Origin of the sequence: Flavobacterium limicola, assembly GCF_003634755.1 — a bacterium.
GTDB lineage: Bacteria > Bacteroidota > Bacteroidia > Flavobacteriales > Flavobacteriaceae > Flavobacterium > Flavobacterium limicola.
In genome coordinates, this window is sequence record NZ_RBXA01000003.1 from 115,343 (window position 1) to 230,685 (window position 115,343).

Here is a 115,343-nt window from a genome sequence, read left to right on the forward strand (position 1 = left end):
GTCAGCAATGGCTGTCATTTTTTTTTTTTGCGTTAAATTCGAATCACAAAATGCTCTTTAGGTTGTTCTCTTCTAAAAAACACCAATCCCCATTGAAACGTATCAATAGTTACCGTCACTTTGGGATGTTTCTTTATAATTTTCCACACTTCCTCCATTTCTGATGACCAATGAATGTCATCGAATATCCAAACCGTTTCGTTCGTAATTGTAGGAAGTAATAATTCGAAATAGTCTAAAGTCGCTTTCTTGGAGTGATTGCCGTCGAAGTAAATGAGTTTAAAGTCTAAAGTCGAAAGTCGAAGGTCATCTAAATAACTATTGAATTCTGATACGATTGGATTTACATTATCAAAATGGAATACTTGAAATTGACTTTTTGCAAGTGCCATTGTATTAGGACAACCTTCTAAAGTGATTATTTTTGCTTTTCTTCCAACGCTTTTGGACCCTACAGAAAGTGCAGCAGTTGCTAATCCTAATGAAGTTCCAATTTCTAAAATACTGTCGGGCTGAAAATAATGAGTGATTCTGAATAATAATTCGGCTCGTTTTGGAGAAATTCCCGCCGTTTTTGCAATCTTGGCAATAATTCTGGTATTCGATTTGAAAATTTTCGAACCTACACCAAAATCAGTGACTTCAATCGTATTGATGTTTGCTAAAAGCGAATTTCGGTACTTTTTTAAAGCAGCATATTCCGGTTTTGATTTTTTATCATAAAAGCATTTGGTCAGCAAACTAAACACAAACGGAGAATGTACAGCATGCTCATTTTTAGAGTGCCAAAGGAATTGTAAATACGATTTTATTTGGAATAACATAAAGATAGTTGCAAAGTAGGCGCGAAGATACAAAAAAGTCATAAGGAGTGAGAAGTGAATAGTGAGAAGTCTAGTGCCTGAATAATTCCTATTCACCACTCATTATTCACTTTAAAGCCTATCTTTGCGCCCTTGGAATTTGCACAAGAATAATATCCATTTTTACGATAATGACTGAACAAATAGAACATAAAATTGCCATAAGCCCGGAAGAAATTGACCGATGCATCGCTATTTTGGCACAACTAAATACCGATACCGACCAAATTTTTGATATCCCTAAAGAACAAAGAACGGCTTTAATCAAAGCGGCAGGAAAGTTTTCCAGACCCGATCGTGACGAACTTTCCCGCAGAAAGAAAGACGGAAAAGTTGCGGCTAAACGCAAAATGGAAAAACGTGACCGAACTGCCCGAAAGGAAACTGGGATTCGTCACGCACGTGAAGCGAGTGTTTTTATGGCGCCCAAATTATTGGCTTCGCATGATCTCGCCCATAAAGAGCAATTAGAACTAGAAACTCCACGAAACTGTTATGTGTGTAAAACAGAGTTTACTAAAATGCACCATTTTTATGATACCATGTGTACGGATTGTGGAGATTTTAATTATGCCAAACGTTTTCAAACGGCAGATGTAAAGGGACAAGTAGCAGTTATTACAGGTTCTCGCTTAAAAATTGGCTATCACATTACGTTGATGTTGTTGCGTGGTGGAGCAACCGTTATTGCTACGACTCGTTTCCCGGTGGATTCCGCTTTGCGTTTTTCTCAGGAAGACGATTTCATGGATTGGGGACATCGTTTGAAAATTCACGGATTGGATTTGCGACACATTCCGAGTGTGGAGATTTTCTGCAATTTCATAGAGCAAAAATACGAGCGTTTGGATATTCTGATTAATAACGCGGCGCAAACCGTGAGACGTCCCGCGGGATTTTATACGCATTTAATGGAAAACGAAGAGCGTTCCATCGCTTTTTTGCCGCAACAAGTGCAAGAGTTATTACTGGATCATACCAATTGTCTGGATGAATTAAAAGTATTGACAGCAGGTGCTTCCTCTAATCAGAATATGCCAGTGACTTGGCATGGACCAGAACCCGGAATTGGGTTGCGGGCTTCCGCCAAATTATCGCAGATTCCGTATTCGTTTGATAATGCATTGGTGGCAAACGAAGTTTTCCCTGAAGGAGAACTCGATGCCGATTTGCAGCAAGTAGATTTGAGAAAAACAAATAGCTGGCGCTTGCGATTGGGACAAATAGAAACCACGGAGATGATTGAAGTGCAGTTGGTAAATTCCGTAGCGCCTTTTGTGTTATGCAACCGCCTTTCCGAAGTGATGAAGAAAGAGAACACCGGAAAAAAGCACATCATCAATGTTTCGGCAATGGAAGGGAAGTTTCACCGCTTTTTCAAAGAAGACCGTCATCCGCATACCAATATGGCAAAAGCTGCCTTGAATATGCTGACGCACACTTCTTCTGGAACCTTGGCAAAAGATGGCATTTTTATGAATGCGGTTGATACCGGTTGGGTAACCGACGAAGATCCGGCAGAATTAGCTAAAAGAAAACAGGAAGAAGAAGATTTTCAGCCGCCATTAGATATTGTGGATGGTGCGGCACGAGTGATGGATCCGTTGTTTGACGGTATCAATACAGGAAAACACTGGTGCGGGAAGTTTTTGAAAGATTACAATCCGATTCCTTGGTAAAAATTCCCTAACCGGCGAAGGAGGAATTAAAATGATCAGAAACAAAAAAACCACAACAGAATTAGATTCTGCTGTGGTTTTTTTGAGAACTTAACTATGCAAGCATTAAAAACTGCCTATCTAGTTTTATTTAAAGATGTAGCATGACGTTTGTCATAATTTGCGCAATCTTTTCCTAAATAAAATATACCAAAAACTATAAAGGCTACAAGTATCAATAGAGGCATTATTTTAAAAGGTTTTCTTGATGATGAATCAAAAGGATGGTGATATTTTTTCATTTCTATTTTTTTCTTATTTGTTAGCTAATGTATAAAAACCTTCTTAAAAATTATGATTATAAATAAAACTTTCGAAAATTTCCATAAACACTAAAAGTGTTAGACTTGTGGTAATTCTGTAATATCGTTGTTTTTAGCTCATTGTTATGGTCGAAAAGTTAAAGACATTTGCGCAGCATAATCAAGAACTATTGTAAGCTTCGAAGAGCGGGTGCTCATTATTGTTGGCACAGAATGCAATTCTGCCTATCCGTATATGAGATAATTTTTATATATCCGCAACATCTGGTATATATTTTAGTAAAATAATCAGCGCTACTTCATCCTATGAAGTTGTAAAAATAATTGTTAAGTGATTTAAGTTAGTTAGTAGAATGGCTGGGTTTGTACAAAGCCATTTTGTTTTGAAATTACGTCTTGTAACGAAAGTTTAATTGTGAGTCATGAGTAAATTATTCTTTAACTTTAAAACGCTTTAATTCTGCTAGAGGCTCAATGGAATGGTATCCTTTCCAGATTTTAGGATCATATGATTTTAGGGATACAAGCTTGAATTCATTTTCTACAACTTTAGTAATATCAGTATCAGTTACAAGGGAATGTGATAGATTTAAAAATTCAGTTTTAGTGATTGAGTTTCCTTCAAATTTTAAGTCAAGGGATAAAATATCTTTATCTTCTTTTGTTATTTCAATAAATTTCAAAGGTCGGTTTACATAAAAATAATTGCCATTTTCTTCAGAGGCATAATGCAAGTAGTAATTCTTGTTTTCAGATTTTTTGCGAAACATTAAAATTCCTTTTTTATTATTTTGTGCTACTTTAATGCCTAAAAGCCATTTTAAATTAACATTGTTAAGTTTTTCTCCCTCATCAAGTTGGTATTCGGCTCTAAGAACGGCATAGTCAGACTCATTAATGTAGAGTTTACCTGTAAATTTTGCACTGCCTTTTTTTGGTGAAAATGAAAGTACAAATGCATAATCGTTATCCTCAGTAAAAGTAGTTCCTTCAAACTTGTAACGGTACAGTTCGGGATTATTTATAAAATCATGCTCAGAAGATTTACCTAAATTATTGTTCTGGATGAATTGTGTTAAATTGAATTTTGTGGATGTAAGCAGCGTACTTTGATCTGTTTTTTTATTTTTTGCTTTCTTTTTATTGAAATCTTTTCTTAAAGAAATGGTATCTCGAGAACCTAATGAGTCCACTTTTAATGCGGTAATACTTTGTAGAATCTAAGTGTTTTAGCATTGTTTTTATACCTATTTCTTTCAACTCATCAGACGAGGTTGTACTGCCTTCATTTTTAAGTACTGTTGCTTTTACCACATTTAATTTGTGATTTTCAAAAGTTTTGTTGTCTTTCTTAATAGTATTGGTATACAAATTACAAAGCATATCTGTATATTCTCTTGGAGGTGAAGAAAGTAATTTATTGGTAAAAGATTGAATATCACTGTTTACTTTTTTGAGTGCTTGTTTTGTAAATCCTGTTGACTGATTTATATCAATTTCTATTTCATTTGGATATGTGGCAGATGATTTTCTTACGAATAACATGTCTTTACTAGGGTTTTCATTATTGGTATAATTCGAAGCAAGGTTGGCTTTTACGGTAGCCATAATTATATAAGGATTGTGTTTTTCACGACTTACGTTTACGTCATTCAATTCAAAAATGGTAGGAGTAAGAGCAACAATATAGTCTAGTTTTGATAATTGACTCACTTTAACTTCAAGATTTTGGTAGCCCAAGTACGTAATAGTTAGTGTATTTTCTTCTTGAATTGCAACCTCAGATAGGTTAAAAAAACCTTCTGCATTTGAAATCAAATGTTCTTTTTTATCAATATTGATTGTGGCATAGGGTATGGGTTCTTTAGTAGTAGTATCAATTATTTTTACTGAAATATTTTGTGACCAAGAATATTGAAAAAACAAAATACTACTAAAAAGGATTAGGTATTCTATACCTTTAAAATTATTTCTGATTGGTGTATTTGTAGTTTTTACTTTCATTTGGGTTGATTTTCCTGTTTAATGATTAAAAATTTATAATCAAATGTATAAGTTATTTCAATACTCAATGATTGTAATTGTGCTAATTTTCTGTTAATGTATCAATGCAAAAAAACCACCAAAAGTTACTATTATGTAATTAAGGTGGTTTTTTTGCAATAAATAAATCTCTAATATAAGATGTTTTATCCTTCTATTTTGGCACTAAGCTCAAACCATCTTTCCTCTTTCTCTTCAATTTTATTGATGATGTTTCTCAATTCATTCGCTTTCTTTTCAATGTCAGCTTCCCCAATTTTCCCGTCTGAGAATAATTGTTCGATAGCTACTTTCTGAATCTCTAAATCCTTGATTTCTTTCTCGGTTTTCTGAAATTCTTTTTGCTCGTTGAACGTCAGGTTTCCAGTTGGATTGTTTTGTTTCCAGTCTTTCTTTTCGGCTTTGTTTTCCTCTTTTTGAGCCACATCAGTACTGTCTTCGTAAGCTCTAAAATCAGAATAGTTTCCAGGGAAATCTTCGACCACACCATCACCTCTAAAAATGAACAAGTGATCCACAATTTTATCCATGAAATATCGGTCATGCGAAACTACTAAAAGACAACCCGGATAATCCAAAAGGAAGCTTTCTAAAACATTCAGCGTTACAATATCCAAATCATTCGTTGGCTCATCCAGAATCAAGAAGTTCGGATTCTGAATCAAAACAGTACACAAGTACAAACGTTTCAATTCTCCACCACTTAATCTGTCCACGAAATCATATTGTTTTTTAGCATCAAACAAGAAACGTTCTAACAATTGTGAAGCCGAAATCAATTTCCCTTTCATCAACGGAATAAATTCTCCGTATTCTTTAATCACATCAATCACACGCTGACCCGGTTTTGGGTTGATTCCGCTTTGTGTGTAGTAACCCACTTTTATTGTTTCGCCAATCACTACTTTTCCACCATCAAGAGGAATAGTTCCGGTCAATAAATTCAAAAAAGTAGATTTCCCGGTTCCGTTTTTCCCAATGATTCCAATACGTTCGCCACGTTGAAAATCAAAACTGAAATTATCCATGATGACGTGATCCTTGAATTTTTTGGAAATCTTGTGAAGCTCGATAATCTTGCTTCCCATGCGTTCCATGTTAATTTCAAGCTCTACTTTATTTTCACGACGGCGACTTTGTGCTTTTTCCTTAATTTCATAAAAATCATCCTGACGCGATTTCGACTTAGTCGTTCTCGCTTTGGGCTGACGGCGCATCCATTCCAATTCTTTCACAAAAAGATTCTGCGCTTTATCCACACTCGAATTCTCGGAGGCGATGCGTTCTTCTTTTTTCTCTAAATAATAGGAGTAATTTCCTTTGTATTGGTATAATTTTCCATTGTCTAATTCGATGATTTCATTACAAACGCGCTCCAAGAAGAAACGGTCGTGCGTCACCATGAATAACGTAATATTTTCTTTGGCAAAATAGCTTTCCAGCCATTCGATCATCTCTAAATCCAAGTGATTCGTAGGTTCATCCAGAATTAATAAATCAGGACGATTGATCAAAATGATAGCAAGTGATAATCTTTTTTTCTGTCCACCTGAAAGATTTTTTACTTTCAGTTTGAAATTTTCCAACTTTAGTTTGAACAAAATTTGCTTGTACTGTGTTTCAAAATCCCACGCATTGTGCTGATCCATTCCGTCAAAAGCTTTTTGGTAGGCTTCTTCATCTTCCGGATTTTCTAATGCTTTTTCATACGCTTCAATCACTTTCAAAGTCTCATTATCCGACGCGAAAATGCTTTCTTCAATCGTCAATTCTTCCTGCAAATTATTGTTTTGCGAAAGAAACGCCATTTTGATGCCTTTTCTCAATACAACTTGACCAGTATCGGATTCTTCAAGACCATTAATGATACTCATAATAGTCGTTTTTCCAGAACCGTTTTTGGCTATGAAGGCAATTTTTTGATCTTTATTAATTCCAAACGAGATGTCTTTAAACAACGTACGTTCACCAAAAGATTTCGAGATATTTTCTACAGAAAGGTAATTCACTTTGTAAGATATGAGTTATAAATTGAAAGCTATGCCTGCGTTGCGAAACATAACTTTTTTGCAAAAGTAATTCATTTACATGAAGTTTCAAGTTTTTGTGGTTTAAGTAATGTTAAAACTAAAAAAGGAAGCCTGTTTTTTAGGAGCGAAAAATTTAATTTATTTGTGGCTATCGTTCCCGCTTTACTCATTTTTTTATATTTTAAATTTGGTATTATTGAATAGGAATATTTCGCCTTTATCTTTGTTCGTTCCTCTCAAATGATATCGGCTCTATCGGGGCTAAGGAGAAACATGTTTTTTGATTTTTTAGACTTTGAACCTTTGTGTCTTTGCATCTTAAAATATATCTTTGAAAAATGCAACTATCCGTCATTATTCTCAATTACAACGTTCGGTATTTTCTGGAACAGTGTGTTTTAAGTGTTCAAAACGCATTAGAAACCATTGACGGCGAAATCATTGTAATTGATAATAATTCTCCCGATGACAGTTGCGCAATGATAAAAAAGCGTTTTCCAAACGTAAAACTCATTCAAAACAATGAAAATGTAGGTTTTCCAAAAGGCAACAACATTGGCGTAGCCCAAGCGCAAGGAGAATATATTTGCATTCTGAATCCAGATACGGTTGTCGCCGAAGATACGTTTGTGAAAATTTTGAATTTTGTCACTTCGAGCGCAATAGAGAAAAATAATCTAGGGATTTTAGGGTGCAAACTTGTCGATGGAACCGGGAATTTTCTGCCCGAAAGTAAACGAGGTGTTCCAACACCTTGGGTTGCTTTTACCAAAATTACGGGTTTATACAAATTATTTTCTGGAACATTCGGGAAGTATTACGCGCAACATTTAAACGAAAACCAAACTGGAAAAGTAGATATTCTCGTGGGTGCTTTTATGTTCCTGAAAAGGGATTTATATCTAGAAGTGGGCGGATTTGATGAAGATTGTTTCATGTATTCTGACGATATTGATTTGTCGTATCGGATTTTGCAAAAAGGAAAGTCGAATTATTATTTCCATGAAACGACTTTAATCCATTATAAAGGAGAAAGCACGATTAAGGACGAAACGTATATGAAGCGGTTTCAGGAAGCGATGAATTTCTTTTACAAAAAGCATTTTAATCCAGACGGTTCGGGATCTTTATTATTTTCGTTTTTTATGAAAATAGGAATTGTCTTTTTTTCTTTGGTAAAAATATTTCAAGGGAAATCAGGAATAAAAATCGCTCCAAAATCATATCTATTGTATTCGGATAACGAGAAATTAGCGGATAAACTCCGTTTAGTTTTGCAAAAAAAAGTCCTGTTTCACGATTTAAAAACAGAAAAAATGGTAATTTCGTATTCGCTAATAAGTGGAAGGGGAACTGAAATTATTCTGGATAATGAATTTATTTCTTTCAAAGAATGTATCGCAATTCTCGAATCTTCAAGGAATAAAGGGTTTACCTTTAAAATTATTCCTAAAACAGCTAATTTTTTAATAGGAAGTAATAATAGTAACGAGAGAGGTGAGATTATAGAAATAGAGTAAAAAATTACATTTAATGTAATTTATATTTGAAATATTTAGTAATTTCGCAAACTGAAAATCAATATCACCTTTTAGGTTAACAATATGGCAAGATTTGAATTAAAACTTCCTAAAATGGGAGAAAGCGTTGCAGAAGCAACCATTACAAACTGGTTAAAAGAAGTTGGAGACAGAATTGAAGCGGATGAAGCAGTTCTCGAAATTGCTACTGATAAAGTAGACAGTGAAGTGCCAAGCGAAGTTTCTGGAATTTTGGTCGAACAATTGTTTGGAAAAGATGATTTAGTTCAAGTGGGTCAAACTATCGCAATTATTGAAACCGAAGATGGAGAACAGGTGTCAATTGTAAAAGAAGCGGTTGCTCCTGAGGTTATTGCTGAAGTGACAAAAACAGTGGATGCTGCCAAAGAAAGTGTTGCGGCTCCGGTAGATTTCTCTGATTCTGAAAAATTCTTATCGCCTTTAGTTAAGAATATTGCTAAAGAAGAAGGAGTTTCTGTGGCTGAATTAGAAGCAATTTCAGGAACAGGAAAAGAAGGAAGAGTAACTAAAAATGATATTTTAGACTACGTAAAAAATAGAACAAGCCAACCTGTAGTTGCGGCTCCGGTTGCAGCAGTTCAAAAACCAGTTGCAGCTCCAGTGGCTCAAAAAGCATCTCCGGTATCAGTAAGTGGTGGTGATGAAATTATAGAAATGGACAGAATGCGCAAGTTAATTGCGGGTTACATGGTGGCTTCTGTACAAACTTCGGCTCACGTACAATCATTCATTGAAGTGGATGTGACGAATATTGTGAAATGGAGAGAGAAAAATAAAAATGCTTTCGAAAAGAGAGAAGGAGAGAAGTTGACGTATACGCCAATTTTTATGGAAGCAGTTGCGAAAGCGATAAAAGATTATCCGGGAATGAATATTTCTGTTGATGGCGATTATATCATCAAAAAGAAAAATATCAATCTTGGAATGGCGGCTTCGTTACCAAACGGAAACTTAATTGTTCCTGTTATTAAAAACGCGGATCAATTGAATTTAGTAGGAATGGCCAAAGCGGTAAACGATTTAGGAGGTCGCGCAAAAGCTGGAAAACTAAAACCGGACGACACACAAGGCGGAACTTATACGGTTACAAATGTGGGAACTTTTGGAAGTGTTTTTGGTACGCCAATATTGAATCAGCCGCAAGTGGGAATTTTAGCCCTTGGAGCAATCCGTAAAATGCCGGCTGTAATTGAAACTCCTGAAGGAGATTTTATCGGGATTCGCCAGAAAATGTTCTTATCGCACAGCTATGATCATAGAGTGGTAGATGGAGCTTTAGGAGGTAGTTTCGTAAAAAGAGTCGCTGAATACTTAGAAGCTTTTGATGTAAACAGAGATGTTTAAAAGTTAATAATTAGAATAAAAACCCGATTGATTTTTAAAAATCAATCGGGTTTTCTTTTTTTGAGGTTTTATGGAACTTTAAACCTAGAACTTTAAACGGAATTAAACCCAAATTTCTATATTTGTATCCACACAAAATTTAAAAATGGAACTCAAACTCAATAAACCAATTTGCTTTTTCGATCTTGAAACCACAGGAATTGATATCGGAAAAGATAGAATTGTAGAAATCTCAATATTCAAAGTTTTTCCAAACGGAAACAAAGAAAGCAAAACATGGTTGGTAAATCCAACGATTCCAATTCCGCCGCAAACAACGGCTGTTCATGGTATCACAGATGAAAAAGTAGCAAATGAACCTACTTTTAACGAACTGGCTGCACAAGTTTACAATATGATTAAAGACAGTGATTTGGCTGGATTTAATTCGGATCGTTTTGATATTCCGTTATTGGCAGAAGAAATGCTGCGTGCCGGAGTAGATTTTGACATGAAAGGCAGGGTTTCAGTAGATGTGCAGACCGTTTTTCATAAAATGGAAGAACGAACATTGGGTGCGGCACACAAATTTTATTGTGGAAAAACGCTTGAAAATGCGCATTCTGCAGAAGCAGATACTATGGCAACTTACGAAATTTTGAAAGCGCAACTGGACCGTTATCCGGAACTGGAAAACGACATGAAATTATTATCAGAGTTTACGACACGAAAGAAAATCGCTGATTTTGCCGGAATGATTGCTTTTGATAAAGACAATGAAGAAATTTTTACTTTTGGAAAACACAAAGGAGTAAAAGTGGATAAAATTCTGGAAACAGAACCCGGTTATTTCAGTTGGATTCAAAATGCTGATTTTCCGTTGTACACCAAAAAAGTTTTAACGGCAATAAAATTAAGAAAACTGAATACGAAATAGGTATTAAGGAATTGGGTAATTAGGTGTTGGAAGTAAAATTTTTTCAAACCAAAAACCAAAAGCCCAAGACCAAAAACCCAGAACCCAAGTTATGAAAATAATCTGCATCGGTAGAAATTACACCAATCACATTGAGGAATTACAAAACGAAAGACCCACGGAGCCAGTAGTTTTCATGAAGCCGGATTCGGCAGTTTTATTGAAACAACACCCATTTGTAATCCCGGAATTTTCGGAAGATGTGCATCATGAAATTGAAATTATTGTCAAGATAAGTAAAGTGGGGAAGTACATCGAGCCTAAGTTTGCGAATAAATATTATGACGAAATCAGTGTGGGGATCGATTTTACCGCTCGAGATTTACAAGATAAGTTAAAAGCAAAAGGGTTGCCTTGGGAAAAAGCAAAAGCATTTGACGGCTCGGCGGTTATAGGTGAATTTTTGCCGAAAAATCAATTTAGTTCATTAGAAAATATTACTTTTGAATTAACCAATAATAGTAAAACCGTGCAAATGAGTAATTCGGGTCTTATGTTGTGGAAAATTGATGAGCTGATTTCGTATGTTTCTCAGTTTTTTACGTTAAAAATTGGTGACATTATTTTTACGGGGACTCCAGAAGGAGTTGCGGCAGTAAAGCCAGATGATGTTTTAGAAGGTTTTTTAGAAGGACAACAACTATTTAGAATACAAGTAAAATAATGGCTATAAATTACAACCTTTCAAAAGTGTACGCGCTTTCAGATAACGATCCGGAATTTGTAAATGAAATTTTAACTTTGTTCGTTACTGAAGTTCCAGATGATTTATTGCAAATCAAAGAGGGAATAAAAAAGAAAGATCACAAACATGCTTATGCATACGCACATAAAATCAAGCCTACACTTGATTTGTTAGGACTTAATGTGGCTTTTGAAGAGATTCTTCAGGTAGAAGCGTGGACCAAAGCGGAAGGCAAGAAGAAAGACATCAAAGAAACTTTTAAGAGCGTAAAAAACCAAGTTAGCGACGCTATCAAGGAAATCAAAAAAGATTTCGATTTGTAATATCGTGGCGTGACCCGCTGAAAAAGCGGGTCGGGCTATCCGTTGCAATCTCTCTCGTTTTTTAACGAGAGAGGATTTTCACTACTATCCCTCACGCAAAAAAACTGAATGTGCTATTTTACACACTTCACTTTTAAAATTGCAATCCCATAAAAAATATCGCAAAAAAATGAAAGCAACCATAGTTACCATTGGTGACGAAATTTTAATAGGTCAAATTGTCGATACGAATTCTGGTTTTATTGCCAAATCATTAGATAAAATTGGTGTTGAAATCAACGAAATGATTTCGATAAGTGATGATAAAAAACACATTTTAGATACGTTTGCATCGCTTCAAAACAAAGTCGATTTGGTTATTATAACAGGTGGTTTAGGACCAACTAAAGATGATGTTACCAAGAAGACTTTCTGCGATTATTTTGAAGATGAGTTAGTGATTAATGAAGCAGTCGAAAAGCATGTAATTGAGCTTATAGAGCGCGTGATGAATAGAACGGCATCCCAGATTAATAAAGATCAGGCACTGGTTCCTTCAAAATGTACGGTGCTTCACAATCAGGTGGGTACTGCGCCAGGAATGTGGATGAAAAAAGAAGATACGGTTTTTATTTCGCTTCCAGGAGTTCCTTACGAAATGAAATATTTGGTAGAAAATGAAATCATTCCAAAAGTGGTTCGGGAATACAAACGCCCTTACATTATCCATAAAACAATTCTGACGTATGGACAGGGCGAAAGTCTTGTGGCGGAACGTATAGAAGACTGGGAAAACAACCTTCCTGAATTCATCAAATTGGCTTATTTACCAAGTCCTGGGAGAGTTCGTTTGCGGCTTTCAGCACGAGGAACTGATAAGGAAAAATTAGAAGCTGCCATTGATGAAAATGTTGCTTCTCTTGATGCGCTTATTCACGACATAATTGTTGGTTTTGAAGAAGACGAAACGATTGAAGTAGTAGTTGGAAAAATGCTTACAAAGCAAAATAAAACCATTTCGACTGCCGAGAGTTGTACTGGAGGTAAAATTGCCGCACTATTGGCATCGGTTCCGGGAGCGTCAAATTATTTTAAAGGCAGTGTGGTTTCGTATGCAACAGCTGTTAAAATTAATGTTTTAGGAGTGCCGAAAAGCCTTATAGACGAATATTCTGTGGTGAGTAGAGAGGTGGTTTCGGCAATGGCTTTGAGCGTTCAAAAGATGATGAAAACGGATTATGCAATTGCGACAACTGGAAATGCCGGGCCTACAAAAGGAGACTCAAAAGCGGAAATTGGGACTGTTTTTATCGCATTGGCTACGCCAAATGAAATAATTGTTGAAGAATTTAATTTTGGTCAACCCCGTGAAAAAGTGATAGATAGAGCGGTTATTAAAAGTTTAGAACTATTACAGAAAGAAATTTTAAAAAATGTACGATAATATTGTTGGTTAATAGGTTTATTTTTCTTTTCTTTGCACCCTGATTTTGAATAACGATAAAAGATAAGTATAATGTCAAGAGTTTGTGACCTTACAGGTAAAAGAGCGATGGTAGGAAATAACGTTTCTCACGCTATGAACAAAACTAAGAGAAAATTTTCTGTAAACTTAGTTAAAAAGCGTTTTTATCTTCCAGAAGAAGATAGATGGATTACTCTAAGAGTAGCTGCATCTACGATAAAAACAATTAATAAAAATGGAATCGCTGCAGTTTTGAAAAAAGCGCAGTCAGAAGGATTTATTAAATAATCCCTTCCAAAATAAAAAAATAGCAAGATGGCAAAGAAAGGTAATAGAATCCAGGTAATTTTAGAATGTACTGAGCACAAGACTACTGGTGTTGCAGGAACTTCAAGATACATTACAACAAAGAACAAAAAAAATACACCAGACAGATTAGAGATTAAAAAATTTAATCCAATCTTGAAACGTGTAACTGTTCACAAAGAAATTAAGTAATAATTAGAGATTTTGATAAAAATCTCAAATGTTCTACATTTGAAAATTTTATTTAAATTTAAATAACATTTGAATCATGGCAAAGAAAACCGTAGCATCGTTACAAACAGCTTCTAAGAGATTGTCAAAAGCCATCAAAATGGTGAAATCTCCAAAAACAGGTGCATATACATTCGTAGAATCTATTATGACACCGGAATCAGTTGACGAATTCTTGAAAAAGAAATAATCAACATTCATATTATATAGAAAAGCTACTTTCATTCGGAAGTAGCTTTTTTATTTTCTATATTTACCGTTAGAAAGCGTATTGGTTCTTTGGACTTAAATACTTCATTCTTAATACTATTTATACAATGAGTTTTTTCAAAAGAATATTTTCATCAGAGAAAAAAGAAACATTAGACAAAGGTCTTGAAAAATCAAAAACAAATTTCTTTTCGAAGTTAACCAAAGCAGTTGCCGGAAAGTCAAAAGTGGATGATGAAGTCCTGGATAACTTAGAGGAAATCTTAGTGGCCTCCGATGTTGGTGTTAATACAACCTTAAAGATTATTAAACGAATAGAAAGCCGTGTGGCTTCGGATAAATATCTTGGAATAGAAGAACTCAATCAAATCCTCAGAGAAGAAATTGCAGCTTTATTATCAGAGACAAATACTGGCGAAGCTAGTGAATTTGTAATACCAATTCAGACGAAACCTTATGTTTTAATGGTCGTTGGTGTAAACGGTGTTGGTAAAACGACTACCATTGGTAAATTAGCATATCAATTTAAAAAGCAAGGCTATAATGTGGTTCTTGGTGCAGCCGATACTTTTCGGGCCGCAGCCATCGATCAATTGCAAATTTGGGCGGATAGAGTAGGTGTTCCTATTGTTCGTCAGGATATGGGAAGTGATCCGGCTTCGGTGGCTTTTGATACCTTGCAATCAGCCGTAGCACAAAATGCGGATATCGTTATTATTGATACCGCAGGTCGTTTGCATAATAAAATTAATTTAATGAACGAGTTGACCAAAGTAAAACGAGTGATGCAAAAAGTCGTTGGTGATGCGCCACATGATGTATTATTGGTTTTGGATGGATCAACCGGTCAGAATGCTTTTGAACAAGCAAAACAATTTACAGCGGCTACTGAAGTTACTTGTTTGGCTGTTACTAAGCTAGACGGAACCGCAAAAGGTGGTGTTGTGATTGGAATATCCGATCAATTTAAAATTCCAGTAAAATATATTGGTGTTGGAGAAGGAATTGAGGATCTTCAGGTTTTTAATAAGTATGAGTTTGTGGATAGTTTTTTTAAATAATAATTAGAATGGATTTTTCTTCTTTAAAAAATACACCTCCGATGTATCTTTATTTAGTAAGCATCATTTCATTTATATTGGCAAATCTTGTCCGAGATAAAAGTCTAGGTTTTTATTATTTTTTATTGATAATGGGTTTGGTTTCCTTTGTTTTGGGTTTTATGAAAAGTTTGAAAACTAAGTAATTTTACTGGTACAAAGCACTTATTTTTTGCCATAAAACTTCATCAAAATCGGATAAGGCAAACGTTGGATTGTCTGGATTTGCAACATCGCCCATTCGGATAACGACCATTTTTTTGCTTGGAATAATATAAATTTTTTGATCGTTTTTCCCTAATGCCATATACATATCGGCTGGAGCTGTGGGTATTAAACTACCATTAAACTGCAATTGGCTTTGTGGCAAATGATAACTTGATTTTCCGTTTACCCACCATAAATAGCCGTATCCCAGATTTATATTTTGTGAAGTGTTTGTTGCTTCATTTAAATAGTTTTCATTCACTATCGTGTTACTTTCCCATTTTCCTTTGTTGTAGATTAGCAAGCCGAAACGCGCCATGGAGCGAGTATTGCTTCCGTAAACGGAATTGTTTCCTAGTTGAAACCAAGCACCATCCATTCCTATTTTATCTTTTAATTTGGTGTTGAAATAAGCATTCCAGGTTTGACCGCTGGCTTGCGCAATCACATCCTGTAATTTTACATATACATTATGGTACGCCCAACGTGTTCCTGCGTCGGCTTTGTATTTTAGACTTGCTGGATCAACATCATCTGTACTTTCATCTAATCCGGAAGTCATATTGAGTAAGTGTTTGTTTGTAATCAAGTTTTCTTTGGCTAAAGGCAAACTCGTCCAACCGCTTCCTATGTATTGCGAAACTTTATTATTGATGTTGATGAGGTTTTCTTGTTGTGCAATTCCTGTTACAGTTGAGGTCAGTGTTTTACCAGCGCTTGCCCAATACCAAAAAGCATTGGCGTCATGGCCGTTGAAATAATTTTCCATTACGATTCTGCCATTGACAAGAATGATAAAGGATTTTGAATTTTTAAGTGCCAAATAATCTAATAAAGGTTGCACGGCGGTTTGCTTCCAACCTAAACTTGCAATAGATTTTGTTTCCCAAGCTGTTCCTGTTAATGGTGGAAAGTAGAGTGTTTCAGTTGAGGGAGTAGGAGTTGGTTCAGGAGTGTCAGAACTGCAGCTGCTACAAAGTAATACGATGAGGAAACTATATATTATTTTTGACATCTTGCTAATGATTTAGTTCTAATTCCTTTAAGACCAAAAATATAGAAAATAGTTTAATGTGTTTCCACTATTTTTGTTTTCTTTGAATTTAATAAGAGTAACTTTGTAATTAGAATAGGCGTGATTTATCCCGAATTTTCTAGCCCTGATTGCAGTGAAAATCCTTTCTAGACGCTTTTTCAGCGGATAAAAAGATTGAAGCGGAAAGCAGGAAACAGCTCCTAAAAATAATTAGTATTATGAAAAAAACATTTAGCATTCTTTTTATAGCATTTCTTTTTGTGGCTTGTCAGCAAAAGATAACCCAAGATGACATTTCGAAAATAAACGGGTATTGGGAAGTAGAAAAGGTTGTTTTTGATTCCATAAAGGATAAAGAATACGGGATGAATGAAGTGTATGATTATTTTGAAATAAAGAATAATAAAGGGATTCGGAAGAAAGTGATGCCGCAATTAGACGGGACTTTTTTAGTGAATGATACGTATGAAAACGTAACGGTTCGATTTGCGGATGACAAAGTTTTTTTAGATTATTCTACGCCTTACATGAAGTGGAGTGAGGAGTTGATTGCTGTGTCAGCGGAAGAATTAGTGCTATTGAACAAGGAAAAAACAGAATATCATTATAAGAAAGCAACACCAATAAATTTACTGGGCGATGGCAAAACGACTAAATAATCAGAGTACGATAGGGGATGTTTTGAAACAAATAATCCAAGCGAATAAACTGCAGCCCGGAATGGATCAAATTGACGTGAAAGATGCGTGGAAAAATTTAATGGGTAATGGAGTGAACAGTTATACGAATAATGTTGTTTTGAAAGGAAGCACGCTGTATGTTGAGTTGACTTCGTCTGTTTTGCGTGAAGAATTAAGTCACGGAAAGTCTAAAATTGTGGCGCTGATTAATGAGGAATTAAGACGTGATGTGGTGAAAGATGTTGTCTTACGTTAGACTTCTTAGATAGTTAGATTTTTAGATTACATTAGGTATTTTCGATTGTTAGATATTAAGTTTTTTTATAAAAATAATATTTTAAAAGAGCTAAAAATTATATTAAAAATAAAACCCGCTTCATTGAAGCGGGTTTTACTTTTAAAGAATATAAGTAGTCTAAAAATCTGACTATCTAAGAAACTATAATTAGAACTGCTCTCTTCCAGCAAAATGGAAAGCACCTTCGATAGCTGCATTTTCATCGCTATCAGAACCGTGAACTGCATTTTCTCCAATAGAAGTTGCGTATGCTTTACGGATAGTTCCTTCAGCAGCTTCAGCTGGGTTTGTAGCACCAATTAAAGTTCTGAAATCTTCAACTGCATTGTCTTTTTCTAAAATAGCAGCAACAATTGGTCCTCTTGACATGAACTCAACTAATTCACCGTAGAAAGGTCTTGCAGCGTGTACTTCGTAAAAAGCTTGAGCATCAGCAACAGTTAATTGTGTTAATTTCAAAGAAACGATTTTGAAACCTGCATTTGTAATCATTGCAAGTATGTTTCCGATGTGTCCGTTAGCAACAGCATCAGGCTTAATCATTGTAAATGTTCTATTAGTAGCCATCTTTTATTTTTTAAATTTTGTGCAAAAATAGTATTTTTTTATTGATTATTTTTACAAATTCGGCATTCAAATAACCGTTATCTGATTAAAGTACAATAATATCGAATTTATTGTCCAATGGTTTGAGCTGTTTGACCAATGTTGGAATCAGATTTTCACCGAATTCCAAATAAAATTCCGAAAAATTAGTTTGGCGTTCCTGTAAACTTTGGTTGGGGAATAACTCGTTTTGCAACTCAGTGATGCGTTGCAAAATATCACTCAGTTTTCTTTTTTGTGCTTTCAGCAAACGTTTCTCCAGATTTTCTAATCCTTTGGTTTGTTTGGTTTCTTGCGCTTTTACAGCTCCAAGGAAAGACTCGTCGGTTTTATTCGCTACATCATAAAGCTCCTGAAATTGTTTTTGCAACTGTTTTTTTAGATGCGTTAAATCGACTGGGAAATCTGACAATTCTTTGGTTTTAGTACTTACTAAATTCGCCTGTTTTGAAAATAAATCTTCCCAGTTCAAATCTAGTTTATCTGCTTTTTTAGCTTGCTTTTCGGTTGCCAATAGTACAGAATTTCTAAGCAAAAGTATTGGAAAAGTTACTTTTGCAGCAGCAAAAAAGGATTTTAATTCTAACCAATAAGCAATTTCTCCGCCTCCGCCAATATAGCATAGATTCGGTAAAATCACTTCCTGATATAAGGGACGCATAATGACATTTGGACTGAATTTTTCCGGATGATTTTCTAAAAGATTTAGAATTTCCGTTTCTGAAAACTCAATTTTAGTGTGATTGGCTTTGTAGGTATCATTTTCAAAGATGATGCGTTCTCGTAAATCATCTTCGATATAAAACAAATTGATTTCACGAGGATTCACTTGAACTGTATACTCTTTTAATTTTTCAGCAGTTTCCAAAACTAATTTATGGGAGGATTTTTGCAGCAATTCTTCTTTTACAAAAGGGATAAAGTTGCGTTTTAAGTCAGCATTATCCGCATCCAAAATAACTAAACCATAAGCGCCAAAAAGCGCATTAGCCAGAAATCTAGTAGCATCGGCTAAATTATCGTGATTGAGATAGGAATCTTCAAACAGTTTTTTTAGCGTATCTGCATTTGCACTAGATCCTAATTCCAAAGTATATACTTCAAGAAATTCAGCTAAACCTTCGGTAGACAAGCGACCAACAGGACCTGTGCTTTCTTTGTTCCAACGGAATTTTTTACCTTTAAAGTTGAAATAATTAATTTCTTCAAAATCATGATCCTCGGTTGCCATCCAGTAAATGGGTACAAAATTATAGGTTGGATATTTCGCTTTTAATTCGGTTGTCAAATTAATAGTTGAAATGATTTTATACAAAAAATATAAAGGTCCGCTGAACAAATTTAACTGATGTCCTGTTGTTACAGTGAATGTATTTGGATTATTTAAAGCTTCAATATTTTGTTTCGTCAATATCGAAGTTTCAACTTTTGAATATTGTTTTTCTAATGTGGAAACTAATATTTGTCTTTTAAGAGTACCGTTCTCATTGAAGTTTACTTGCTTTTCTTGGATTTGTGCTTCAAAATTCTCAAGTGTTGGAAATCGGTTGTATAAGGATTGTAAGTTTGTTTTTTTTTCTAAATAATCATTCATCAAAGAAGAGAAATATCCTGAATTCTGATAGCTGATACAGTCGGTTGGCATAATAAAGTTTTATATGTTGCTAATTTACCAATAATAATTGGAACTATAATATTTGTTACTTTCGAAAAATAGTATCATTTTTATCAAAAAAAATTAACAATTTTATGAAAGATAATTTAAAGCATTCGAATGAAAACTCGTTAAAACATGTTCTTTTTGGCAGTTTAATTGGAACTACTATAGAATTTTTTGATTTTTATATTTATGCAAATGCTGCAGTTTTAGTTTTTCCTCAATTGTTTTTTCCTTCAACAGATAGTACTAATTCCGTTTTGTTATCCTTAGCAACATTTTCTATTGCTTTTCTTTCCAGACCTTTAGGTTCTGCGGTCTTTGGTCATTATGGTGATAAAATTGGACGTAAAACCACTTTAGTAATTGCGTTACTAACGATGGGGATTTCAACAGTTTGTATTGGTTTTTTACCAAGTTATGCCAGTATTGGAATTACAGCTCCTTTATTATTGATGTTGTGTCGCTTTGGTCAAGGAGTTGGTTTAGGTGGCGAATGGGGTGGAGCGGTATTATTGGCTATCGAAAATGCTCCACCTAATAAGCGAGCGTGGTACGGAATGTTTCCGCAACTTGGAGCACCAATAGGTTTGTTGCTTTCGGGTGGTACTTTCTTGATTTTGACCGATACAATGACTTCCGAAGATTTTCTTGATTATGGATGGAGGATTCCGTTTTTAGCGAGTTCATTATTGGTTGTCGTAGGTTTTTATATCCGATTAAAGATTACCGAAACTCCTGCTTTCGAAAACGCTAAAAAAGAGAAAGAAGAAGTTAATATTCCATTTTTTACTTTACTAAAATTTTATAAAAACCAACTGATTTTTGGCACATTTGCGGCCATTACTACTTTCTTAGTTTTTTATCTCATGACGGTTTTTACACTTAGCTGGGCAACTTCTGATTTGGGTTATTCCAAAAGAGATTTTCTATTGATGCAATTGTTTTCGGTAGTGTTTTTTGCACTTTTTATTCCTGTTTCAGCTTTAATTGCGGATCGTATCGGCAGAAGAAAAATGCTTATTTACGCCACAATCGCGATTGCTGTTTTTGGTTTTGCATTTTCTTTTTTCTTGAATTCCGGCAGTTCAGTTCTTGTAACTTTATTTTTATGTGTTGGAATGGCTCTGATGGGATTCACATACGGTCCTTTAGGAACTTTTTTATCTGAACTTTTTCCTACAACGGTTCGTTATTCAGGAACTTCTTTAGCATTTAATATGGCAGGAATTATTGGAGCCGCTTTTGCACCCATGATTGCGATTTGGTTAGCAACTCAGTATAGTTTGACCTATGTTGGGTTTTATTTAAGTACGGCAGCCTGTGTTTCTTTATTTTCATTGTTAATGGTTAGCAAAAAAGAACATAAATTTTGATAATTTGTTATCGTTTTAAACTAAAATGTCCTTTGTATTCATTTCCATCTGTTCTTGTTGCGATAAACCAATAATCATCGGAAGGAAGTTCAAATCCATTCATGGTGCCGTTCCAATCGTTATTTTGGATTAATTCTTTGATTAATTTTCCATAACGGTCAAATATTTTTATAGTTAAGTTGGTTTCCAAATCTGAAAATTTAATGTTCCAAGTGTCGTTAAAACCATCACCGTTTGGAGTAAAATATTTTGGATATGACAATGATGAATCATCAATTGTTAAATCACAATCTTCAGCTGCTGAAATTTGGGTATTTATCAAAATGCGACTACTTCCACAATTGTCTATAGTTTGTGATGCATAATAATTTATTCCATCTTGTAGTAAAGTTGTTTTAGGTAATACCGAACCTCCCGTTATTAAATCATACCATTTTATATTTTGGCCGGTGATAATTAGATCACTTAAAGTCGCATTTTGTTGCGTACAAAATTCCTGCGGAGAATTTGCTGAAGGTAAGGGTTGAACATTAATCACAATAGTTACGGACTTTGTAGCATCACATCCACCAGTTCCAGTGATGTTACAGCTATATTGACCACTTTGTGATGCATTTGCATTTAATATTGATGGATTCTGTTCTATCGAAGTAAAACCATTTGGTCCTGTCCAAGCATAATTTGCTCCTCCGGTTGCGGTGAGTTGTATAGTATCCCCAAGACAAATTGGGGAATTACTGGCTACAGATAGATTTTGGGAACATAATTTGAGTTTAACGACCCAAAAATCTTGCAGCCCACTTTTATTTTCCGTTTTATCTCCGGATATATTAGATTGTGACCACCCTAGCGTTACATAGCCTCCATCTTTGGCTTGTACTATGGCTTGTGTCTGGTCAAAACTATCGCCTCCTACAGTTTTATCCCATTCAAATTTACCAGTGGAATCGAGTTTTACCATCCAATAATCGCGTTGTCCTCTTGACACTTCTGTTTTATTACCTGAAATTCCTGAATATGACATAATACCAAGAATAAAACCGTTGTCTGAGGTCATTCGGATGTCAGCTAATATTTCCGTATCATCTCCTCCAATGACTTTTTGCCAAAGAATTTGCCCAGCGTTGTTTAATTTTAGAAGCCAAGCATCATCAGAGTTGTTAATTTTGTTCTCCGTTTTTTCTCCAGAAATAGTAGAGAAAGAATCACCGGCTATAATGTAGTTTCCATCTGAGGTCGCTATTATAGATTTCGCATAATCACCATTATTACCTCCGATTGTTTTTTGCCATACTATAGCTCCTAAACTATCGATTTTTAAAACCCAATAATCGCCTCCTCCTCTGGAATTTTGAGTTTTGTCACCTGAAATATTTGAATGAGAAGATCCCGCTAATAGATAACCACCATCGAGTGTTTTTATCATAGATTGGACCCAATCACTACTACTACCTCCAAATGTTTTTTGCCACATTATATTTCCGGAAGAGTCAATTTTAATGATCCACATATCAAGACTACCGCGAGAATTCTCCGTTTTTTCACCTGAGATATTAGAATCTGATGAACCTCCTAGAAGATATCCACCATCGTCTGTTTGAATTATTGATGTTAATCGATCCACTCCAGTTCCACCAAAAGTTTTATCCCAAATAATATTTCTGTTAGCATCAAGTTTAACTATCCAATAGTCATCATTCCCTCTTGAACTTTGTGTTTTTTCTCCGGATATTTCGGAAGAACTGTAGCCACCAAGAATATAACCTCCATCCTTTGTTTCTTTTCCGGATGTTAAATGGTCAAAACGGTTTCCTCCAATAGTTTTTTGCCATAATAAATTACCGGAAGTATCATCAATTTTAATAAACCAGTAATCGCCTTCACCTCTTGAATTTTCACTTTTATCGTCTGATATATTAGAATACGAATATCCTCCCAAAAGATAATTCCCATCATTTGATACTTCTATAAAATCACCCCAATCATAATCATTACCTCCAATTGTATTTTGCCATTGTATCGTTTGAGAACTAATTTTGCTAGGAAAAAAGACTATAATTATTAAAGAGAATATAATGAATTTTATTTTTTTTATCATTTAATTTGGTGCTTATAATTTGTAACGGTTTAATTTCTATTTTCGAGTATATGAAAGTGGGTTGTTAATAAAAAAGGAAGAGTAATTTTTGTCTCATATAAATAATTTAAACAACCGTAAATGTAATTAAATATCTACAGATTACGTAAAAACTAAAAATGACTTTATTTCATATTTGAATCCAAAGAATAAATAAAAATGTAGCCTTTTACTTTTGTGGAAAGAACAAAATTATCCCTTATTTTTGCACCAAACTTATTTCTTTTGAAAACCAAATTATTCGTAATCACGCCGCCTTTCACCCAACTGAATACACCGTATCCGGCAACTGCATATATCAAAGGGTTTCTGAATACCAAAAACATTGAGTCTGTTCAAGCAGATTTGGGAATCGAAGTGATTTTGAAATTGTTTTCGAAAGAAGGACTTGAAAATTTGTTTAAAGTCGCAAGTTTAAAGTTTACCGTTGGACAAATTTCGGATAACTCGAAACGTATTTTTGCTTTACAAGATGAATATCTTAAAACGATCGACCCTGTAATTGCTTTTCTACAAGGGAAAAATCCAACATTGGCACTTCAAATTTGTCAGGAAGATTTCTTGCCAGAAGCCTCGCGTTTTGCACAATTGGAAGAATTAGATTGGGCATTTGGAACTATGGGAACTCAGGACAAAGCGAAGCATTTAGCGACTTTGTATCTCGAAGATATCTCTGATTTTATCGTTGAATGTGTCGATGCGAATTTTGGTTTCAGTCGCTATGCGGAACGTTTGGGACGAAGCGCCAATTCTTTTGACGAATTGTATGAAGCCTTGCAACAGGAACCAACGTATATTGATACCGTTCTTCTTTCTATTTTAAAGGAAAGAATGGAAACGATTCAGCCTACATTATTCTTGATTTCGGTTCCGTTTCCAGGGAATTTATATTCGGCTTTTCGTTCGGCTCAATGGGTCAAAAAGCATTATCCGAATATTAAAATTTCAATGGGTGGAGGTTTCCCGAATACTGAATTGCGTTCACTTTCGGATGCTCGTGTTTTTGAGTTTTTTGATTTTATTACCTTAGATGATGGTGAAGCGCCAATCGAAGAATTGATTTCTAATATTGAATCCCGAAATTTCGGGACAGATTATAATTCCTATAAAAGAACCTTTCTTTTAGAAAACGGAAAAGTAGTTTACAAAAATAATTCCGTAAAACACGATTACAAACAATCGCAAGTGGGAACTCCGGATTATTCGGATTTGCTTTTGGATAAATACATTTCGGTTATCGAAATTGTAAATCCAATGCATCGCATGTGGAGCGACGGACGCTGGAATAAACTCACCATGGCGCACGGTTGCTACTGGGGAAAATGTACGTTTTGTGATATTTCTTTGGATTATATAAAAATTTACGAACCCGTTGCTGCCAATTTATTGTGCGACCGAATGGAGGAAATGATTGCCCAAACGGGTGAGAACGGATTTCATTTTGTAGATGAAGCCGCTCCTCCAGCTTTGATGCGCGCTTTGGCGCTTGAAATACTTCGCAGGAAATTAGCAGTGACGTGGTGGACGAACATTCGATTCGAAAAAAGTTTTACTAAAGATTTATGTTTGCTGCTAAAGGCTTCCGGTTGTATTGCAGTATCTGGTGGTCTCGAAGTCGCTTCTGACAGATTATTAAAATTGATTGATAAAGGCGTAACGGTCGAACAAGTAGCGAAAGTCACCCGAAATTTCACCGAAGCAGGCGTAATGGTTCATGCGTATTTGATGTACGGTTATCCTACACAAACTATTCAGGAAACGGTGGATAGTCTTGAAATGGTGCGTCAATTATTTGAAGTTGGTGTATTGCAATCTGGATTTTGGCATCAATTTGCGATGACGGCGCACAGTCCAGTCGGTTTGTATCCCGAGAAATTTGGTGTTGTAAAAGAAACCGACGCGATTGGAACTTTCGCAAATAACGATATTAATTATACGGATTCAACAGGAATCGATCATGATAAATTCAGTTTTGGACTCAAAAAATCCTTGTTCAACTTTATGCACGGAATCTGTTTTGATTATGAACTGCAGGATTGGTTCGAATTTAAAATTCCTAAAACGAAAATTTCTCCTGATTTTATTTTTGACGCTTTACAGGAAGACGAGGATTTCAACACTAAACCCACTGTCAAAATCGTTTGGTTAGGCGGGAAGCCATTTGTGGAACATTTTACCAAATCCAAAAAAGGGAATTCTTGGGAAATGATGACTTTGACTTTTCATGATAAAAAAGAAAGTTTCTCCATTCAAACCAATAAAATTGAGGGAGAATGGCTAGTAGAAATACTGCAGAAAATTTCTGTTTCTAATTCAAAAATATATACATTTCAAGAAGTAAAAACTGACTTCGAAGAACAATTGGAAGACTTTGAATTATTTTGGTATTCAAAACCATTTAAAACCTTAAGAGAATTTGGATTATTAGTGTTGTAAATTTATTTCACGATAACTATATTAAATTAGCATAAAACTTTTATTTTTCGATTACGAAAACGTTTTCTTTACTTATTTTTACAACCAATTAAATAAATACACTTATGAGTATTGGTTATAAAGTAAATGTAAATGACGCTTTCCATTTTGATTTGGAAAAGGAGAGTATATCTCAACTGGATACAGTTAGTGTGGAAGCTAATAAATTTCATATTTTACACGAAAACACTCCTTATCAAGCGGAAATCATAACTTCAGATTTTCTTCAAAAAAACTACACCGTCAAGGTCAACAACAACACGTATACCGTTGCCATTTCAAATCCTTTGGATATTTTAATCAAAGAAATGGGATTCGAAACAGGACTAACCAAACAAGTCAATTTTATCAAAGCGCCTATGCCTGGACTGATTCTAGAAATAAGTGTTGTGGTAGGACAAACTGTAAAAGAGAACGACAATTTAATTATTCTTGGTGCCATGAAAATGGAAAACAGTTTTCTTTCCCCGCGAGATGGCGTTATCAAAACAATTTCGGTGCTCATGGGAGATGCCGTTGATAAAGGACAGTTGTTAATTGAATTCGAGTAAAAATATGAAAAAAATATTAGTTGCCAATAGAGGGGAAATCGCCATCAGGGTGATGAAAACCGCACAGAAAATGGGCATAAAAACTGTAGCAGTTTATTCAGCTGCAGACAGAAATGCACCACATGTAAAATTTGCTGATGAAGCCGTATGGATTGGAGAAGCACCTTCGAGTCAATCGTATTTGTTAGGAAGTAAAATAATAGAAGTTGCGAAATCTTTAAACGTAGATGCCATTCATCCTGGTTATGGTTTTCTGAGTGAAAATGCGGAATTTGCTGAAGAAGCGGAAAAAAATAACATCATTTTTATTGGTCCAAAGTCGAAAGCGATAAAAATAATGGGAAGTAAACTGGCGGCCAAAGAAGCCGTTAAACAATACAATATTCCAATGGTTCCTGGTTTTGACGAAGCCATTACGGATGTCGAAAAAGCAAAAGTAGTAGCCAAGGAAGTAGGTTTTCCAATACTGATTAAAGCTTCAGCAGGTGGTGGAGGAAAAGGAATGCGTGTGGTAGAAAGCGAAGCTGATTTCGAATCTCAAATGGATCGCGCCATCAGTGAAGCAATCGCTGCTTTTGGAGACGGTTCTGTTTTTATAGAAAAGTATGTGGGTTCGCCAAGGCATATTGAAATTCAAGTTATGGCGGACAGTCATGGGAATGTGTTGTATTTATTCGAAAGAGAATGCAGTATTCAGCGTCGTCATCAAAAAGTAATTGAAGAAGCGCCTTCTTCGGTTTTAACACCGGAATTACGTAAAAAAATGGGTGAAGCAGCTGTTTTGGTTGCCAAATCCTGTGATTATCTAGGAGCTGGAACTGTTGAATTTTTATTGGACGAAAACAATAATTTCTACTTCCTTGAAATGAATACCCGTCTGCAGGTGGAACATCCCGTTACGGAATGGATTACCGGAACCGATTTGGTCGAACTGCAAATTAGAGTCGCAAGAGGAGAAGCATTAGCAATCAAACAAGAAGACTTGAAAATAAAAGGACATGCGATGGAATTGCGTGTGTACGCAGAAGATCCGATGAATGATTTCTTACCGAGTGTAGGTCATTTGGATGTTTATCAATTGCCTGTTGGTGAAGGAATTCGTGTGGATAACGGTTTTGAACAGGGCATGGATATTCCTATTTATTATGATCCAATGTTGGCCAAATTAATCACTTATGGAGAAACTCGCGAAGAAGCGATTCAAATTATGATTAAGGCCATTGAAGACTATCATGTAGAAGGTGTTCAGACGACGTTACCTTTCGGAAAATTTGTTTTTGAACATGAGGCTTTTCGTTCTGGGAAATTTGACACGCATTTTGTCAAGAATTACTACAGTGCCGAAATGTTAAAAAATCAAATAGCGCAAGAAGCAGAAATCGCTGCGAAGGTCGCTTTGAAACAATATTTTGAAGATCAAAAAATCGTACGCTTGTTAAATTAAATAATGATTTTAAAAAATTAGCGAATTAGCGGTTAAAAAAAGAATAGTATGAAAGACAAAATAGATGCATTAAACAATAAAATTGCCGAAGCTCATTTAGGCGGAGGTAAAAACAGAATAGCAAAGCAACATTCGAATAAAAAACTGACGGCGAGAGAACGCGTCAATTATTTGATGGATGAAGGTTCATTTGAAGAAATTGGGATGTTGGTTACGCACCGAACATCTGATTTTGGAATGGAAAAAGAACTGTATTATGGTGACGGTGTCATTACGGGATACGGAACCATAAACGGGCGATTGGTTTATATTTTCGCTCAGGATTTTACCGTTTTTGGTGGTTCGTTATCCGAAACTCATGCCGAGAAAATTTGTAAAGTGATGGATATGGCAGTCAAAATGGGTGCGCCTATGATTGGTCTTAATGATTCTGGTGGAGCACGTATTCAGGAAGGTGTTCGTTCTTTGGGCGGTTATGCCGATATTTTTTACCGAAACGTACAAGCCAGCGGTGTGATTCCGCAAATCTCTGCTATTATGGGACCCTGCGCCGGTGGAGCCGTGTATTCTCCAGCTATGACAGATTTCACGATGATGGTTGAAGATACCAGTTATATGTTCGTTACTGGTCCGAATGTGGTAAAAACAGTTACTAATGAAACCGTGACTTCGGAGGAATTGGGTGGAGCAAGTTCGCATTCAACTAAATCTGGTGTGGCGCATATTACTTCTACCAATGATGTGGAATGTCTGGAGGATTTGAAACGCTTGTTGAGTTATTTGCCGCAAAGCAATAAAGAAAAAGCACACAATTTGCCTTACGAACTAAATGACGAAGTTCGCACCAAATTAGCAACTATCATTCCGGATAATCCCAATAAACCGTATGATATGCACGAGGTAATTGGTGGAATTATTGACGAAGATTCTTTTTTTGAAATTCATAAAAATTATGCCGAAAATATCTTGGTGGGTTTTGCTCGATTGGGAGGAAAAAGCATTGGAATAATAGCCAACCAGCCGATGATTTTAGCTGGATGTCTGGATGTGAACAGTTCGAAAAAAGCGGCAAGATTTACCCGTTTTTGCGATTGTTTTAATATTCCGTTATTAGTTTTGGTAGATGTACCGGGGTTTTTACCGGGAACGGATCAAGAATGGAACGGGATTATCGTTCACGGTGCTAAATTGTTGTATGCGTTAAGTGAAGCAACTGTGCCACGAGTGACTGTAATTACCCGTAAAGCTTATGGTGGCGCGTATGATGTAATGAATTCGAAACACATTGGTGCAGATATGAATTTTGCTTGGCCCACTGCCGAAATTGCCGTGATGGGAGCCAAAGGAGCCTCTGAAATTATCTTCAAGAAAGAAATTAATGAAGCTGAGGACCATGAAGCAAAACTCTTAGAAAAGGAAGCGGAATATGCTGATTTGTTTGCGAATCCCTACACAGCAGCACAACGTGGTTTTGTAGATGAGGTAATCTTACCGCAAGAGACAAGACGCAAATTGATAAAGGCATTTAGTATGCTCGAAAATAAAGAAAGCATTACTCCTAATAGAAAACACGGAAATATTCCTTTGTAGCATTTTATAAGAATTGAAAAAACCACCTGATGAAGGTGGTTTTTTGGTTTTGGTAAAGAATATTAATGCAAACTAACCACTTTTGTGATAGTCCAGATATTATTATCGTTTTTCCAAAAAATAATAAATTTACTGGGATTGGATGGTGTGTCTTCTTTTTCAGTGTTGTTATGAAATTTATGAAGTCCAATTTCAATGGCTCCAAAATCTTTTATGGGATAAACCTCAATGCTTCCTTTCACTAATTCCCGGGTTACTTTACCACAGATATTATTTTTAGTTCCATCAATTAAGTCTTGCTTAACAGTCATTAAGCCTCCTTTATCATGGTAAAATTCGATTCCGTCTGAATAAATGGCAGCTTGTATATCTAAATCACAGGTGTTATAAGCGTGGAAAAAAGTACTGTCCATTGCAATTATGGTGTTGTATAATTCCTGATTATCTGGAACGTATTTATATTCCGGTTCTTTTGAAGCTTTTTTTTGAGCGAAACATGCTGAATAAGTAATAGTCAATATTAGGATTAAAAAAAGGTAGTGGCGATTTTTTCTCATAATGTCATTGTTAACACAGAATAAAAGTTTATTTAATAGCTAAAATAATAAATTATGACTTCTGAGATATTTTATTTGCAAATTCATTTACAAATTTTGTCACTTCATCCCAATTAGTATATTCATAATCCTGCGAGGTATCCGTTGCACCGCCTTCTTTTTTAGAAATCATTTTCATCATGATTCGTTTAAAATAATCATATTCGGTGTATTTCAGTGCGCCTGCAATTTGAGAAATCATCAAAGGCTTCCAGCCAGTTTGCTCCAGAAAATCAGTAGTTATTTTTTGAACTTCTCGTTGTTCATCTTCAAGGCCAGATGCCGCAGCAAGGGATACTGAGAAAAAAGCACTAGACATTTGATTTAAATGAGCAACATGTTTTTTAATGTAATGCTTCACAGCAGATTGATATTTGTGCATGTGTATGGAAGAACCAATCAAAATAGCATCGTAATCCTTTGGTGATGGTGGTTCGTCGGTGGTATCAGCAATTGTAACCAGGTGTCCCGCATTATGTAATATAGCTTCTATAAAATAGGCAATTTTGCGGGTTTGCCCTTCTGTAGTTCCATAAAGAATAAGTAGTTTCATGATTTTTGTTTTTAAATTAAAATAGAATTTACGCAAAAAATAAACATATAACAATTTGATTTAAAGGTAAATATATTCTATTGGACTATTGAATTTATAACTTTAATTTCGAATAATTACTAATTTAAATTAAATAGTAGATACTAAAACGAACTTCCAAAAGCAGGAAACGATTTAATGATTTTGTTTGCATGTGCTTATAAATCATTGGTAGAGTTTCTATAGCAGAAATGCTTATTTTAGATTTTGGAATAATTATCAATTGGAATTGAGGTTGAGTGGAAACAAAGTTTAAAAAACAAATAATGAAATAAAGACTTCAATGGACGCTACTAGATAAATCTTGAAGTTAAGTATAGCCAAATTACGTTATGGAGTATTATATCTAATTAATTAATTCTGTTTGTGATAAATTACATTAGTTTGAACGGTTGGGTTTTTTTATGATAAAAAAAGTTTATCTTGCGCTTGCAAAAAAAAAGTGATATATCCTACAAAACCACTTGTAAGATGATTTAGTTGCTTTTTTATTTGTCCACATCATGAAGAGATTATTTAAATTAAACACCTATTTTAAATTGTTGTTGTTAATAGCATCAACGAGTGTCTTCTTTTTTATACTTTACACTTCACTATATCTCTACACGATCAAAGAAGAGGATCGTTTTTATAAAACTACCTATTCTCAATATAATAATGAGGTAAAATCAATATTTAGGCTTAACTCTAAAACGCCTACTGCAGTTGTTATTGATGTTACATTTTGGGACCAATTAGTCAATTTTGCTAAAACAAAGGATCAAAAGTGGTACGATAATTATCTATTAAGCGAATTTGAATCTTATGAAGTAGATTATATAGGCGTTTATGGATTAGACCAACAGATGATAAATAAAACAACATCAGCTAAGATTAAAAGTTTTGATTTTATTCCCAAAGCAATGATGACGAGACTTTATAAATCTAGATTAAAAAGATTCTATTTGAGAATCCCAGAAGGAATTGTTGAGGTTTTTGGCGCAACAATTCATCCTTCAAATGATCCTAAAAAAAATAAAACAAAACCTTCAGGTTATTTTTTTATGGCCAGACTTTTAGACCAATCTTTTTTTAATTCTTTAGAGGGTATCAGTAGTTCTAAAGTCAGTTTGGCTGCTGCTGATTATGTAATCAGTGCTGAGGACGATTTTGTAACTGTTGGATTGGATTTAAAGGACTGGAAAAATGAAGTGGTGAGCAAATTACTTTTTAAAAGACCTTTCAATTTAAAGTACAGCAAAACAAAAGAAATTCTTTTTATTGTTGTTTTTGCTTCTTTAATAAATATTTTGACTTTTGTTTATTATACTAAAAGATGGGTTTATAATCCTTTAAAATTAATTAAAAGCATACTGGAAACAGGCAATACAAAAGCAATAAAAGCTTTAAAGAAAGCTAAGGGTGAGTTTGGATATATAGGTAACCTTTTTGAAGAAAATAACAATCAAAGGAAATTATTAGAAATTTCAAAACAAAAAGCGGAGGAAAGCGATACGTTGAAATCTTCTTTTTTAGCTAATTTATCGCATGAAATTAGGACTCCCATGAATGCCATAATGGGATTTAGTGATTTATTGGCAGATGTTAATCTGACGGAAAAGGAAAGATTGGAATATTTAAAAATTATAAAAAATAGCGGAACTAATTTAGTTTCTATTATTGAAGATTTAATTGAGATGTCTAAAATTGATGCAAATCAAATTGCACCAAATTATAAAGGTCTGGATTTAGAAAAATTTATAACAGAACTGTATAATTCTATCAAAGTTACCATTCCTAAAGAGAAAGATATTGATTTTTATATTTTCGAGAATACAGATAAAATACAAGGAAATATCCTAACTGACGAAACTAAATTAAGGCAAATTATTGTTAATCTAATTACCAATGCCATAAAATTTACGGACAAAGGTTTTGTTGCTTTTGGATATACTATAAACAAAGAAAAAGGGATTTTAAAGTTTATTATTGAAGATTCGGGTTTAGGAATTAGTGAAAATTATTTGAAAGTAATCTTTGATCGTTTCAGAAGAATTGAAGATGATTCGTCTACAGAGTTAACGGGATTGGGACTAGGTTTATCCATCACTAAGGCATATGTCAAAATGTTGGGTGGGGAAATAACGGTAGAATCTAAAATTGGATTCGGATCCGTTTTTGCATTTTCAATTCCATTGAAATTGGATTACACAGAAAAGGTGCTAATACCAAGAAAAGAAATATCTTTTTCAGGAAATCACGAGAATGAAATTATTTTGATTGCCGAAGATGATAACATTAATTTCCTGTTATTAAAGAAAATTATTGAATCTAAAAAACATACTGTTTTGCGTGCTTCAAATGGACAGGAAGCAGTCAAGATTTGTGCTGAAAATCCTAATATTAGTTTGGTTTTTATGGATATTAAAATGCCGATTTTAAACGGTTATGAAGCATTTGAAAAAATAAAAATAATTAGGCCAGAACTTCCGGTTATTGCCCAGACGGCTTATTCTTCTTTTGAGGATAGAGAAAAAATAATACAATGTGGTTTTAATGACTACATCACAAAGCCATTGGACAAAGAAAAAGTTTTTGTGCTGTTGGATACTATTTTTTTTAAGATTAATTCTTAAAGTTCAAAGGCAAGTAGTGCCCAGAAAGAACCTTTGAATGTGTTTTTTTATAATCTGAGAGTTGTCTAAATTAGGAGCTTTTTTTCTTGTTCTTAATAATCAAATTAAGCTTTTGCTTTTATTAAATTCTTTTAAATGTAAATGCTTTTTAGTGCAGCCTTTTTTTAATTAATTCATAAAAAAAGTTCCAATTTTTCAAAACTGCATTTTCAAAACATTAAAATATAAAGACCATGATATTTAAATCGATAAACCCATTTACAAAAGAAGTTTTTGCAGAGCATGAAGTCTTGACTAATATACAACTCAATAAAAAACTACAATTATCAGAAAGTGCTTTTAAAAAATGGAAAACTACTTCTTTTCAAGAAAGAGCAGGTAAGATGCAAAAACTTGCCCATGTTTTAAGAGAAAATAAAGGGAAATTAGGATTGCTGATTACGAATGAAATGGGGAAAATTTTACCTGAAAGCATTGCTGAAGTAGAAAAATCAGCAGGGAATTGTGATTTTTATGCTGAAAATGCCGAACAGATGCTGAAAGATGAATATTATGATACCTCTTTCAAGAGTATTTCTGTTTATGATCCAATGGGAGCTGTTTTTGCTATTATGCCTTGGAATTATCCTTTTTGGCAAGTATTACGATATGCTGCTCCAGCAATTATGGCGGGTAATGTAACTCTTTTAAAACATGCCCCAAATGTTATAGGCTGTGCCAAAGCTATTGAAAGTGCATTTTTGGAAGCAGGTTTTCCCGAAGGAATCTTTCAACAAATAAGCATTGATATTCCTCAGGTCGAAAGTGTAATTGCTTCAGATATTGTCTGCGGAGTCACCTTAACTGGAAGTGAAATGGCAGGTTCTTCTGTAGCTTCATTGGCTGGAAAACACATTAAAAAGTCAGTAATGGAATTGGGTGGCTCAGACGCCTTCATAGTTTTGAATGATGCTGATCTCGAGAAAGCGGCAACAGTGGCAACGCAATCCAGAATGCTCAATGCCGGACAAGCTTGTATTTGTGCCAAACGATTTATTGTTACCGAAAAAGTAGCGGATAAATTCGCTGCGCTTTTTGCTCAAAAAGTTCAATTGTTAAAACAAGGGAATCCTTTACAGGAAGGAATCCAAATGGGACCATTAGCCCGCTTGGATTTAGCCGATAAATTGGCGAAACAATTGGAGAAATCCTTGCAACAAGGAGCAAAACTTATAGTAGGTGGGGAGCGGGAGAATTGTAATTTCCAACCTACTGTAATTGATTTTGTGGATTCAAATAATGTTGCGTTTCAGGAAGAAACTTTTGGACCATTAGCTACAATTATTAGAGCGAAAGATTCAAATGATGCAGTCGCTATTGCTAATAATCACAGGTATGGTTTGGCTGCAGCAATCTGGAGCGAAGATCGTGAGAATGCTTTAAAGTTAGCGAGAAATATAGAGGCGGGTAATGTTTTTGTAAATTCACTTGTACGTTCGGATTCTAGAATCCCTTTTGGCGGAATAAAAAAATCCGGTTATGGAAGAGAATTGGGAACAATAGGAATCAAAGAATTCATGAATATGAAATCCCTGATTATCGAATAGCAGTTACTATTTTCTGAAACAAAAGAGAGATACATTTAAAAAATCGAAAATGGAATTTGCAAAAGCAAATCTATTCTCGATTTTTTTGGTTAAAAAACATTTAGCGTAAGCTGTTCTATTTATAGGTGTACATTACCGCTTTCAATTTTTTTGGTTTATTGGAAACAATTACTATAAATGGAGATCCTTTGAGAGCTGCATTTTGTTTTAATCTTTTTTCTGCTTCATCTAAAAAAGATTGATTGGTTTCTCCCTTTGTTTTTCCTAAAAAACTAGTGATAATTCCGGATTCTTGTAAGCCTTCGGTTTGAGACGGTTTCAATACAATAACTTTATTATAATCAGCTTTTCCTGAAAGTGTTATTTTTTTAGATATAGTTTTAACTTCTGTTTTTGATTTTTCTTGTAATTGAGAAATTGCAAATTGACTAATGCTTTTTTCTTCAGCACTTTGTGGTAAGGTGTAGTATACTAAATTATTAGCTGTTTTGATGAAATTTACTTCCATTTTTATTCCGTTATGTTTGGTAATTTCATGTGTTTGAGCCACTAATGACACTGTTATTGATAGCGTGAGTATTGTAAATATATTTTTCATTTTTTTGGCATATAAATAGATTTAATGAAGTTTTTGTGAAGCCCATTTTTTTTAGGGATACTGTAATCGATTATACGTGCTTTGGTGGAGGAGTCACATTTTTTAAAGTATATTCTTTTGCTCTAAACAAGTCGGAGGAATTGATGTTCTTGTCTTTAAATGTGTAGTATTCGAAACAATTGATACTTTCAATTGTATCTATAAAAACTGTTTTTGTTTTATTTTCCAAATTATTTTCTTCTGAGCTTTTATCGGATTGCTCGTAAAAATCATATTTTTTCTCATTATCCAGCATAGCAAACTGCTCACTAACCCATACTGAGGAGAAAGTGATAAATAATAACAATACAAAAGTTCTGCATAGTAGTTGAATCATGTTTTAAATGTACTAAAAAAGGAATTTACGTACCATTAAAATTTTCATAAAAAAGTAAAATTATTGAGGCTTTTATGATGGTAATGATAAGGTTCAAATTCGCTCGAATTTAAGTACTTTTTTTGTAAAAAGGCAGTTGAATTGAAGCTGTTTATTATTTAAAATTGAAAAAGTGTAATTTTATTTTATTTTTATTAAGGTATGTTTTTTATGGGGTTAAAATTTAAAATTTAGTTTTTTAAAGCTTATTTTTAATTTTAAATACTTATTTTAATCAATTTTTGTGTAAAAATTAGGGCATTGTCTTTAAAAAGTTATTATTGAATTTTTAAAATAATAACGTATAAATATGGAATAACCATTTTTTTTTGTTCATTTTTTGTTATTGATAATTCTTCTCAAATCATCGTAAAAAAGTTGTAAATAGTAATTTTAGTGAAATAAAAGTTAATAAATTCGCCTCAGATCAAAGGAAAGTTCAGGTCAAAAAAGCGGTAAAAAAACATGTTTTTCATGAAATACCGAATTCCTGAATTTCTAAATAGTATTAACCAAGACCAAAAAATAACCAACTAGATTACTAACTAAAACCAACTAAAGATGAAAAACCAATTAGCAGCCATAGCATTATTGCTAACAACAACTTTAACATTTGCACAAGAAACTACATTGGCGCCCTCAACTACTTTTGCCGGATCTGCGGATGCGTATTATAAATATGATTTTTCAGGAATTGATAACAGTTTGACCAGTTTTACGAATTCTCATAATTCATTTGAATTAGGGATGGCTTCTATTGAAGCTTCTCACAAAATGGGTAAAGGATCTGTTTTTGTCGATTTAGGTTTCGGAAATAGAGCCGCTCAATTTACTTATAATGATGGAGCAGAAACATTTATTATTAAACAATTAAATTTCACTTACGAATTTTCAGATAAATTTAAAGTAACTGCGGGTAGTTTTGGTACTCACGTAGGATATGAATTATTGGATGCAGTAGATAATAAAAACTACAGTATGTCTTATGCATTTACGTATGGTCCATTTTTTAATACGGGTGTAAAAGCGCAATATACTTGGGGAAAGTTTAGTTTCATGGCTGGAGTTTCAAACCCAACTGATTTTAAATCTACAATTGATGCAGGTTCTACACAAAAAACGTTTATTGGACAACTTGCATTTTTGGGGGACACCGGAAGTGCTTATTTTAATGTAACATCTGGAAGTAGCAATCCTTCATCTGATGAAAATAAAACACAGTTTGATTTTGTAGGGACAAAAAAATTGAGTGATACCTTCTCTTTAGGTTTTAATGGTACCTATGCAATGACTACTAATGATTTTGACAGTGACTTGGATGGAGAATGGTTTGCCTTAGTTGGATATGCAAATATTGCTTTGAAAGAATCATTGAGTCTTGCCTACAGATTAGAATATTTAGACGCCAAAGAAGCTACTCCAGGACTTGGTCTGCTTGCCGGTACCAATGTGATTGGAAACACTTTATCATTAAATTATAAGGTAGGAAATTTAACTATTATTCCTGAATTTCGTTTAGATACAGCTTCAGAAGATATTTTTACTGATAGCAATGCTGCGCCAAAAGGTTTGACTGCTTATGCTTTACTGGCAACAACATATTCGTTCTAATTCCTATTTTTTTTTTTTGTTGCCAAGAAGCTGTTTTAGTATTTTGGCAGTTTTTTTTTATTTAAGTTTTATAAATAGTTTTAAGTCTATTTTAGTGCTATTAAATATGTTGAATGAAAATGATATAAATCTAAAACGGCTTTTTGATTGATTCAAAAAGTCGTTTTTTTGTATGTTCTAAACTAATTATTGCTGTTTATAAATAGAGTAAATCGTATTTATTGTTTTCTCATCTAAAAGTTCGTTTATTTCAGTTTGTAAATAATGTAATTTGAATGCAGTGATTGCAGCGGGTAGGTTTTTAGTGTCATAACCTATAATTCGTAATCCTTGTTCTACATTAAAATCAGTTGGTGCAGTTTCCAGATATTCATCAGGCCAAATTCCAAAACCTTTTTCAGCTAATATTTTCCAAGGAAATAATGCACTTGGATCTTTTTTTCGTGTAGGTGCAATATCTGCATGTCCAATAATATTTTGAGTAGGAATGTTGTAGTCTTTTTTTAGTTTTGTCAAAAGAGCCAGTAAGCTATTGATTTGTAATTCGGAAAAAACTTCGGAGCCATTATTATCCAATTCAATTCCTATTGATGTTGAATTGATATCTGTGTTTTTTCCCCATGAACCATTACCGGCATGCCAAGCTCTAAGATAATCATTCAACATTTGAATGACTTTGCCATCATCAGAAATCACATAGTGGGAACTTACCTGAGTTTCTATTTTAGTAAACGTTTTTATAGTTTGTTGTAACGAATCTTGAGCAGTATGATGAATGATAACGAAGTTAGGTTTTCGTAAATTAAAATTTACGGTGGCTATCCATTCGGTATTAATTCCGTTTTGCAAAGGAGTCGATCCCATTTTGAATAGAGTATCTTTATAAGTATGTAATTGTTTAGTGTATAAAGTGTCTAAATTTATTGTTACATGAGGAATCACTGGCAAAGGATGTGGCTCTTTGTTAGAGATGGTCTCTTTTAATGTTTTTAATTTAGAATCGTAAATTTTCTCACTTTTTTTGTATGGGTTAGGCGCACAAGAAGTGATAGCAACAGCAAAAATTAAATAGTAAAAAAAATTTCTCATATTAGGAATTAATTTTTGTGTTTAACAAAAAAATTATTGTTTTGCTTTCTTTTTAGATTTCGATTTTTTTGGATTTTTTGCTTCTTCATTCAGAGCAATATATTTTTCCTTTTGATCTTTATTCAATAATTCCGTTATTTTTCGATCAGTAGTTTCTGAAAGAGCTTGAATGTTTTTTATTTTATCTTCTTGGCTAACTTCAGCTTTTATGAGCATACCTTGAGTTCTTATACTTTCGTTGAGGATATTAGAGATTGCAATTGCTTGAAGTTCATCAAGAATGAGTTCCGGTTTTAGTCGCTCCATTATTTTTCCAACCGTTACTTCTACAGGTATTTCTTTTGGTTTTTCCTGTGTTCTGGTTTGATCCATTCCGCTATTCATTCGACGATTACTACCGTAATTGTTTCCGTAACCATTATTGTATCCCCCATTCCCGTATTGTGCGGAAATCATATTTGAGGATAATAATGCAAATGCGAAAATTAGTATGGATTGAATGTGTTTCATAAATAGCGTTTTAAAATGAGTTTAAAATGATCTCAAGAAAAATTATATTGGTTCTCCGTATAAATCAAATTCTGTAGCTTCAATAATTTTTATCATTACGAACTCACCCGTTTTCACATAATGTTTGGATGCATCAATAAGGACTTCATTGTCTACATCAGGACTGTCAAATTCAGTACGACCTACAAAATGCCCGCCTTCTTTTCTGTCGATAATACATTTGAACGTTTGACCTACTTTTTCCTGGTTTAAATCCCAAGAAATTTGAGATTGTAATTCCATAATCTCATTGGCGCGCTCTTGTTTTACAGTGTCAGGAACATCATCTTCCAGTAAATATGCATGCGTATTTTCTTCGTGAGAATAAGCAAAACAACCCATTCTATCAAATTTCATTTCTTGAACAAAATCTTTCAGTATGTTGAAATCCTCTTGCGTTTCTCCTGGATATCCCACGATCAAAGTCGTACGAATAGCCATTCCAGGAACAGCAGCACGGAAATCTTTCAATAATTTTGTTGTTTTTTCTTGAGTTGTTCCACGACGCATTGATTTCAAAATAGAATCTGAAATGTGTTGTAACGGAATGTCAATATAGTTACAAATTTTAGGCTCGCGTTTCATGATTTCTAATACTTCCATTGGGAAACCGGTAGGGAAAGCATAATGTAAACGAATCCATTCGATTCCTTCTACTTTTACCAACGCTTCCAGTAATTCTCCAAGAGCTCTTTTCTTGTAAATATCTAAGCCATAATAGGTCAAATCTTGAGCAATCAAGATTAATTCTTTTACACCATTTTTGGCTAAACCTTCCGATTCTTTGACCAATTTTTCAATGGTTTGCGAAACGTTTTTTCCTCGCATCAATGGAATCGCGCAAAAGCTGCACGGTCTGTCACAACCCTCTGAAATTTTTAAATATGCATAATTTTTTGGGGTAGTAGTCAATCGTTCTCCCAATAATTCATGCTTGTAATCTGCTCCTAAAGCTTTCAATAATTGTGGCAGCTCTGTAGTTCCAAAAAACTGATCTACATTTGGGATCTCTTTTTCTAAATCTGGACGGTAGCGTTCAGATAAACATCCGGTAACGAACACTTTATCAACTAATCCTCTTTCTTTCTTGTCAGCATATTCCAAAATCATGTTCACTGATTCAGCCTTGGCATTATCAATGAATCCGCAGGTATTTATTACGATAATATTCCCTTCTTCGGCTTCTGGTGCTTCATGTGTAACGTCTTTTCCGCTCGCGCGAAGCTGGCCCATAAGCACTTCACTGTCATATACATTCTTTGAACACCCAAGAGTGATTACGTTTATTTTATTCTTTTTTAACGACTTAGTTCTCATAACATTAGAATCCCGATAATTTGGGAATTTTGCAAAATTACAATTTTTTATTCAAACTGAACTTGTTTCAGTTCCTTTTCAGATTTTTTGTGGAGCTATTCCTGCTGTATGTTTCAATCTCCCGAAAAAAATCGGGAGGATTTTCACTACCATCAGGGCTAAAAAAAATCCGTTTCATAATCACGAAACGGATTCAAAATTTTATTTATTGGATGAATTTACAATTCAAAAGCTAATGTTAGCGAAACATTGTTGTTTATGGCATCGATTTTTGCGCCATCAGTAAATCCTTGACCAAAAAATCCTTGTTGGGAATTTCTTTTAGCATACGAATAGGCTAAGTCTACTTTGGTTGAACCAAAACTGTATCCTAAACCTGCTGAATAGCCAGTCAAATCACCAATAGTCACTTTGTTTTTATAAGGACTTTGCTCGTAACGATATCCTGCTCTCAGGCTCAAAGCTTCAATTTTATATTCAGCACCAATTCTTAATTCTCCGCTGGTGTCAAGGATGCTTCCTATTTCATTGTTTATTCCTGTGAATTCATTTTCAGATTTAAATTTAGTATTACTGTAATTTTTCATGGCATAATCGATACTTATTAAACCCGATTTTCCAAACACATAGGCAAAACTTCCAGTTAGCTTACTTGGAGTTTGTAATTTATAAGGCTCATAAATATTAATAACCTGAGGATCTACATCATCTGGTTGTAGTTCCCCACTAGTATTAGCACTTACAGCAAAAAGACTTTGTGATAGTTCATCTGTTAATCTATACCAAGTTGCAGATTCATACGCCAATCCCAAACGAACTTCATTCGTCAATTTTGCAATGGCTCCTACTTGGAACGAGAATCCAGTCCCGTACGTATATAAATCATTGTCAAAACGCAGTCTTGAAACAGTATATTCGCTAGTTAGTGGAGCATTATTGTCTTCATAAAAACTCGATGACTTTTGGTAATCAGTGAAATGGGAGTTTAAATTCAGTCCGATAAACAACTTATCTTTGTATGAAGTTGCGGCATTAAAAGATAATTTTCCGTTGTATCCAGTGCTGTAAACTGAATTTTCCTGATAGTAGTTTCCACCAGCAGGAACATTTGTTATGTATGGACTGTTTGGATCATTTATATCAGCAGCATCGATTATAAAACCTTGATTATAAAATGCTATCATTGCTTGTTGTGCGGCAAAACCATTTAATTTAGGGTATTGATTGTTTGGTAAATTACTTCCTAAAAAAGAATATAAATCTGAAATAGATTCTCCGATCTCTCTATTTACAAACTGTTGTGGAACGGGTGCTCCATTATTTCCAGTATTGGCATAACTCAAAAAATATTGATCTATAGAATTGTTTGGATTTGTTCCTGCCGAAAACAAGGCATTATCAAAATTATTTGTGTTTTCATAATTTATCGCTAATGAAAACTTTTTCCAATCGCTGTTTGGGTTTTTGTCATTGAAAACAAAAACAGCTCCAGCTTGATTCAAATCAAATGTGTTTTCTTTCTCGGTTGTTGCGGTGCCAAAATAATTGGACTTATTTTTGGTGTCAAAATTACTTAGGGTTACAGTCATTTGGTTATTTGAAAAAACGGCAGAACCTGCAGGGTTTACATTCAAAGAAGATAAATCGCCTCCAAGTGCTCCAAAAGCACCGCTCATCGCTCTAAAACGAGCTGTTCCGTTCAAATTATCTTGTGAATACCGCATCGCATCAGATATCTCTTGTGATTGAGCAACGCTTATAGTCAGGCCTAAGGCAAATAAAAATATATATTTTTTCATCTATTTCTAAAGTTTTAATTTTTAATACTTAATAGTAAGGAATTAAATTATCCTCTGCCACCTCTTCCGCCACCAGATGATCTTCCGCCACCACTAGAATTACTTGATCTTGAGCTGCTGTTAGAGCTTGGGCTGTATGATCTAGAATTGTTGTCGTTTCTAGAAGTTGGTGTGTACGATCTTGTAGGTGTATTGCTTTGGTTACGAGTACTATTAGTGTTATCTCTTCTGTTTGGAGTGCTGTACGATCTGTTTTGTGATTGTCCTTGGTTTCTTGAAAAAGTAGGACTTGTTCGATTCAGTCTGCTAGAAGAATTTCTTCTGAAATCGGTATTGTTATTTGCTCTGTAATCAGAGTTTACAGCTCTTCTATTGATAGTAGTGCTTTGTGTTCTTGTATAATTTCCAGAATTTCTATTACTGTTCCCAGAGTCTACGTATACAGACCCTCTTCGGCCTAGGTTGTGGGAGTACACTCTGTTGTTGTAATAATTTGAATATCCCCAGTTGTTTCCGTACCAGTTGTTCCAACCCCAATTATTTCCATACCAATTATTTCCATACCAATTATTCCAACCCCAGTTGTTCCAACCCCAGTTGTTCCATCCAAAACCACCGTTCCATCCCCAATTGTTTCCATACCAGTTATTCATCCCCCATCCGAAACCGCCATTCCATCCCCAGTTGTTTCCGTACCAATTGTTCATTCCCCAACCAGTATCATATACATTAATGCTTACACTTTGAGGGTTGCTTCCCCAACCGGGATAGTTAGATTCGTTATTTTGTAATGTATCGTTTTCTAAACTATAATCATTGTAATTTTCAACATCTGTAAAGATTTCTACAGGTTGGTTATTGTTTTGCAAAGAACCAAAGTAGTCTTTATATTGATTGTTGGGACTATTTGTTGTTTCTGTATCGACAGCTCTATTGGAACGGTTACCATATATTCCATCAGAATCATAGTAAGAGCTGTTTTGATAGGAGCCGCAAGATGTCAATAGGATGCTTAAAAATCCAACAATGTAGTATAATGATGCGTTTTGGAAGGAAAGAGTACTCGTTTTCATATATATGGAGTTTTTTATTGTTGCACATTGCAAAAATAGTTAGTTTTGCTGAACTATTTATGTAAAATTATTAATGCAAAATTTGTGCCAAACTATTCAATATGAGTAAGAGCTTAACTACAAGATCGGAAGATTATTCAAAATGGTATAACGAATTGGTTGTCAAGGCCGATCTAGCCGAAAATTCAGGAGTGAGAGGTTGTATGGTGATCAAACCATACGGTTATGCAATTTGGGAAAAAATGCAAGCTGAATTAGACAGAATGTTTAAGGAAACAGGACATCAAAATGCCTATTTTCCATTATTTGTTCCAAAAAGCATGTTTGAAGCGGAAGAGAAAAACGCGGAGGGATTTGCAAAAGAATGTGCTATTGTGACTCATTATAGATTGAAAAACGATCCGGACAGACCGGGTAAGTTAATGGTTGATCCTAATGCAAAATTAGAAGAGGAATTAATTGTTCGTCCTACAAGTGAAGCTATTATTTGGTCTACATACAAAGGTTGGGTTCAGTCATACAGAGATTTACCGTTGTTGATTAATCAATGGGCTAATGTGGTACGTTGGGAAATGAGAACCAGATTGTTTTTGCGAACAGCGGAATTTTTATGGCAAGAAGGACATACTGCTCATGCTACAAAAGCGGAAGCTGTGGAAGAATCAGAAAAAATGATGAATGTATATGCTGATTTTGCTCAGAATTTCATGGCAATTCCAGTTATAAAAGGATTAAAAACTGAAACCGAACGCTTTGCCGGAGCAGAAGAGACGTATTGTATTGAAGCTTTAATGCAAGATGGGAAAGCTTTGCAAGCAGGAACTTCACACTTTTTAGGACAAAATTTCGCAAAAGCGTTTGATGTAAAATTTGCTAATGCAGAAGGTAAGCAAGAACACGTTTGGGGAACTTCCTGGGGAGTTTCAACAAGATTGATGGGAGCCTTGGTAATGACGCATTCAGATGATCAAGGATTGGTGTTGCCGCCAAATTTGGCTCCAATACAAGTGGTAGTTGTTCCTATATATAACAGCGATGAACAATTGGAAGCAATTTTAACCGAAGTGGATGTTTTGATGAAAGCGTTTAAGAAATTAAATATATCAGTTAAATTCGACAACAGAACCACTCAAAAGCCCGGTTTTAAATTTGCTGAATGGGAATTAAAAGGAGTGCCAGTTAGAATTGCAGTAGGGCCAAAAGATTTAGAAAATGGAACTTTCGAGGTAGCAAGAAGAGATACTTTGACTAAAGAAGTGGTTTCAAAAGACGGAATTGTAACTTATATCAGCGATTTATTGGCGCAAATTCAAAAAGAATTGTTTGAAAAAGCATTGAATTATAGAAATACGCATATTACTGAAGTAAATAGTTTTGAAGAGTTTAAAGAAGTTTTGGATACTAAAGGAGGTTTTGTATCAGCACATTGGGACGGAACTGCAGCTACTGAAGAGAAGATTAAAGACCTTACTAAAGCTACCATCAGATGTGTCCCTTTAGATAGGATAGAAGAGGCGGGAAGCTGTGTTTTTACTGGGGAAGGCTCAGTAGGAAGAGTGCTATTTGCAAAGGCATATTAAAAAAAATAAAAAAAATTAGCACAAGCTATTGTGCGTCTCAAAAATAGTTGTATTTTTGCATCCGCATTAGAGAAGCAGGGCCCGTTCGTCTATCGGTTAGGACGCATGGTTTTCATCCATGTAAGAGCGGTTCGATTCCGCTACGGGCTACAATTCTTAAAATGCATATTAAAGTCTTCCTGAACTTAGAGGGAAAATGGCCCGTTCGTCTATCGGTTAGGACGCATGGTTTTCATCCATGTAAGAGCGGTTCGATTCCGCTACGGGCTACAATTTCAATGTTTTAGATTGATAAAAACTTAGGGGATAATGGTCCGTTCGTCTAGGGGTTAGGACGCCAAGATTTCGTCTTGGTAACAGGGGTTCGATTCCCTTACGGACTACGATTAGTTGTAAATAAGTTTTGTAAAACAGAGGTTGGTGTCTCCAATCGTTGTTTTATTAGTTAAAACCAAAGTGATTGATTAACAATTGTGGGAGGTTTTTCTTTTTTAACTAATAAATTATAACAATTATTACAATTAAAAAAAAATAAAGTAAAATGGCAAATCATAAATCAGCTCTAAAGAGAATTAGAAGTAACGAAAAGAGAAGAGTATTAAACAGATACCAACACAAAACTACTCGTAATGCAATCAAAGCATTAAGAATAGCTACTGATAAAGTTGATGCTACTTCAAAATTGTCAAATGTAATATCTATGATTGATAAATTGGCGAAGAAAAATATCATACATGATAATAAAGCGTCTAATTTAAAATCTAAATTAACGAAACTTGTAGCTAAATTGTAATTATTACAAATTTAAATATATAAAAAAAGCTCCTAATAATTAGGAGCTTTTTTTATATCATTATTTTTTATTTTGGTTTATTCTAGTTTATTTCTTAAGTATTCAAGCATTGTTTTGGTGATGGGTTTCGATAGAAAGTCAATTACCATAGGGTAGTTATTTGCTTTTTCTAAATCCTCAGGGTCTATTGTTGAGGAGAGAATAACAACCTTTATAGAATTGAATTCGGAATACTCGGCGCTATTAAAATGATCTAAGAATTCCCATCCTCCCATTATAGGCATGTTTAAATCTAAAAAGATTAATTGAGGGTGATTCTTTGTGTTTAAGGTTTTGATTGTGTTGAAATAATGAAGTGCTTCTTCTCCATTTTGTGAAGTGATAATTTCATTGCAAAAGTTGGACTTCGTAATAACTTTTTTACATAACATAAGTGTTATGGGGTCGTCATCGATGCATAAAATTTGATTAAACATTGTTTATTAGCTTTTAAAAGTTAACGTAAATGTAGTGCCTTTATTGACTTCGCTATCAATATTTATAGTGCCTCCCATAGTTTCAACCTGTGATTTTACTAAATATAAGCCTAATCCTTTGCTATCCGGATATTTATGGAATTTTTGATAAAGGCCAAAAACTTTATCGCGATTTCTTTTTAAATCAATACCAATACCATTATCCGAAAAAATGATTATTACTGTGCTTCCAATTTTGCTTGAGGTAATATTTATTTCAAGTTTTCGGTCTTCTGATTTGAATTTTAAAGAATTAGTTATCAAATTTAGGATTATACTTTCTAAATAAGCTTTATTTGAATTTAAAACAGCAACTTTTTTAAAATTAATATTTATTGTAGGCTTAGATAATTCAATTTGAAAACTAAGCTGGTTAATAACTTTAGTGAAGATCTCTTCTAGTTGAATAGCTTCTTTTTGTAAAGAAGAGTTTTCTTTGATTACAATAACTTTTACTAAGTCATTGATGGTTTCATTTAATAAGTACGTTGATTTATTGAAGCCATTTAATATTTCTTTTAATTCCAGATTTTCAATTGGAATATCTTCTATTAAATTGAGTAAGCCAGTTAAATTTGATAATGGCGCTCTGAGATTGTGCGAAGTTATGTAAGAGAATTGTTTTAGGTCTTTATTTTTTTGAATTAATTCTATTATTAATTTTTCTTTCTCTTTTTCTTGCTTTTTTTCTTGGGAAATGTCTCTTTGAATCGAAATCCAATGCGAAAGTTCGTTTTCAGAATTGTAAACAGGAATCATTGAAAATCGGACGAGATATTGTTCGTTTTTCTTAGTATAACTAATGGTTTCTATTTGACATTCTTTTTTGTCATTTATAGCTTTGATTAGTTTTTTGTGCTCCTCCATATCGGAATTTGGACCTATAAAAATACTAGGGGATTTCCCGATAATTTCATTGGAATGATATCCGGACATAATAGAAAATGCAGGATTCGAATAAATGATTTTAGGAATTGTCCCTTCAGAGGATTGCGCCTCAGTAATAATTATTGAATCTTTTGATTGTGTAATTACGGTTTCTAAAAGTTTAAGACGTTGTTCTTCTTCTTTTTGTTTAGTGATATCTTGGATGGCGCCAATCATTCTTATTGCCTTTCCGTTTTCATCTTTTAAAAGAAAACCTTTGTCCAATACATATTTATAGGTGTTGTCAGCACATTTAAATCGATATTCATCCTGCCATTTTTCTGTTTTTTGTTCAAGAAAAGAATATAATTTAACAGACATTTTAATGCTGTCTTCCGGATGAATTTTATCAAACCACCAATTAGAATTATCTCCTATCTGGTTTTCTGTGTAGCCAAAAATATTGTTGATTCCTTTGTTCCAATTAAAGCTGTCTTCTTGAATTTTCCAGTCCCAAATAGTGTCGCTTGTGGCTTTTGCAACAATATCATATTTGTCATTTGATTCTTTAATTTCTTGATTAGTATCTTTTAATTTCTGATAAATGGCAAAGCTCTTCGTGTTGTTGTGAGTCAGGATAAATTTTAGAATTGTTCCTGAAAAAAGTACAAACAAGATGTCTTTTATGAAATATAAATACTGATGACTGCTATCAAAAGTATAATTCTGGAGTGATTTATAATAAATAATCGAAATGAACATTAAAATAATAATGTAAATTATTGCGATTTGATTGGATTGATTTTTCATTAATCAAATATAAATAATTAATGCGAAATTATTAAATAAGATTTTAAACTTATTTTAATGTTTATTTAGGTCCTAAACGATTAACAATATGTAAACTATTGCAGAAATATATTTTTATACCAAAAAAAAGTGTACCTTTGCACCCATTAAAAATCACAGATGGAATCTATTAGAAACATTGCAATTATTGCCCACGTCGATCACGGTAAAACAACTTTGGTTGATAAAATTATGTATCACTGTCAGTTATTTCGTGATAACGAAAATACAGGTGACTTAATCCTTGATAACAACGACTTAGAGCGTGAAAGAGGTATCACTATTACTTCAAAGAATGTTTCTGTAGTATACAAAGGAACAAAAATCAACATTATCGATACTCCTGGTCACGCCGATTTTGGTGGTGAGGTAGAGCGTGTATTGAACATGGCTGATGGAGTTTGTCTACTTGTAGATGCTTTTGAAGGGCCTATGCCACAAACGCGTTTTGTATTACAAAAAGCATTAGACCTTGGTTTAAAACCATGCGTTGTTATTAATAAAGTTGATAAAGAGAACTGTACGCCGGAAGAAGTTCATGAAAAAGTTTTCGACTTGATGTTCGAATTAGGAGCAGAAGAGTGGCAATTGGATTTTCCAACTGTTTACGGTTCAGCTAAAAATAACTGGATGTCTGATCATTGGGAAAACGTAACTGATAATGTTGAAGCATTGTTAGATATGGTTATTGAAAATGTTCCAGCTCCTAAAGTATCAGAAGGAACTCCTCAAATGTTGATTACATCATTAGATTTCTCAGCATTTACAGGTCGTATCGCCATTGGTCGTTTAGAAAGAGGTGTTTTGAAAGAAGGAATGCCAATATCTTTGTGTAAAAGAGATGGTGTAATAATCAAATCACGTATTAAGGAATTACATACTTTTGAAGGACTTGGTCGTAAAAAAGTTCAAGAAGTAATTGCTGGTGATATTTGTGCAATTATTGGAGTAGAAGGTTTTGAAATTGGAGATACTATTGCTGATTTTGAAAACCCGGAAGCTTTACAAACTATTGCTATTGATGAGCCAACAATGAGTATGTTGTTTACCATTAATGACTCTCCATTCTTTGGTAAAGAAGGTAAATTTGTAACCTCTCGCCATATTAGAGACCGTTTGACAAAAGAATTAGAGAAAAACTTAGCAATGAAATTAGGTGAAACTGATTCAGCCGATAAGTTCATGGTTTTTGGTCGTGGAGTACTTCACTTATCTGTTCTTATTGAAACAATGAGAAGAGAAGGGTATGAGCTGCAAATTGGTCAACCACAAGTTATTATCAAAGAAATTGATGGTAAAAAATGTGAGCCAATTGAGGAATTGACAATCGATTTACCAGAAAATCTTTCAGGTAGAGCAGTTGAATTCGTTACAATGCGTAAGGGAGAAATGCTTTCTATGGAAACTAAAGGGGAACGTATGATTGTAAAATTTAATATTCCATCTCGTGGAATTATTGGATTGCGTAACCAATTACTTACTGCAACAGCTGGTGAGGCTATTATGGCACACCGTTTTATTGGATATGAGCCTTATAAAGGAGAAATTGCTGGACGTAACAAAGGTTCATTGATTTCTATGGAAAAAGGAAAAGCTATTCCTTATTCTATCGATAAATTACAAGATCGTGGTAAGTTTTTTGTTGAACCAAATGCCGAAATTTACGAAGGTCAGGTAATTGGAGAAAACTCTCGTGCAGATGATATGTGTGTAAACGTAACTAAAGAGAAAAAACAATCTAACGTTCGTTCTTCTGGAAATGATGAAAAAGCGAGAATTATCCCTCCGATTATTTTCTCACTTGAAGAAGCTTTAGAATACATTCAAAAAGATGAATATGTAGAGGTTACTCCAAAATCTATTCGTTTGAGAAAAATTTATTTGACAGAAACAGATAGAAAAAGATTTAAAATCTAATTTTATTTTTTATAATATTGAAAAGCCATTCGTTGATTCGAATGGTTTTTTTTATGATTTAATTTTAGTGGTACGATTGTATTTTCAACTGAAATTTTAGTAGCTTTTTTTACATCTAAATTTAAAGAATTGGTATTAAATTTTGTCAATGACTTATGACTCTGCTCGTGATGTAGTTTTTTACAATTGAATTGTAAGAAAAAGAATTGGAATCAGTTGTGATATTTTTAAAGCTATTAGTGCCTAAATTTCAATTACTGGAATTTTTGATTTTCTTGTGATTAGGGATTTGCATGAGGGATAGCAACGAGCTACCGAAGTAGCGTGGATAGCCCGACGCCATAAATAGAAAGAGCCTACTCATCACTATGATGAGTAGGCTCTTTTTATTTATGGTGGCATGCCCCAATGATTGTTTTATCTCTTTAAGCTAAAATGACCTTTGGCTTCTCTTCCGTCATCTAGTTTTATAGTATACCAATAGTCATCAGAAGGTAAAGGCTGTCCTGTGAACGTACCGTCCCAACCTTGACTGGCTGCCTTAATTTGTTTTAGCAATTTGCCGTAACGGTCATAAATATAGATGGTAGAATTAGCATTAAAAGTGTTATTTACTCCTTTTACATTCCAATAATCATTTTGGCCGTCTCCGTTTGGAGTAAAAAATTTAGGTACGCCAATTACGGCTATAGTTTGGCGGACCGTTCCACAACCATTTTTGTCATTAATGTATATTTCATGAATTCCGGCAGCGACATCAGTAAAGAAATTAGATTCCTGAAATGGTCCAGAAGGGGCATCAACACTGTATTCATAGTTTCCTTGTCCACTAACATTTATCGTTATGGTGTTTGTATCTGATAAATCTACTATGGCAATATTAGTAATTTTTGCAACATCTGAAGCGGTGACTTTTAGGGTTCTGATTCTGCTGCAGCTAGCAAGAGAACTGACTTCTACAACATAATTACCTTCCTGATTTACATCTAAAGTATAACTTGTCTGATTTGCCAGAATGATATTATCTTTTGACCAGACATAGGTATAATCAGTAGTTGGTGAACCATCCTGAATTCCAGCATCTAACGTTACAAAGAAAGTAGGAAGGTTAGAACAAACTAATTCATTTTCTTCAAAATCTTCATTTGTATCAATATTTGGTTTTGGGTTTACTTTCAATGTTACTATTGGGCTCAAACCATAGCAGGCATTATCAGCGGTATTTTCTACACGAACCCATATTTTTTGTTCATTGGGATAGCCCTCGTTTCTATAGTTTGTTGTATTTATGATTTCATCGTTTTCAGATAAGGCATCAGCTTCATTTCTATAGTATTTTATGGAATAGGGAAAACTTTGCAGAGGAAGGATTCCTAGGATATCAGTTGTAACGGTACTAAAATCAAATGTAGAGATACCATCCGCATCATCATTTACCGCGCCTAAATCATCACAGATGCTAAAAGTCTTGACGTATGAGGCTGGAATTTGAGTCGTTGAAACTATCAAATTAAGTTGTGCGGTTTTGATACAGCCATTTGAATTTTCTACCCGTGCCCAAACAGACATACTTCCTGCTATGGTATTGGTAAAAGTTATCGGATTTGTAATTAATTGTGCAGGATCTGCGCTTTCCGCACCAGCAAGTGAAGTGTAATAGGTGAATTTTTCCGTCGCTATATTAGAAGAAATGTTCTCATTTTTCACGGTCAAATTAAAATCAGAAAAACCATCGGTGTCATTGTCACATTGAACAATTGTTACACTATTTACGATGGGTAAAGCATAAACGGTCAAAGACGTTTCAGCGGAAATTAAACCACAGGAATTACCACTTTTTTCTAATTGTACTCTATATTTATACCCTTGCATAGCATTTGTAACGCTGGTAATAAGTAATGTATTTGTTGTAGTACCATTGTAAACTGCATTGTTTGAAATGGGGTTCCAATTAGTTCCATCTGTTGAAAGCTCCCATTGATAAGTATTCCCGCCATTATCTACTAGTGTAATTGATGTGTTTTCTAGTTCACAGGTCGGTGATGCTTGTGGCTGAACAGTAATTTCTATTGGAGCGGCAATGGTGTAATGATTATTTGGAGTTGTATAGCCAACAGCACTTGTAACCTTACCTTTTGAATTTACCATTACGGGAGAATTTCCTAACAATCCATCATTATCAGGGTCATTAAAACCGGCTTCTGTTACATCAAAACAAAGATCATTATCACTGTCCAAATCGATGTAATTTAAAGTTCCATCCGCGTCGGTGTCAGAAATAGTATAATCTAGTTTGGCACTATCTGGACTCGTCTCAAGTCCGTCAAATAAACCATTTGTACCAAAAGAAACAAGACTGCCATCTATAATTCCATCTTTATTGGTATCATTAGCATTATGGCCTGATTCAACTAAATCATAAATACCATCATTGTCACTGTCTAAATCCAGAGAATCAGGAATTCCATCGGAATCGGTATCTATTGGTAGAATTCCGGGTTCGAATGCATTGTCTAATCCATTTTTATTGGAATCAGTTCCAGAAAAAACTGTATAACCCTTTCCTTGCGACTCAATGGTATCTGGAATCCCATCATTATCACTATCTGTGTCTAATAAATCTGGAATTGTATCTGAATCCGAATCATAAGTTTGCATGTGACTTATTGTAAAAATAGCTTTGTTTACTTTTGTGTCAGAAAGATTAGTATGAGACAGGGTGACTGAATTAGTAAGATAGGATGAAAATTGAAAGCTTCCTAAACCAGGAGCTAATGGAGTTGTGCTTTTTAGTCTGAAACGGATTTCGAAAGATGAATATTCAGTTACGCCGCTTTCAAAAATTCCATCATAGTTAGTGTCCACTAGTAATTGATTTTGCGGATCTGTCAAAGTAATCGTTTTATCGGTAGGTACCTTTATTATAAAATCCCCTTCAGCATTTAAATATTCAGAAATATCTGTAGTTTGGTTTGGATTATCCTGTGCTATATAATTAATGGCAATGCTTTCTGTTTTTGTTAAATTTAAACTATAGGATACAGAATTTGTTATTCCGGCCGGAACTTCAGATACAAATCCATATAGTGGTTTTCCAGTAATGGTCCCGCTGCCGCTGCCTGTGATCGTCGCATTGTAATCAGTACTTAAGGTGGTATTTGACTGATTGAACAGCGAAATATTGGCTTCAAGATTATTAGTTATTCCATCATTATCCAAATCAATATCAATGTTGTTATTGGTACCGTCGTTATCTGAATCCAATGGGCAATCGCTCACAGGAATCTTGTCTGAGAAAATAGGAACGGAGTTTGGGCAACCTACAATACTCCCATTTACTTGGTAATATCCTGATTGTGTTGGTGTGTATGAATTTAAAGTAGCTCCATTGATTGGATTATCATTGAAGTACCACTGAAAAGTATCGTAAGATGACAAAGTACTTATTTTGAGGACAACATTTGGGATACAAGCTGAATTAGATACAGTAATTTTATCAGTGACAATTTCCGGTTTAGTATCAAATCCGGAATAATAACCACCATACGTGGCAGCGCCATTTGTACCAAAATAAGAAACATAAACTTGTCTCGTAGATTTGACCGCAACATTTCCTGTCAAATTAAAAAGAGTATATCTCACATAATTTGTATTCCCTATTACAGGAACAGCAGTGGTATTAATTGGATTGTTATTTATCGTTACAGTAGCACCCGCCTCAGTAACGATATTCAGTCCGCCGTTATAATAGGTATTTCCAATGGATTCAATAGCTGGAATATTGTCGACAATATTAGGTGTAGCACAATTTAAGGGCGGAACAAAAAATAAATTTTGATTAGCAGGTGATAAATCGCCTCCTATACTTTGGTAAGCAGAAACATTTTCGGAAGTTGTAACATATAAATTTCCATCAATAAATTGACTGCCGTCTATAACGGTATATTCTCCTTTGCTTAAAGTTGTTATTGGGCCATTAAAACCATTTACAAAAACTTTAGTTTGGTCTGTACTAGCAATCAATAAAACACGTTCTAATTCATTACTACCAAGACCTTTTACAAAGATATATTCTTTTCCCGTTTTTTCTAATGGGACAATTTGGTCAAAACCTACATCTCTACCATTTGTACCAGTACTATTACTCCCTCCAAAAGAACCCGAATTGACAACTATAGGTTTATCGGATTGTACTAAGGCACCAATCATTTTAGAGCTATTGGAAACCGTATTGTTATAATTTTCTAAAGCTAAGACATAACTTTCGTTCTTATTCAGAGTAATGTTTATGTCTCCTGAAATAATGAGACTGTTTGACAAAACTGTACCAATTGGAATGTTTGAGATAGTGACTTTGGTATTGTTTTCTGTTGACAGTATTGAAGCAAAATTCAGCAGACTCGGATCGTAGAGAGGATTTAACATTGCTCCTAATCTAAATTCTTTTCCAAGGGCACTATTTCCTTTGGATACTAATCCACCCGCATGATTGTATGAATTATTTTGATTTGAAAATCCAGCATTAACCCTAACACTTACATAAATTAAATCCTCAGCTTCTACTATAAATCCTTTGTTAGTTACAATGCCAATACTAGTTTTTGGAGTGAATAACTGCGTATTTTCTCCTTGACCTATAATGTAAATATATGGATTAGTATTCTTGACTACACTAGTTATAATACTCCCACCGTTTGCTATAATTTTGAAATTAACATCGGTTGTGCTTGGAGTAGAAATATATAAATAATGATCTCCTGCTAAATTTGTAGCACAAGTCAATGGCGGAATATAATGTGTTTTGCTAAACTGCGAGAAACAACTTATGGAAAAAAGAGTAAAAAGAAATAGTAATGTTTTTTTCATTTGCTAAAAATAGAAAAATAATTCTTATCTTTTTAATGAAAAATGACCTTTTATTTTATTGCCATTTTCAAAATGGAGATGAAACCAATAATCATCAGCAGGTAACTCTAAACCATTAAAAGTTCCATTCCAACCAATATCTGATGAAGTCAATTGTTTTAATAACTTCCCATAACGATCAAAAATAAATAAAGTCGATTTTGGCAAAGTATTCAAATTTTTAATTTGCCAATTATCATTATGGTTATCATTATTTGGAGTAAAATAACGCGGGTAATCTAATACGTAAACTACAAAAGGAAGTGACAAACCACAACCATTTTTGTCTTGGGCATATATTAGATACTCTCCTGATACGACTCCATTGAAAATTGGATTATCCTGAAAAAAAGATCCATCCATAGAAAATTCATAATTTCCAATTCCGGTGTACTCTATTGTTACTGAATTCTCTTTTCCAGCAAAATCATTTGTTTTTACTCCTGTTATTGTTGCAATTCCAGAAATTGTTACACTGTATTTTTTTGTTTGTTGGCATCCATTTCCATTTGTAACGGTTACAGAATACTCACCGGGAGAATTAACTGTTATGCTATTTGAAATTGTTCCCGTACTCCATAAGTATTTTGAAAACCCAGTATCAACACTTAAACTAATTGTAGATCCTTCACAAAGAATTAAAAATTCTTCTTGAAAATTTGGTGGGTCAAACCGGATTACTTCAAGTGTTATTGGAGTTACAGAATAACAATCAGGACCATTTAAAATTTTGGCATAAATAATTTGTTGGTTTGGAATCGTATTTACAAAAGCATTTGATAATTGATTTTTTTTAGTAATAGCATCAGCTTGATTTGAGTAATACTCAACGATAGATCCCGTTGGCAAACCTGTCAATACTTTAGGTGTGACTTGAGTATTTAAATTAAATTCAGTTAAACCATCCTCAATGCCATCTCCATCACAAGTTGAAATAGGATCTTGTATAGAAATAGTAGTATTTGAAATAATTAGTTTTACTTCGGCATAATTTTCACATCCAAAAGAATTAGTAACCCTAGCGAATACGGTTTGATTCGTACTGGTATTTGTATAATAAGCAGGATTTGGTATTGAATTGGTTTGGACCTCAGCATCAACTAAAGATTCGTAATATACAACCAGGCTTAAATTCCCTATGTTGTTTTTTACAATAGCATCTACTTTAGTTAAGTCAAAAACAGTTATCCCATCATTATTATCATCACATTGTGAAAGTGTAGCATTCTTTAAATCGATTGCAGGAGTGTACTCAATTTTTATATTTTCTGATGCGATGCAATTTGGTGTCAATTGCACTTCAACTCTGTAGATTCCTGGACTGGTAACAGAATAAGTAGAAGTGGTATCTACTAATTCTTGATTGTTTTTAAACCATTTGTAAGTGTAAGTTGATGCTAACTTAGGATCTATGGTATAGCTTTCGCCAAAACAAATGGGATTATTTGTTGATAATAATCGATCTGGACCCAAGTCAATTTTTGGTAAAAAACTTCCTGCTTCAAGAAATACTGCTGAGTCATATTCATTATTCTGATCATCTGCAATAACTAATTTTATATGATATAGTTTACCTGCAATAACGTTAGTTTGGGCATTTAAAACGATTGTTTGAGCACTATAATTTATAGGGCTGGAATTGTTGTTGTATCCTCCAAAATAAGTTTCATTTTTGGGTGAACATCCATTTATTACTCCAACTCCTGTATCGAAATTAGAAATAGCGGGATGAATATTCATTGAAGACACGGGGATTAATGTATTTGGTATTACTGCTAAATTTTGATACGGATCTGCACTTCCTTTTTCTTTTATCAAAAAAGCAAATCCATCTGAAAATGCACAAGGGAAATAATCTTGGTATTCATTAGAAGCAAAAATATAATTGAAACTAATGAAATTTGTCAATGGTGTAAAATCAAATTCTAGTACAGTAGCATTTTTAGTTTGTGTTAGATTTAATGCTTGTTCTAAATCAGAATCACCTAGCCAGCGGGAGTCTCCACCGCCTCTGTTAATTACAAATGGTCCTACGGAATTTTGGCTGCTCCAAGTACTCAAAAGCACTCCTTCCTTAAAAGGAAAATTACTGGTTCCAGCATTAAAATAGGCATAGCTTTTAGCACTGCTGGAATAATCATCCCCTGTAGCTACAGTATTTGATATTGTAGCACAAGAGCTGTTTACTAATACATTTTCTACAAGTTGTTGCGCATTTTTAGTATCATCTACCAAAATGGATTGTGCGGAGGCTACAGGAACATAGCAACATAAAAAGGCATATATCAAAATTATTTGTAAACATTTCATAGTATTACAAATATACTACAAATCTCTGTTTTTTAGTAGTCTGAAGGATAGGTAAACAAAAATTATTGTCCAGCAAAACACAATAATAATGGATGATAATTCCACATCATATTTTTTAAAATTATCCAATCCAATTTGAGTTCCTAAGTTTTTCACCACTGATAATCGGGTAAATGGTTCAACAATTAAATTTGACATTGATTCTAAAGGGAAAAACTGCATAATTGAAGCTGCTATATTGCTTTCCGGGAATACTTTGAAGGTCAAAATTCCTTTGATGATTCCCTCGATAATATTCCAAACCAATAGAAATCCAAGTGCAAATGCAGAACGTTTGACCAATATTCCTAAAAATAGACAGAAAGAGAAAAAACCAACTAATTTTATGAAATATGCTAATAAATAGTCTAAATCTGAGAATATAATGCTGAATTCAGTGTAGGAAGAAAAACTAAATCCTAAAATAAGTGACATTATAAAAACAAAAATGGTAGATACTGTTGCAAATAAAACAACAGTTAGAAATTTAGATTGAATAAATTCCTTTTTACTCATTCCATCAATTAAATTTTGTTTAAGAGTGCCATAACTGTATTCGTTTGCCATCATCGATACGATTACAATGGCTAAAAATAATTTTAATATGGCCGCAATATAAGTATTGAAATGCCAAATAAATGGGAAATTGAATATTCCCATCTCTGCCAAATGGAATTTGAAAATACCCAAATCAAATTTGATAGAAGCTATTAATGCGATAAAGGTTAGAAGAATAAAATAAGTCAAAGTCAAAACGCGGCTTGCTTTATTTTTCCAGATTTTTTGTAGTTCTATAGAGAGAAGTCGTTTCATTTTAAATGAGGATTTAGATGTGATAGTAAGATTATAGGGTATTTGTTATAGATTTTTTGTTAATTCTAAAAATTGTTCTTCCAAACTATTTTTACGCTTAACTAAATGATTTAATACTACGTTTTTTTCAAAAAGAAATCGATTCAAATCTTTTGCTTCCAGAGTATCTTTCAAATAAACCAAAACTTTTCCTTCCCCTTTCACGACATTCTTAACGGCAGGATGAATTTTTACAACTGTTATTAAATTTTCAATATCATCTGCCTGTAACTCAAAGAAACCATCGTTTGCTGACATTCCATCGACTAAACCGGTATATAAAATTTTACCTTTTCTAAGAACTAAAACATGTGTGCAGACCTTTTCTACTTCATCTAATAAATGTGAAGCGAGTAGGATCGTAGTTCCCTTTGCGGCAATTTGTTTGATTATATCTCTAATTTGATGAATTCCCTGTGGATCTAAACCATTAGTAGGTTCGTCTAGAATTAATATTTCAGGATCATTCAATAGTGCAGAAGCTATTGCTAATCGTTGTTTCATTCCTAGAGAAAAAGTACTGAATTTACTATTTTGGCGGTCTACTAAACCGACTAATTCTAGTTTTTCATTGACTTTAGCATAGTTGATTCCTTTGATTTTGCAAACTAATTCTAAGTTTTCCTTAGCAGTCATGTAAGGATAAAAATTTGGCCTTTCAATAATAGCACCTACTTTTTTTAGTGCTTCATGTGTTTCCATTGCGCCACCAAACCAGTTGTATTCTCCGGATGTTTTATTGACCACATTCAAAACAATTCCTAAAGTGGTTGATTTTCCGCTACCGTTAGGTCCCAGAATTCCGTAAACATTACCTTTTTGTATATCAAACGAAACGTTATTCAACGCTTGTAATGTACCATAACGCTTGTTGAGATTTTTAATAGAGAGTATCGTTTCCAATGGGTTCATCTTTTATATTTTTATATAGGACGAATAAGAAAGGAATTTGTTACTATTTCAATTAAAATTAGTTTATATCTCCAATTAAGAGGCAGAGCTCATTTAATTTTTCGGCTGTTATGGGTTTCATAATATAATGTTTAACGACGTTATATTTTTTTGCCATCTCGATATCTGCAGGGTCTATGGAAGAAGTCATGATGAAAATAGAAATTTCTTTTTTTAGGGATAATAAAATGAATTCATCTAAAAACTGCCATCCGTCCATGACTGGCATATTTAAATCTAATAAAATGGCATCAGGAAGAATCTCATTATTATGGTAATTTTGCTTCAATTTATCGATTGCTAATTGCGGATTATTAAAAGACTGAATTTCTTCACAAAACTTATTTTTAGAAATGAGAATACTCATTAATTTCACTGTTAATTTATCATCGTCAATGATGTAGGTTAATTTATTTTTCATTTAAATAAATTTTAAAATTAGAACCTTGGTCTACTTCGCTTTCTATTTCGATTTTTCCATTCATAGCTTCCAGTTGGTTTTTTGTTATAAATAATCCAATTCCTTTAGCATCTTCATTGCCGTGAAAGGTTTTATACATGCCAAAAATTTTATGTCCGTTTTTCTTTAAATCCAGCCCCAATCCATTGTCTTTGAAATTTAAAATAGTGTAATCATCAATAATCTCATATCCTATTTCTAATGTTGGGTTACGCTCCGGAGATTTATACTTTATTGCATTAGTGAATAAATTGAGTAAAATGCTGTCTAAATATGCGGGAATGGCAGTAACGATCAGGTTGTCCGGAATAGTGTCTGTGATTGTTATTTTACTTTCTTTAATAGCTAAACTCAATGCCATTTTTGTTTTTTCGATTTCGTGCTTTAAATAAATTTTAGTTTTCTCAATATTTGTTTTTTGCTGAATAGTAATAATTTCATTCAAATATTCAATTGTTTCCGATAATTTTTCGGTTCCTTCTTTAAACAAATCAAAATAGGAAAGTTTCTCGTCAATATTTTCAGTGCTTTCAATCACATCAATAACCATTGATAAATTGCTGGTGTGGGAACGGATATTATGGGAAACAATATGGGTAAAATTATATAATTTGTTGTTCTGACTGCTTGTAACATCTAATAAACGTTTAAGTTCTTGCTCTTTTTCAATTCTAGGAGTTACATTTCGGCCTACACCTACAAAGTTTATGAAATTATTATTACTGTCAAATACTGTTGTAATATTCAATTCAAACCAATATTTTTCCTTTTTTTTATTATAATTGAGTATTGTAATTTTTATACTTTCCTTATTTTTAATCGCTTTTTGCATCAATAGGGAGCTCTGTAAGTCAGTTTCAGGTCCTTTAGATAAATAACCAGGTTTTTGCCCTATTACTTCTTCCATATTCAAACCTGTAAGGTCTAAATAAGCCTGATTTGCCCATACAGCTTCTCCGTTTGGATTTGCAATTACTATGGTATCTGTAGTTTCGGAGGCAGCGAGTGAAAGTAAATTCAATTTATTTTCTATGTTTTTTCTTTCGCTAATATCTCTAATAAAACAAACTAGATAGGTGATGTTATCTACCTGAAATTTTTTACCCGAAGCTATTTCTACAGGTATTAATTTTCCGGATTTTGTCTTTATGTATGTTTCGTCTACTGTATATTCATTCCTGTGCAAATTATAATTCAAAATAAAACGGACTTGTTTTCTAGATTCTTCTGGAAATAGTTTTGAATTGTGCAAACCCTTTAATTCTGAAAAATCATATCCGGTAAGGTCAGAGGACCTTGGATTACAATCAGTTATAACTCCATTCGAAGTGTCAATAATAAAAATAGAATCATTAGCGCTGGAAAAAATCGAGGAAAATTTTTCTACATTTAATTGAAGCTCATTAATTAAATTTTGCTCATTTGTGATGTCTTGAAAAGTACCCAATAGATTTACAGGTTTTCCATCAATGATTTCTACTTGGCAAATACATTCAATATATCTGATATTATTTTTAGCTGTGGTGATTTGAAATTTATCGTCAAAAGAAATTCCTTCCTGAATAGCACTTTCGATACGACTTTTAATTCTATCTCTGTTCTCACCTTCAGTGTAAAAATTTATTCCACTACCGTTGACAGGTTCAAAATCATCAGCAACTTCAAGAATACATTTTGTAACTGCATCCCAAAAAACATGATTAGTGAGTAAATTCATTTTCCAAGTACCAATCTTAGCTGATTGTGCAGCCTTGAAATAGAGGTCAAGCTTATCTGTCATTTGTAGATTTTAAGTATTTTAAATACAGTGGGGATTCAAATATAAAGTTTATATATCGGCGTCAATTTTTTTTAACAAAAAATGACATGTTTTCAGATAATGTTATAATTATTTATGGGAACTTTCTCTAAGTTAAGTTTTTGTGTTTTTGATTTTAGTGTGTCTAAAAAAAGATTTAAAAGATCAGATTGTATCCATTAATCAAATATTCAGATATTCCATAAGAAGTTTTTTCCGTTTTTAAATAGTAAGCTTTTTTTAGCATTTAGAGAGAAAAGTAAATTACTATTTTTAACCTCATTTGAATCTGTTAATGAATCTTGTTAGGCTTGAATTATAAATATTTTCATCTAGGAATTGTTCCGGCATCCAAAATTATAAATTTAATGATTATCCCCATCCAACAGCTTAATTTATTGTAATTTTGTATTAAATTTTTTTCTAAATGAGTGAGCCAGTAATGCTTTTCAAAAAACCATCTTACCCTATAAATGATTCTCTTTTGGAGTATTTAGAGCGGTTTGATCGGATTTCAAAAGTTTCTATTTTCTACGATGATTTATTACGTTTTTCTGGATCTGTGACGGTTTATGATAAAAACGATCAGGATACTTTGTGGATTAGAGTGTACTACACCGAATTTGAAAGGGAAGAGATTGATTTGAATCTGAAAAAAATCTATTCGTTGTTGCATTCTGATGGGAATCTGGGAATTATTAAATTTTTGAATGTCGATTCAATTGATTATTGCACTTTTGGAAATTCGAAGCCTTTTCGAATAAAAGTCAGAAACATTCTAAATGACAATTACACCCATTTTTATATTAAAAAAGCGGATGCTTCACGCGTTTATGGACTGGAATTAGAACATATTCTTTCTCCAGATAAAATAAATTTTCTGGTTTATAAAGACACCTTAATTGAGGAACATATCATGGGAATTCCTGGTGATGTGTTTATAAAAACGCTTTTGGCAGACTGCACCGAAACAGAAAAGGCACAAATAGCAAAAGAGTTTGTGAAATTTAATGAACGATGTATGATCCGATTGCTAGGAGATATGCGTTCTTATAATTATGTAATTGTCCCAACCCACGATTTTGATCATGTAGTTTATAAAATACGAGCTATAGACTTTGATCAGCAATGTTATGAAGGCAATTTTAAAGTATACCGACCTCAGTTTTTTAAAGAAAATTATCCAATGGTAAAATTGGTAAAAGAAAAACTTCAAAATAGCTCCATCGAACAATATAAAGATGAGGAAAGATCAGTTTTAGCAAAAAGAATTATTTCTGCCGAAAATCGGATTAAGCGATTATTGGAAATCATGGGAGAAGATGTTATTGCTCCACAAGAGAATCTGAATCAATTAAAATTAGAACTGTATCGATACACGAATGATTTGAATTTTAAAAAGGCGAAATCTATGGGAAGAATCATGAGTGCCGCTTTTCAATTTATTACTAGGAATTTTAAAAGTAGCAACTCATTGACAGGTAAAATATAAGCTGTATTGTGCTTTTAATGGGGGTAAAAGTCTTTTGGATTACTTAAGAATAGCATTATTATTTATTAAATTTGATTGGTATTAAAGATGAAAAAATATATTTCACTTTCGTTTATTTTCGTTTTATTGGCTTGTCAGCAAAATACTGAAGGCTTAACAACAGTGTATTCTTTGCCTAAAAAGTTGAAGGAAGTGTCAGGAATTGTTTTTTTTCCAAAAACGAATCTGCTTTGGACACTAGAAGACAGAGGTAATCCTAATTCAATTTATGCAATAGATGCAGAAGGCAGAATCGAGAAAACCATAACGATTGAGAATATGGAGAATATCGATTGGGAAGACATTACAAAAGATACCGAAGGAAACTTGTATATTGGAGATTTTGGCAACAATGACAATAAAAGAAAAGATTTAAGCATTTACAAAATCGATAAAAACGCATTAAATACTGAAAGCACAAATCCTGTTTATAAAATTTCATTTGCCTATCCGGAACAAAAAGATTTTCCACCAAAAAAAACAGAAATGTTCTATGATGTTGAGGGTTTTTTTGAATTTAAAAATAATTTCTATCTCTTCACTAAAAATCGAAGTAAAGGGTTTGACGGTACTGCTTTTTTATATAAAATCCCCAATACACCAGGCTTTCATCAAGCCGTTTTGATGGGAGAACTTAAAACTTGTACGAATTATAATCATTGTGCCATAACTAGTGCAACTATAAGTCCGGACGAAACTAAAATTGCTGTTTTGACCCATGATAAAATTTTCATGTTTGAAAATTTTAAAGATGATAATTTTTTAAAAGGAACCAAAACGGTACTCCAATTAAACCATTTTTCTCAAAAAGAAGCTATTTCTTTTAAGGACAACGATACATTATTCCTTGCAGATGAAAGAACTAAAAGTGTTGGAGGCAACGTCTATGAAGTCAGTATCAGAAAGCTAAAATCCAAATCCTAAACCAACAGTAAATCGAGCTTCCTCACCTGCACTTTTAAAATACGTCATTCTGGCTGTCAATGCATTCAACCCATTGAGCCAAACTCCGCCACCAAAAGATTGGTGCCATTTATCCGAAGTATCGTCTTTTTGCCAAACTCTACCGTAATCAAACCCACCTAAGATGCCGTAAGACATGGGTAAAATACTTCTTTTAATTTTTCCTAAATTCCAACGTAAGTCACTGCTTTGGTAAAAAGATTGGTTTCCTAAAAAGCGTTCGTTTCTAAAACCCCTCAAATCATAATCGCCTCCTAAAGTAGCGCCTTGGTAAAAATCAAAATTGCCATTTAGTAATACTTTTCCTTTCAAAATAGTTGCTAAAACTAATTTGCCGTTCGCATCAATTTTATGATTGAAGTTGAGCTTACTTTCCAAAGTTGGAAAATTTCTTTTGGTGTTGTTCAAATTAACTTTCCAACTTGCTGCTATCGAAAATCCCATTCCAATGGAAGGAAATGATGGAATATCATAATTTTCAAAACTGTATTTTAATGTTGCTCCAGCAAATTGTTGGTTTTCAAAAACGGAAGGACTAATAGTTCCTGACATTGCTATAAAGCGATTCATAGTTTCTTCAATGGTGATGCTTTCAAAACTGGTTTGAAAATTGATTTCGCTGCCATAGAGCCCCACTTTTTTAATGGATGGTAAAACTTTTAGCATGCGTAAGCGCACGCGATTGAAGTCTTTTCCGAAAATTTCGTCATTATTAACAGTCTCATTTCCATACCCAAAATAATTAATAGTGAAATTTGGACTTGTAAATTGACTTTTCAAATCTATATCCCATTTGCCAATTAATTTTGGAAAATGAGCATTATAGGCGAGTTCATAACCCTTTGTGGCAAAAAAGTAATTGGCCTTAAAAGTGTGTTTTTGTGTGTATGGATTTTGTTTAAAGTCATTGACAATATAACCACTTACAATTCCTAATTTGATACCGTCATCAGGATTAAAACCAATATTTGGAAGTGCTGAAAAGAAATTATATTTTGGTTTTTTATAATCGTACAAACTCGTTTCATAGTCATCAGATAACAAAACTTTACTTTTAGAATCTAGATTATACGTATTGCTTTTTGATTTAAAATCATGGATTTTTATTTTTCTTCCGTTTTCAACTAGATACGAATCTTCGTTTTGTCCTCCAATTAGCCGAATTTTTATTCCTGATTTTGACGAGCCATTTACTTCAAAAATGTCATCATCGTCTAACCCGTAAATCCATATTTTTTTTGTTTTTTTAGCGGTGAAATTTTTAGTGTATTGCAATTCGTCTGTTCCCTTTTTTACACGATACACTTGGATCTCAAGTTTATTTTTTTCTTTGTTCTGAATTATGAATTTGTCTTTTTTATCTGTTCCAACAATCAAAACAGTATGTTGCAATACTGAATAATATATTGAAGCAGATTGATGCAATTTATTTCTTCTCAGTTTGAGTTTACGCTTTATGTCTTTGATTGTCTCGTCTTGAACTTCATTTGGCAAATTTGTAAAAGCGCCATCAATATCTGCATCTGATAAGTTTTCCTGAATATATTTTGCTTGTCTGGTCCACTCATTTTCATCTGCATTTTTTATAAAGGCAAGATCTAACGGGTATGGTTCACGGTTCATCAATTTTACATTTGACATTTTCTCATTAAAAGGTTTCATGTGTCGTAATGCAACGTTTTTCATTAAAACAAACAGCAAAGCACCGTCATACTTTGTAAATGCTTGATCTCGGTCACGCGGAATGGGTTTGTAAATAATTTTATTTCCTTCGTGATATTCGCCCCAGCGCCATTGATCTTCATGTCTATCCCAATCTCCTATGAGCATGTCAAACAATCTAGCTTTGATGTAAGCACTTTCATCAACAGAATATTTTTCGTCCTTGTGAAGATTCTTCATTACATCTTCCGTGCTGATAATGGCTATAGGATTGCCAAAACTATTAACGCCAATTTGGCTGTCAGTTGGTCGTTCTTCAACAAGGTACAATTCGTCACCAAAATTAGCATTGAAATTTTTCAACGCTTTGTGTTTTGGAATATAATATAGTTTCGGGTTAGTATGCGCCACACCAATTTTTGCAGCTAAATTACCCACAGCAAAAGGAGTGTAAGGATGCGCGGTTGTATAAAAATCAGATAATAAATCGTCAGCATACGTGTTCTCAAATTCGTCTTGAATATATTGGTTCTTGAATGCCACTGCTTGCAGGAAACGCGTGGTACTTTTTTTCATGGCACGCATCACATATTCCTTGCCGTTTTTATCCATGAGTTGTAATGAATTTGACTGATGGCCACCACCGGAACGTTTTGGTTGCAGTCCGCCAAAAAGGGTGTCAATAGTAATTGTTGCTGCGGCTATTGGCAGGCTGTAATATTTTCGGTAATGGTTCCCAAAGAAGAATCTGTAAAATCCTGATTTCTTGGTTTGTTTGTTCGTATAAATGCTTGAAGTAGTCGTTTTTGGAAATGTAGCAGGAAAAATTTTGGTGTTATAATCGTCTTTTTCATCCAAGACCAATTGCTCGTAGATAAGTTTTTCTTTGTTATCTTCCTTACCAAAAAAAGAAACTTTTGCGGCTCCATTTTCATAAACAGCTAGCGTTGCATATCCATTTCGACCATAAGAAAAATCATTAGGAAAAATTGCTTTTGCAGCTTCTGATTTGGAACCCGCGCCACTTATAATTTGTTTGATATTGTCTTTTTCAATGTATTGCAAATTGTGGTCATGACCTGAAACTACAATAACATTATCCTGATTTTGTAATAGTGTTTTTACTCTTTTTATAAAAAGGGTGTATTGTTTGTTTTGAATGTCTTGCGGACTTACGCCGGAGGTTTTTCGTAAAAAATTAGCAACAGAACCTAAAACCGGAAGTGGAATTTTTTGTTCCAATGGGAACAGTTGTTTCTCTACTGAAAATTGTCCTCCATGAGATCCATTACTCATCAATGGATGATGCAGCGCTAGAACGACTGTTTTTTCTTGATTTTTAATTAGAAGATTTTCAAACTCGATAAAAAATGCTTCCCGGGTTTTTATTGTGCAATCATCGTTTATAGTTGGACTGTTATCCCAATCTTCCAGAAACCATTGGCTGTCAATAGTGATTAAAACCAGATTTTTATTTATTTCTAAATCATCAATACCACAGCTTTTTCTGGGAAGGAATGACTTTTTATCGTTGAGGTATTCAGTTACAAATTTAGCCTGTCGTTCTAATCCTTTAATTCCGCTGTACCAGTCATGATTTCCGGGAATGAAAATAGTTTGCCCTTTAAAATTTTTAGATAATTTTAGTTGATTTGTCAGTTTACTTTCGGCAATAATTCGTTCGTTCGTAAGTTCAGTATTGGGTAATCCTTTTGGATAAATATTATCTCCAAGAAATAAAAGAGTCGTATTTTCTGTTGCTTTTTTTAATCGTTCTTCCAATAAATGTAGTGTTTGCTGCGCTTTTTTTTCATTGGCATTACCTGCATCACCAATTAAATAAAAGGTATGAGCAATTTTAGAACTGTCTGTTGCGTTTTTTGTAACCGGATTTTTGATGTTTTTTCCAAATTGTGCATGATGAGTTGCACATGATTGAAAAATAAGTCCCGTAAACAATAATACAAAACCTGCTTTATTGAAAGTAATAAAACAATTATCCGAAAATAATTTCATAATTTAGTAGTATAAAAATATGTCCATGAATCTAATAGAACAGGCCAAAGATTTTGTTGATAAATTGTTCAAAGATAAACTTTCTTCCTCATATACCTATCATAATCTAAATCACACAATTGATGTTGTTGCGGCGGTCAATATACTCGTTGATGCTGAAAATATAGACCCTTCCGATAAAGAGATTTTGCTCCTTGCAGCATGGTTTCACGATACGGGATACATTAAGGGGTGTGATAATCATGAAGAGTCTAGTGTAGTAATTGTAACTGATTTTTTAAAAGAGAAAGGAAAATCAGCGACTTACATTGATAAAGTGGCTGCTTTAATTCGTGCAACAACCTATGGATATGTGCCAAAAACACTTGTTGAAAAAATAATCAGGGATGCGGATCATTACCATCTCTCCAGTGATGAATATACAGTAACCTGCAATGCTTTGCGATTAGAATGGCAAAGCATGAGTGAAAAGACGTATTCCGATGCCGATTGGGTTATTGAAAATTTAGATTTTTTAACACATAAACATCACTATTATACGGATTTTGCCTTGAAAATTTGGCAACCATTAAAGGAGAAAAATATAAAACGGCTACAGAAAAAAAGGAACAAAATGGAATTGAATAATAGTAAAGAATTTGATAAAGAATTAAAAAAACGAGAAAAGGAAGAAAAACCAGATCGCGCGATTGATACTTTATTTAGGGTAACATTGAATAATCACACTACTTTGAGTGGTATTGCCGATAGTAAAGCTAATATATTACTGTCTGTAAATGCCATAATTATTTCAATAGCACTTTCTACCTTAATTCCCAAATTAGACAGTCCAAGTAATTCTCATTTGATGATTCCTACTTTTATCATGTTAATGTCCAGTGTGATTACCATTATTTTTGCAATACTTTCTACACGACCAAAAGTGACCAAAGGTGTTTTTACCAGGCAAGATATCGAAGACCAAAAAGTGAATTTGCTTTTCTTTGGAAATTTCTATAAAATGCCTTTGAATGAGTATCAATGGGCAATGAACGAAATGATGACAGATAGAGGGTATTTGTATAATTCGATGATTAAAGATTTATATTTTTTGGGAGTCGTTCTCGAAAAAAAATACCGTTTATTGAGAGTCGCTTATAATTTTTTTATGATAGGAATTATTATATCCGTTGTTGCTTTTGTAATTGCCTTCAAACTAGTTAAACTTTAATTTAATTCGTCCAATAAGTCCTGATAGGAATAGTTTTTTTCATTTTGCTCCGTATTTTTATTGCAGACTTTTACCCGTATAGCTCTTAGACCTGAGACTCCTTGTAACTCTTCCACTTCAAATTGTTCAATTGCAGGTTCTAATATTTTTTTGAATTGTAAAAACTTGATGTAATTCAAATATTCGGTTTCTTCGTTATTGTGCGAATAAACAATCGTGATTTTTTCTTTTTCGGTAATTCGTTCTTTGGTTCCTTTGATATTGGCTTTGTCAATTCGCTTTTTCACCACTTCATAACGAGCATTGTACGTTCCATCCACATCAAAACGTTTTTCGTCCATTCTGAATCGGATGGAAATGGGCGAACTAAAAACTAAAATCAATGAAGTTACATCGAGTTCATACGGTAAAGAATATTTCAATTGGTGGTGTTCCAATTCCATTTCGCATAAGGTTTGCAACTGCCACAACCTCAAATTATGTAGATACATGGTATCAAAAGCTTTTGATGGAGCGATAGAAGATCCAATGTAGAGATTGTGTTCTACACCATCCGTTTTGAAACGTTCGTAATAATGAGGATAAATATTTTGTGCTTCGGCTTGTTTTTTATCAAGAATAGACGCTAATTTTTTATTGATAATCGACATCGCATTATCAAATTTCTTTCTCGAATGATAAAACATTCCTGATTTTTCATCCAGACTTTCAAAATAATTTTTTTCCAAAATTTCTCCGGCAGAATCCGTTTTGGTGTTTCTTAAAATAGGATGGATTTCATTTTCAATATAAAGCTGAATTTGTTGTTCCGTATCTGCTTTCAAAGGGAATTCCAGTTGTTTGAGAAGAGATTGCAGTTCAAACTTTCGTTGTTCCAATAAAACTAAATTCGTCTTTGTTTTTTGATTGTCAAAAATTTGGATAAGCGCATTCAACTGGTTTTTTAAATCCTCCTTTACAGTTTCATTTCGGTGATTGGACGAACCTTTAATATCAATTTGTCCATACAAAGGATAAACTTCTTTGAAAACAATTTCTTTAAAAATGTAATCTCGGGTCTGGGTTTGAAAATATTTCTGTGCCTCTTTACGAAATTTCCAATATACACTGGGGTGAATTGCCGTATATTCTCTTTGGATTATTGCCTCAATTTGGTTTTGCATATCCGTGTTGTATCGTTCCACCGTATCAATCAAATAAGGCAAAATCAAGTCCAACTTGCTGGCATTAATGCTGTTCAGTTCTCTCGGACTGGCCGAAACAAGCTCAACTACTCCTAAAAGCATTCCGTTTTTTATAATAGGGGCAAAAATACAACTGTGGATGTTTTGTCTTAATAAATGATTACCAAATATTTGGTTTCCGGGTTTGCGAGCAAATTTTTCTACATTAGAAATGGATATGGCTTTTTTGTTTTCTAGTAAATTTTCAAAAGAACAACCCAACAGCGCGTTTTTGCAAGGTACTTCTTCTTCAGTTGAAAGAATAAAGCTGCTCAGGCTCTTGTCATTCAAAGTTGGTTTTACAAATTTATCTTCCTCTGCATTGTAAACAATTACGCCAACTCTTAAATCAGCTATTTTGAAAATAGAACGAAAAATGGATTCGAAATTTTCCTGTAGCGCTATTTGTTCTCTTTCCGGTTTCAAGAGATTACTTTTTAACTTGGAAATAGAACTTTCGGTGGTTGCATCAAACAGAATTGCAATTCCAAAACCTTTTAGAATCCAGCTCTCAACCGGAAATTTCTCTTTCCACAAATAAAGGTCGTGATAATTATCCATCAACAAATCGATGTCGTCTTGCGATAATTTTGGTGATTTATCAGTGGCAATTATTTCTAAAAAATCAGCATTGTACAAAATACGGTACTGATTCATGATTCCTTTTTTGTTGGGAATATCGTAAAATAAAGGTTTGTTGAAATCAATTTTCTGACCATAAAATTCATTCAAAATTAGCGTGCAGCTCATCACGTAGAATTGATGTTCATCAAAGTCCCGAATCGCTATGTCAAATGAAACACCTGCTTCATTTACTATTTTTTTGAAGCGCTCCGTATAATTAAAAGTAAAATTCTGAAATGGAATTGTAACTGCTTTGATTTCATTGTTCGTTAAAGCGGTCGGGAATAAATCAGCTAATAAGTATTGAATTAAAGTTTCCTTTTCTTGGAGTAAATCCAAATTTTCAATCCCTGTTCTAAATTCGGGAAAAGGTTCAATTTCTTTGAGTAATGCTTTGGCATAGTTCGCTCGATAATCTACATTGGTAATCGCAATTTCCTCCAAGGCTTCTATGAGCTTATGAAATGAAATCATGGTTTTGAACGGACTTTCTTTAAAAAAAATTTGAGCCATTTTCTTTTATTTTGGAGAAGCAAATTTACAAATAAACCAAATTTCAATGGTTGGTTTTTGCGTTTTTTTCGAAAAAAAATCTCCAACTACTTTCGTAATTGGAGATTGATATTTATGAGTAGCGTTTTTTTAACAGCGACTGAACACGGAACTAATTACTAGCTACTAACTTTTCTCTTCTTTATTGAAATAAACTAAGTAATAATACATTTGTTTTTCCTCGTCCCAGCCTTTTTCCACATATTTTTCAGCACTTTCAGGGTTGATGAAATCCATTTTAATTTGGATATGTGTGTCTAAATTGATCACGTTTTTGATGGATTTTCTAGCATCAGAAACGGCTGCATTCGCAATAGGAAAAGTAGTTACATCTTCAATGCTGTACTTTTCTCCTTTGTCCATTTTGTAGTTTTTAAACTCTGGAATAAGGTCTGGATTATCTAATACTTCATTTAAAAATTCTGTCTCTTCAAATTCATCGTTTTTGGCAAAATAATTTACCGAACGGTTCATGAACATTACTTCTTCTTTCTTGTCTTCGGCTGGGAAAACAACATCTTTCGCAAAGTTCTGACAGAATTTAAGGTATTTTTTAGTTATAAAGTTCTCATCTTCAAAAGCATCCACAGATAAGAAATGCTCTAGCCAATATCTGGCATCATAACGGTTGCTGTCAACAGTTAGGATTTTGTATCCTTCTTCTTTTTTGTAATTAAAGATAATACAACCTTTGTCTAGCTTATTCAAACTTACACCTTGTTGTAAAATCATTTCTAAGTGCGTTGCTTTTTCTTCAAACTGCAAAAAATCTGCTTGAATCTCACTTTTGAAAATTCCTATAGCATCCACCACATTATTATCAATGCTCACGTTCGTTAAATACGTTACGTAAACTTCACCATTCTTGATGTGCGGATGGTTGGACTGCTCAAATAAGTGCGTAGTAATTTTTTTTGAAATTTCGTGAATCGTACTTGGATTATCAAAAACTTCCGTTGCAAATTTGAACATATCATTATAGTCCAAATCAATTTCATGGGCAAACTGAAAATAGTTTTCTTCTTTCTCTCTAAAAGGTTTAAAGAAAAATTCTTTCATCAAAGGTACAATCTCATCATTCAGATTAAATGGTTGCTCCGATAAAAAAATCGCTTCGTTTCTACTTTTATTTCCCACTCTATGAATGGACAAATTTTCGATATGTGTGTTATATAAGTTGATCATTTTTTTTATAAGGTTCAAAGGAGCAAAGAGACAAAGATACTAAGGTTTTAAATTCGCTCTTTAATTTTTCGAGTGAATGAACTTAACATTCTTTCTATTTCTCTGCTTTCTCCGTATATTTTGTTAAATTGAATTTCGTTGGTATATTTTAAATTGAATGATATTTCAAGTTGTGTTTGCATTTCGAATAATGAAGCTATCGCAATATTCAAAAATTTCAAATAATCTTTGTTACCGTCTCTGCCATATCCTTCAGCAATATTACTTGGAATTGATATTGAACTTCTCCTGATTTGCGAAGTCAAACCGTAAATTTCTTCTTTTGGAAATGAATTTGTTAACTGGTAGATATCCGTAACTAAAATCATAGATTTTTGCCAAATTAATAAGTCTCTAAATGTACTCATACCTCTTTATTTTAAAAGCCTTTGAATCTTTGTATCTGAAAATTAATTCCAATTCTCCTCAAATCCATAGTCTTCAAAACTGTCATCACCTTCAAACATATCCAGATCATCTTCGTCTAAGCCATCTTCAAATTCATCATTGTAATCATCTGCATTGTCTGATTCAAAGTTTTTTTCCATCGCTTCGTCAGGCATTTCTCCATGAGAAAAAATAGTTTCCGGATATAAATTACCAACAACTTGATCTTCTACGGCAGCAAGTTCTACAAGGAACGTCCACATATTGATGAAGTCGTACACATAAAGAATTTTGGTATTTTGCTTATCTAAAATATCGGATAATTGGTAATCGCTCATGATTTTTTGTTCGCCTGGAACATCACCGGTATCAAAAAGTGAAATCTCGTCTTCTTGATTCCAAGTTTCATCACAAGTATAAAAAGAAGCCACTTCCATTCCGTCAAAACCAAAGGAATTGAAAATAGCATTGTGTAAATCTTCTAAAGTATCGTCCTCAAGTATTGCAATGTCTCTAAAAACATCTTCTTCCGCGTCTAGAATCACTCTAAATTTATAAACCATAATCTTTGTTTTTATTGAAAGCCCAAAGGTAAAATATAATTTTAAATTTAGATTTCAGATTTTCGATTTGTTGATAATATTTTTGCGTATACATAAACAAGGAATCCATCAATATCTAAATATTTTAGAAGAAAAAGAAAAAAGTAAATCTTGTTTTAGAACTAAATATTTACCTCTGAAATTAAAGTTTTTAGTCGTTTGGTTTAATTTTAAAAACACTTGCGACTCTTTTTCGGAACTGATGGTATTTTTTATGAGTGGGATATTGTCTATTTGATGTCATGTTATTAAAAACTAAAGCTACGGCTAGCAAAATAAGTACACCAGTTAAAACAGGAGAAAATACATACCAGTAGCCTAGATTTGTAATTTCGTTTGAACCAGTTACCGCTATCAGTGCCGTTGCGCCACCGGGCGGGTGCAACGTTTTAGTCATTTGCATAAAAACAATTGACAGGGAAACCGCAAGTGGAGCGGTTAACCAAACTATATCCGGAACGAATTTATATACTGTAACCCCAATAATTGCAGAAATCAAGTGCCCTCCAATAAGATTTCTCGGCTGTGCCAATGGACTTTGGATTACTCCATAAATCAATACGCTCGATGCTCCAAAAGAACCTATTAAATAAACCACATCAGATTCTGGCAGTGTTTGAGATTGTAAATAAGCGATTAATCCAATGCCTATAAAAGAACCGAGAAAAGCCCAGAAATGTTCTTTGAAATCAACCAAAGTTTCTTTGTACAGAATGTATTTGGTTTTGCGGAAACTCCTTTTTATTTTTTGAACTGCCATCGATAATTATTTTGCTAAACTTGGAGAATAGGAATATACGGTGAATGGATAAATCATTTTAGCAGTGTATTTTGAAATCAAACAAACTACTAGAATTGGAAGAAACAACGTATAATCATTGGTTAAACCGCAAACCAGAAATAGTGCTGTAAAAGGCGCATGAATACTGGCACTCAAAACGGCTGCCATTCCTATTATGATGAAGTTTAGCGGAATTACATTGGCATTGAAATACGTGTTGAGAATCAATGCGAGTAATAATCCTAAAAAGGCACCAATAAACAAGCTTGGAGCAAAAACGCCGCCATCTCCCCCAGAAGCTAAAGTGGCTGATGTTACAATAGGTTTCAAAACTAAAATTCCAATAAAAGTAAGTACCATTGAAAGTGATAACACCATCCCATTCGGATTAATAAAAATAGTTTTGATGGCATGATATCCTTCGCCATAAAGCTGTGGAAATACAAAAAGAGAGACGCTTAAAATCACAGATCCGAAGATGATTTTGAAATAAGGCACTTTTATTTTCGAAAATTGTTCTTTGAAAAATAACACGCAACGGGTTAAATAAACTGAATTTATTCCTGCAATAATTCCAAGAAGTACAAAGTAGGGAATAGCTCTTAAATGCCAAGTCATATTATGTACTGCAAATAAAGGTTTTTCGTCCAACAAATAAATAAGTCCAAAAGCGATTGAAACTGCTATCAAGTTTGTTAATACAAATGCTCGAGTTACTTTTTTGGAGATTACTTCGAGTGAAAATAAAATTCCGGCAATTGGGCTACTGAATAATGCAGTAATTCCTGCCGCTACTCCCGCACAGATTAACTCTGTTTTGTATTGTCTGAATACATTTTGCTTCCTTTGCGCAACGGAACCAATAGTAGCAGAAGCGACAACTGTGGAAACTTCGATTCCAGTAGAGCCACCAAAAACGACAGTTAATAAGCCGTTAATAAAATGAGAAGGGATTTTATAACTGGGTAAATTCTTTGAATTGGAATTAGTGCTTTCAAAAACTTCTTTTATGCCTTTATTTTCCTTTTTCTTGAATAAATATTCGCGCAGAAAATAAATAATTGACAATCCAAAAACGGGAAAAACAATTAAAAATATTGGGTTAACTACCGTTTGATGAAAAAATATTTCTTCATAATATTCGGTTGTGTTTTTTAAAATAACACCTAAAAAAGCCGATAGAAAACCAATTAATATGGATACAATAACTAGTTTTTGAACTTTAATGATGCGATAATTTTTTTTAATTTGTGTGGTATTGTTCATTTGAAAAATTAATTATCTGAGTATTACAAAATTAAAGAAACAAAATCGGAATCGAATTGAAAAAAGGGTTGAACTATTTTCTTTTGCGATTTAGATATTATTTTTACTTTTTTATAAACAAAAATGCCTTATTTTTCATAAAATTCAACCGGTAACTTATCTGGATCTGCGATAAAGAAGAAGCTTTTCTGAGTAAATTCATCAATACGAATAGCTTCTGCAGTTATATTTTTATTCACTAAATAATCTCTTGTTTTTTGAATGTCATTCACTTCAAAAGCTAAATGACGCATACCAGCCGCTTCTGGAGTGGAAGGACGTTTTGGCGGGTTTGGAAATGAGAATAATTCAATCACATATTCTCCGTTAAGTGCCAAATCAAGTTTGTATGATTGTCTTTCTTGACGGTAGATTTCCTGTATTATTGTTAGTCCTAAAACGCTTGTGTAGAACGTTTTTGATTTTTGATAATCGGAACAAATAATAGCGATATGATGAATCTTATTGAGTTGTAGCATTTGTATTTTAATTAAGAAAGCCTAATCGGTTGATTAGGCTTTAGTTTTTTATTTTTTTGCGTCAGAACAAAGTCCCACAATTTCATGGAAAGTGTCGTGTAAATCAGTAATTGATTTCACAATTGCGGCATCAGTTCCATTAGACTTTACTAATTTATGCAATGCTTTGCTTTTTAGTTGTAATCGTTCCGCTGAAGCTAAAATAGCGTCAGTTCTAAATTCTGTTGGAATATCTGATTTTAATAACATCGCTGCTTTGTTCATCATTTCTTCCGAACGAGCTTTTATTGGAGCCAAATTTCCTTCTTCTGCAGGATGGAAAGTTTGCGACATTACTTCGTGAAATTCTTTTATGGCAGGCCATTTATCAAAAGTGGATTGTGCCGAAACAGAGTTTGCGACAACAATAAGTGCCAAGACTAGAAATGTTTTAAGATGTTTCATTATGATTTGTTTAAGTTGTTATAACAAAGATAGGAAAATTTAGTTTTGAGAAATTGTAATTCCAATATTCATTATTCGTTCAATTTCCGAATCACTTTTGCCGGATTTCCTACTGCCAAAGAATTATCAGGAATGTCTTTTGTAACTACAGATCCAGCTCCAATTACACAACCATTTCCAATGGTAATACCCGGACAAATAACGGAATTTCCGCCAATCCAGCAATCATCGCCGATAGTTATTGGCAATGCATTTTCCAGTGTTTTCCTCAGTTCAGCATCCAGCGGATGAGTAGCGGTGTACAATTGAACGCCCGGAGCAAAAAAAACATTGGAACCAATAGTGACTTTGGCGCAGTCCAAAACGACACAGTTTACATTGAAATAAACGTTTTCGCCACAACTGATATTATAGCCATAATCACAGAAAAATGGCGGCTCAATATAAAGATTTGGTCCCGCATTTGGAATCAGTTCTTTAATTATTTCTCTCGCTTTTTTGGTAATTCGATATTCAGTAACGTTTAATCGGTGGAGTAAATTTTTAGATTTTCGTCTGTCTTTTACTAAAACAGGATCGCCTGCCAAATAATATTCTCCGGCAATCATTTTTTCTTTTTCGGTTATCATAGTTTATAAATTTGAGCAAAACAAATTGCGGTATATGTTGTTACATTTTAGTTTTGGCAATTTTAGAATGGATTTTCAGTGTTTCTTGCAAAGCAGCACTTCCATACCAAAGCGTTAATTCTGCTTCCAGAAGTTTCGATTGTACCGCTGGATCTGTCTCCACAAATGTTTTGGCTTCTTCGATGCTGCTAGCATTAAAAATATAAATACCTCGATAATTTTTATCATTTTTCACAAATGGACCTGCCACAACCAGCTTTCCTTCCACTGCCAATTTACTTATGTTAGCCATGTGTCCTTCAAATAATTTTTGAGTTTCTTCTTTAGTTGCGGTTGTATTAGTTCCTGTTTTTAATAAACAAAAAACATATTTTTTCATACCATATTCATCTGCATTCAGAGATTTTGCCAGTTTTTCATCAAATGTAGGCGTGTTTTCCTGAGAGAACATTGTCGCGCTAAAGCAAAGTAATACAAGTAAAAAGATAGATTTTTTCATTTTTTCAAAATTTGATTGTACACAAATTTAAGGTTTTTCATTATATGGTAATAAAATTATCATTAACAATACCAATTAAATAGAAAACAAACGGTTTTACAAAATCAGCCACAGATTCACAGATTAAAATCATATTATTGGCAATAAATAGCACCTTATTTATTACCTGTTTTTTTAATTATTTCAATTTCAAAAAGGGAATCAAATTATAAATCAGTGAATCAGTGGCAGAAAAAAACACTAATTATGTTTTGCAGCAAGTCATAAAATTTATTGATTAAACAACTCATCCTATAATTTCAACAGTTCAGTATTAACTTTTTCTGGTTCTGATTTTTGCGATAGATATTTGCTTCATCAAAATCAAACATCATGAAACCATCATTTACTCAACAATCCAATCATTTTCAGAAAAGTCTTCAATCGATTTTCACTTTTGCAATTCTACTATTCAGCCTGACTATTTTTTCACAAAATACAATTTCAGGGAAAGTGGTGGATGAGAAAGGGAAACCGGTTTCTGGCGCTAATGTTTTTATCGAAGGCACTTATGATGGCGCCTCAACTACTGAAATGGGTAATTTTAGTTTTACGACTACTGTAAAAGGAAATCAAACTTTGGTGGTGAGTTTCTTGATTTATGAAACTTCAAGAACAGTAATTGATGTCACTAATTTCCAAAATAAAACCATCAAATTACGAGAAAGTGTTACATCGCTTGATGCCGTTGTGATTACGGCCGGAACATTAGAAGCGGGTGACAAAGCGAGAGTTTCTGTTTTGAAACCATTAGATATTGTAACTACAGCTGGTTCTGCGGGGAATATTATTGCGGCTTTGCAAACGTTGCCGGGAACACAAACGGTAGGTGAGGACGGAAGATTGTTTGTTCGTGGTGGCGAGGCCAATGAAACACAAACTTTTGTCGATGGGATTCGGGTGGCGCAACCGTATGGCGCAAGTACAAATAATTTGCCTACACGAGGTAGGTTTTCTCCTTTTTTATTCAGTGGAATGTCTTTTTCTACCGGTGGATATTCAGCGGAATATGGCGAAGCGTTATCGAGTGTTTTATTGTTGAATACACAAGATGAGCCTGACCAAAGTAAAACTGAAATCTCTTTGATGACCGTTGGTTTAGGAATTGGAAATACCCAAAAATGGGCAAAAAGTTCGTTGAGCGTCAATGCGAATTATATCAATTTAGCGCCTTATCAAGCAGCAATTCCTCAAAACGTGGATTGGAACAGTCCTTTTCAATCGTTGTCCGGAGAAACGGTGTATCGTTATAACTTCAATAATGGGATTTTGAAAGTATACGCTGCTTTTGACTCTTCAAAATTTGATATTAATCAGGAAAGCATCAATTCACCGGAGAAAATCAGAGTGGATTTAAACAACAATAATTTCTATTTGAATTCGTCTTACAAAGGCGTTTTTGGGAACAATTGGCAAATTACTTCTGGATTGAGTTATGGCTACAGCAACAACAAAATAAATTTAGATTCGGATAAAGTGTCGAATGATGAAAATGCAGCTCATTTGAAATTAAAATTAAGAAAAAGCTTTTCAGAAAGAGTGAAACTTTCCTTTGGAGCGGATTATTTTGTGACCCAATTCAATGAAGATTTTAAGGAAAATTCAGGTTCGGTTTTCACCAATGGGTACGATGCGAATATTGCAGCTATTTATACAGAAGCTGATATTTTCTTCTCTAAAAAGTGGGCTGCAAAAGTAGGATTAAGGGCTTCGAATAATGATTTGCTTGACGAAACTGCTATTTCACCCCGAATTTCATTTGCTTATAAAATGGCTAAAAACAGTCAGTTCTCCTTTGCTTATGGTGATTTTACCCAAACTCCAAGTGCGGAATACATCAAATATTCTAGCAACAATCAGTTTGAAAGTGAAAAGGCTTCACATTACATTTTGAATTTTCAATACAATAAAAATGGTAAAACATTTCGTGCTGAAACCTATTATAAAGACTACAGTAATTTAGTGAAATTCGACACTCAAATGGCAGCGTATAATTCGGTTTTTGATAATTCCGGTTCGGGTTATGCGAAAGGTTTGGATTTGTTTTGGAGAGACGGAAAATCAATCAAAAACTTAGAATATTGGGTTTCCTATTCGTATATCGATACGGAAAGAAATTATAAAAATTTCAGTTCTCAAGTCACGCCAAGTTTTGTTGCGGATCACAGTTTATCAATCGTTACGAAATACTGGATAAATGACTGGAAATCACAAATAGGTTTCACGAATTCCTTCAGTTCCGGGCGTTCCTACAACAATCCAAACGAAACAAAATTCATGAATGGAAAAACGAAATCGTATAACAGTTTGAGTTTTAATTGGGCGTATTTACTGTCACAGCAAAAGATTTTATACTTCTCGGTTTCCAATGTTTTAGGTTCTCAGAATGTATTTGGATACGAATACGCGAACAATCCAGATAATGCAGGCTTTTACAACAGAAAAGAAATTATTCCTACAGCCGATCGTTTTTTCTTTGTAGGATTCTTTTGGACGATTAGCAATGATAAAAAAGACAATCAGTTGAGGAATTTATAAAGGCCCAAAGGTTCAAAGAGGCAAAGAAAGTTGTTTAGGTAGGAGAGCAACTTTAACTCTGGTTCTTTGACCCTTTGCAACTAATAAAAAACAATTCATCCATCAAATTCTACAGTTCAGTATTTATAAATTTTAAACCAATAGAAACCAATATACTTTTGAAGTATAAATTAATTACAACGTTTCAATCATCAAAAAAATAACCATTTAAAACCAAGAAATCATGACAAAAGTTATCACCACAATCGTATTTTTTATCTGTAGTTTAGTATCTGCTCAAGTGCAATTTGAGCAAGGAATGGGGAAAGCATTCCAGTTATGGGGCGAAGGAAAAAACACCGAAGCTTCGGATTTATTCGAAAGAATTTCTGCTGCTGAAAAAACAAGTTGGTTGCCTAATTATTACGTGGCATTAGTAAATACGACAACTGCTTTTAGAACCAAAGATAAAGATCAAATGAATTTGTTACTTTCAAAAGCACAAAAATCATTGGATATAGAAATGGATAAAAATCCAAATAATGCCGAATTATTGGTGATGCAAGCCATGATTCACACCGCTTGGATTGCTTTTGACCCAATGACAAACGGACAAAAATTATCCGGAACGGTGATGGAATTGTATGGAAAAGCACAGGCAATTGCTCCAGAAAATCCAAGAGTTGTTTTTGGTAAAGCCGAATTTGAAATTGGTGGAGCGCAATTTTGGGGAACTGATACTAAACCAATGTGTGCCCAAATTGAAAAAGCTATTGGACTTTTTGCTACTTTTAAAGCTGAAACGCCTTTTTCACCAAAATGGGGATTGGACAGAGCTTTAGCAGCACAAAAAAATTGTAAATAAGAGAAAAGAAACTTTTTCTTGATTGTAGCATCAGAATAAAAAGCAAAATAAAATGAATATACTATACAAACAACTTCAAAAAGTAATAAAACTAACCCTGATTATATTTATTGTAATTGAAGTGATTAATGTGATTATGGGTAGTGAAATTCATTTTGACAAAAGGCTTTTGGTTCATTTTTTCTTTACAGCATTGTACACGTTTTCGCTTTACGGAGCTAATGCTTTGCTTTTTGTAAAATTAGACACTTTTTTTGTAGATCGATTTTCAATAAAAAGATTGGTAATGGGTTTTATAGGTTCTTTTGTAGTATCATTAACAGTTATTTTTTTACTGCATATTTTCGAAGAAGTTGTCTACAATAAAAATACCTTTGATTACTTCTTAGCCAATGAAAAACCTTCCAATTATCTAGCTTCGATAATCATTACTTTTTTTGTTACGTTGTCAGTACATGCAATTACTTTCTACAAAGCATACAACGAAAATAAAGTTAAAGAACAAAAAATCATCGCAGGAACTGCAAATGCGAAGTTTGAAAGTTTAAAAAATCAAATTGATCCTCATTTTCTTTTCAACAGTTTGAATGTACTGAGTTCCTTGATTGAAGAAAATCGGGAAAATGCACAACGATTTACGACTTCGTTATCTAAGATTTACCGTTATGTTTTGGAACAAAAAGATAAAGAACTGGTTTCTGTCGATGAAGAACTGGCTTTCGCCAAAACCTATATGAATTTATTAAAAATGCGTTTTGAAAACAGCTTATTTTATGAATTGCCAACAACTGCTATTTCGGCTGAAGCCAAAGTCGTACCGCTTTCTTTACAGCTTTTATTGGAAAATACGGTGAAGCATAATGTGGTTAGTGAACAAAGACCACTGCACATCAGGATTTATGTGGAAGGCGATTATCTGGCAGTTCAAAACGATTATCAAAAGAAAGAAGTTTTACAGGAACGTCAGGGTGTTGGGTTACAAAATATCGTCAACAGATATGGGATTATTACCAACAGGAAAGTTTTGATTGCCCAAAACGAACAAACATTTACGGTGAAAATACCGATTCTAACAAAACAAATTTTAGTTATGGAAACAACTTCTAATTATAACGAAAATAGCGCGTATTACAACGCCAAAAAAAGAGTAGAAGAACTCAAAGGATTTTACGCAAACTTGATTTCTTATTGTTGTGTAATTCCATTTTTAATTTTCATCAATTTAACGTTTTCTCCCCATTTTCAATGGTTTTGGTTTTCTGCAGCCGGATGGGGATTTGGATTAACGATGCATGCTTTCAAGGTTTTTGGTTACAGTTCTAATTGGGAACAAAGAAAAATTCAGGAAATTCTGCGCAAAGAAGAGCAGAAACAAACTTGGAAATAAAAATCAGAGGTGTTTTAGCGTAGGGAAAATTTAATTAAAAAATCATGGAAAATACATATCAAAATGAAGATCGCTATTTCAAAGCGAAAAAACAAGTGGAAGAAATTAAAGGTTTCTATGCGAGCTTGACTGCCTATATTGTCTTTAATATTGCTCTTGTAATCATAAATTTAGTGACATCTCCAGAGTATTTGTGGTTTTTCTGGCCAATGCTAGGGTGGGGAATTGGAGTGATTTTTCATGGTATGAAAGTCTTTAATTATATGCCGTTTTTTGGTAAAGATTGGGAAGAGCAAAAAATTAAGGAGTTTATGGAGAAAGAAAATAGACAAGAAGACAATTGGACCTAATGCTTAATTTTTTCAGTGCAATTGAAGCGCTTATTTTAAAAGTAAATATCACTTAATAATATCAAAATGAAAAGAAATTATAGTTCTGAGTTTGTAGAATTTCAACCAGAAGATAAGTACGCAGCCGCCCAACGGGAAGTGAAGCGATTGAAAGGTTTTTATACGCATTTAATAGTGTATATAGCCGTAAATATATTGATTGTATTCATTAATATTAGAGATTTAGATCCAGAAGAAAGCTATTTCAAATTAGAGAATTTCTTCACGGCATTCTTTTGGGGAATAGGAATAGTGGCGCACGGATTTTCTGTTTTCTTACCCAATTGGATTTTTGGGAGAAACTGGGAAGAGAAAAAAATAAAGGAGTTGATGGAGAAAGAAAAAAGTGAAAAATGGGAGTGAAAATGAGTATTCAGGATTCAGTTGCAGTTATCAGTTAAATAACCAGATAAACGATTTTACATAAATGACCACAATAATTATAGAAGACGAAAAACCAGCTGCCAGATTACTGCAAAGAAAACTGGAAAAACTAGATATTGAAGTAGGAGTGATGCTGCATTCCGTGGAAGAAGCACTTGATTGGTTTTCTAAAAATGAGCATCCTGATTTGATCTTTTTAGACATTCAATTATCGGATGGATTGTCGTTTGAAATTTTTGAAAAAGTTGAGATCAAGAGCGCCGTAATTTTCACGACCGCTTATGATGAATATGCGCTTCGGGCTTTCAAATTGAATAGCATCGATTATCTTTTGAAACCCATTGATGAAGATGATCTGGAAATTGCCGTCGCAAAATTCAAATCGCTTTTGCCAAAACAGGAAACACAATTACAAAGCTTGGCAATTGATTTTGAGCAAATCAAAAGGATGTTGACCAATCCGTTTGAGAAAAACTATAAAAAAAGATTTACTGTAAAAATAGGCCAACATTTGAAAGTGATTTCAATAGATGAAATCGAATGTTTCTTCAGTGAAAATAAAGGAACCTATTTGCATACTTTTGACAATAGGAATTATTTAATCGAATGTACGTTGGAACTTTTAGAGCAGGAATTAGATCCTGCAGATTTTTTTCGAATTAGCAGAAAATTTATAATTCCATTGAAAGCAATCAAAGAAATTGTCGTGTACAGCAACTCTCGTTTGAAAGTTATTTTGCCCTCTTTCAAGGAAGAAGATGTGATTGTCAGCAGAGAAAAAGTATCCGATTTTAAAACTTGGATTGGGTAGTTTTAAAACAAAAAAAAAACTGTTTCAAATGTGACTCAAAAAATCCTAAAATGAAATTTTTTGACTCTAACAATTGAAACAGTTTAAGTAAGTTTAGGATTTAAAAATTAATCAAATAATGATTTAATTTCTTTTTGTGTCTTGCCTAATTTTTGTTGTAATTTACCCCACATTTCATCTTCTTTTCCTTCTTCGTATAGCAAATCATCATCCGTCAAATCGGCAAATTTCTGTTTAAGCTTTCCTTTCAACTCATTCCAGTTTCCTTCAATCTCTTTTGAATTTGGCATAATATATAAGTTTTAAATTACTATTTGTTCTTTACAAATTTGATGATTTTAAGCTGTTTGATTGTTATATAATTCTGTGAATCTATTGTATAATTCCTATAGATGGGATTGTCTAATATGTATTGAGGGGATTTATTAAATCGAAATATATATTAAATTATAACTACAAGTGTTCGATGATAATATAATGGTAATTTGTTATTTGTATTTTGTATATAGATATTCTCTATGATGAATTTACACCTTAAAAAACGTCTTTCGAATGCCAATTATTACAAAAATCAATACAGTAAAAAGAATGAAAAAAGGGATGATATAATTGATTAGACCTGCTGGTAACATAATTGCTATAATTAGTAACTGAAAGCCTAAACCATAAATAGAAACCAAAGTCATAAACCAGTTTGGAAAGGTTTTTACTTTGTATGCATCTTTATCCAGAAAGTGAATTATCTTATCAAACGTTCCATAAACGATAGTGTAAATGCGAAACAAAATATCGACGGATTTTTGCGTTTCTCCAGGTAAAGCTCTTGGTGATTTGTACTCAAAAATTTTACTTGTCGTATCTCCGCCAACGGATTTATTTCTCAAAATTACATAGTAATAATTGTATAAAGTACCTTGTAATTGAATACCAATAAATGCCAAAATAGTTAGCCAAAATGATGTTTTTGAGACATAACAAATCGTCATTAAAAACAGAAAATTCAGGATGATATCAAAGACGCTGTCCAAGTATCTTCCGGTGTACGAAGGAGTGTTTTTTAAGCGAGCCAGTTCGCCATCGGCAGCGTCGATTCCGGATTTCAGCAAGATGAAAAAACCAGCTAAAAAGTAGGATCCATCTAAAATATAGTAAATGGCTATCAGACCGGAAATGCCAAAAAGCAACGTAACATGTATGGGTGTAAAACGGGTATTTTTTAATTGATTGGCGAGAAATTTCCCGAAAGTTCTTCCATAATCTGATAAATCTAAAAATTTATCTTGAGCGGCAAGTTTAGACATTTACGTTAATAAGCAATGAAATGTGACAATATAGTCAGGCAATATTGGTATTGAATTATAATTTTATTTGGATAATCGGTGCAAAGAAAATGTCATTGCTGTCAGTAAAAAGAAAGCCATTACTTGGTGTAATAATCCCAACCACAACGGAACACCGTATAGCAAAGTAAATACACCTAATGCAAATTGTAAAAATACAATAACCACCAAAGTCTTGATTCCTCTTTTCTGTAGTACGCTAAGCAGGTGTTTGCGGCTTGTAAAATACAACGCCAAAATAAGTCCAACTACCACATAAGCCATAGTTCGGTGTACGAATTGAACGCCGCTTTTTCCTTCGATAAAATTCAAAAACAACGTGCTTTTTTCAATGAAAACACTTTCGTGGATGAATTGTCCGTCGCTCATCAAAGGCCAGTGATTGTGAATTAAACCTGCATTTAGACCCGCAACGAACCCACCATAAATGATTTGGATAACAAGAAATACTAATGCAACGCGTGCAAGATTTCGCAAAGGAACAATTACTTGGGATTTATTTGGGTAAATTAAATCCAAAGCAACCCAAAGCGTGTAAGCAAACGTAATGAAAGCAAATGTGAGGTGTAAGGCCAATCTAAAATGACTTACATCGGGATTGTCAATTAATCCACTTCGAACCATGAACCAACCCAAAAATCCTTGAAAACCGCCCATAAATAGTAGGACAACACATTTTTTGATCGTTTCTGTTGAAAGACGTTTCTTAAACAAGAAATAGATAAATGGAACTATAAATGCTAATCCAATAATGCGTCCTATAAAACGGTGAAACCACTCCCAAAAATAGATGAATTTGTAATCGCTTAGCGTAAAATCATTGTGGATATTGATTTTTTGGTACTCAGGAAATTTTTTATATTCTTCAAAAGCATGCGCCCATTTTTCTTCTGTTAATGGTGGAAAAGTATCGGTAACTAAATGCCAATCGGTCATTGATAAACCAGAATTTGTCAATCGGGTAATTCCTCCCACTACAACCATCATAAACAATAATAAGCATCCTGATAATAACCAAATGATAACGTAATTATTCTCTTTTTTCATTGTTTTAAATTAATTTGTACAAAGATATTTGAAACACAATTAAATGTTAATTCAACAAGCGTTAATCTTTAATCCGATTTTTGCGGCTCTTTTTAACATGTAATCATATGCTGCCTGATATTCATTAGGAATTTCTCCTTCTAAAATGGCTTCTTTTATGGCTTCTTTCAGCATTCCGATTTCTTTCGAAGGTTTTAGGTCAAAAATCTTCATGATTTCTTCTCCAGAAATTGGCGGTTGGAAATTACGAACCTGATCGCGCTCTTCTACTTCAACAATTTTCTTGCGGACGATTTCGAAATTATTATGGTATTTTTTGAATTTATTTGGGTTCTTGGTTGTGATATCTGCTTCACACAAAGTCATTAAATTCTCAACATCTTCGCCTGCGTCAAAAACCAAACGGCGCACCGCAGAATCCGTCACTGTATCTTGGGATAAAACAATTGGACGGGAACTCATCATCACCATTTTTTGCACAAATTTCATTTTGTGATTCAATGGCATGTGCAAACGTTCAAATATTTTTTTTGCCATTTTTCCGCCCAGAAATTCATGTCCGTGAAAGGTCCAACCTTGTTTTTTATTAAAACGTTTCGTTGGCGCTTTTCCAATATCATGCAACAATGCTGACCACCGCAGCCAAACGTCATCCGTATGCGGACAAATATTATCAACAACTTCCAGCGTGTGATAGAAATTATTTTTATGTGTGTGGCCTTCAATTTCTTCAACTTGGTTCAGCGCGGTCAACTCAGGAAGAATAATATCTAAAAGTCCGGTTTTGAATAATAACAAAAATCCAACAGACGGTTTATCTGTCGAAAGTATTTTATTCAATTCATCAACAATGCGTTCTCCGGAAATGATTTTAATGCGCTCTGCGTTTTTTGCGATTGATTCCAATGAATTTCCTTCAATTTCAAAACCCAGTTGGTTCGCAAAACGAATGCCTCGCAACATACGCAACGGATCATCAGAAAAAGTAATATCTGGATCCAAAGGTGTTCTGATTATTTTGTTTTTTAAATCCTCCAAACCATTAAATGGATCAGATAATTCTCCGAAATTTTCAACATTTAAAGATAAAGCCAAAGCGTTTATGGTGAAATCACGACGGTTTTGGTCGTCTTCTAATGTTCCGTTTTCTACGACAGGATTCCTGCTTTCAAAATGATAGGATTCTTTTCTGGCGCCAACAAACTCAATTTCGGTGTCTTCAAAACGCAACATAGCTGTTCCGTAAGTTTTGAAAACTTGAACTTTAGGTTTATTAGGAAGTAATTGAGAAACTTTTAAAGCCAATTCGATTCCGCTGCCAACTGCAACAATATCTATGTCTTTTTTAAAGTCTCTTTTCAAAAGTAAATCTCTGACAAAGCCACCAATTACATAACTGTCAACGTTAAGTTCTTGTGAGGCTTGAGAGATGACTTCGAAAATTTTATTATTTAAGGCTTCTTTATATGAAGTTTTAATGCTCATTTTAAAAATGTTTAAAGTTTAAAGTCTAAAGTTGCTAAACTGAAAACTAGAAACTGAATACTGCAAACTATTTCCGAATCACTTTTACCTGAGAATCGCTCGTCAATTTTATGATTGTCGAAGGTTTACCTGCGATTTTTTCACGATGCAAATTTACAACATAGTCCACACCTTTTATAATTTCCGGACTAATATCTTTGAAGGCAATAGGAGTAGGCTGTCCGGAGATATTTGCAGATGTTGAAACCAATGGTTTTTTCATTTTCTCCATCAACTTAAAACAAAAAGGCTCTTTTACAATACGGATTCCCAATGAGTTGTCACCTGAAACTAAATTTGGAGCTACATTTCTTGGTTTGTCTAAGATTATGGTCGTTGGTTTTTCGGATAAATCAATGATTTGCCAGGCTACTTCAGGAATGTCTTTGAAAACATTGTACATCATTTTTTCACCGTTCATCAAAACAATCATGCTTTGCGTTTCGGCTCTTTGCTTGAGTTTGTATATTTTGGCAACAGCCTCAGGATTTGTGGCATCACAACCAATTCCCCAAACCGTGTCCGTAGGATAGAGAATGATTCCGCCTTCTTTTATGACTTCGTAGGCTCTGTGAACTTCTTCGTTGATGTTTTCCATATTTTTATATCTAGAATATAAGGTATAGTTTTATATTTGCAAATAAACGAATAAAAATTATGAAAATACTACACATTTCAGGGGCAAAAAGTTGGGGAGGTAACGAACAGCAAATGATTGATTTAATTCCGGAACTATCTAAACTCGGAATCAAAAATGTAGTTTTTGGGGTTGGAAATTCTTTACTTCACAATGAATGTGAGATTCAAGATATTCCTTTTATACAAGCAAAAAAAAATAAGCTTAATAAATTCGCGAATTATGTTTACCTAAAAAATATAGTAAGGGAGATAAAACCGGATTTGATTCACTTGCATACCAGCGATTCACTTACTGTTTTTACGATTTCGGATTTGTTGTTCAGACTAAAAACAAAGGCTGTATTTTCTAAAAAAGGTATGGGTAGTAGCAGCAGTTTTTTGAGTAAATTTAAATACAATTATAAAAATATTGATACCGTTATTTGTGTTTCTGAAGCTGTAAAAAAATCATTTTCAAGCACTATGACTAAAAAGAATATCCCTAAATTGATGGTGGTTTATGACGGAATTAATTTAAACAGAAGCAGTAATGAAAAGGGATTAAATGTCAGAAAACAGTTTTGTATAAATGAAGATAAAATTATTATTGGAAATATAGCAAATCATGTGAAGGCTAAAGATTTGTTTACGTTGATTAGAGCGCTTAACTATTTAGTGAACTATTTAGATTTAAAAAATATTCATTTGCTACAAATTGGTGAGTTTTCTAATAAATTGACTCCTGAGATTAAAAGTTTAATTTTGGAATTGAAACTAGAGGGTTATATTACCTTAGCGGATTTCCAGTCTCATGCTTTGGATTTTCTTGACCAGTTTGATTTGTATGTGATGAGTTCGGAAAGAGAGGGGCTTCCCCTTACAATTTTTGAAGCTTTCTTAAAGAAAACCCCTGTTGTTAGTACTAATGCAGGAGGAATTCCTGAAGCAATAACCCATGATTTTAATGGTTATTTGTGTGAGGTAAGAGATTTTAAAAATTTAGCAAAAAATATCCATCAATTATTGAGAAATAAAGAAAAGAAACAGGAGTTTGCGAATAGATCGTATGAACTTTTTTTTGAAAAATTCACGGCAGAAAAATCAGCTAAAAATTTATTGAAAATCTATCAAAAAAAATAGAAGTAATGAGAACAGCATTATTAATATCGACTTATAACTGGCCAGAAGCAATCGAATTGGTTCTAAACAGTGCTTTGGCACAATCCGTTTTTTTTACTGAAATTATTATTGCGGATGATGGTTCAAATGAAGATACAAAACAACTTATAGAACAGTTTCAACAAAAAACGGATATGCCAATACACCATATTTGGCAAGAAGATTTAGGTTTTAGAAAATCAAAAATTTTAAATAAGGCTATTGCACAAACTACTGCAGATTACATAATTCAGGTTGATGGTGATTGTATTATGCATGAAAATTTTGTCGAAGATCATGTAAAAGCAGCTCAAAAGGGAGTTTATTTATACGGGTCTAGGGTTAATATTTTGCCAAATTTTGTAGCAGATATTTTTGCCAAAAAGCAAATTAATTTTAACTTCTTTTCAAAGCAAATTAAAAATAAAACTAGAAGTTTACATATTCCTTTTCTATCGAAATTTTATAAAATTCATGATGGGATTTCTAAGAAATTTAGGGGTTGCAATGTCTCATATTGGCGTGATGATTTTATTGTAATTAATGGTTACAATGAAGATTTTGAAGGTTGGGGAAGAGAAGACTCTGATTTAGTTATTCGTATGGGTAATAACGGAGTCAAAGCAAAAAGAATACGATATGCTGGAATTGTATTTCATATTCATCATAAAATTAATTCAAAACAGAATTTTGAGTTAAATGATAAAATACAAAATGAAACGATTTTAAAAAAAACGATTAGAGTTGTTAAGGGTATTGATCAGTATTTATAATAAAATTCAATTTTTAGAAAATAAATTATACAATGATAATTCTCAAAATTGTTCTAATAAAATGTAATAATAGCTTTTATTCTAATCTTTTACTAAATATATATTTAAAATTTCCCTTAACGTAATTTTAGATAGTACTGAAAATTTTAAGTGAAAACGAATTTTATTTGGTTATGGCAAAATATATTATTTCCGTTTATTAGTTTAATTACTCGATTTTTCTATACATCATCCAAAGTTGCAAGTACCGTTTAAATACTGCAAACGAATGAACATAAGCTAAAATGAAGCCCTCTTTTTTATCTAAAAAGCCTAATCTATATATATACTGCCACCAAAAACGGTAATTTGGACGGATAAAAAAATGATATAAATTAGGTCGTATATTTTTTAGATACAGAGTTTCTGCTTGAAGTTGACTATATAAGTTTAGTTTTTCATTGTATTTATCAAAACTTTTATAACTGTAATGATTGACACGATTTTTTAAGAAACCTATTTTACCTTTCGTTTTGATTGACTCATGGACCAGATTACCGTTATAGGAACAATTTTTTTTGTTGAATATTTTAATGGATTTGTCACTCTGCCATCCACCATGTTTAATTTGTTTTCCTAGAAAAAAAAAATTTCTATTTATATAATATGCTACAAAATCGTTTTGTAATGAAATTGTAGAGACAATTTCTTTTCCTAGTTCCGGAGTGATAATTTCGTCTAAGTCGAAAAAAATTACCCAATCATTTTTAGCTTGTTCAACGGCAAAATTTCTTTGTTTTGAAAAATCATCGAAATTTCTTTGGATTACCTTCACACCAAGTTCTTTAGCTATTGCAACTGTGGCATCCGTACTATTCGAATCTATAAAAATAATTTCATCGGCAAAAGATAAACTTTGGATATATCTTTTCACGTTATCTTCTTCGTTTAATGTGATTGCTAATGCAGTTATTTTTGGTTCCAAATTATTTTGATTTCTATTTTAAGGTATATTCAAAGCAAATGTAATAATTTTACATTTATTTACTAAATTTAAATTTGTATAATGACTCGATTACCCATTTTAATGTATCATAATATTTCTAACATTGAGCAGGTTAGTAGTGGACTTACTATTTCTGTACAAAAGCTAGAAAGACAGCTTTGTCATTTAGCTGAAAGTGGTTTTACCACTTTTCACCTTTCTGAATTAGAAAATTTGACTGCCATTCCTCGAAAAAGTATTGTTATCACCTTTGATGATGTGACTGATAATCAGTTTATTTATGCAGTTCCTTTGCTTGAAAAATACAATTTGAAAGCTACTTTTTTTATTCCTTTTGGTTATATTGGAAAAACCGATTTATGGAATGAAGGCAAAGAGCCAATAATGACAATGCAAAAACTGCAAAGTTTAGGCACTTGGATTGAGTTGGGATTACATTCCTATGCACATAAAAAATATGAAACTTTAACAGAGACTCAAATTAATGAAGATTTCGAAAAATGTTTTAAGATTATTGAAGAAAATGATTTAAAAGTTTATAATGCTGTAGCTTATCCCTATGGTAATTTTCCTAAAAAAGAGCCTAAGAAAACATTGTTTAAATCAGTTTTGGGACAAAATAATATTAAAATGGGATTGAGAATAGGAAATAAAATCAATAAATTTCCCTTTAAAAATCCTTTTGAAATCATGCGAATTGATATAAAGGGAGAGGAAAATCTATTGAAATTCAAATTGAAACTGCGTTTTGGTAAATTGAAATTATTTTAATCCTTTTTGGATTAAAATAATTTTAACATATCTAGAAAAAACACCGTAGGCATTTATGCTAGCCAAAGCTAATCCGGGAACACCATCCATAAAGCCTCTCTTTAAAACATAAGAAGAAAAAAAACGATAAAAAGGTTTGAAGATTAAATGGAAATAAGTTGCTTTTTTTCCTCTTTCATAAGATGTTTTCGCTTGAAACCAAGCATATGAATCTTTTTTCTGTAATAAATGGGATAATCCTTTATAGGTATAGTGGATCATGAAATTTTTTAGAGTACCAATACTTCCTTCAACAACTAATTTCTCATGGACATCACCAGTAAATTTGATATTTTTATTTTTAACTAGCCTGATTACTCGATCTACTTTGTGGTATAAAAAACGATTCATGTAAAAATGAGGAAAACTGATTTTATAACCGGAGTGTTTTCCATTTTTAATCACTGATAAAATCTCTAGTTTAAGTTTTTTGCTTACCCTTTCGTCTCCATCGAGAAATAAAATCCAATTCCCTTTTGCAGAAGAGATAGCATAATTTTTTTGATTGGAAAAATTGTCAAATTTTCTTTCTAAAACAATGCAACCTAAACTAAGCGCTTTTTCTCTGGTACCATCGGTGCTGTAGGAGTCTATTACGATTATTTCATCTGCAAAGGCTACCGATTTAATGGCGTCTTCGATGTAGTCAATCTCGTTATATGTGGGGATTATTATGGAAAGGGTGTTCATTATTTTTAATTGTAAAAATACAAATTTACTAAAATAAGGTTACCTTTGGGGCATTATGCAAAAGAATGTTTCAGTTATATTATCGACTCCGATTTCTTCCGAAAGCCTTAAAAAAGTGCTTTTGGGTTATAATGCTCAGACTTATAGGAATTTTGAAGTAATCATTGCTGTTGCTTCTACTAGCAATGAAATTAATAACCTTATTGATGCAATAAGAGATGAAGTTTTTTATACAATAAAACAATTTTCGTCAAATATAAATGATTGTCTTTTTATTAATGCAATAGCTACGAATTACATTGTTTTTGCAAATGGCAATAGTATTCCAAGATTTGATTTTATAGAACAGCATGTTAAAAACAGAGAAGAAGGTTTTTTTCTTTCTGGGGAGTATAATAGTATTTCACAAGAAATTTTTGAAAAAATAAGTGAAGAGAATATTAATTCTGGAGATTGTTTTGAATTGTCTTGGCTCAAGAGAAATGGAAATAAAAATATTTTTTTAGATGTATTTAGATATTCTAAAGGATTATTGGGTTCATTTTTAAATATGCTATTTAAAGTCAATGTGAAACTCAATGTAGAGAATTCTTCTGTTTGGAAAGATGATTTAATTTTGATTTTGCAACATAAGAACAATTTGTTAGATGTTGCTTTTTTTCAGGAGTTAACATCGATATTGAGAGCAAATAATATAAAAGGAAGGCAAATCAAGTATTCTGCTATTTTGCTTCAACAGAAGTAAGAATTAAAAAAAGAATGCTATGTTGTTCTTGTAAGATTTAATATTAATTATTTTGAAGTTTAATAAAATATGAAAATATCGGTGATTGTCAGTACATATAACGCTGAAGAATGGTTGGAGAAAGTACTCATCGGCTACAGTGTTCAAACGTATAAGGATTTTGAACTTATAATTGCTGATGATGGTTCACGGGCGAGTACAAAGGAGTTGATTGATAATTATTCTTTAAATTATCCCGTGCACATACGACATTTGTGGCATGAAGATTTAGGCTATAGACGCCAGGAATTATTAAATATAGCAATTAGTGAAGCTTCTCATGAGTATATTTTAATGACCGATGGTGACTGCATACCTCGTAAAGATTTTGTGGAAGTTCACGCTAAATATGCCGAAAAAGGAAGATTTCTATCTGGTGGATATTGTAAGCTTTCGATGAAGACGAGTAAACATATTTCAAAAGATGATATTATTTCCGGAAAATGTTTTGATGTGAAATGGTTAAAATCTGTCGATAAATTAGGTTTTTCCAATACACTAAAGTTGGGTGTGAATAAATTGATTGGAGATATTCTAGATTTGATTTCACCTACAATACCATCTTTCAATAACTGTAATTCCTCAGGTTTTAAAGAAGATATGATTGCTATAAATGGTTATGATGAGCGAATGAAATATGGTGGTCCCGACAGAGAATTTGGGGAACGTCTTGAAAATTTTGGTGTAAAAGGAAAACAAATCCGTCATAAATCTATAGTTTTACATTTAGATCATTCACGCGGTTATAAAACACCGGAATCGTTAGCGGCAAATTTAGCTATCCGAAAAGAAGTGAGACAAAATAGAATAAAATGGACTCCATTCGGTATCCAGAAATCTGAAAAGTAATATGATGAGAATATTGGTTACCGGGGCGGCCGGATTTATTGCTTCACATCTTTGTGAAAAATTGAAATCACTCGGACATGATGTCTACGGGATTGATAATTTCAATGATTATTATGATGTAAAACTCAAGGAGTTAAATGCTTCCGATTTAGCGCAACAAGGAATTGTCATTTTTAGAAAAGATTTGAATGATGATTTGGGCGATGTATTCGCTACTGCTTATGACTACGTTTTTCATTTAGCTGCACAACCCGGAATTTCATCTGACACTACATTGGAAGAGTATGTAAATAACAATATTTATGCTACCCAAAACCTTTTAGAAGCAATCCTAAAATACAACCCAGATGTTAAGTCCTTTGTCAATATAGCGACTTCTTCCGTATATGGAATAGAAGCAACCGTTGATGAAACAGAACCTGCAAAACCTGTTTCTTTTTACGGAGTAACCAAATTGGCAGGAGAACAATTGGCTTTGGGGTTACAACGCACAGGAAAACTAAATACTTGTTCCGTACGATTATATTCGGTTTACGGACCACGCGAACGTCCGGAGAAGTTATATACCAAACTGATTGAAAATCTATATTACGATAAGCCTTTTCCGCTATTTGAAGGAAGTGTAAAGCATGAAAGAAGTTTTACGTATGTGGGAGATATTGTAGAAGGATTAGCCGCAATTATTGGAAAGGAAGCTAAAGTGAATGGCGAAATTATCAACCTTGGTACAGATGAAGTGAATACTACTCAGGAAGGTATTCATGCGGTTGAAGTAATCATGAACAAACAACTTATAATAGATAACAAACCACCTCGAAAAGGAGATCAGCAAAGAACTGCTGCTGTTATTGATAAAGCAAAAAACTTGTTGGGATATGAACCTAAAACTACTTTGAAGCAAGGTATTCAAAAACAAGTAGATTGGTATTTAGAAAAGTTTACAAAATAAAAAAGGTGCTCATCAGAGCACCTTTTTTATAGATTGTTTTTAAGAAATGTATATAATTGCGGCAGAATGATTTCCGGAGAAAGTTGTTTGTATAATTCATGCGGATTTTGTTCAATTCTTTTTCGCTCTTCATAAGTGAAATTGTTAAACAAATCCGGTTTTACATCTAATAAATGAATAGAGTGATGGAACTTACCGTCTTCAAAACTTGCCCAATGTGCTTTGTTTACATAAGGTGAGAAAATCGTGAAGGTTGGCTTGCTCAAGGCTTTGGCAATATGAACCGTTCCTCCTTCATTTGAAACTAAGATATCGCATTTATTCATCAGTTTAATAAAATCGCGAATGCTTGGGGCATAGATATCCAGAATGATATTCTGTTTATTTTTGCACATTTCATAAATTTTCATTGCTTCTTCTTTTTGATGTGGAGAATAATTGAAAAGAATGTAAACGTCAAAGTTAGTCGCAATAAAATCTATTATTTCGGCAACATATTCATAGGGCATGGATTTTTGTGGAGTGCTTCCTAAAACACCCAATACAATTACCTTTTTGTCTTTGTATTTTCCGAGCCAGTCTTCTTTTTTTTCTTCTTCCGAAAGAAATAATTTCGGGGCATAATCTATCGGTTCAAAATCACCTACATATTCCAGTAAATGAACACGATCTTCAATCGCTTTTCCGCAAAGTTTGTCCGAAGATTTCAATCCTTCCGTGGGGTGTGTGTAAAAGTCCCAGTTTCCGAATTTTTTACGACTTTTATGGCCTATGGTTTGTTTTGCACCCGAAAATTTACAGATCAGACGACTTTGAGTTTTAGAATAGGGATCGAAAATAATATCGTATTTCTCTTTTCGTATCTGACGAATCATTTTTAGTAAATTCGGCAGTTTTTTTAGCTCTTTTTCGTTAATGGGTATGATTTTGTCAATATTCGGATTATGCTGAATAACTCCTAAAGTATAATCATAAGCCATAAAGTGAATTTCACTTTCTGGATGCTTTTTTTTAAAATTGTTAGCGATGACTGAGGCAATCAAAACATCACCGATACGCTTATTTTGGATAATTAAAACTTTCTTCATAAAACTATTTGTTGCTGCAAAGTACTATTTTTTATACTTTTAAACCAAAATAAAATAAAAACATCGTGCAAATTATCATTCATCCCCAATATATACATCAGGAAAATTCTATTCTTCAATTGGTTGCAGGTTTTTTTGTTGGGGGAGATTTGATTGTTAAAGGCTCTCGGAATACAATAAAATCTAATATATTGGGTGATGAGAAAGTAAATATCAAATATTTTGATAGACCAGGACTGATAAAATCTATTATTTATTCTTTTTTTCGAAGTACCAAAGCAAAGCGTTCTTTTGATTATGCCAATTATTTGTTGGCCCATAACATACCAACTCCTTTTCCTATTGCCTATGTGGAGAATCGCAATCGTTGGGGGCTTTTAGGAGACAGCTTTTACATATGTCAACAAATAGATTATGATTTTACCATTCGGGAATTGATACATGATCCATTATTTAATGAACGTAATTTGATTTTGGAGCAATTTACGGCCTTTACCTATAAAATGCATGAGGGAAAGGTCAAATTTTTGGATCATTCGCCTGGGAATACCTTGGTTGTGAAAAAAGATTCTGGGAAATATGACTTCTATCTGATAGATTTAAATAGAATGAAGTTTGAAGATTTATCTATCGAAGCAAGAATGGATAATTTCAAGAAAATGTGGCTGTCCAAAACAATGGTAAAAGTGGTGGCAAAGGCCTACGCCAAGTTAAGCAATCAATCTGAGGAAAAATTACACTCCATTCTTCTAGAAAAAACAACCCAATTCAAAAGAAAAATTACCAAGAAGAAATATCTGAAAAGGAAAATTGGAAAAAAATAAATTCCAAATTCCAATTGTAGTATCGATTGGAATTTGGAACTTAAAATTGTAGTTTCAATAACTTATACCGCTACGTCATATTCACGTAAAGCATTATTTAATGATGTTTTCAAATCTGTTGAAGGTTTACGTGTTCCAATGATTAATGCACAAGGAACTTGAAAGTCTCCTGCTGGAAACGATTTTGTATAACTTCCAGGAATCACTACCGAACGGGCAGGAACAAACCCTTTCATTTCAACCGGAGTTTCACCTGTAACGTCAATAATTTTTGTAGAGGCAGTCAAGCAAACATTAGCACCAAGTACGGCTTCTTTTCCAACATGAACGCCTTCAACTACGATGCAACGCGAACCTATAAAAGCACCGTCTTCAATGATTACCGGAGCAGCTTGCAATGGTTCAAGAACTCCACCAATACCAACACCACCGCTTAAGTGTACGTTTTTACCAATTTGAGCACAACTACCTACGGTTGCCCACGTGTCTACCATTGTTCCTTCATCAACATAAGCACCGATATTTACATAACTAGGCATCAAAATAACACCACTGGAAATATAAGCACCGTAACGCGCTACAGCATTAGGAACAACACGGATTCCTTTTTCGGCATAGCCTCTTTTCAATAACATTTTGTCATGGTACTCGAAAATTCCAGATTCCCATGTTTCCATTTTTTGAATAGGGAAGTACATAACCACGGCTTTTTTAACCCATTCATTTACTTTCCATCCTTCACCAACTGGCTCGGCAACACGTAATTTTCCGGTGTCTAATAATTCAATAACTTCTCTGATTGCATCAGTAGTTCTAGTTTCTTGTAACAAAGCACGGTTTTCCCAAGCTTGCTCTATAATCGGCTGTAATGGATTCATTTTTTGATAATTTTTGACAAAGATAGGATTTTTAACCAAAAGCAAAAAAGCAAAATGGTTTGAAAATGTTACAGATTTAACTTCTTGTTTATTTAATATTTTTAAAAGTTATAAATTTGGAGTAGTAATGAAAAGAACTAAAAGATGAAAGATAATTTCTCCAAGCAAGCAACAGAATATTCAAAATACAGACCTCAATATCCAGATGAAATGATTGATTATTTGATTTCATTTGTCAAAAATAAAGGAGTTGCTCTTGATGTTGCTACAGGAAATGGACAGGTTGCACATAAACTTTCGAGATTTTTTGAAACAGTTTATGCAATTGATATTAGTCAGAACCAACTTGATAATGCTATTCCTGGCAAAAATATTATCTACAAAGTATCTCAGGCCGAAAATACCTTTTTCAAAAATCAGCAATTTGATTTAATTACTGTAGCACAAGCCATACATTGGTTTGATTTTGATTCGTTTTACAAAGAAATCTATAGAATCTTAAAACGAGATGGAATATTTGCCGTTCTGGGTTATGGCTTGTTTTCCACCAATGTAGATTCAGATAAGATATTGCGAAATTTTTATCATAATACAATTGGCCCTTATTGGGATACTGAGCGAAAGTATTTGGATGAAAATTACAAAACGATTCCATTTCCATTTGATGAAATTGTTACGAAAGGTTTTGAAAACCATTTAATTTGGACTTTTGAAGAATTAATCGGATATCTAGAAACTTGGTCAGCGACACAGCATTATATTTCGAAGAATAATAAAAACCCAATAGACTTGATTTACGATGATTTGAAAGTTTCTTGGCAAAAAAATGATAAGAAAGTGACTTTTCCTTTGTTGCTAAGAATCGGAAAATTAAAATAGTTATCTTTGAAAAAAAATATAAATGCCAAGAATTCTCTCCATAGATTACGGTCAAAAACGAACCGGAATAGCGGTTACCGATGAAATGCAAATCATAGCTTCTGGCTTGACAACGATTCCATCTACAACTGCAATTGCTTTTTTGAAAGACTATTTTTCCAAAGAGAAAGTAGAAGCAGTTCTTATTGGTGAACCCAAACAAATGAATGGACAACCTTCCGAAAGTGCTTCCATAATAAAAGGCTTTGTAACCCATTTTACTAATCATTTTCCGGATATGAAGGTAATTCGCGTTGATGAACGCTTTACTTCAAAAATGGCTTTTCAATCCATGATTGATAGCGGAATGAGTAAGAAACAACGGCAAAATAAAGCTTTGATTGATGAAATTTCGGCTACGATAATGCTTCAGGACTACTTGACCCGAAAAAGATTTTAAAATCAAGACAAAAAACTAGTGTTTAGGATGAAAAGGTTTGATAAATGTAACTTTTGAGGTGAAATTTATGCTTTTTTTTGCAATTATATAAATTATCTTTGCATTTTAAAATCTAGTTATGCCTGATACAACCATACGTACAAATAGTGAAGTAGTTCTTATAGGAGCTGGAATAATGAGCGCCACTCTTGGTTTAATCCTTAAAGAGTTGCAGCCGGATATCAAAATTGAAATTTACGAGCGCTTAGATATTGCCGCCGCCGAAAGTTCTGATGCATGGAATAATGCCGGAACGGGACATTCCGCCTTTTGCGAGCTTAATTATACTCCTGAAAGTGAAGATGGAAGCATCAATCCAAAAAAAGCAATCGGTATTGCGGAATCTTTTGAGGTTTCAAGACAATTTTGGGCGTATCTCGTCCAAGAAAATAAAGTTCCATCCCCAGAAAATTTTATAAAAAGCATTCCACATCTTAGTTTTGTTTGGGGTAAAAAAAATGTGGAGTACCTAAAAAAGAGATATGAAGCTTTACAAGCTAATCCTCTTTTTGATGAAATGGTCTTCAGCACGGATTTTTCTGAGTTGAAAAAATGGATGCCTCTCGTTATGGAAGGTAGAAAGGAAGCTGATGCAGTTGCCGCTACTTCAATGGCAATTGGAACCGATGTAAATTTTGGAGAATTAACCCGAAGTATTTTTGGTTATTTGACAAAATTAGAAGGTGTTACCATTCATTTCAACCATGAAGTTCAAAAATTAAAACAAAGGGAAGATAAATCCTGGAGAATAAAAATTACTGATTTGGCTTCAGGCCAAAAGAAAAAAGCATATACCAAGTTTGTTTTCATAGGTGCCGGTGGCGGTTCGTTGCCATTATTAGAAAAAGCAGATGTTCCAGAAGGAAAAGGATACGGTGGTTTTCCTGTGAGCGGGCAATGGTTAAAATGTACCAATCCGGAAGTGATTGCAAAACATCAGGCCAAAGTATATGGTAAAGCTAGTGTTGGTGCTCCGCCAATGTCTGTTCCACATATTGATTCCCGAATGATAAATGGTGAGAAAGCATTGCTTTTTGGTCCTTTTGCAGGTTTTTCAACTCGGTTCTTAAAAAATGGTTCCTATTCGGATTTGCCTTTATCGATAAAACCAGACAATATTATTCCTATGGTTGCCGCGGGTATCAAGAATATACCACTTACTAAATATTTAATTCAGCAAGTACGTCAGTCTCCTAAAGATAGAATAAATGCTTTAAGAGAATATGTTCCAGGAGCACGATCTAAAGACTGGGTTCTTGAACGAGCAGGACAACGCGTTCAAGTGATTAAGAAGGATGAAAAAGAAGGTGGGATTCTGGAGTTTGGTACCGAAGTGATTACCACTGCCGATGGAACATTATCTGTTTTACTGGGTGCTTCGCCGGGCGCATCAACCGCTGTTTCTATTATGGTTGATTTGATTGGAAGATGTTTTAAAGATCAATTTGAAACGCCGGAATGGCAAGAGAAATTAAAAACGATGATTCCTTCTTTTGGTCAGAAATTAAATGATAATCCTGATTTATTAAAGGAAATCAGAAAAGAAACAGCTACGGTTTTAAAGCTAAATAATTAGAATTTTATATAAATAAAAAAGGCGCTGAATTTTAGATTATATCTAATTTCAGCGCCTTTTTTCGTTATGAATCCTTTAGTATTTTTGTCGTTTTCAAAATATTTTCGGACAAATTTGTCAACCAGATTAATTGTTCAATTACCAATTGCGCTTCCTGCATTTTCAGTTGAAACGCGTCTTCATCGATAGGAATTCCTTCTTTTAACTCCTTTTCCCGAATGTTTTTCAGCTCTGTAAAGCGCATTGCTAGATCTTCTTGCGGAAGGTTTTCTTTGAGTGCTAAATTGTTTTCTTTTAAGATTGCAATGGTATTGTCTAAGTTTTTAATGGCAGTATCAACGACTACATTAAAAGCCTCAGAAGCAGTTGTGGTTTTGTGGGATTGAATATAAGTTCCTAATGAAGCCAGAGAAGACAGTAGAGAATGATTTAAAACAGTCAGTTTGTATACTTGTGGCATTTGTTTTTGCTTTGATTTGGGTTCTTGAACCATTCTTTGAAACGAAGCCATCAGATTACCAATTTCGATAAAAGCATTTTTTCGCGCTAGACGATAGGAAGTAGAAATATTTCCTTTTTTATTGTAAAAAATAGAAATTTCTTTTAAATAATCTTGGTTTGCCTTAATTGCTTTTTCTAAATAGAGAGGAATGTTCAAAAACTCCCAGGAAGGCCATAAAAAGTGATTCGCCAAGAAGGCTAAAGTGGCACCCACAACAGTATCTAGGATTCGATATTGAACTAAATCACCAATATTAGGTGTAATTATTCCATAGATAAATACAACATACATGGTGACAAAAATGGCGCTCACCTTATAATTAATTTGTGTAAAAGAGAATCCCAACAGCATACAAACAATAGAAAGAACACTGATTATGATGTTGTCTTTTACGATGAAAAGAATCCCGAAAGCAACTAATCCACCAATCACTGTGCCAATAATTCGGTGAAAAGAACGTTCTTTTGTCAAACCATAACCCGGTCTCATGATTACAATTATGGTCAGCAATATCCAATAAACATTATGGAACGGTAGAAATTTTCCAATAATAAAACCAAGCATTAAGGTTATAGTTAATCGCAAGGAATGCCTGAAAATAGTAGACGAGAAACTCAGGTTTTGGGTCAAAGTACTCAACGGATAATATTGTGGAGTCAGGAATTTTTCTAAATCAGTATCGATTCCTTTAAAATCGTGCGAATTAAAAGTAACTGTAAAAGCACGCTCAACAATTTTTATTTTTTCGACTTGTTTTTCAGCATATTGCAACATCGTTGTCAACATGAAAACACCTTCGGAAGCAGTAGTTTTTCCTAAATCATTTTCATAATCTGTAATGGCAAGTTGTAAGGCATTCAAATCGCCCAGTAAAGTATGTTTAGAAATGTATTTCGTACTTTTTTTGACACTTTTAGATAATTGCTTCAAGCTAGCCGCCAGATTGTAAGCTAAATTTTGATACGTATGTAAAACCTTTGGATAATCATCGAATTTTTGATGTAATTTATCATGGTCGAAAGCTGTGGATAGCGCGAGTTCCAGAATTTCTACTAACGAAATAAAAACCAAAAGCATTTTACGGTTTTGATTGGAAGAACCTGAAGTTGTATGACTACTAATTAATACTTCTCTAATGTTTTGATGAATGGTATTCAGCTCGACTTGAAGGTGTAATTGTTTTTCAATGATTGATTTTCTGTCAGCATTCAAGGTCCATAAATCACCTCTCAGTTTCAAATATTTGGCGGTAAGCCTGATACATTCCGCAATTTGTAACTCTACATAACGATGCGGTCTGATGTAATGAAAAATAAGCGAAATCAACAGATAGAATAAACCACCGGCAAGTATTAATCCTGCATGCAGCAACATTGCCCAGCCGGTATTGATGCTTGCAAATGCTAATGAAACGGCAATGAGACCAGAGAAAGAAACCATTGTAGCGCGTTGCCCATATACAGAAAGCATCGATATTAGGAAAATTAATACTGCCAAAAATGGATAAAAAATCCAAGAATATGGAAATACAATATTAACGAGCAAATTGATCCCAGCAACAAGAAAAGCAGTTACCAGAACACCGTTAATTTTATGTTTCAGACTGCTTGGAATATCGCTTGGGTAGGTGAAAACTGCCCCAAGAGCTATAGCAAAACCCATTTCAAATTTGCCCAAAAACGAAAATATCACCACGGGAATAACTGCCGCAATAGTGACTTTTATAGCATTGGTAAAATAAGTGCTGTCGGTAAATTTTCGGATTTTGTAAATCATATCATAGTATTGTTGCAAAGGTAAGATTTGTATGAATTATACAACCAATAAAGGAGGTGATTTCTTTTAAATTGTAAATATTAGCTAATATTTAACGGCAGATTATTCATTGTCTATTTTTTTACTATTTTTGCAAACTGAATGAAAAGGAAACATATTCCAATTTCAGTAGAAAATACTTAATACAACACGAATGATTTTACCAATTATAGGATATGGCGACCCAGTTTTAAGAAAAACAGGAGAAGTTCTTTCACCAGAACATCCAAACTTGAAAGAAACGATTGCTAATATGTACGAGACCATGTATAATGCCTATGGTGTGGGTCTTGCTGCGCCACAAGTGGGATTAGCGCTTCGTTTATTTGTAATCGACACCACTCCTTTTAGTGATGATGAAGAATTAGAAGATTCGGAACAAAAAGCATTAAAAGGATTTAAGAGAACTTTTATCAATGCAAAAATGATAAAAGAAGAAGGTGTAGAGTGGAGTTTTAATGAAGGTTGCTTGAGTATTCCGGATGTGAGAGAGGATGTTTACAGAAATCCAACCATAACAATCGAATACTGCGAAGAGGATTTTGTAATGAAAACAGAAGTTTTTGACGGATTAATCGCCAGAGTGATCCAACATGAATACGATCATATTGAAGGAATTTTATTTACGGATAAAATTTCATCATTAAAAAAACGATTGATTCAAAAGAAACTGAAAAACATCTTAGAAGGAAAAACGTTCCAAGATTACCGCATGAAATTTTTTGCCAAAAAAGGAAGATAAAATTTAGCAACAGCTTCGTTGGTATGATTTTTGGTTTTAAAGAAAAAATAAATATGTCAAATTCTTAATAATAATTACACAAAAGATGAATTTAGAAAAAATATTAGCCATTTCTGGGAAACCAGGTTTATATGTATTGAAAGTGCAAACAAGAACTGGCTTTGTAGCAGAATCATTGGCAGACGGAAAAAAAATCACAGTGAACTTGAAAAGTAATGTGAGTTTGTTGTCGGAAATTTCAATTTATACGTATGAAGGCGAAAAACCATTAGCTGAGATCATGCAAAAAATTGCTGATAAAGAAAGCAAAGGTCCAGCACTTTCTCATAAAGAAGACAATGCAAAACTAACGGCTTATTTCAAAGAAATTTTACCGGATTATGATGAAGAAAGAGTATATCCTTCTGATATCAAAAAAGTTTTAAACTGGTACAATATGCTTCAGGCAAAAGGATTAGTTACTGATGAAGTTCCAGCTGTTGCTGTTACTGAAGAAGTTGGTGCCGTTGCAGAAGAAACTCCAGAAGCGGAACTTAAAACTCCTGCTAAAAAAGCAAAAGCTAAAAAAGAGTAATTTAACACTACAATAATATTTAATCCTGTTCAGCTATTTTCTGAACAGGATTTTTTTATTTTTACCAAAAACAATTTCTGATGAATTCAAGACAAAACCAATTGCAAGCTTTCGAAAGATTATTAGACATTATGGATGATTTGCGGGAAAAATGTCCTTGGGACAAAAAGCAAACCATGCAAACCTTGCGTCATTTGACTATTGAAGAAACCTATGAATTAGGCGATGCTATTTTAGATAATGATTTAAACGAAGTCAAAAAAGAATTGGGTGATTTGTTATTACATATTGTTTTTTATGCCAAAATAGGAAGCGAGACGAATGACTTTGATATGGCGGATGTATGTAATGAAATTTGTGAAAAGCTAATTCACCGTCATCCGCATATTTATAGTGATGTTGTGGTTAAAGATGAAGAGGAAGTGAAACAAAATTGGGAAAAACTAAAATTGAAAGAAGGCAAAAAATCTGTTCTCGAAGGTGTTCCAAGAAGTTTACCTGCATTAGTTAAGGCAAGCCGAATACAGGATAAAGTAAAAGGAGTGGGTTTTGATTGGGAAGAATCGCATCAGGTTTGGGATAAGGTTCAAGAGGAATTGGAAGAGTTACAAGTTGAGGTTGAAGCAGGTGATCAGGATAAAATTGAAGCCGAATTTGGAGATGTTTTATTTTCGATGATTAACTACGCTCGATTTTTGAATGTAAATCCTGAAGATGCTTTGGAACGAACTAATAAAAAATTTATCAAGCGATTTCAATATTTAGAAAGTAAAGCTGGAGAATTAGGAAAACCTTTAATGGACATGACTTTAGCTGAAATGGATATTTTTTGGGAAGAAGCGAAGAAGTTATAGTATTCAGTATTTTAGTAATCAGTGCTCAGATTTCAGTCCCGATACTTCGGGATTAGTGTTCAGTTTTAAATAATTAATTTACCAATGTCAGAAAATAAAACCGAGTTAAAACGTTCTTTAGGATTAATAGATGCCACGAGTTTAGTTGCTGGTTCCATGATAGGATCCGGAATTTTTATTGTAACATCAGCCATGGCGAGAGATATTGGTTCTGCTGCTTGGTTATTGGTCATTTGGCTAGTAACGGGATTAATTACTGTTGCTGCGGCATTGAGTTATGGAGAATTGGCAGGAATGATGCCCAATGCAGGAGGACAATTCGTTTATATTCAACGTGCGTACGGAAGATTAGTTTCTTTTTTGTACGGCTGGACTGTTTTCACGGTAATTCAAACCGGTGTTATCGCAGCTATTGCAGTTACTTTCGCTAATTATGCCGCTATCTTTTTTCCTGTTTTAGATCAAACTCTTTTTACGGTTGGTACTGGTTTTGTTTTTTCTTACCAAAAAGTATTGGCAATTTTTAGTATAATTCTGCTAACTTATATTAATACTAAAGGTGTTGAAAGCGGGAAAACGGTTCAATTGATTTTTACTTCGGCTAAACTAATTGCGCTTTTTGCATTGATTATTTTGGGATTGTATGTTGGTTTACAAACGGATGTTTTGTCTAATAATTTTGCAAATATGTGGGAAGCCAGTAAAACGGTTGTAAATCCTGACGGAACAATTACGGTTACAAAATTAGCAGGAATGGCAATTTTGGGTGCAGCAGGAGCAACGATTATCAACTCATTATTTTCCAGTGATGCTTGGAACAACGTGACTTTTATTGCAGGTGAAATTAAAGAACCTAAAAAGAATATACCCCGAAGTTTGTTTCTTGGAACTCTGATTGTGACTGTTATTTATGTTTTGGCAAATCTGGCTTATTTGGCTTTATTGCCAATGCAAGGAACACCAAACGCTGCTGATAGTTTGAGTAACGGAATCATGTTTGCCAGTAATGATAGAGTAGGCGCGGCGGCGGCAAGCATGATTATGGGAAATGTCGGTGTATTTGTAATGGCTGCGTTAATCATGGTTTCCACTTTTGGATGCAATAGCGGTTTGATTCTTTCGGGAGGACGATTATTTTTTGCCATGGCAAAAGACGGATTGTTTTTTAAACAAGCTACAGAACTGAATAAAAATCAGGTTCCTGCAAAAGCGCTATGGGTGCAGTGTATTTGGGCTTGTGTACTTTGTATTTCGGGAAAATTTGGGGATTTATTGACGTACGCAACTTTTGCGTCATTGTTGTTTTACATCCTGACGATTCTAGGTGTTTTCATCCTTAGAAAAAAAGAACCCAATGCGGATAGGCCTTACAAAGCCTTTGGATATCCAATTGTACCAGCCATTTATATTATAGTGACCTCGGCAATTTGCTTCAATTTATTGATTTATGATACCTTCAATACAGGATTAGGATTGTGTATTGTGGCGCTGGGAATTCCGGTGTATTATTTTGTAATGAATAAAAAAGAGTAAAATGAATCGGGCTATTCTGCTAATTTTTTTAGCGCATTGATATCTTTTAAAACAATTTTTTTTCCTGTTAATTCAATCAGACCTAATTTTTTAAAATCAGATAGCAAACGAATGCAACTTTCAGTGGCAGTGCCAATTATGCTGGCTAATTCGTCTCTTGAAAGTTGTACTTTTAAAGAGTTATCCTCGTTTTTTCCAAAAGTATCATTTAGATAAAGAAGCGTTTCGGCTAATCTTTCTTTGACTGTTTTTTGAGCTAAATTTACCATGTGATCATCGGCTTCTTTTAGATCACCGCAAATACTTTTCATCACATTCATTGAAAACTGGTTATTCTTATCGAAATATCCCATCACTTCTGATTTTGGAATAAAACAAACCTGCATATCTTCAAGAGCTACAGCGCTTAAGTTGACCGGTTCATCACTAATCATTGAGCGTTGCCCCAGTAATTCTCCTTTAGTAACTAATTTCACAATGTGGTCTTTGCCGTTTGCACTCAATTTGGTCAGTTTGCACACACCATCTTTGATACAATAAATTCCATTTACATTCTCACCTTCCTCAAAAATAACTTCACCTTTTTTAATAATATGGGAAGTTTTACAGTCGGAGAGTTTAACTAATTCGTCTTTAGTTAAGGCTTTTAAAGAGCTAAATTCTCTGACGATACATTGTTCGCATTTGCTCATAGTATATGTGATTTATTGGAATTACAAAACTAACTCTTTAATATGACAAATATCATATTTTTAAATTATTCAATTAATCACCTTTGTTCCAGGTAAAATGAGCAAAGTTATGGACACACAAAACTGTTTCCATTGTGGGTTAGACATTATTAAAGAAGACGAAATTATTTTTGATGCTAAAAATTTCTGTTGTAACGGTTGTAAAACGGTCTACGAAATTTTCAGTCTGAATGATTTGACGTGTTATTATGATTTTGAAAAATCCCCTGGAGCAACCCCGCAAGATATTAATGGTAAATATGATTTTTTAGATAATGAGAGTATTGTATCCAAATTATTGGAATTTCAAGAAAATTCAACCGCAATTATTTCACTTAGTATTCCACATATTCATTGTAGCTCGTGTATTTGGATTCTGGAAAATCTACAGCGTCTTCAAAAAGGAATAAGCACTTCACAGGTTAATTTTCCAGAAAAAAGAGTCCGAATCACCTTCAATCCAGAAGTTGTTTCTATCAAAACGATTGTTTATTTGTTGAGTTCTATTGGTTATGAACCCTATATAAGTTTAGAAAACTATGAAACGGGAAGTAATGATGTAGATAGAAGTTTGACTTATAAATTAGGCGTTGCTTTCTTCTGTTTTGGAAACATTATGTTGCTTTCGTTTCCGGAATATTTTGAAGTAAAAGAATTTTGGTTAGACCAATACCGTGGCTTCTTCCGTTGGTTGATTTTTGCGTTAGCATTACCGAGTTTCTTTTACTCGGCAAGTGGTTATTATGTCTCTGCGTATAAAAGTATCAAAACTAAAATGCTTAATATCGACATTCCTATTGCTTTAGGAATTGTGGTGATGTTTGTGCGAAGTACGTTTGATATTGTTATGGATTACGGTTCCGGTTTTTTTGACAGCTTAACAGGATTGATATTCTTTATGCTTTTAGGGAAAATGTTCCAAATCAAAACCTATAGTTTTTTGAGTTTCGAAAGGGATTTTAAGTCCTATTTTCCAATAGCGATTACCAAAATCAATTCGGATTTATCAGAGGAAAGTGTGGCAATTTACGAAGTTGAAAAAGGCGATCGATTACTCATCAGAAACCAAGAACTGATTCCCGTTGATGGGATTCTAATTTCTGAAAAGGCAGAAATCGATTATAGTTTTGTCACTGGAGAAGCAATTCCTATTACAAAACAATCCGGAGACAAAGTTTTTGCAGGAGGAAAACAAATAGGGAAAGTTATCGAAATGGAGGTTTTACATTCTGTTTCTCAAAGTTATTTGACGCAATTATGGAGCAATGATGTGTTCCAAAAAAATGTAGAACAAAAGCACAAAACGATTACCGATAGTATTAGCCGTTATTTTACACCTATTTTATTATTGATTGCTTTTGCAGGATTTGGCTATTGGATTTTTATAGATGCTAATACTGCTTTCAATGTGTTTACGGCAGTGCTTATTGTTGCTTGTCCTTGTGCTTTGGCATTGACGGCACCATTCACTTTTGGGAACGTATTGCGAATATTAGGAAAACAGAAATTTTATCTCAAAAATGCTTTAGTTATTGAACAATTAGCAAAAGTGGATACGATAGTTTTTGATAAAACAGGAACGATTACAACCAATAAAAAATCGAATATTTCCTATGAAGGAACCGTTCTTTCCGATGAGAATTTATTGCTGGTAAAGAATGTGCTTCGGGCCTCCAATCACCCGTTAAGCCGAATGTTATATGATTATTTGCCGATTCCAATTTTGCAAAGTAAATCAGGAAATGATACCAAAAAGTTGAAAGTGGATCATTTTGAAGAAATCACAGGGAAAGGGATTCAAGCCCAGATTTTTGGTCACCAAATCCAGATAGGTTCTGCCGATTTTGTAGAAAAAATCGAAGAAAAAAACGTTCAGCAAACATCGGTTCATATTAAGATCAATACTGTTTATTACGGGAAATTCATCTTTAATAATCAATACAGAGAGGGATTAGAAGTGCTTTTTAAAAATTTAAGCACAAAATATCAAATCAAGGTTTTATCAGGTGACAACGAAGGCGAACGCGCTATTCTTAAACAACTTTTGCCGAAAGGCACGGAATTTATTTTCAATCAGAAACCGGAACAGAAATTAGAATTTATTAAAAACTTACAGGAACAAGGCAAAAATGTGATGATGGTAGGCGATGGATTAAATGATGCCGGAGCTTTGGCGCAAAGCAATGTAGGAATCTCCATTTCTGAAAATGTAAATGTTTTTTCACCGGCTTGTGATGCTATTTTGGATGCCAGTGAATTTCAAAAATTGAATTATTTCTTAAAATTATCCAAGAATGCGATTACGACCATCAAAATGAGTTTTGGACTTTCCTTATTGTACAATGTGGTTGGATTATCATTTGCTATAACCGGGAATTTATTGCCTTTGGTTGCAGCTATCATCATGCCGTTGAGTACAATAACCATTGTAAGTTTTGTAACAGTGATGAGTAGTTATTATGCTCGGAATAAATAGAATGGAGCACGATTTGATTTTTTCTTCACATATATTTAACAAAAGTAATAAGTATGATAATTGTCATGTTTTACTCGGAAACGTAAAAGTAACTTTGTTAACACAAATTAAGGTATGAGTGTCATTTATTTATTAATCTCCATCAGTATAATAGTCGCCATTGGTTTCTTTATTGCTTTTATAAGGGCAGTAAAGACGGGTCAATATGATGATGATTATACGCCGTCAGTCAGAATGCTATTTGACGACGAGCTAATACAGCCCAAAGTTGAGAAGTCAAACATCGAAAGCCAGGAGACTTTGTGATATTCAACAGTAATTTTTTAAATTTTTCAATCATTTAATTTTTTTATTTATGGAAATGCAGCAGTTTTATTATGATAACAAAATTGTAAAAAACTTCATTTACGCGACCATTGTTTTTGGAGTAGTAGGAATGTTAGTAGGACTTACATTGGCCTTTATGTTTCTTTTTCCAAATATTACCGATGGGATTTCGTGGTTGAGTTACGGTCGATTAAGACCTTTACACACCAATGCGGTTATTTTTGCCTTTGTAGGGAACGCAATGTTTGCGGGTATTTATTATTCCTTGCAGCGCTTGTTGAAAGCCAGAATGTTCAGCGATTTTTTGAGTAATCTTAATTTCTGGGGATGGCAATTAATAATCGTAGCGGCAGCAATTTCGTTGCCACTTGGATACAGTACCTCTAAAGAATATGCCGAATTGGAATGGCCAATAGATATCGCAATTGCATTGATTTGGGTTGTTTTTGGTATCAATATGATTGGAACAATTTTAAAACGTAGAGAGCGCCATTTGTATGTTGCCATTTGGTTTTACTTGGCGACATTCGTAACGGTTGCGGTTTTGCATATTTTCAATAGTTTGGCATTACCGGTTTCTGGAATGAAAAGTTATTCTGTTTACGCAGGGGTGCAAGATGCTTTGGTGCAATGGTGGTACGGTCATAATGCGGTTGCGTTTTTCTTGACTACACCTTTTTTAGGATTGATGTATTATTTTGTCCCAAAAGCGGCAAATCGTCCGGTATATTCTTATAGATTGTCAATTGTTCACTTTTGGTCGTTGATTTTCATTTACATCTGGGCAGGACCGCACCATTTATTATATTCTGCTTTGCCTAACTGGGCGCAAAATTTAGGAGTTGCTTTCTCTATTATGTTGATTGCTCCATCTTGGGGTGGAATGATAAACGGATTATTAACCTTGAGAGGGGTTTGGGATAAAGTACGTGTGGAACCTGTTTTAAAATTCTTCGTAGTAGCAATTACCGGTTACGGAATGGCAACTTTTGAAGGTCCGATGTTATCCTTAAAAAATGTAAATGCAATTGCGCATTACACGGATTGGATTATTGCTCACGTTCACGTAGGTGCATTGGCTTGGAACGGATTTATGGCCTTTGGTATGATTTATTGGTTGGTTCCTAGAATGACTAAAAGTAGTTTGTACTCTCTTAAATTAGCTAATTTCCACTTTTGGATTGGTACTTTAGGAATTATATTATATACCATTCCAATGTATGTTGCGGGTTTTTTACAAGCATCTATGTGGAAACAATTTAATCCGGACGGAACTTTAACGTATGGTAACTTTCTGGAAACAGTAACTCAAATTATGCCAATGTATTGGATGAGAGCTATTGGTGGAACCCTATATTTAATTGGAATGTTTACTTTGGTGTATAACATTATTCAAACGGTTCGATTAGGTTCTAAAATTGAAGACGAATTAGCGGAGGCTCCTGAGTTAATAAAAATTAGTGCAGGTAGAGTAAAAGGAGAAAAATTTCACCCTTGGTTAGAAAGAAAACCTATTCAGTTAACTATTTTGGCAACTGTTGCTATTTTAATAGGAGGTGTTATCCAAATTGTTCCTACAATTATGGTTAAATCTAATATTCCGACTATTGCCAGTGTCAAACCGTATTCTCCACTAGAATTAGAAGGACGTGATTTATACATCCGTGAAGGTTGTGTAGGGTGTCACTCTCAGTCAGTTCGTCCTTTCCGTAGCGAAGTAGAACGTTATGGACCACAATCTAAAGCTGGGGAATTCGTTTACGACCATCCATTCCTTTGGGGATCAAAACGTACAGGCCCAGATTTATTAAGAGTTGGAGCAAAATATAATGACAATTGGCATTTTAACCACTTCTGGAATCCACAAAGTATATCTGCAGGATCTATTATGCCAGGTTACAAATGGCTTTTTGATAATAAACCGATGGATGTTTCTTTGACTCAAAAGAAAATGCAAGCTATGGTGAAGCTTGGAGTTCCTTATACTGAAGCTCAAATTGCAAGTGGTTTAGATGATTTAAGAAAACAAGCTGTTGCAATTGAAGAAAGCTTGAAAAATGATCCTGACTTTGTGAAAAGTTATGACGAAAGCAAGAAAAAAGCCGAAGCCAGAGGAGAGAAATTTGTTCCAATGAACGAAAGAGAAATCGTTGCCTTAATTGCTTACATGCAAAGACTGGGAACCGATATTAAAGTAAAAGATATTGCTAAAAAATAAAAGTCATGTTCGAACAAATAAAACATAATATGGAAACGATTGAAGGTGTGGCGATATATCCCATCTTATCATTATTAATTTTTTTCGTCTTTTTCGTGGGCCTTGGTTTATGGGTGTTCTCCTATAAAAAAGAAACGATTAGTGAATTAAGTCAAATTCCATTGAGAGACAACTAAATAGTATAATTTTTTAAAATTTAAAAAATGAAAAAATTAATTCCAGCATACGTTAGGGTACCTGTTATTTTCTTCGCTGTATTTATGGCAATGGAATATTTTATTGACTCAGGAGACAGACCTGCTTTTATAAAATTCCCAATGGTTTCCGTATTCTTATTCGTGTTTCTTTTCCTTTTGATAGCAATAGAAATTACCGTGAGTGCAGTAGATAATATTACGTATCACTTGTTGACCGAGGAACAAAAAATCCAATTAAATGAAGCAAATAATTTAAGTTTCAAGGATAGTGAATGGTACAAGAAATTGATGAAGAAATTGACTAAAACAGAGTCGTTGGATAATGAAGATCAGTTGTTATTGGACCACGATTACGACGGTATCAAAGAATTAGACAACAATTTGCCGCCATGGTGGGTGTACTTATTTTATGCTTGTATCGTATTTGGAGTTGTTTACATGGTGCGATTTGAAGTGTTAGGTGCTGACAATCAGGAAATGGAGCTTAAGAAAGAAGTGGCTCAAGCCAAAATTGATATTGCAGAATACATGAAAACTGCGCCGGATATGATGGATGAAAAAACGGTGACCTTACTGACAGATCCTGCAGATTTAGCAGCTGGAAAAGAAATTTTTACAACTAATTGTGCGGCCTGTCACAGAGCTGACGGTGGAGGACAAATTGGACCAAATTTAACGGATGACCAATGGATTTTAGGGGGAGGAATAAAAAATGTATTTCATACGCTGGTAAATGGAGGACGTGACGGAAAAGGTATGATTTCGTGGAAAGGAACCCTGAAACCTAAAGAAATGCAGAAAGTTGCCAGTTATATCTTATCCTTAAAAGGAAGTAATCCACCTGATGCTAAAGCTCCTGAAGGAGAGGTTTGGGTAGAAGAAAATGTTACTGTTGCAGTTAAATAACAATTAGAAACACACGTTTTATTTAGCTTAATAATTATTTTGAACTTGTGTTTTAAATAAAAAAAAATGTCAAAATTACCAGACGAAGCGTTTAGAGATACTATTGGAACGATTGATGAAGAAGGAAATAGAAAATTCATTTTCCCCAAAAAACCTTCCGGAAAGTTCTACGATTACAGGAAATGGGTGAGTTATTTTTTACTCATTGTACTTGTTGCGAATCCTTTTATGAAGATAAATGGTAATCAGTTCATGATGTTCAATATATTGGAACGCCGATTTAATATATTCGGATTTCCTTTTTGGCCTCAGGATATTTATCTTTTCGTTCTTTTTATGATTATTGGCGTCGTTTTCGTCATTCTTTTTACGGTAATTTTTGGACGGATATTTTGCGGATGGATTTGTCCACAGACCATATTTTTAGAAATGGTTTTCCGTAGAATAGAATATTGGATTGAAGGAGATCGTGGTGCTCAAATTCGTTTGGAAAAACAAGAATGGAATGCAGAGAAGATCAGAAAGAAAGGCATAAAATGGACTATTTTCCTAATCATTTCTTTTTTCATTGCCAATGTGTTTCTGGCATATCTTATCAGTAGTGACAAGTTGCTCTTAATGATTGAAGAAGGGCCCGAAAACCATGTTAGTACTTTGGTTTCTTTATTCATCTTTACAGGAGTTTTCTATTTTATTTTTGCTTGGTTTAGAGAACAGGTTTGTATCATAGCTTGTCCTTACGGAAGATTGCAAGGCGTTTTATTAGATGATAAATCTATAAATGTTGCGTACGATTTTGTTCGTGGCGAAAAAGAAGTGGGCCGTGCTAAATTCAACAAACAAGAAGACAGAGCGACTACTGGAAAAGGCGATTGCATCGATTGTAAACAATGTGTAAATGTTTGTCCAACCGGAATTGACATCCGTAACGGGACACAAATGGAATGCATTAATTGCACCGCTTGTATTGATGAATGCGACACGATTATGTATAGCGTTGGTTTGCCAAAGGGACTAATTCGATACGCTTCAGAAGATGAAATTGAGAAAAAAGTAAAGTTCAAGTTTACGCCAAGAATGAAAGGCTATTCAGCTGTATTATTCATTCTAACAGGAATTTTGATTGGATTATTGTTCTTACGTTCGGATGTTGAAGCTAGTATTTTGAGGTTACCAGGGCAATTGTTTCAACACAAAGGCGAAAATATCAGTAACATATATACTTTTAAAATTATCAATAAAACTAATAATGATTTTGATGATATTCATTTTAAACTTGTTGGAATAAAAGGGACTTTAAAAGTGGTTGGAAAACAAGAATTAAAAGTACCCAAACAAGGAATGAATGGCGGAACCTTATTTGTTGAAATCAACCAAAATTTATTGGATAGCGACAAAACAAAACTGAAAATTGAGGTTTATAATGGGGATGAAAAAATTGAAACGGCGACCACTAACTTTTTGAGTCCGCGTAGTTTTGATTAATAATTATCCAATTCAAGTTTCAAAAAAATAAATATAATATCATGAAAATAAGCTGGGGAACAGGAATCGTAATCGCTTTTGGTTTGTTTATGACCTTTATTTTGTTTTTTGTTTTTACGGTTCAATCCGATTCAAAATACGATAATGAGTTAGTTGTAGAAGAATATTATAAACATGATGCACATTTTGGAGATGAAATGGCTCGTGTACAAAATGCAGCTGATTTGGCTCAAAAGCCTACAATAAATAATGTTTCAAACGGAATTGAAATAGTATTCCCAAAAGTTTTTGATCCAAAAAATATCAAAGGTAAAGTGTCCCTTTACAGACCGTCTAACAAAAAATTAGATTTTGAAATTCCCATTTCACTATCTGATGCTACTACTTTGCTCATACCTAA

Annotated in this window: 101 protein-coding genes and 3 tRNA genes (1 of these 104 cut by a window edge); 57 read left to right on the forward strand and 47 right to left on the reverse strand. The window is 33.7% G+C overall.

All coding sequences use genetic code 11. The features are described from left to right. Nucleotides 1–32 precede the first annotated feature (32 nt). Nucleotides 33–824, reverse strand: a complete 792-nt coding sequence (locus tag BC952_RS10530; protein WP_121365630.1) for an O-methyltransferase — start codon at nucleotides 822–824, stop codon at nucleotides 33–35. 170 nt (nucleotides 825–994) lie between these two features. On the opposite strand from BC952_RS10530, the gene BC952_RS10535 reads away from it, so the two are divergent. After that, a complete protein-coding gene (locus tag BC952_RS10535) occupies nucleotides 995–2,542 on the forward strand; it encodes an SDR family NAD(P)-dependent oxidoreductase (RefSeq protein ID WP_208639985.1) in 1,548 nt (515 codons plus the stop codon). A 733-nt stretch (nucleotides 2,543–3,275) separates the two neighbouring features. Here BC952_RS10535 and BC952_RS15050 read toward each other — a convergent pair. From BC952_RS15050 to BC952_RS10545, 3 genes are all read right to left on the reverse strand, one after another. Further along, nucleotides 3,276–4,037 (reverse strand): hypothetical protein, encoded by a 762-nt coding sequence (locus tag BC952_RS15050; RefSeq protein WP_244200136.1) that lies wholly within the window; start codon nucleotides 4,035–4,037, stop codon nucleotides 3,276–3,278. Further along, nucleotides 3,985–4,848 (reverse strand): carboxypeptidase-like regulatory domain-containing protein, encoded by an 864-nt coding sequence (locus tag BC952_RS15055; RefSeq protein ID WP_244200137.1) that lies wholly within the window; start codon nucleotides 4,846–4,848, stop codon nucleotides 3,985–3,987. The genes BC952_RS15050 and BC952_RS15055 overlap by 53 nt, the downstream gene beginning before the upstream one ends. Nucleotides 4,849–5,033: 185 nt before the next feature. Further along, complete coding sequence (locus BC952_RS10545) at nucleotides 5,034–6,896, reverse strand: ABC-F family ATP-binding cassette domain-containing protein (protein WP_121365632.1); 1,863 nt, start codon at nucleotides 6,894–6,896, stop codon at nucleotides 5,034–5,036. Between the two features lie 359 nt (nucleotides 6,897–7,255). Here BC952_RS10545 and BC952_RS10550 point away from each other — a divergent pair, with 359 nt between their 5' ends. The 10 genes from BC952_RS10550 to ftsY all read left to right on the forward strand — a co-directional run bounded on the left by BC952_RS10550 (nucleotide 7,256) and on the right by ftsY (nucleotide 15,038). Then, nucleotides 7,256–8,437, forward strand: a complete 1,182-nt coding sequence (locus tag BC952_RS10550; RefSeq protein WP_121365633.1) for a glycosyltransferase family 2 protein — start codon at nucleotides 7,256–7,258, stop codon at nucleotides 8,435–8,437. An 84-nt stretch (nucleotides 8,438–8,521) separates the two neighbouring features. Then, complete coding sequence (locus tag BC952_RS10555) at nucleotides 8,522–9,823, forward strand: dihydrolipoamide acetyltransferase family protein (RefSeq protein ID WP_121365634.1); 1,302 nt, start codon at nucleotides 8,522–8,524, stop codon at nucleotides 9,821–9,823. 145 nt (nucleotides 9,824–9,968) lie between these two features. Beyond that, nucleotides 9,969–10,739, forward strand: a complete 771-nt coding sequence (locus tag BC952_RS10560; RefSeq protein ID WP_091166741.1) for a 3'-5' exonuclease — start codon at nucleotides 9,969–9,971, stop codon at nucleotides 10,737–10,739. A gap of 91 nt (nucleotides 10,740–10,830) precedes the next feature. Next, nucleotides 10,831–11,442, forward strand: coding sequence for a fumarylacetoacetate hydrolase family protein (locus BC952_RS10565; protein ID WP_121365635.1), 612 nt, complete (start codon nucleotides 10,831–10,833; stop codon nucleotides 11,440–11,442). Then, on the forward strand, nucleotides 11,442–11,786 hold the full coding sequence (locus BC952_RS10570) for an Hpt domain-containing protein (protein WP_121365636.1): 345 nt from the start codon (nucleotides 11,442–11,444) through the stop codon (nucleotides 11,784–11,786). The genes BC952_RS10565 and BC952_RS10570 overlap by 1 nt, the downstream gene beginning before the upstream one ends. A gap of 169 nt (nucleotides 11,787–11,955) precedes the next feature. After that, complete coding sequence (locus BC952_RS10575) at nucleotides 11,956–13,209, forward strand: CinA family nicotinamide mononucleotide deamidase-related protein (protein WP_121365637.1); 1,254 nt, start codon at nucleotides 11,956–11,958, stop codon at nucleotides 13,207–13,209. 72 nt (nucleotides 13,210–13,281) lie between these two features. Then, nucleotides 13,282–13,518, forward strand: a complete 237-nt coding sequence (rpmB, locus tag BC952_RS10580) for a 50S ribosomal protein L28 (RefSeq protein WP_024980263.1) — start codon at nucleotides 13,282–13,284, stop codon at nucleotides 13,516–13,518. Between the two features lie 27 nt (nucleotides 13,519–13,545). Beyond that, complete coding sequence (gene rpmG, locus BC952_RS10585) at nucleotides 13,546–13,728, forward strand: 50S ribosomal protein L33 (protein WP_007805817.1); 183 nt, start codon at nucleotides 13,546–13,548, stop codon at nucleotides 13,726–13,728. Between the two features lie 76 nt (nucleotides 13,729–13,804). Beyond that, on the forward strand, nucleotides 13,805–13,957 hold the full coding sequence (locus BC952_RS10590; protein WP_072987107.1) for a DUF4295 domain-containing protein: 153 nt from the start codon (nucleotides 13,805–13,807) through the stop codon (nucleotides 13,955–13,957). A gap of 127 nt (nucleotides 13,958–14,084) precedes the next feature. Further along, nucleotides 14,085–15,038 (forward strand): signal recognition particle-docking protein FtsY, encoded by a 954-nt coding sequence (gene ftsY, locus BC952_RS10595; RefSeq protein WP_121365638.1) that lies wholly within the window; start codon nucleotides 14,085–14,087, stop codon nucleotides 15,036–15,038. Nucleotides 15,039–15,225: 187 nt separating this feature from the next. Here the strand turns inward: ftsY and BC952_RS10600 are convergent, their stop codons facing one another. Further along, nucleotides 15,226–16,299 (reverse strand): serine hydrolase domain-containing protein, encoded by a 1,074-nt coding sequence (locus BC952_RS10600; RefSeq protein WP_121365639.1) that lies wholly within the window; start codon nucleotides 16,297–16,299, stop codon nucleotides 15,226–15,228. A gap of 239 nt (nucleotides 16,300–16,538) precedes the next feature. Between BC952_RS10600 and BC952_RS10605 the strand changes: the two genes are divergently transcribed. Both BC952_RS10605 and BC952_RS10610 read left to right on the forward strand, forming a co-directional pair. After that, a complete protein-coding gene (locus tag BC952_RS10605; RefSeq protein ID WP_121365640.1) occupies nucleotides 16,539–16,979 on the forward strand; it encodes a hypothetical protein in 441 nt (146 codons plus the stop codon). Further along, on the forward strand, nucleotides 16,960–17,256 hold the full coding sequence (locus BC952_RS10610) for a DciA family protein (protein WP_121365641.1): 297 nt from the start codon (nucleotides 16,960–16,962) through the stop codon (nucleotides 17,254–17,256). Before BC952_RS10605 ends, BC952_RS10610 begins: the two co-directional genes overlap by 20 nt. A 189-nt stretch (nucleotides 17,257–17,445) precedes the next feature. On the opposite strand, the gene BC952_RS10615 is transcribed toward BC952_RS10610, so the two are convergent. Together BC952_RS10615 and bshC are read right to left on the reverse strand one after the other, a co-directional pair. Beyond that, a complete protein-coding gene (locus tag BC952_RS10615) occupies nucleotides 17,446–17,865 on the reverse strand; it encodes a nucleoside-diphosphate kinase (protein WP_113634352.1) in 420 nt (139 codons plus the stop codon). Nucleotides 17,866–17,950: 85 nt separating this feature from the next. Further along, a complete protein-coding gene (bshC, locus tag BC952_RS10620) occupies nucleotides 17,951–19,549 on the reverse strand; it encodes a bacillithiol biosynthesis cysteine-adding enzyme BshC (RefSeq protein ID WP_121365642.1) in 1,599 nt (532 codons plus the stop codon). 104 nt (nucleotides 19,550–19,653) lie between these two features. Between bshC and BC952_RS10625 the strand changes: the two genes are divergently transcribed. Further along, the gene (locus tag BC952_RS10625) at nucleotides 19,654–20,937 is read left to right on the forward strand and encodes an MFS transporter (RefSeq protein WP_121365643.1); all 1,284 of its coding nucleotides are present in this window, start codon (nucleotides 19,654–19,656) and stop codon (nucleotides 20,935–20,937) included. A gap of 7 nt (nucleotides 20,938–20,944) precedes the next feature. On the opposite strand, the gene BC952_RS10630 is transcribed toward BC952_RS10625, so the two are convergent. Then, complete coding sequence (locus tag BC952_RS10630) at nucleotides 20,945–23,035, reverse strand: T9SS type B sorting domain-containing protein (RefSeq protein ID WP_121365644.1); 2,091 nt, start codon at nucleotides 23,033–23,035, stop codon at nucleotides 20,945–20,947. A 264-nt stretch (nucleotides 23,036–23,299) separates the two neighbouring features. Here BC952_RS10630 and BC952_RS10635 point away from each other — a divergent pair, with 264 nt between their 5' ends. The 4 genes from BC952_RS10635 (at nucleotide 23,300) to BC952_RS10650 (ending at nucleotide 29,134) form a co-directional block, all read left to right on the forward strand. Continuing rightward, nucleotides 23,300–25,510 (forward strand): B12-binding domain-containing radical SAM protein, encoded by a 2,211-nt coding sequence (locus BC952_RS10635; RefSeq protein WP_121365960.1) that lies wholly within the window; start codon nucleotides 23,300–23,302, stop codon nucleotides 25,508–25,510. A 104-nt stretch (nucleotides 25,511–25,614) separates the two neighbouring features. After that, complete coding sequence (locus BC952_RS10640) at nucleotides 25,615–26,100, forward strand: acyl-CoA carboxylase biotin carboxyl carrier protein subunit (protein ID WP_121365645.1); 486 nt, start codon at nucleotides 25,615–25,617, stop codon at nucleotides 26,098–26,100. 4 nt (nucleotides 26,101–26,104) lie between these two features. Further along, nucleotides 26,105–27,544 (forward strand): acetyl-CoA carboxylase biotin carboxylase subunit, encoded by a 1,440-nt coding sequence (gene accC, locus BC952_RS10645; RefSeq protein WP_121365646.1) that lies wholly within the window; start codon nucleotides 26,105–26,107, stop codon nucleotides 27,542–27,544. Between the two features lie 48 nt (nucleotides 27,545–27,592). Next, the gene (locus BC952_RS10650; protein WP_121365647.1) at nucleotides 27,593–29,134 is read left to right on the forward strand and encodes an acyl-CoA carboxylase subunit beta; all 1,542 of its coding nucleotides are present in this window, start codon (nucleotides 27,593–27,595) and stop codon (nucleotides 29,132–29,134) included. Between the two features lie 62 nt (nucleotides 29,135–29,196). Here BC952_RS10650 and BC952_RS10655 read toward each other — a convergent pair whose 3' ends face one another. Continuing rightward, complete coding sequence (locus tag BC952_RS10655; RefSeq protein WP_121365648.1) at nucleotides 29,197–29,691, reverse strand: nuclear transport factor 2 family protein; 495 nt, start codon at nucleotides 29,689–29,691, stop codon at nucleotides 29,197–29,199. Between the two features lie 52 nt (nucleotides 29,692–29,743). Then, nucleotides 29,744–30,283, reverse strand: coding sequence for a menaquinone-dependent protoporphyrinogen IX dehydrogenase (hemG, locus tag BC952_RS10660; protein WP_121365649.1), 540 nt, complete (start codon nucleotides 30,281–30,283; stop codon nucleotides 29,744–29,746). Nucleotides 30,284–30,825: 542 nt separating this feature from the next. Between hemG and BC952_RS10665 the strand changes: the two genes are divergently transcribed. After that, entirely contained in the window at nucleotides 30,826–32,937 is a 2,112-nt protein-coding gene (locus BC952_RS10665) for a response regulator (RefSeq protein ID WP_121365650.1), read from the forward strand. Nucleotides 32,938–33,170: 233 nt separating this feature from the next. After that, nucleotides 33,171–34,523, forward strand: a complete 1,353-nt coding sequence (locus BC952_RS10670) for an NAD-dependent succinate-semialdehyde dehydrogenase (RefSeq protein ID WP_121365651.1) — start codon at nucleotides 33,171–33,173, stop codon at nucleotides 34,521–34,523. 115 nt (nucleotides 34,524–34,638) lie between these two features. Here BC952_RS10670 and BC952_RS10675 read toward each other — a convergent pair whose 3' ends face one another. Then, complete coding sequence (locus BC952_RS10675; RefSeq protein ID WP_147405275.1) at nucleotides 34,639–35,121, reverse strand: hypothetical protein; 483 nt, start codon at nucleotides 35,119–35,121, stop codon at nucleotides 34,639–34,641. Between the two features lie 70 nt (nucleotides 35,122–35,191). Next, nucleotides 35,192–35,497 (reverse strand): hypothetical protein, encoded by a 306-nt coding sequence (locus tag BC952_RS10680; RefSeq protein ID WP_147405276.1) that lies wholly within the window; start codon nucleotides 35,495–35,497, stop codon nucleotides 35,192–35,194. 600 nt (nucleotides 35,498–36,097) lie between these two features. Here BC952_RS10680 and BC952_RS10685 point away from each other — a divergent pair. Further along, nucleotides 36,098–37,147 carry an outer membrane beta-barrel protein gene (locus BC952_RS10685; protein ID WP_121365654.1) on the forward strand — a complete coding sequence of 350 codons (1,050 nt, stop codon included), beginning with the start codon at nucleotides 36,098–36,100 and terminating at the stop codon, nucleotides 37,145–37,147. 186 nt (nucleotides 37,148–37,333) lie between these two features. On the opposite strand, the gene BC952_RS10690 is transcribed toward BC952_RS10685, so the two are convergent. From BC952_RS10690 to BC952_RS10710, 5 genes are all read right to left on the reverse strand, one after another. Next, on the reverse strand, nucleotides 37,334–38,236 hold the full coding sequence (locus BC952_RS10690) for an N-acetylmuramoyl-L-alanine amidase (RefSeq protein WP_121365655.1): 903 nt from the start codon (nucleotides 38,234–38,236) through the stop codon (nucleotides 37,334–37,336). 33 nt (nucleotides 38,237–38,269) lie between these two features. Continuing rightward, entirely contained in the window at nucleotides 38,270–38,746 is a 477-nt protein-coding gene (locus tag BC952_RS10695) for a hypothetical protein (RefSeq protein WP_121365656.1), read from the reverse strand. 42 nt (nucleotides 38,747–38,788) lie between these two features. Beyond that, entirely contained in the window at nucleotides 38,789–40,102 is a 1,314-nt protein-coding gene (gene rimO / locus BC952_RS10700) for a 30S ribosomal protein S12 methylthiotransferase RimO (RefSeq protein WP_091166791.1), read from the reverse strand. Between the two features lie 218 nt (nucleotides 40,103–40,320). Beyond that, the gene (locus BC952_RS10705; protein ID WP_121365657.1) at nucleotides 40,321–41,901 is read right to left on the reverse strand and encodes an OmpP1/FadL family transporter; all 1,581 of its coding nucleotides are present in this window, start codon (nucleotides 41,899–41,901) and stop codon (nucleotides 40,321–40,323) included. Nucleotides 41,902–41,948: 47 nt separating this feature from the next. Next, on the reverse strand, nucleotides 41,949–42,974 hold the full coding sequence (locus BC952_RS10710) for a hypothetical protein (RefSeq protein WP_121365658.1): 1,026 nt from the start codon (nucleotides 42,972–42,974) through the stop codon (nucleotides 41,949–41,951). A gap of 101 nt (nucleotides 42,975–43,075) precedes the next feature. Between BC952_RS10710 and proS the strand changes: the two genes are divergently transcribed. The 5 genes from proS to rpsT all read left to right on the forward strand — a co-directional run bounded on the left by proS (nucleotide 43,076) and on the right by rpsT (nucleotide 45,347). After that, on the forward strand, nucleotides 43,076–44,554 hold the full coding sequence (gene proS, locus BC952_RS10715) for a proline--tRNA ligase (protein WP_121365659.1): 1,479 nt from the start codon (nucleotides 43,076–43,078) through the stop codon (nucleotides 44,552–44,554). A gap of 78 nt (nucleotides 44,555–44,632) precedes the next feature. Beyond that, nucleotides 44,633–44,704 (forward strand) — tRNA-Glu (locus tag BC952_RS10720). Nucleotides 44,705–44,752: 48 nt separating this feature from the next. Next, nucleotides 44,753–44,824: transfer RNA gene (locus BC952_RS10725), tRNA-Glu, on the forward strand. Between the two features lie 41 nt (nucleotides 44,825–44,865). Then, nucleotides 44,866–44,937 (forward strand) — tRNA-Glu (locus BC952_RS10730). Nucleotides 44,938–45,095: 158 nt separating this feature from the next. Further along, nucleotides 45,096–45,347: a 30S ribosomal protein S20 gene (gene rpsT, locus BC952_RS10735; RefSeq protein WP_091166799.1), complete on the forward strand. Its 252-nt coding sequence runs from the start codon at nucleotides 45,096–45,098 to the stop codon at nucleotides 45,345–45,347. 77 nt (nucleotides 45,348–45,424) lie between these two features. Here rpsT and BC952_RS10740 read toward each other — a convergent pair whose 3' ends face one another. Both BC952_RS10740 and BC952_RS10745 read right to left on the reverse strand, forming a co-directional pair. Continuing rightward, nucleotides 45,425–45,823 carry a response regulator gene (locus BC952_RS10740; protein WP_121365660.1) on the reverse strand — a complete coding sequence of 133 codons (399 nt, stop codon included), beginning with the start codon at nucleotides 45,821–45,823 and terminating at the stop codon, nucleotides 45,425–45,427. Nucleotides 45,824–45,829: 6 nt separating this feature from the next. Beyond that, on the reverse strand, nucleotides 45,830–47,539 hold the full coding sequence (locus tag BC952_RS10745) for a PAS domain-containing sensor histidine kinase (RefSeq protein ID WP_121365661.1): 1,710 nt from the start codon (nucleotides 47,537–47,539) through the stop codon (nucleotides 45,830–45,832). Nucleotides 47,540–47,698: 159 nt separating this feature from the next. Here BC952_RS10745 and typA point away from each other — a divergent pair, with 159 nt between their 5' ends. Then, nucleotides 47,699–49,495, forward strand: coding sequence for a translational GTPase TypA (gene typA, locus BC952_RS10750; protein WP_121365662.1), 1,797 nt, complete (start codon nucleotides 47,699–47,701; stop codon nucleotides 49,493–49,495). Between the two features lie 417 nt (nucleotides 49,496–49,912). On the opposite strand, the gene BC952_RS10755 is transcribed toward typA, so the two are convergent. The 6 genes from BC952_RS10755 to BC952_RS10780 all read right to left on the reverse strand — a co-directional run bounded on the left by BC952_RS10755 (nucleotide 49,913) and on the right by BC952_RS10780 (nucleotide 60,792). Then, a complete protein-coding gene (locus BC952_RS10755; protein WP_121365663.1) occupies nucleotides 49,913–54,361 on the reverse strand; it encodes a T9SS type B sorting domain-containing protein in 4,449 nt (1,482 codons plus the stop codon). A 24-nt stretch (nucleotides 54,362–54,385) separates the two neighbouring features. Continuing rightward, complete coding sequence (locus BC952_RS10760; protein ID WP_121365664.1) at nucleotides 54,386–56,710, reverse strand: T9SS type B sorting domain-containing protein; 2,325 nt, start codon at nucleotides 56,708–56,710, stop codon at nucleotides 54,386–54,388. Nucleotides 56,711–56,725: 15 nt separating this feature from the next. Then, nucleotides 56,726–57,562, reverse strand: coding sequence for an ABC transporter permease (locus BC952_RS10765; RefSeq protein WP_121365665.1), 837 nt, complete (start codon nucleotides 57,560–57,562; stop codon nucleotides 56,726–56,728). A gap of 45 nt (nucleotides 57,563–57,607) precedes the next feature. After that, nucleotides 57,608–58,504 carry an ABC transporter ATP-binding protein gene (locus BC952_RS10770; RefSeq protein WP_121365961.1) on the reverse strand — a complete coding sequence of 299 codons (897 nt, stop codon included), beginning with the start codon at nucleotides 58,502–58,504 and terminating at the stop codon, nucleotides 57,608–57,610. Between the two features lie 67 nt (nucleotides 58,505–58,571). After that, nucleotides 58,572–58,973 (reverse strand): response regulator, encoded by a 402-nt coding sequence (locus tag BC952_RS10775; protein WP_121365666.1) that lies wholly within the window; start codon nucleotides 58,971–58,973, stop codon nucleotides 58,572–58,574. Then, nucleotides 58,963–60,792 carry a PAS domain-containing sensor histidine kinase gene (locus BC952_RS10780; RefSeq protein ID WP_121365667.1) on the reverse strand — a complete coding sequence of 610 codons (1,830 nt, stop codon included), beginning with the start codon at nucleotides 60,790–60,792 and terminating at the stop codon, nucleotides 58,963–58,965. Before BC952_RS10780 ends, BC952_RS10775 begins: the two co-directional genes overlap by 11 nt. A gap of 445 nt (nucleotides 60,793–61,237) precedes the next feature. On the opposite strand from BC952_RS10780, the gene BC952_RS10785 reads away from it, so the two are divergent. Next, complete coding sequence (locus BC952_RS10785; protein WP_121365668.1) at nucleotides 61,238–62,302, forward strand: hypothetical protein; 1,065 nt, start codon at nucleotides 61,238–61,240, stop codon at nucleotides 62,300–62,302. An 87-nt stretch (nucleotides 62,303–62,389) separates the two neighbouring features. Continuing rightward, nucleotides 62,390–63,265: an SdiA-regulated/phytase-like domain-containing protein gene (locus tag BC952_RS10790; RefSeq protein ID WP_121365669.1), complete on the forward strand. Its 876-nt coding sequence runs from the start codon at nucleotides 62,390–62,392 to the stop codon at nucleotides 63,263–63,265. Here the strand turns inward: BC952_RS10790 and BC952_RS10795 are convergent. Then, complete coding sequence (locus BC952_RS10795; protein WP_121365670.1) at nucleotides 63,248–66,982, reverse strand: metallophosphoesterase; 3,735 nt, start codon at nucleotides 66,980–66,982, stop codon at nucleotides 63,248–63,250. The two genes, BC952_RS10790 and BC952_RS10795, sit on opposite strands and share 18 nt — an antisense overlap. A 25-nt stretch (nucleotides 66,983–67,007) precedes the next feature. Between BC952_RS10795 and BC952_RS10800 the strand changes: the two genes are divergently transcribed. Next, nucleotides 67,008–68,192, forward strand: coding sequence for a Pycsar system effector family protein (locus BC952_RS10800; RefSeq protein WP_121365962.1), 1,185 nt, complete (start codon nucleotides 67,008–67,010; stop codon nucleotides 68,190–68,192). Here the strand turns inward: BC952_RS10800 and BC952_RS10805 are convergent. The 10 genes from BC952_RS10805 to BC952_RS10850 form a co-directional block, all read right to left on the reverse strand. Next, nucleotides 68,189–70,552: a GAF domain-containing protein gene (locus BC952_RS10805; RefSeq protein WP_121365671.1), complete on the reverse strand. Its 2,364-nt coding sequence runs from the start codon at nucleotides 70,550–70,552 to the stop codon at nucleotides 68,189–68,191. The two genes, BC952_RS10800 and BC952_RS10805, sit on opposite strands and share 4 nt — an antisense overlap. A gap of 165 nt (nucleotides 70,553–70,717) precedes the next feature. Beyond that, nucleotides 70,718–71,776 (reverse strand): nucleoid-associated protein, encoded by a 1,059-nt coding sequence (locus BC952_RS10810; protein WP_121365672.1) that lies wholly within the window; start codon nucleotides 71,774–71,776, stop codon nucleotides 70,718–70,720. A 47-nt stretch (nucleotides 71,777–71,823) separates the two neighbouring features. Beyond that, nucleotides 71,824–72,183: a four helix bundle protein gene (locus BC952_RS10815; RefSeq protein ID WP_113634319.1), complete on the reverse strand. Its 360-nt coding sequence runs from the start codon at nucleotides 72,181–72,183 to the stop codon at nucleotides 71,824–71,826. Between the two features lie 42 nt (nucleotides 72,184–72,225). Further along, complete coding sequence (locus tag BC952_RS10820) at nucleotides 72,226–72,765, reverse strand: IS1096 element passenger TnpR family protein (RefSeq protein WP_091166829.1); 540 nt, start codon at nucleotides 72,763–72,765, stop codon at nucleotides 72,226–72,228. A gap of 190 nt (nucleotides 72,766–72,955) precedes the next feature. Next, entirely contained in the window at nucleotides 72,956–73,564 is a 609-nt protein-coding gene (locus BC952_RS10825; RefSeq protein ID WP_121365673.1) for an HPP family protein, read from the reverse strand. Nucleotides 73,565–73,570: 6 nt separating this feature from the next. Further along, nucleotides 73,571–74,851, reverse strand: a complete 1,281-nt coding sequence (locus tag BC952_RS10830; RefSeq protein WP_121365674.1) for a chloride channel protein — start codon at nucleotides 74,849–74,851, stop codon at nucleotides 73,571–73,573. Nucleotides 74,852–74,979: 128 nt separating this feature from the next. Then, nucleotides 74,980–75,369: an SMU1112c/YaeR family gloxylase I-like metalloprotein gene (gene gloA2, locus BC952_RS10835; protein ID WP_121365675.1), complete on the reverse strand. Its 390-nt coding sequence runs from the start codon at nucleotides 75,367–75,369 to the stop codon at nucleotides 74,980–74,982. 48 nt (nucleotides 75,370–75,417) lie between these two features. Next, on the reverse strand, nucleotides 75,418–75,813 hold the full coding sequence (locus BC952_RS10840) for a hypothetical protein (protein WP_113634314.1): 396 nt from the start codon (nucleotides 75,811–75,813) through the stop codon (nucleotides 75,418–75,420). A gap of 71 nt (nucleotides 75,814–75,884) precedes the next feature. Further along, nucleotides 75,885–76,442, reverse strand: coding sequence for a sugar O-acetyltransferase (locus BC952_RS10845; protein ID WP_121365676.1), 558 nt, complete (start codon nucleotides 76,440–76,442; stop codon nucleotides 75,885–75,887). 40 nt (nucleotides 76,443–76,482) lie between these two features. Next, the gene (locus BC952_RS10850; protein WP_121365677.1) at nucleotides 76,483–76,941 is read right to left on the reverse strand and encodes a YciI family protein; all 459 of its coding nucleotides are present in this window, start codon (nucleotides 76,939–76,941) and stop codon (nucleotides 76,483–76,485) included. A 372-nt stretch (nucleotides 76,942–77,313) separates the two neighbouring features. Here BC952_RS10850 and BC952_RS10855 point away from each other — a divergent pair, with 372 nt between their 5' ends. The 6 genes from BC952_RS10855 (at nucleotide 77,314) to BC952_RS10880 (ending at nucleotide 83,333) form a co-directional block, all read left to right on the forward strand. Beyond that, on the forward strand, nucleotides 77,314–79,518 hold the full coding sequence (locus BC952_RS10855; protein WP_121365678.1) for a TonB-dependent receptor: 2,205 nt from the start codon (nucleotides 77,314–77,316) through the stop codon (nucleotides 79,516–79,518). A 223-nt stretch (nucleotides 79,519–79,741) separates the two neighbouring features. Next, nucleotides 79,742–80,362: a hypothetical protein gene (locus BC952_RS10860; protein WP_121365679.1), complete on the forward strand. Its 621-nt coding sequence runs from the start codon at nucleotides 79,742–79,744 to the stop codon at nucleotides 80,360–80,362. A 52-nt stretch (nucleotides 80,363–80,414) separates the two neighbouring features. Further along, the gene (locus tag BC952_RS10865) at nucleotides 80,415–81,749 is read left to right on the forward strand and encodes a 2TM domain-containing protein (RefSeq protein ID WP_121365680.1); all 1,335 of its coding nucleotides are present in this window, start codon (nucleotides 80,415–80,417) and stop codon (nucleotides 81,747–81,749) included. A 44-nt stretch (nucleotides 81,750–81,793) separates the two neighbouring features. Beyond that, the gene (locus BC952_RS10870; protein WP_121365681.1) at nucleotides 81,794–82,099 is read left to right on the forward strand and encodes a 2TM domain-containing protein; all 306 of its coding nucleotides are present in this window, start codon (nucleotides 81,794–81,796) and stop codon (nucleotides 82,097–82,099) included. A 66-nt stretch (nucleotides 82,100–82,165) separates the two neighbouring features. Further along, nucleotides 82,166–82,501 carry a 2TM domain-containing protein gene (locus BC952_RS10875; RefSeq protein WP_121365682.1) on the forward strand — a complete coding sequence of 112 codons (336 nt, stop codon included), beginning with the start codon at nucleotides 82,166–82,168 and terminating at the stop codon, nucleotides 82,499–82,501. Nucleotides 82,502–82,565: 64 nt separating this feature from the next. Further along, nucleotides 82,566–83,333, forward strand: a complete 768-nt coding sequence (locus BC952_RS10880) for a LytR/AlgR family response regulator transcription factor (RefSeq protein WP_121365683.1) — start codon at nucleotides 82,566–82,568, stop codon at nucleotides 83,331–83,333. Nucleotides 83,334–83,440: 107 nt separating this feature from the next. Here the strand turns inward: BC952_RS10880 and BC952_RS10885 are convergent, their stop codons facing one another. From BC952_RS10885 to BC952_RS10905, 5 genes are all read right to left on the reverse strand, one after another. After that, nucleotides 83,441–83,623, reverse strand: a complete 183-nt coding sequence (locus BC952_RS10885) for a CsbD family protein (protein ID WP_091166852.1) — start codon at nucleotides 83,621–83,623, stop codon at nucleotides 83,441–83,443. Between the two features lie 237 nt (nucleotides 83,624–83,860). Next, nucleotides 83,861–84,634 (reverse strand): CDP-alcohol phosphatidyltransferase family protein, encoded by a 774-nt coding sequence (locus tag BC952_RS10890; RefSeq protein ID WP_121365684.1) that lies wholly within the window; start codon nucleotides 84,632–84,634, stop codon nucleotides 83,861–83,863. Between the two features lie 63 nt (nucleotides 84,635–84,697). Further along, the gene (locus BC952_RS10895) at nucleotides 84,698–85,720 is read right to left on the reverse strand and encodes a COX15/CtaA family protein (protein ID WP_121365685.1); all 1,023 of its coding nucleotides are present in this window, start codon (nucleotides 85,718–85,720) and stop codon (nucleotides 84,698–84,700) included. A 51-nt stretch (nucleotides 85,721–85,771) separates the two neighbouring features. Next, a complete protein-coding gene (locus BC952_RS10900) occupies nucleotides 85,772–87,205 on the reverse strand; it encodes a CCA tRNA nucleotidyltransferase (protein ID WP_121365686.1) in 1,434 nt (477 codons plus the stop codon). A gap of 67 nt (nucleotides 87,206–87,272) precedes the next feature. Further along, the gene (locus BC952_RS10905) at nucleotides 87,273–87,842 is read right to left on the reverse strand and encodes an L-threonylcarbamoyladenylate synthase (protein WP_121365687.1); all 570 of its coding nucleotides are present in this window, start codon (nucleotides 87,840–87,842) and stop codon (nucleotides 87,273–87,275) included. A gap of 59 nt (nucleotides 87,843–87,901) precedes the next feature. On the opposite strand from BC952_RS10905, the gene BC952_RS10910 reads away from it, so the two are divergent. Further along, nucleotides 87,902–89,002: a glycosyltransferase family 4 protein gene (locus BC952_RS10910; protein ID WP_121365688.1), complete on the forward strand. Its 1,101-nt coding sequence runs from the start codon at nucleotides 87,902–87,904 to the stop codon at nucleotides 89,000–89,002. Nucleotides 89,003–89,007: 5 nt separating this feature from the next. Further along, on the forward strand, nucleotides 89,008–89,793 hold the full coding sequence (locus BC952_RS10915) for a glycosyltransferase family 2 protein (protein ID WP_121365689.1): 786 nt from the start codon (nucleotides 89,008–89,010) through the stop codon (nucleotides 89,791–89,793). 208 nt (nucleotides 89,794–90,001) lie between these two features. Here BC952_RS10915 and BC952_RS10920 read toward each other — a convergent pair whose 3' ends face one another. Then, on the reverse strand, nucleotides 90,002–90,757 hold the full coding sequence (locus tag BC952_RS10920) for a glycosyltransferase family 2 protein (protein ID WP_121365690.1): 756 nt from the start codon (nucleotides 90,755–90,757) through the stop codon (nucleotides 90,002–90,004). 81 nt (nucleotides 90,758–90,838) lie between these two features. On the opposite strand from BC952_RS10920, the gene BC952_RS10925 reads away from it, so the two are divergent. Continuing rightward, on the forward strand, nucleotides 90,839–91,549 hold the full coding sequence (locus BC952_RS10925; protein ID WP_121365691.1) for a polysaccharide deacetylase family protein: 711 nt from the start codon (nucleotides 90,839–90,841) through the stop codon (nucleotides 91,547–91,549). Here the strand turns inward: BC952_RS10925 and BC952_RS10930 are convergent. Continuing rightward, the gene (locus BC952_RS10930) at nucleotides 91,541–92,278 is read right to left on the reverse strand and encodes a glycosyltransferase family 2 protein (RefSeq protein ID WP_121365692.1); all 738 of its coding nucleotides are present in this window, start codon (nucleotides 92,276–92,278) and stop codon (nucleotides 91,541–91,543) included. The two genes, BC952_RS10925 and BC952_RS10930, sit on opposite strands and share 9 nt — an antisense overlap. 55 nt (nucleotides 92,279–92,333) lie before the next feature. Between BC952_RS10930 and BC952_RS10935 the strand changes: the two genes are divergently transcribed. From BC952_RS10935 to BC952_RS10945, 3 genes are all read left to right on the forward strand, one after another. Next, nucleotides 92,334–93,023, forward strand: coding sequence for a glycosyltransferase family protein (locus BC952_RS10935; protein WP_121365693.1), 690 nt, complete (start codon nucleotides 92,334–92,336; stop codon nucleotides 93,021–93,023). 81 nt (nucleotides 93,024–93,104) lie between these two features. After that, entirely contained in the window at nucleotides 93,105–93,911 is an 807-nt protein-coding gene (locus BC952_RS10940; RefSeq protein ID WP_341866846.1) for a glycosyltransferase, read from the forward strand. A gap of 1 nt (nucleotide 93,912) precedes the next feature. Further along, complete coding sequence (locus BC952_RS10945; RefSeq protein WP_341866847.1) at nucleotides 93,913–94,860, forward strand: NAD-dependent epimerase/dehydratase family protein; 948 nt, start codon at nucleotides 93,913–93,915, stop codon at nucleotides 94,858–94,860. 26 nt (nucleotides 94,861–94,886) lie between these two features. On the opposite strand, the gene BC952_RS10950 is transcribed toward BC952_RS10945, so the two are convergent. After that, a complete protein-coding gene (locus BC952_RS10950) occupies nucleotides 94,887–95,948 on the reverse strand; it encodes a glycosyltransferase family 9 protein (RefSeq protein ID WP_121365695.1) in 1,062 nt (353 codons plus the stop codon). Between the two features lie 65 nt (nucleotides 95,949–96,013). On the opposite strand from BC952_RS10950, the gene BC952_RS10955 reads away from it, so the two are divergent. After that, nucleotides 96,014–96,772 carry a lipopolysaccharide kinase InaA family protein gene (locus tag BC952_RS10955; RefSeq protein WP_121365696.1) on the forward strand — a complete coding sequence of 253 codons (759 nt, stop codon included), beginning with the start codon at nucleotides 96,014–96,016 and terminating at the stop codon, nucleotides 96,770–96,772. A gap of 62 nt (nucleotides 96,773–96,834) precedes the next feature. Here BC952_RS10955 and BC952_RS10960 read toward each other — a convergent pair whose 3' ends face one another. Further along, nucleotides 96,835–97,650 carry a 2,3,4,5-tetrahydropyridine-2,6-dicarboxylate N-succinyltransferase gene (locus tag BC952_RS10960; RefSeq protein WP_121365964.1) on the reverse strand — a complete coding sequence of 272 codons (816 nt, stop codon included), beginning with the start codon at nucleotides 97,648–97,650 and terminating at the stop codon, nucleotides 96,835–96,837. Nucleotides 97,651–97,794: 144 nt separating this feature from the next. Between BC952_RS10960 and BC952_RS10965 the strand changes: the two genes are divergently transcribed. The 3 genes from BC952_RS10965 to BC952_RS10975 all read left to right on the forward strand — a co-directional run bounded on the left by BC952_RS10965 (nucleotide 97,795) and on the right by BC952_RS10975 (nucleotide 100,583). Next, a complete protein-coding gene (locus BC952_RS10965) occupies nucleotides 97,795–98,529 on the forward strand; it encodes a class I SAM-dependent methyltransferase (protein ID WP_121365697.1) in 735 nt (244 codons plus the stop codon). Nucleotides 98,530–98,551: 22 nt separating this feature from the next. Then, nucleotides 98,552–98,968, forward strand: a complete 417-nt coding sequence (ruvX, locus tag BC952_RS10970; protein ID WP_121365698.1) for a Holliday junction resolvase RuvX — start codon at nucleotides 98,552–98,554, stop codon at nucleotides 98,966–98,968. A 118-nt stretch (nucleotides 98,969–99,086) separates the two neighbouring features. Next, the gene (locus BC952_RS10975; protein ID WP_121365699.1) at nucleotides 99,087–100,583 is read left to right on the forward strand and encodes a malate:quinone oxidoreductase; all 1,497 of its coding nucleotides are present in this window, start codon (nucleotides 99,087–99,089) and stop codon (nucleotides 100,581–100,583) included. 64 nt (nucleotides 100,584–100,647) lie between these two features. Here BC952_RS10975 and BC952_RS10980 read toward each other — a convergent pair whose 3' ends face one another. Beyond that, complete coding sequence (locus BC952_RS10980; RefSeq protein WP_121365700.1) at nucleotides 100,648–102,861, reverse strand: FUSC family protein; 2,214 nt, start codon at nucleotides 102,859–102,861, stop codon at nucleotides 100,648–100,650. 193 nt (nucleotides 102,862–103,054) lie between these two features. Between BC952_RS10980 and def the strand changes: the two genes are divergently transcribed. The 4 genes from def (at nucleotide 103,055) to BC952_RS11000 (ending at nucleotide 106,603) form a co-directional block, all read left to right on the forward strand. After that, nucleotides 103,055–103,642, forward strand: coding sequence for a peptide deformylase (def, locus tag BC952_RS10985; protein WP_121365701.1), 588 nt, complete (start codon nucleotides 103,055–103,057; stop codon nucleotides 103,640–103,642). Between the two features lie 85 nt (nucleotides 103,643–103,727). After that, a complete protein-coding gene (locus BC952_RS10990) occupies nucleotides 103,728–104,216 on the forward strand; it encodes a DUF5606 family protein (RefSeq protein WP_121365702.1) in 489 nt (162 codons plus the stop codon). Nucleotides 104,217–104,296: 80 nt separating this feature from the next. Continuing rightward, complete coding sequence (gene mazG / locus BC952_RS10995; RefSeq protein WP_121365703.1) at nucleotides 104,297–105,070, forward strand: nucleoside triphosphate pyrophosphohydrolase; 774 nt, start codon at nucleotides 104,297–104,299, stop codon at nucleotides 105,068–105,070. Nucleotides 105,071–105,154: 84 nt separating this feature from the next. Continuing rightward, the gene (locus BC952_RS11000) at nucleotides 105,155–106,603 is read left to right on the forward strand and encodes an APC family permease (RefSeq protein WP_121365704.1); all 1,449 of its coding nucleotides are present in this window, start codon (nucleotides 105,155–105,157) and stop codon (nucleotides 106,601–106,603) included. Between the two features lie 11 nt (nucleotides 106,604–106,614). Here the strand turns inward: BC952_RS11000 and BC952_RS11005 are convergent, their stop codons facing one another. Continuing rightward, nucleotides 106,615–107,295, reverse strand: coding sequence for a Crp/Fnr family transcriptional regulator (locus BC952_RS11005; RefSeq protein ID WP_121365705.1), 681 nt, complete (start codon nucleotides 107,293–107,295; stop codon nucleotides 106,615–106,617). Between the two features lie 109 nt (nucleotides 107,296–107,404). On the opposite strand from BC952_RS11005, the gene BC952_RS11010 reads away from it, so the two are divergent. From BC952_RS11010 to BC952_RS11040, 7 genes are all read left to right on the forward strand, one after another. Next, on the forward strand, nucleotides 107,405–109,810 hold the full coding sequence (locus tag BC952_RS11010; protein ID WP_121365965.1) for a heavy metal translocating P-type ATPase: 2,406 nt from the start codon (nucleotides 107,405–107,407) through the stop codon (nucleotides 109,808–109,810). Nucleotides 109,811–109,924: 114 nt separating this feature from the next. Continuing rightward, a complete protein-coding gene (gene ccoS, locus BC952_RS11015) occupies nucleotides 109,925–110,116 on the forward strand; it encodes a cbb3-type cytochrome oxidase assembly protein CcoS (protein WP_113634286.1) in 192 nt (63 codons plus the stop codon). Between the two features lie 49 nt (nucleotides 110,117–110,165). Further along, entirely contained in the window at nucleotides 110,166–112,355 is a 2,190-nt protein-coding gene (ccoN, locus tag BC952_RS11020) for a cytochrome-c oxidase, cbb3-type subunit I (protein WP_121365706.1), read from the forward strand. 5 nt (nucleotides 112,356–112,360) lie between these two features. After that, nucleotides 112,361–112,531, forward strand: coding sequence for a CcoQ/FixQ family Cbb3-type cytochrome c oxidase assembly chaperone (locus BC952_RS11025; protein WP_113634284.1), 171 nt, complete (start codon nucleotides 112,361–112,363; stop codon nucleotides 112,529–112,531). A gap of 27 nt (nucleotides 112,532–112,558) precedes the next feature. Then, nucleotides 112,559–113,458, forward strand: coding sequence for a cbb3-type cytochrome c oxidase N-terminal domain-containing protein (locus tag BC952_RS11030; protein WP_121365707.1), 900 nt, complete (start codon nucleotides 112,559–112,561; stop codon nucleotides 113,456–113,458). A gap of 66 nt (nucleotides 113,459–113,524) precedes the next feature. Then, nucleotides 113,525–114,943: a cytochrome c oxidase accessory protein CcoG gene (gene ccoG / locus BC952_RS11035; protein WP_121365708.1), complete on the forward strand. Its 1,419-nt coding sequence runs from the start codon at nucleotides 113,525–113,527 to the stop codon at nucleotides 114,941–114,943. Between the two features lie 41 nt (nucleotides 114,944–114,984). Next, nucleotides 114,985–115,343 carry the 5' portion of a FixH family protein gene (locus BC952_RS11040; protein WP_113634281.1) on the forward strand. Its footprint extends 94 nt past the window's final position, so 359 of the gene's 453 nt are visible here — the first part of the coding sequence; its start codon is at nucleotides 114,985–114,987; its stop codon lies beyond the right edge, outside the window.

Excerpts from the sequence above, each read along its gene's own strand:
- BC952_RS10530 (WP_121365630.1), bottom strand. The coding sequence starts at position 824 with ATGTTATTCCAAATAAAATCGTATTTACAATTCCTTTGGCACTCTAAA.
- BC952_RS10535 (WP_208639985.1), top strand. The coding sequence starts at position 995 with ATGACTGAACAAATAGAACATAAAATTGCCATAAGCCCGGAAGAAATT.
- BC952_RS15055 (WP_244200137.1), bottom strand. The coding sequence starts at position 4,848 with ATGAAAGTAAAAACTACAAATACACCAATCAGAAATAATTTTAAAGGT.
- BC952_RS10550 (WP_121365633.1), top strand. The coding sequence starts at position 7,256 with ATGCAACTATCCGTCATTATTCTCAATTACAACGTTCGGTATTTTCTG.
- BC952_RS10555 (WP_121365634.1), top strand. The coding sequence starts at position 8,522 with ATGGCAAGATTTGAATTAAAACTTCCTAAAATGGGAGAAAGCGTTGCA.
- BC952_RS10560 (WP_091166741.1), top strand. The coding sequence starts at position 9,969 with ATGGAACTCAAACTCAATAAACCAATTTGCTTTTTCGATCTTGAAACC.
- BC952_RS10565 (WP_121365635.1), top strand. The coding sequence starts at position 10,831 with ATGAAAATAATCTGCATCGGTAGAAATTACACCAATCACATTGAGGAA.
- BC952_RS10570 (WP_121365636.1), top strand. The coding sequence starts at position 11,442 with ATGGCTATAAATTACAACCTTTCAAAAGTGTACGCGCTTTCAGATAAC.
- BC952_RS10575 (WP_121365637.1), top strand. The coding sequence starts at position 11,956 with ATGAAAGCAACCATAGTTACCATTGGTGACGAAATTTTAATAGGTCAA.
- rpmB (WP_024980263.1), top strand. The coding sequence starts at position 13,282 with ATGTCAAGAGTTTGTGACCTTACAGGTAAAAGAGCGATGGTAGGAAAT.
- rpmG (WP_007805817.1), top strand. The coding sequence starts at position 13,546 with ATGGCAAAGAAAGGTAATAGAATCCAGGTAATTTTAGAATGTACTGAG.
- BC952_RS10590 (WP_072987107.1), top strand. The coding sequence starts at position 13,805 with ATGGCAAAGAAAACCGTAGCATCGTTACAAACAGCTTCTAAGAGATTG.
- ftsY (WP_121365638.1), top strand. The coding sequence starts at position 14,085 with ATGAGTTTTTTCAAAAGAATATTTTCATCAGAGAAAAAAGAAACATTA.
- BC952_RS10600 (WP_121365639.1), bottom strand. The coding sequence starts at position 16,299 with ATGTCAAAAATAATATATAGTTTCCTCATCGTATTACTTTGTAGCAGC.
- BC952_RS10605 (WP_121365640.1), top strand. The coding sequence starts at position 16,539 with ATGAAAAAAACATTTAGCATTCTTTTTATAGCATTTCTTTTTGTGGCT.
- BC952_RS10610 (WP_121365641.1), top strand. The coding sequence starts at position 16,960 with ATGGCAAAACGACTAAATAATCAGAGTACGATAGGGGATGTTTTGAAA.
- BC952_RS10615 (WP_113634352.1), bottom strand. The coding sequence starts at position 17,865 with ATGGCTACTAATAGAACATTTACAATGATTAAGCCTGATGCTGTTGCT.
- bshC (WP_121365642.1), bottom strand. The coding sequence starts at position 19,549 with ATGCCAACCGACTGTATCAGCTATCAGAATTCAGGATATTTCTCTTCT.
- BC952_RS10625 (WP_121365643.1), top strand. The coding sequence starts at position 19,654 with ATGAAAGATAATTTAAAGCATTCGAATGAAAACTCGTTAAAACATGTT.
- BC952_RS10630 (WP_121365644.1), bottom strand. The coding sequence starts at position 23,035 with ATGATAAAAAAAATAAAATTCATTATATTCTCTTTAATAATTATAGTC.
- BC952_RS10640 (WP_121365645.1), top strand. The coding sequence starts at position 25,615 with ATGAGTATTGGTTATAAAGTAAATGTAAATGACGCTTTCCATTTTGAT.
- accC (WP_121365646.1), top strand. The coding sequence starts at position 26,105 with ATGAAAAAAATATTAGTTGCCAATAGAGGGGAAATCGCCATCAGGGTG.
- BC952_RS10650 (WP_121365647.1), top strand. The coding sequence starts at position 27,593 with ATGAAAGACAAAATAGATGCATTAAACAATAAAATTGCCGAAGCTCAT.
- BC952_RS10655 (WP_121365648.1), bottom strand. The coding sequence starts at position 29,691 with ATGAGAAAAAATCGCCACTACCTTTTTTTAATCCTAATATTGACTATT.
- hemG (WP_121365649.1), bottom strand. The coding sequence starts at position 30,283 with ATGAAACTACTTATTCTTTATGGAACTACAGAAGGGCAAACCCGCAAA.
- BC952_RS10665 (WP_121365650.1), top strand. The coding sequence starts at position 30,826 with ATGAAGAGATTATTTAAATTAAACACCTATTTTAAATTGTTGTTGTTA.
- BC952_RS10670 (WP_121365651.1), top strand. The coding sequence starts at position 33,171 with ATGATATTTAAATCGATAAACCCATTTACAAAAGAAGTTTTTGCAGAG.
- BC952_RS10675 (WP_147405275.1), bottom strand. The coding sequence starts at position 35,121 with ATGAAAAATATATTTACAATACTCACGCTATCAATAACAGTGTCATTA.
- BC952_RS10680 (WP_147405276.1), bottom strand. The coding sequence starts at position 35,497 with ATGATTCAACTACTATGCAGAACTTTTGTATTGTTATTATTTATCACT.
- BC952_RS10685 (WP_121365654.1), top strand. The coding sequence starts at position 36,098 with ATGAAAAACCAATTAGCAGCCATAGCATTATTGCTAACAACAACTTTA.
- BC952_RS10690 (WP_121365655.1), bottom strand. The coding sequence starts at position 38,236 with ATGAGAAATTTTTTTTACTATTTAATTTTTGCTGTTGCTATCACTTCT.
- BC952_RS10695 (WP_121365656.1), bottom strand. The coding sequence starts at position 38,746 with ATGAAACACATTCAATCCATACTAATTTTCGCATTTGCATTATTATCC.
- rimO (WP_091166791.1), bottom strand. The coding sequence starts at position 40,102 with ATGAGAACTAAGTCGTTAAAAAAGAATAAAATAAACGTAATCACTCTT.
- BC952_RS10705 (WP_121365657.1), bottom strand. The coding sequence starts at position 41,901 with ATGAAAAAATATATATTTTTATTTGCCTTAGGCCTGACTATAAGCGTT.
- BC952_RS10710 (WP_121365658.1), bottom strand. The coding sequence starts at position 42,974 with ATGAAAACGAGTACTCTTTCCTTCCAAAACGCATCATTATACTACATT.
- proS (WP_121365659.1), top strand. The coding sequence starts at position 43,076 with ATGAGTAAGAGCTTAACTACAAGATCGGAAGATTATTCAAAATGGTAT.
- rpsT (WP_091166799.1), top strand. The coding sequence starts at position 45,096 with ATGGCAAATCATAAATCAGCTCTAAAGAGAATTAGAAGTAACGAAAAG.
- BC952_RS10740 (WP_121365660.1), bottom strand. The coding sequence starts at position 45,823 with ATGTTTAATCAAATTTTATGCATCGATGACGACCCCATAACACTTATG.
- BC952_RS10745 (WP_121365661.1), bottom strand. The coding sequence starts at position 47,539 with ATGAAAAATCAATCCAATCAAATCGCAATAATTTACATTATTATTTTA.
- typA (WP_121365662.1), top strand. The coding sequence starts at position 47,699 with ATGGAATCTATTAGAAACATTGCAATTATTGCCCACGTCGATCACGGT.
- BC952_RS10755 (WP_121365663.1), bottom strand. The coding sequence starts at position 54,361 with ATGAAAAAAACATTACTATTTCTTTTTACTCTTTTTTCCATAAGTTGT.
- BC952_RS10760 (WP_121365664.1), bottom strand. The coding sequence starts at position 56,710 with ATGAAATGTTTACAAATAATTTTGATATATGCCTTTTTATGTTGCTAT.
- BC952_RS10765 (WP_121365665.1), bottom strand. The coding sequence starts at position 57,562 with ATGAAACGACTTCTCTCTATAGAACTACAAAAAATCTGGAAAAATAAA.
- BC952_RS10775 (WP_121365666.1), bottom strand. The coding sequence starts at position 58,973 with ATGAAAAATAAATTAACCTACATCATTGACGATGATAAATTAACAGTG.
- BC952_RS10780 (WP_121365667.1), bottom strand. The coding sequence starts at position 60,792 with ATGACAGATAAGCTTGACCTCTATTTCAAGGCTGCACAATCAGCTAAG.
- BC952_RS10785 (WP_121365668.1), top strand. The coding sequence starts at position 61,238 with ATGAGTGAGCCAGTAATGCTTTTCAAAAAACCATCTTACCCTATAAAT.
- BC952_RS10790 (WP_121365669.1), top strand. The coding sequence starts at position 62,390 with ATGAAAAAATATATTTCACTTTCGTTTATTTTCGTTTTATTGGCTTGT.
- BC952_RS10795 (WP_121365670.1), bottom strand. The coding sequence starts at position 66,982 with ATGAAATTATTTTCGGATAATTGTTTTATTACTTTCAATAAAGCAGGT.
- BC952_RS10800 (WP_121365962.1), top strand. The coding sequence starts at position 67,008 with ATGAATCTAATAGAACAGGCCAAAGATTTTGTTGATAAATTGTTCAAA.
- BC952_RS10805 (WP_121365671.1), bottom strand. The coding sequence starts at position 70,552 with ATGGCTCAAATTTTTTTTAAAGAAAGTCCGTTCAAAACCATGATTTCA.
- BC952_RS10810 (WP_121365672.1), bottom strand. The coding sequence starts at position 71,776 with ATGATCAACTTATATAACACACATATCGAAAATTTGTCCATTCATAGA.
- BC952_RS10815 (WP_113634319.1), bottom strand. The coding sequence starts at position 72,183 with ATGAGTACATTTAGAGACTTATTAATTTGGCAAAAATCTATGATTTTA.
- BC952_RS10820 (WP_091166829.1), bottom strand. The coding sequence starts at position 72,765 with ATGGTTTATAAATTTAGAGTGATTCTAGACGCGGAAGAAGATGTTTTT.
- BC952_RS10825 (WP_121365673.1), bottom strand. The coding sequence starts at position 73,564 with ATGGCAGTTCAAAAAATAAAAAGGAGTTTCCGCAAAACCAAATACATT.
- BC952_RS10830 (WP_121365674.1), bottom strand. The coding sequence starts at position 74,851 with ATGAACAATACCACACAAATTAAAAAAAATTATCGCATCATTAAAGTT.
- gloA2 (WP_121365675.1), bottom strand. The coding sequence starts at position 75,369 with ATGCTACAACTCAATAAGATTCATCATATCGCTATTATTTGTTCCGAT.
- BC952_RS10840 (WP_113634314.1), bottom strand. The coding sequence starts at position 75,813 with ATGAAACATCTTAAAACATTTCTAGTCTTGGCACTTATTGTTGTCGCA.
- BC952_RS10845 (WP_121365676.1), bottom strand. The coding sequence starts at position 76,442 with ATGATAACCGAAAAAGAAAAAATGATTGCCGGAGAATATTATTTGGCA.
- BC952_RS10850 (WP_121365677.1), bottom strand. The coding sequence starts at position 76,941 with ATGAAAAAATCTATCTTTTTACTTGTATTACTTTGCTTTAGCGCGACA.
- BC952_RS10855 (WP_121365678.1), top strand. The coding sequence starts at position 77,314 with ATGAAACCATCATTTACTCAACAATCCAATCATTTTCAGAAAAGTCTT.
- BC952_RS10860 (WP_121365679.1), top strand. The coding sequence starts at position 79,742 with ATGACAAAAGTTATCACCACAATCGTATTTTTTATCTGTAGTTTAGTA.
- BC952_RS10865 (WP_121365680.1), top strand. The coding sequence starts at position 80,415 with ATGAATATACTATACAAACAACTTCAAAAAGTAATAAAACTAACCCTG.
- BC952_RS10870 (WP_121365681.1), top strand. The coding sequence starts at position 81,794 with ATGGAAAATACATATCAAAATGAAGATCGCTATTTCAAAGCGAAAAAA.
- BC952_RS10875 (WP_121365682.1), top strand. The coding sequence starts at position 82,166 with ATGAAAAGAAATTATAGTTCTGAGTTTGTAGAATTTCAACCAGAAGAT.
- BC952_RS10880 (WP_121365683.1), top strand. The coding sequence starts at position 82,566 with ATGACCACAATAATTATAGAAGACGAAAAACCAGCTGCCAGATTACTG.
- BC952_RS10885 (WP_091166852.1), bottom strand. The coding sequence starts at position 83,623 with ATGCCAAATTCAAAAGAGATTGAAGGAAACTGGAATGAGTTGAAAGGA.
- BC952_RS10890 (WP_121365684.1), bottom strand. The coding sequence starts at position 84,634 with ATGTCTAAACTTGCCGCTCAAGATAAATTTTTAGATTTATCAGATTAT.
- BC952_RS10895 (WP_121365685.1), bottom strand. The coding sequence starts at position 85,720 with ATGAAAAAAGAGAATAATTACGTTATCATTTGGTTATTATCAGGATGC.
- BC952_RS10900 (WP_121365686.1), bottom strand. The coding sequence starts at position 87,205 with ATGAGCATTAAAACTTCATATAAAGAAGCCTTAAATAATAAAATTTTC.
- BC952_RS10905 (WP_121365687.1), bottom strand. The coding sequence starts at position 87,842 with ATGGAAAACATCAACGAAGAAGTTCACAGAGCCTACGAAGTCATAAAA.
- BC952_RS10910 (WP_121365688.1), top strand. The coding sequence starts at position 87,902 with ATGAAAATACTACACATTTCAGGGGCAAAAAGTTGGGGAGGTAACGAA.
- BC952_RS10915 (WP_121365689.1), top strand. The coding sequence starts at position 89,008 with ATGAGAACAGCATTATTAATATCGACTTATAACTGGCCAGAAGCAATC.
- BC952_RS10925 (WP_121365691.1), top strand. The coding sequence starts at position 90,839 with ATGACTCGATTACCCATTTTAATGTATCATAATATTTCTAACATTGAG.
- BC952_RS10930 (WP_121365692.1), bottom strand. The coding sequence starts at position 92,278 with ATGAACACCCTTTCCATAATAATCCCCACATATAACGAGATTGACTAC.
- BC952_RS10935 (WP_121365693.1), top strand. The coding sequence starts at position 92,334 with ATGCAAAAGAATGTTTCAGTTATATTATCGACTCCGATTTCTTCCGAA.
- BC952_RS10945 (WP_341866847.1), top strand. The coding sequence starts at position 93,913 with ATGATGAGAATATTGGTTACCGGGGCGGCCGGATTTATTGCTTCACAT.
- BC952_RS10950 (WP_121365695.1), bottom strand. The coding sequence starts at position 95,948 with ATGAAGAAAGTTTTAATTATCCAAAATAAGCGTATCGGTGATGTTTTG.
- BC952_RS10960 (WP_121365964.1), bottom strand. The coding sequence starts at position 97,650 with ATGAATCCATTACAGCCGATTATAGAGCAAGCTTGGGAAAACCGTGCT.
- BC952_RS10965 (WP_121365697.1), top strand. The coding sequence starts at position 97,795 with ATGAAAGATAATTTCTCCAAGCAAGCAACAGAATATTCAAAATACAGA.
- ruvX (WP_121365698.1), top strand. The coding sequence starts at position 98,552 with ATGCCAAGAATTCTCTCCATAGATTACGGTCAAAAACGAACCGGAATA.
- BC952_RS10975 (WP_121365699.1), top strand. The coding sequence starts at position 99,087 with ATGCCTGATACAACCATACGTACAAATAGTGAAGTAGTTCTTATAGGA.
- BC952_RS10980 (WP_121365700.1), bottom strand. The coding sequence starts at position 102,861 with ATGATTTACAAAATCCGAAAATTTACCGACAGCACTTATTTTACCAAT.
- def (WP_121365701.1), top strand. The coding sequence starts at position 103,055 with ATGATTTTACCAATTATAGGATATGGCGACCCAGTTTTAAGAAAAACA.
- BC952_RS10990 (WP_121365702.1), top strand. The coding sequence starts at position 103,728 with ATGAATTTAGAAAAAATATTAGCCATTTCTGGGAAACCAGGTTTATAT.
- mazG (WP_121365703.1), top strand. The coding sequence starts at position 104,297 with ATGAATTCAAGACAAAACCAATTGCAAGCTTTCGAAAGATTATTAGAC.
- BC952_RS11000 (WP_121365704.1), top strand. The coding sequence starts at position 105,155 with ATGTCAGAAAATAAAACCGAGTTAAAACGTTCTTTAGGATTAATAGAT.
- BC952_RS11005 (WP_121365705.1), bottom strand. The coding sequence starts at position 107,295 with ATGAGCAAATGCGAACAATGTATCGTCAGAGAATTTAGCTCTTTAAAA.
- BC952_RS11010 (WP_121365965.1), top strand. The coding sequence starts at position 107,405 with ATGGACACACAAAACTGTTTCCATTGTGGGTTAGACATTATTAAAGAA.
- ccoS (WP_113634286.1), top strand. The coding sequence starts at position 109,925 with ATGAGTGTCATTTATTTATTAATCTCCATCAGTATAATAGTCGCCATT.
- ccoN (WP_121365706.1), top strand. The coding sequence starts at position 110,166 with ATGGAAATGCAGCAGTTTTATTATGATAACAAAATTGTAAAAAACTTC.
- BC952_RS11025 (WP_113634284.1), top strand. The coding sequence starts at position 112,361 with ATGTTCGAACAAATAAAACATAATATGGAAACGATTGAAGGTGTGGCG.
- BC952_RS11030 (WP_121365707.1), top strand. The coding sequence starts at position 112,559 with ATGAAAAAATTAATTCCAGCATACGTTAGGGTACCTGTTATTTTCTTC.
- ccoG (WP_121365708.1), top strand. The coding sequence starts at position 113,525 with ATGTCAAAATTACCAGACGAAGCGTTTAGAGATACTATTGGAACGATT.